Here is a 115,343-nt window from a genome sequence, read left to right on the forward strand (position 1 = left end):
TTATCTGCAGTTTCTCCTCTTAACGCTGCTAAATCAGGATATTGCTTAGGCGTAACATGATATTTTTCATAAACAGCATTCTTATCCATTTCTTTTAAGTCTTTAAAATGCTGTCCTGGATATAAAACAGTAATATTGTCATCTATCAGTTGGAATGCATCACGATCGCCAGAAAGTACTAAAGTTCTATAACCGGCATTCGAACCCATTACTGCAAGAGTGCCAATAACATCATCACCTTCATAACCGGGTTTCTCAATATAAGTGACACCAAGAGCTTTAAGCATCTGTTGAATGATAGGAAGCTGCGAAAGAAGCTCCTGTGGAGCAGCATCACGAGTACCTTTATATTGAGGCAGCATAGTATTTCTAAAAGTTCCACCTTTAACGTCAAAAGCAATAGCTAAGCGGTCAGGCTTCTCTTTTTTTACAACCTGTGAAAGCATAGTAATAAATCCCCAAATGGAATTTGTTGCTTGCCCAGAGCGAGTAGAAAAATTATCCGCAGATATTGCAAAAAAAGCACGGAACGCAAGAGAATGGCCATCAACAACCAACAACGTTCCTTTCTCATTCTTAAGTTCCGAAGAATGTTCTTCAACGATGTCGGTATTCACTGTTGACTACTCACCCACGTTCCGTAATTACTAATAAATAACTATGCACTTATATAAAAATGAATAAATATAACCCTACTAATTTTCAGATGAAGATTCTACTTTATCATCGCTATACTTTGCAATAATAGCCATTGCAAGACGCTTCTTAGGGATACGCTGATCCATAGAAGTTTTTTGAATCCAGCGGAAAGCACCCTGTTCAGAGAATCCAGCCTTATCCATAAGAAGACCCTTAGCACGATCTACAAGCTTACGTTCTTCTAAAGTATCTTCAGCTTTCTTCAACTTTTCTTCTGTTTTCTTCAACTGATCTTCAGCATCGTGTAACTTGTTTTCTGCACGCTCAACACTATCTAATAAATCGTTGATCTCGCTAAAGCGACCCATAGCAACTTCCAAAGCAGGAAGAAGTTTAGATTCTTCATATGGCTTAGTAACGTACGCCATCGCTCCAGCACCAGTTGCTTGTTTTACTAAATCTGACTGTGAAAAAGCAGTGAGCATTACTACAGGAGCAATATTCTCATCACAGATTGTTGCAGCGGCAGTAATGCCATCCATAACAGGCATCTTAACATCCATACACACAACATCTGGATGATTTTCACGAGTCAACTCAATAGCTTCTTGACCGTTAGCAGCCTGACCTATAACTTGATATCCGTTATCTTCAAGCATTGCAACTAAATCCATGCGATTAACTGATTCATCTTCTGCAACTACTACAGTACGAATATGATTGGCTTTCTTTTCTTTAGCTTCTCGCTGAACAGCTTCATCATCTGCAGCTTTGCGCAGCTCATCATCAGTAAGTACCTCAGGCATTGCCGGCTCTATCCCTTCATTTTCATCCATACCTGGCATATTCAAAACCTCACTTCATTGCCACACATTCACAAGGAAACATCGCCATGCATCTTTAACATGGCGTTCACGCAACGGCACACTCACAAACACTAGCGAAAATTGCGCATCATAACACAATTTGCAAGTCATTAAAATACCGCACGCGCACCATGTTCGTGTCAATTAATAATATCATAAGAATTGCAAGACGCGCGAACAAACACATACAGTTAGCACTATTTTGCTTATTTTATATAATCGCAGATAATAATACAGCCAGCGCACCAAGTATTGCCTGAGCAACGCACATAGGAAAAGCATTCTTATAATCACCTATAAGCACACATTTAGTAAACCTATAGGCTTTAATCACAATGACTAACAATAAAAGCCACTGAAAAGCAGCAAAAAATAAATGCCATGAAGCATTGCATACAATCGCACTAAAACTGAGGAAAACTTCAACACTATAAAATCGCCATATTGACGGCACTGCAGAAGGTAACACAATAATCAAAATAGAATATGCAATCAAAAGAACAGCAGAAAAAATGCTCATAGCAGCACATAAACGCCTACCATTGCGCTCACCAATTCTAACCATAGCAGTTATTTTTCCATGCTCTTTATCGCTTTTAATATCTCGAAGATTGTTTACCATCATTAAGCAAGCCGAATAAGCACCAGGAATGCAAGATATTAGCACACACGCCAAAATCCTTTGCCTGTTATTGATAAATATGCTAGTTTCTGGAATACCAATTCCGTATGTAATTGCGCATAACGAACCAATAAAAGGAACAGGACCGAAAAATACAAACGCACTTACTTCTCCCCAACCTTTATAACCGTAAGGATGTTTACCTCCTGCATAAAACCATGCTGCAGCTAAGCACGCAATTCCAAGTAAAATAAACCAATATATTCCAGTTCGCAAAACAATAATCAAACCAAAAATACAAGAAATAAAAGCAGAAATTATTACGGCTTTAAGCACAGATTTCGCGGAAATTCCAGCATTTGCAAGGCGCCAAGATACATCGCACAAAGGTTTTGAATTATTGCTACTTAAAGCACGCAAACTACGATTCTCATCCAAGCCATTTAATCCATCACAATAATCATTGGCATAATTGACGGCGATTTGTATAAACGCAGCAACCATGCAGCACAAGAAAAATTGTATAAAACATTGCTCTAGATGCATAATTGGTTCTTCAAAATACGAAAATCGTATCATTCTAAATGAAACCGCAAACGCCATAACAACAGGAACTAAGCCTATTGGAAGCGTGTAAATTCTTGCACCCTTAAGCCAAATTTTTACACTTTTCATCAAAAGCCTCATAAATTATTTATGATTTATTTATTTATGATTTACACAAATATTTTATACTAAATTTGGCAAAAAGATTGAAGTGCATATTGGTAAAGCAATAATAAGTGCAGAAATAACTAAAGCCAAGAATCCACGCCATCCGAATGGGTATTTGTAATACGAAGACTTGCGTGTACGCAAATAAAAACCGCGCTCTTCCGCTGCTAGCGCAGAACTATCTGCTTTACGCACTGAAGAAACCAAAAGAGGCACAATAAGAGGCATCATGAGTTTTAATTTTTTAAACGGATTTTTAGTATCATACTCAACACCACGAGCCATTTGAGCTTCTGTGATTTGAGACATTTCGTAAGCAAAAATTGGCACGAAACGCACTGCCGTTGTAATAGTAAAAGCGTAGCAGTACGGCACATGCAAATATTGCACTACAGCATTTGCAAGATCGTTTAATTTAGTTACTGTTAGTACGGTAACAAGAGGAAAAGCAAAGCAGAACAATCTCAAAGCAGCTTTTGCACCAATATCAATGCCGTGCAATGTGAACCACAAGAAAATATAGTTGCCACTTTGAGCAATAACAGTCTGCAGCAAAAACATTACGCAAGAAATTATTAACATAGCTTTAATAAGACCAGATAATGTTTTAACAACACGAGTAAAAGCCATGCCAATAAAAATAATAGCTGCAAGCGCAATAAGCGCGGAATACTGTTTAGCAATAAACACGCTTATTACAACACTCGTAGCAAGAATTAGTTTTGCAATAGGATTAGTGCGATGAAGAAAAGTGTTACCTGGTTGGTAAGTTAATAATCTCGTTTTCATAAATATCAGACGCCTTTACTTCTACTTTTATTTGCTACTTTTATTTGCTATTGCTTCTGTTAATTCTGCTGATTCTGTACAGTCTGTTTTGTGATTTTTTCGCCGCGCAACGCTTCTACTAATTCTTCGCGCACATACAAGCCATTGCACTTATTAAATCCATGCGCAACCAAGCCTTGAGAAACGGAACACAATAATGGTGGATACAATGCTGCAGCAGAGCACACTTCCGGTTTTTCAAACACATCGTACGCTGAACCATCAATAATAAGCTTTCCATCATTAATTGTTATAAGTCGAGTTGCATAATCAAGCACAACTTCCATATCGTGACAAACCATAATCACGCAACAACCGTTTTTTCTTAAACGCTCTACAACTTGCATAATTCTCATGCATTCCTTGTAATCAAGACCGCAAGTTGGCTCGTCAAGAAGAAGAATCTTAGGATTTGTTACAACTGTTGCAGCTAAAGCAACCATTTGACGCTGGCCACGAGAGAGCATAAACGGGCTAGCTTCAGAATCCAGCTCCAACTCATCAATAATTTCCATTGCGTGAGCTTTAGCTTCGTCCTCATTCTGACCAATCAAAATACAGCTTAAAGTAACTTCTTCAAGTACCGTTTCTTTGCATAATTGTCGGTCAGGATTTTGAAATAAGGTAGATACATATTTTGCTATTTGACTAATACGAAGAGACTTAGTGTCAACGCCATCAATTGTTACGTTGCCTTCTGTTGGTTTTAATAAACCATTAATAATTTTGGTAATAGTTGTTTTGCCAGCACCATTTCTACCAACAAGAGTTACGAGCTCTCCAGCGTAAGCTTCAAAAGACACGTTTTTTAGCGCACTAACGCCACTTTGATACAAAAAACTGACGTTTTTAAGCGAAAGACATGGTGAATCGTTTTTCGATTTATTTTGTGCGTAAGATTGTGTAGAGACTTGCGATTCGTGTGAAAAGTCGCAAGCAAGCGCCGATTTATTTGAATCGCATTCACGATTATCAAATTCACTATGTGAATCAACATGTGAAGTCAAAGATTTTTCACTATTAATCGTATTAACAATAGTATTTACTGTATCTTCTACAGACACAGGCAAATCGCTTTTAGAGCAAATATTCTCACGCTGTAAATCATTAACCAAATGCGTAGTACGCGGATAATTTATTCCAATAGAATAAAGCAAATCCATATTTTTCAACGCTTGGCTAACAGGCAAATCAAGCGACAAAATGCCATTAGAAAGCACAACTAAACGCTTGCAATACTCGCTTAAAAGCGCAACTTTTTGCTCAATTACAACAACCGTTATTCCAAAATTCTTATTCAAATCTTTAAGAATCGAAAAAATCATTTTAGAAGAAACAGGATCTAAAGCGCACGTCGGCTCATCTAACACCATAACTTTAGGCTTTAGCGCAAGAATAGCAGCAATTGCAACCTTCTGCTTTTGACCTCCAGACAAAGTGTCTAAATCACGGTTACGCAAATCACTAATGCCAACAATTTGCAAAGCTTCATCTATTCGACTTGGTATTTCGCTATGCGCAACGCCAAAATTTTCTAAGCCAAAAAGAATCTCATCTTCAACATTTGCGGCAACCATTTGCGCATCAATATCTTGAATAACAGATCCAACCAAGCAAGCAATGTTAGTTAAAGCAAGATTGTTAGTGTCTTGACCCGCAATCTTAACGCTTCCTAAAAGTTCGCCAGAATAATGATGCGGAATCGCGCCAGAAAAAAGCGAAGCAAGAGTTGTTTTTCCAGAGCCAGAAGGACCAATAATTCCCACAAATTCGCCAGATTCTACGCTAAGACTTACATCTTTTAGTGCAAAAGTGGAATCTTGTGCCTCTGAAGAGTCTAAAGAATCATCTTTATTCCGATTCACATACTTAAAAGACACATCTTTTAGCTCAAGCAAAGGCACAATAATTCCTAACTCTTAGAAACCTAACAATTACAATTACTAATGATATCTTACGATTATATTTATTCTGCGATTATATTCTTTGATGATTATATGACTTGCTGCATATTATCCAGCACAAACTATTCAACAAAATCATCAAATACATATTATCCAAAATACATATCATCTAAAATAAATCATCCAAAACAAATTCAAACACTTACTTATGCAGAACGAGTCGAATTGGGGTGTAAAGCACTTCAACAACAACAGCATTAAACACAGCAGTTCCAAAAATGATTGGAAGCATAACAAAAATCGTCTTAGGAGAATGAAGAACAAAGAAAGATGCAGTAGAAGCAAATATTAAACCAGAAACAACTGTAGTTATAAAAGTTGCTATAAGTGGGAAAATACTGAACTTTCTAGCAGCATCCTTAGGGAAAACGCGAACATAAGCCATAATCATCAAAGTCATAACAATCGCTGCCGGAATATCGCAAACATAATTAAGACCAGGAATAGATGCGTTAAATTGCATCAAAGTTGCAGCCAAAGCACCAATAATCGCGCCCTGAATAACATTTGGACGAACAAGCAAGATTGCAAGACAGAATGATGCGATTAAAAAGTTTGGTTTAATGTTTCCAATTGAAAGTGCTTTTGCAGCAGTAAAGTCAAGAATACATCCTGCTGCAAAAAGAACTGCAACCAACACTAAAGACGTAATATCTAAAGCATGCTTTTTAATGCTTACAGCATTAATCATGCTATCTGCATGTTCGCTAATTTCCTGATTCATAATCTTCTCCTTCATAATGCGATAATCAAATTTTAATTATCGACTTTTGATATTTATTTATGCTTACTTACATTCATTTATGTTTGTTTATATTTGTTTGCGTTTATTCAAGTTAATTTATTTACTTATTCTTCAATGTTGTTTTACTTGTGCAAAACAAGTCGAATTGGAGCGTAAAGCACTTCAACAACAACTGCATTAAATACTGCAGTTCCCAAAATAATTGGCAACATAACCATTACCATATTTGGAGAGTGAAGAATAAAGAAAGCTGCAATAAGAGCAAAAATGCAACCGGAAATTACTGTAGTAATGAAAGTAGCAATAAATGGGAATACGCTTACTTTACGAGCTGCATCCTTTGGGAACACGCGAATATAACCAATTAATATTGCAGTCATAATGATTGCAGCTGGAATATCACAAGCATACTCAAGGAACGGAATCGAAGTATTAAATTGAATTAACGTTGCAGCCAAAGCACCAATAATAGCACCCTGGTAAATCTTCGGTCTAACAAGCAAAATCGACAAGCAGAATGAAGCAATAACGAACTCAGGCTGAATATTTCCAATAGAAAGAGACTTTGCAACAGTAAAGTCAAGAATGCATCCTGCAGCAAAAAGCACTGCAACTAACACCAGTGAAGTAATATCTAATGCGTGATTCTTAACTTTCACATTTTGCATCATTGCAGCTGCAGCATCTGTAGTTGCGTTTGCACCATTGTTGTAAGCTTCCTTAACGGTTTCGTTAATTTCTTGAGCCATGATTTCTCTCCTTGTTTAAGCTTCATATTATTTGAATACAAAGCTATCGAATATTTTGTTGTTATTTGTGATTTGTGATTTGGTTATTTTTTAAAATTTAAGCTTATATACAAAAAGACCTCCGGGCTTACCCCGGAGGTCTTTTATAAGCTTTTATACGCAGCTTCTAAAACTTCAGAGTAAACTCACACCAAAGAGAAGACTGCCACCACCACATACGAGCAGCGTTAAGAGCATTGTGAGATTCAGCATTCATGTTCATGTTACGCATGATAACTGCCTCCTTAAGCTCATTAGCTGACTGTGGCTCACACACAAACCTCAACCGAAGTATTCGATATTTATTTGTGTTGGAAATGATGCTAACACTGCAAAAGTACAAATGCAAATATTGATTCGTAAAATATAATCATATTTTCAAAAATATAAGCAAAACATTACTTTTTAAAAATCTCCTATAAACCATTCTTACATAAGGAAAACAGCTACTATAATTTTAAAAAACGCCCGAAATTATTCAAAGCAAAAAATTTCTAAAAATAAGCGCAACACGCAAGCAAAAATAAAAAATGAGGGTAATAGCTTAGCAATTGCTACTACCCTCATTTTTTATTAAAACCTCAGTACTTAATCACAAAACACAAAATTATGCGAAAAGCACTTTGGATTTTAATAATTGCAAGACAGATGCTTAGAACGCCTTACTTTAATCAAGAAAGCACCTGCAACAGGCAACAATATTGCAATAATAAATGCGATTTGCGCTACACTACTGCCTGTTGAACTTAACGCATGAACATTCTTCTTAACAGCATTATTTACTACTGTTATTTCAGTCCAAGCAACTTGATTACCTTTTTCGTCAACCAAAACAACCGTATGCTTTCCGGTATATCCAGCTGGGAACTGAGCATCAAATTGAGGCTTGCCATTAACCATGCGAACAGTCACAAACTTTGAACCATCAGCACCCTTAAGCAAGCGTGGAGATGAATAGATATACGCGTAAGCATAAACTACTCCATCACGCTGCAAACGCTCGGTGAACTCTTTGTTTACAACATTAATTCTCACACTGTTAACAACACCTGCAGTTGCAACGTTATTGTTACCAACGCTAAGAGTTCCCTTTAATTCTGGATTAAGCTGCTGAACTGTTTTCGGAGCAACAGGTACAGGAGTAGATTCTGCTGGCTTAGCTGGAGCTGGTTTAGCAGAATCAGCTGGAGCCGGCTTTTCTGTTTTTTCCGACGGAACTGGCTTTTCCGACGGAACAGAAGGCTTAGACGGCTTTGATTGTTCACTGGACTCAGACGGAGTCAGCTTCGGAGCAGGAGCAGGAACTTGCTGATGCTCACCAGGTTTTGGAGCTGGAGCTGGCTTTGTGCCAGGCTGATCAGGTTTTGGCTTCTCAGGCTTCTTACTAGGATCCTCACCAGGCTTTGGCTTTTCACCAGGCTCAGACGGATTCTCAGGCTGTTTGCCAGGCTCATCACCAGGCTTTGCATCCGGAGGAATTGGCTTAGATTCCTTATCTTTACTAAGCAATACTGCTGTAGAAACAGGAGCAATCTTGTATGTGCCATCATCAGCAACAGTTGCATCTTGAGCAGTATCATTCACTTTGCCATTAGCAACAAGTGCAGAATACTTTCCTGCTGGAATCTTTACTTGAGTTTCAGCATTATTAGCATTGAACACTACAACATATTGCTTATCTGCATCGTTAAGTGTGTAAGCAATTACACCATCAGGAGTGCCATCAATCATCTTCATGTTCTTGTTAATTATTGCATAATCAAAATCACGAAGAGATTTAATGCTCTTACGTAGCTTCAACAATCCCTTGAAATAGTTCACGGAATCAGACTTGTCAGCAGCACGATTCCAATCAAGAGCATTGTCTTTATCGCCAGCATTGTAACTATTATCGTTACCATTCTTAGTTCGCAAGAATTCCTGACCAAGCTGAATAAACGGCATGCCGCGAGAAAGCAAAATCATTGAATTTGCAAGCTTTACTCGTCTCAATCGTACGTCTTCAGTGTCGTTAGGAGCAGAGACCTTTAGCTTATCATACAACGACAAGTTATCGTGAGCTTCAACATACTGAACAATTTGACCTGCATCAGCAAAGTGCGTTTCAGCATTACCATTCCAGCACTTAACAGTACTACTCGTGCCAAATTGGCAACCAAGCAAATTATGCTCAAGCAAAGCCTTAACACCTTTATCTGTATTGCCATTGACAAAACCAGTACCCTTAGCAGCAAACACAGAACCTTTTACAGAATCGCGGAATGAATCGTTAAAGAACGCTACTCCTGGAATCTTATAAGCATTTGGTTGAATAGTAGACTCGCTCTTAGGAAGCAGTTCATTCATATCCCAGCCTTCACCAAGCACAATAATTGAAGGATCAATCTTATTAAGCTCAGCACGCACTTCTTGCATAGTCTTCAGGTCAATTAAGCCCATCAAATCAAATCGGAAGCCGTCGAGGTTGTAATGCGTAGCCCAATACTTCACAGAATCCAAAATATACTTGCGCATCATTTGACGTTCAGACGCAGTATCGTTACCGCATCCAGAATTACCATTCAGAGCACCATCCTTATAGCGGAAGTAGTATCCAGGAACTGTCTTGTTAAACGAATGATTTTGTGCGTCGTAAACATGGTTGTAAACAACATCCATAATCACGCGCAAACCAGCCTTATGAAGGCCAGCAATCATTTGCTTAGCTTCCTGAACTCGCGTTGTTGGATTGGCAGGATTTGTAGAGTAAGATCCTTCAGGAACATTGTAGTTTTGCGGATCATAACCCCAGTTTTGAGCGCCTTGCTTTCCATAGCTCAAGTCACCAGTTTCATTCACAGAACCAAAATCATACATTGGCATGATTTGTACGTGAGTGACACCAAGCGACTTCAAATAATCAAAGCCAGAAACATTCTGCTTATCTTTAGTCTTAGTGCCTTCTTCTACTACGCCAAGATACTTGCCACGATGAGCATCGCTAATACCAGAGTTTGGATTGATCGAAAAGTCACGAACATCCATTTCTGCAATTGTTGCGTCACTTGGATTCGTAAACTTTGGCATACGATTTCCAGCACTGCCTGCGTCTTTATCTGCTAATACAACAGAACGCTCACCGTTTACTACTGCAGCTTTCGCATAAGGATCAGCAGAAACATTCACTGTGCCATCAGCAAAATGAACTTCATATGCGTAAGCTGTATTAGCTTTGTCACCTTCAAGCTTTACAGACCATACGCCACGATCTTCTGCTTTCATAGCTGTTTCTTTGTCTTTTTCAGCTTTTTCAGCAGTCGACTTATAAGTAATCAGCTTTACTTCAGTTGCTGTTGGAGCCCAAAGCTTGAAAGTAGTTGAAGAAGCAGAATACACAGCACCTAAATCATCACCATTGTACGCGTATTTCTTATCGAACTCATCGGTACGAATTACGCTAGCACCAGTTTTTGAGGAAGCAGAAAGCTTAATACCTGTAGCTAATCCTTTAATACTCAACTCATACTTATGCTTAATATTAAGGTCATTCTTGGTTTCGATAGTAATCTCTGAACCATTAGCTTTAGCAGAAGCAATTTCAACTTTCTTGCTAGGATTTTCACTAGTATCCAAAAGTGTTACGTCAGAATCTTTTACAGAAGACACGTCACCAGACACTTTTACAACTAACTTCTTTAAGCCAGCAATATCAGCAGACATCACGTGAGCTGTAAGTTGTGGCATAGTAGCGTTTAAGTACACTGTCATGTCATCTTGCATTAACCAGACTTCAGCACTACCCTTGTTTGGATTATTTGCATCTAGCTTAATCGCATTGTTTGGAATACTGCGATTGCTAGGATCTTGTTGATCCCAAGCGTTAATTGGCGTAGATTTTCTAACTTTGAAGCCAACACTGTCAATACCAGCATCATTCTTAGCAGTAAAGGTTGCAACTTTGCCATAATCGTCATGCGAAGTGAAGTAACGAGCAGTACCACCGGTTCCGTCATTCCAAGTCCACATGTTCCAGCCTTCATAATCGCCAGCATTCCTGCGATAATGAACTGTTACCTTTAGCTCTTTTGGCTTCTTCTTAAGGTTGTCTGGAGCAGCAAACTGCGTAGTATCCGATCCGCCTGTTACCCAAGCTTCAGCAAGACCACTTGCGCAGTTTTCAATAGCACGATCGCCACCGTCTTTATTCCAATCTTTTGTAGTAGTAATAAAGGAAAGTGACTTGTTTTCAAAAGAACCATCAACCGTAGTTTCAAAAACTTTTCCGAATTTATCAGTGCCATTAAATTTATGCCAAGCTCCAGGTAAATCTTTACCATCCTTGTCTTTGCCCCACAAATAAACGCCAATATCGCGAGTATCACCAGCTTTTGGCTTGTAGTGGATACGAACAGTAGTCTTTGGATTATATGCTACTGGGCAAGGATTTACTCCAACGCTACCCTTGTGATCTTGAGCTACATACGAATCAGTGTGAGCTGGAATCTTAAAGTTATTATTATCTCCTTCGTGATACCAGTAACCTTTGCCATCGTTAAACACTGCTTCATAAACTTTGCCATTGGTTCTAATTGTCTTCTTATACCAACTATCGCAAGCCTTTTGCATCTCATCGCCAGGAGCTTGAGTCCAGCTTGAGCCTATACCGTAGTGAACATATACTTTTTTACCGTTAAACTTTTCATCTGGCTTAAAGTAAATGGTCGTTGTAGGATCTTCTGGCATACCTGCATCAGGCTTTTCTTCACCATATTGAGGATCAGATGTGTCTGCGGCAGAGCCTGCCGGAGGATTAGCCTTTGTGGCATTAACATGTAAAGCTACTGCTTCGCGAGCGCCAATCTTGGTTCTAACTTCACCTTTTTCAACTTTAACAGTCTTAGAGCAGTCTCCTGCAGCATACACATTGCAGTACTCACCATCAGGCAAATCAGTCTTATAAGAAACTTCTTTTTCGTCAAGAGAATTGTTGATCGCTAAGAAGCCCTTCTTTTCGCGGCTAAAAGCAATGTTGTTATCGCCATCATCCTGCCAATTTGTGACTTTCGCACCTTGAACAGCATTGTAGAATCCAATCATTCCACGAATCGAAGTCCAACGCTGAGTGCACTGCCACTTTGAATTAGCACCACAAGTTACTTCCGGAACAGACGTTTCAGTTGCACCAGGAGCACCATCATCATTCTTATCGAACTTGTATCCGGAATACACGTTTGGAGTGCCGTATGGCCACGCGAGCATGAAAGCGTTTGCTAAAGCGTAACGACGACCGTCCTTATACGTAAGCACGCTGTTACCGCGCTCTGTATCCCAATTCGTAACGAAAATAGCAGCTTTATCGCTCTTAACCATTCCGTCTTGAACTTTGTTCAAAGGCTTACTTGCCTTCATCAGCGAGCCTTTGAAACTTTGCATAAGCTGGTAAGAGTAGCCAAACTCGTTAACTTCGCCTTCATTCAAATGCGCAGCTGGCTGAATTTGTTGAGCTTCTGAAGGATTGCCAATAGTTTCCTGCATCCACCAGATGTCATGAATCTTTTTGCTATCTTCAACACTTTCGTTGTATTGCCTTATAGCAGAAGCTTTAATGCCCCTCATATCTTCTGGCGAAATATGCTTTACAGCATCAACACGGAAACCAGCAACACCAAGCTTCAACAAATCTGCAAAATACTTACCTAAAACTTGCTGAACATGCGGCTTAGAAGTATCCAAATCAAGCAAACCAACAAGTCTGTGAGTCCAAACTTCTTCAGCATTCGTGTAATCTTTAATATTTTCAGTGCTCTTATGGAAATCATCCTTAGTGTATCCAGCGTCTTCAAAAGTCTGCGAAGCAGCATCATACTTACTACCACCAACGCCAACAGTATCCTTATTATCAACGCCAGCCATGTGATTAATTACAGCATCTGCAATAATTCCAACCTTTGCTGCTTTGCAAGTTTTAATCATATCTTTAAACTCAGCTTCAGTGCCAAGTTTAGAATCAAGCTTATAGCTCACAGGCTGGTAAGAAGTCCACCAAGCTTTACCTTTAATATGATCCTGAGAAGGCGAAATTTGCACATACTTCACACCTTCAGGGCCATAAGTTTTAGTGCACTCTTGAGCAATACTCTTCCAATTCTGCTGGAATGCAGTAACAATAACACCTTTACCTTTAAGAGTTACATTCGAAGAAGTTTCTTTGCTATTGCTAGACTCCCCGCTAGTCACAGCGTTTGCGCTAATTGTAACAGCAAAACCAGTTACAAGCATTGCAACAGACGCAACAATAGCAACCATCTTCGATGCAAAGTGTCGACGATGACTCATCAGTATCCTTTCCTCCATTGGTATTAACGCGCTCCTTCCTTGGACGCATTAATAGCTCTAATACACAAGCGATGGCTAGCACAACTATGATGCTAACCATCGCCTAATAATATGTACAATCAGCGGAGAAAATTATACCATCTACATACTGACAATATTGCAATAACTATACAAAAACTGTAATAATATCAATATAAATTTATTTCCAAATCGTCTTTTACTTCACATCCTACTTATTAGAACCTGCCTTATTTTTGCGCAAAATCAAAGCTAGTTCAATCAATAGCACAGCGAAAACAATTACAATCATCGTAACAGTACTAAACGTGGAAGTACTTCCAAAATGCTCTACAGCCTTAACATGCAAAGCAATAGCAGAATAAGCTGGAATAGTTGTCTCTACTTTCCCACCATTTACAGTAACTGTGCTAAAGCATTTACGTGAAGCATATACGTTGCAATACTCACCATCAGGCAAATCAGTTTTATAACTCACATTTTTAGGCTTGTCAGTATTGTTAATCGCCAAGAATCCCTTGTTTTCGCGACTAAAAGCAATGTTATTATCGTTGTCATCTTGCCATTGAGTCACTTTCGTGCCCTTAACAGCATTATAGAATCCAATCATTCCACGAATCGAAGTCCAACGCTGAGCGCATTGCCACTTTGAATTCTTGCCGCACTTTACATCTGGAATGTGCGTATCAGTTGCACCAGGAGCACCATCATCGCGCTGCGTGAACTTATATCCAGAATAAATATTTGGTGTTCCATAAGGATAAGCAAGCATAAAAGCATTAGCTAACTCGTACTTTGCTCCATCCTTATAAGTGAGAACTCGAGTCGAATTGTCACGCTCAGTATCCCAGTTAGTCACAAAAATAGCGGCTTTCTTATTAGGAATAAGCTGATCTGTAATATGAGACAAATTCTCAATTGAACCATAGAAATAATTACGCAAGCGATACGAGTATTCAAACTCATCTACTTCGCCTGTACCAACATATTGATCCGGCTGAATTTTAGGATCTTGTTCAGGGAAACCAATTGTTTCTTGCATCCACCATATGTTTTCAGGCTTCGTTCCAGCAGCTTTAGCAGCAGCTTCTTTTATGCCTTTCACATCCTCAGGACACATATGTTTTGCGGCATCAACTCTAAAGCCTGCAACACCCATTTTTAGCAATTTTGCAAAATAGTTACCAAGAATTTTTTGCACATGCGGCTTAGAAGTATCCAAATCAAGCAAACCAACTAAACGATAATTCCAAACGACTTGCGCATCTTTATATGTGTAAATATCTTTATCTATTTGGTGAAAATCATCTTTTGTGTAACCAGCATCCGGATAGCTTTGATTTGCCGCATCATACTTACTACCGCCAACACCTACAGTATCTTTATTACCATCGCCGGTTGTGTGATTAATTACAGCATCAACAACAATTCCAACACCAGCAGCCTTGCAAGTAGTAATCATATTTTTAAACTCGTCTTCAGTGCCAAGCTTTGAATTTAGATTGTAACTAACTGGCTGGTAAGAAGTCCACCACGCTGTACCTTTAATATGATCCTGCGGCGGCGAAACCTGTACATAACTCACACCCTCAGGACCATAAGTTTGCTTACACTCTTTTGCAATACTTTTCCAATTTTGCTGAAAAGCAGTAACAATCACACCTTTTGGCGGAAGACCGTCTGTTGATTTAGTTGAAGCAAATGCCGAAGAGTTTGGGACAATAGCAAAAATACACATTAATACTGTTGCTACAGCAGCAATTGCAGCAATTGCAGTAAAAGAGCACATTACATTGCGCTTGTAATTATCGATTAATTCGCAAGCATAATTACTTTTTTTACGCTCACTTACTTGCAATTGTGCACTGTGGATCATCGTTGTTCCTTTCACATACGTACAGCACTTTTCATTGTGCGAGAATACTTTTATTATTATACGCTTATTGTTTATGTACGAGACATTAAAATACAAAATAAAAACGTCGCCTAGCAAGCTAAGCGACGTCGTGCACGTGCCCCCGGTGAGACTCGAACTCACACTGCACAGATTTTGAGGCTGTTTCCTCTACCAATTGGGATACAGGGGCATTTTTAATTTTCCGCATTTTTTTGCGACTTGTCGACTATAGCACACTTTAAGCCACATGCAAATAGTTAAAGCATTTTGCGCGTGTCGCAAATCAACAATATTGATCATACATAACATAATGCGCGCAAACTGCAAAACAGCTAGCGCGCATTATGCAAACTATACTACTGCGCAAATGCACTTAAACTAGAAGAACTAGCGTATTAGTACAAGAACGCAGAATCAAATAATTAGTCGCAAGCACCAACGGTGTGAACGTAGATGGAGTCAGTACGACCAGCCTGGCGTTCACCCTGAGCAGTGCTCAAGATAACAATCTGATCACCATCGGAAACCTTACCGGCTTCGCGAAGAACCTTGTCGGTGAAGATCATCAAATCGTGACGATTCATGTCATGGTAATCTTCATCAATCAAGAAGCCTTCAGTGCCCCAGCTCAAAGCCAACCAACGATAAGTGTGCTCATTGTTAGTCAAGCCAAAGATTGGAGCGGTTGGACGTTCACGAGAAATACGATGAACTGTGCGACCAGTCTGAGTGTAAGCAACAATAGCCTTAGCATTAAGCTTATCTGCCAAATCAACAGCTGCAGAAGAAACAGCACCGGTGCTAGACATATCAAGCTCAACAGCAGGAATGCGATCATAGCCGTGCTCAGTTGCGTACTGAGAAATACGGGACATGGTCTTTACGGTAACATCTGGGTACTTACCAACAGCAGTTTCGTTAGAAGTCATTGTTGCGTCAGCACCGTCGAGAACAGCGTTAGCGCAGTCAGAAGCTTCTGCACGAGTTGGAACTGGAGAGTTAACCATTGTGCCAAGAACTTCAGTAGCAACGATAACTGGCTTTGCATAGCGACGAGAAAGCTCGATGCAACGCTTGGTGACCAGTGGAACCTCTTCGAGAGGCATTTCAACAGCCATATCACCACGAGCAACCATAATGCCATCGAAGGTCTTAACAATCTCTTCCAAGTTTTCAACAGCCTGTGGCTTTTCAATCTTGGCGACGATTGGAATACGACGACCTTCTTCGTCCATGATTTCGTGAGCGCGATCAATATCGGTAGCGAAACGCACGAAGGACATAGCAATAATGTCAGCGCCGGTGCGAATAGCCCAACGAAGATCAGCCTCATCCTTTTCAGTCAAAGCTGGAAGAGAAACTGCAACACCTGGGAGGTTAATGCCCTTGTGGCTGGAAACTGGACCAGCAACAATAACCTTAGTGTGAACGTCGTTGCCTTCTACCTTGGTTACCTCAAGACGAACCTTACCGTCATCGATAAGGATTGGGTCGCCTGCGTGGCAATCTCCTGGCAAGCCCTTAAAAGTTGTAGAAGTGCGGTGCTCGTCACCTTCAACATCATCAGTAGTGATGATGAACTCCTGACCTTCTTCCAAATAAACCTTATCTTCGTCTTCAGCGTTCTTCTTGAACCAACCGCAGCGAATCTTTGGACCTTGCAAATCAACAAGAGCAGCAACATTGCGGCCAGTGGACTTGGAAGCTGCACGAACGTTGTTGTAAACGCGCAAATGATCTTCAGGAGTGCCGTGAGAACGGTTCAAACGAGCAACATCCATACCGGCTTCAACAAGCTTGGTAATACCTTCCAAGGATTCGGTAGCTGGACCAATAGTATCAACGATTTTGGCTTTACGCATAATGCCTACCTATTTTCTATTTCTGTTTATTTTTTATGAGCGATTTAATGATAGAAACCATAAAACGCCCAATTCCGCTTTCCAGTGTATCAACGTATTGTGACCGCTTATTGTATTTATTCGGCGTTTTGTGAACGCTCACAGAAAATAACATAAAATCGCAGATAATACTTGAATAACGCTCAGATAATGCTTGAACAATAGTTGAATAATAATTGAGAATAATAGTTATTTTCTAACTTTGAGCATCGCTTATTTGGCGCAACTCTTTCTTTAGATCGCGTATCTCGTCGCGCAAACGCGCTGCAAGCTCGAATTGCAACTGCTCTGCAGCAACATGCATCTGCTCACTCAAATTTTTAATCAGCGACATAATATCGTCTTGCGGAAGCTCAGAAACATTCGCCATACGCTTTTCTTTGCTTTGCTGCCCAAGATTCGGCTCTTTTGGCACGCCATAATGCGAGTTCCCAGCCTTATTAGCATTCCTGTAACCGCCTGCTAGCAAAGTTTGCGTATCAACATCCTCTTTAGCGAGCATATCGTTCACATCGCTAATCTTCTTTCGCAAAGGCTTAGGATCAATTCCATGAGCCTTGTTATACGCGATTTGCTTTTCGCGACGGCGCTCTGTCTCGCTAATCGCCTTGCTCATAGCATCAGTAACAGTATCCGCATACATAAGAACAGTTCCAGAAACGTTACGAGCAGCACGGCCAATCGTTTGAATAAGCGAACGGTAGGATCTTAAGAAACCTTCCTTATCTGCATCCAAAATCGCAACAAGCGAGACTTCCGGCAAATCCAAACCCTCACGAAGCAAATTGATGCCAACAATCACATCAATTTTGCCTTCGCGAAGCTCACGCAAAAGCTCCACTCTGCGCAAAGTATCAACATCTGAATGCAAGTACTCAACTTTAATACCAAGCTCAAGGAAGTAATCAGTTAAGTCTTCCGCCATTTTCTTTGTAAGCGTAGTAACAAGCACGCGCTCATCTTTTGCTACTCGCTCCTTGATTTCCGCAAGCAAATCGTCAACCTGACCTTCTACAGGGCGAACCTCAATCTTAGGGTCAAGCAAGCCGGTAGGGCGAATAATTTGCTCAACTACACCATCTGAAAGCCCAAGCTCGTAATCTCCAGGCGTTGCAGAAAGATACACAGTTTGACCAACGTGCTCCAAAAATTCTTTCCACTTTAACGGTCGATTATCCATTGCCGATGGCAGTCTAAAGCCATGTTCTACAAGCGTTCTTTTGCGCGAAGCATCGCCTTCATACATAGCTCCAATTTGCGGCACTGTTACATGCGACTCGTCTAAAACTAGCAAAAAGTCATCCGGGAAAAAGTCAAGCAGAGTATGCGGAGGCGTGCCTGCATCGCGTCCGTCAAAATGCCTAGAATAATTCTCCACTCCTGGGCATACACCAACTTGGCGAAGCATCTCCAAATCGTACGTAGTTCGCATTTCCAAACGCTGAGCTTCCAGCAATTTGTTCTGCTTTTTAAGCTGAGCTACTCTCTCGTCGCGCTCTTTTTCAATCGCCTCTAACGCGCGCTCCATGCGCTCCGGTCCTGCAATGTAGTGAGATGCTGGGAAAATATGAACGCTACTCTCCTGGCGAATTACTTCTCCTGTAAGAGGATGTAACATAGTAATTCTGTCGATTTCGTCACCGAAGAACTCAATTCGCACAGCTAATTCTTCGTACACTGGAATAATCTCAACCGTGTCACCGCGCACTCTAAAAGTTCCGCGCGTAAACGCAATGTCATTGCGCTTGTATTGCATGCTAACAAATTGACGTAATAAATCGTCTCGCTCAAGCTGCTCCCCAACACTCAGCATAAGCATTCGCTCGGCATACTCCTCTGGGGTACCGAGTCCATAAATGCACGAAACAGTAGCTACAACAACGCAATCCCTGCGCGTAAGCAAATTCGCTGTAGCAGCGTGACGAAGACGCTCAACATCGTCGTTAATATTCGAGTCTTTTTCAATATACGTGTCTGTTTGCGGAATGTACGCTTCTGGCTGATAGTAGTCGTAGTAAGACACAAAATAGCTCACAGCATTATCTGGCATAAGCTCGCGAAACTCCGCGCAAAGCTGAGCTGCCAAAGTTTTATTCGGCTCAATAATAAGTGTAGGCCGCTGCAAACGCTCAATCAGCCAAGCGGTTGTAGCAGTTTTACCGGTGCCAGTTGCGCCCATTAAAACAACGTCGTTTTCGCCGTTTTCAATGCGATTTGCTAACTCTTCGATTGCTTGCGGCTGGTCGCCCGAAGGCTTGTATGGCGCTTTTACTACAAAAGGCTTGTTTGTGCGCTGAATTTTATTCGACATGTATTTACTTCCCCAGTTTTTTACTTCCCCAGTTTCGTCATTTCAGCGCTTTTATTGTTTGCGTCACACAACCATGATTTTAGCGTATTGTCAACACTGTTAAGCATCGATTCCATTGGTTTAGTGGAATCAACTACAAAATCTGCGATATTTTTTCGCATTTTACTAGGAAGCTGACTATTTATGCGCGCCAAAGCCTGATCCTCAGTCATATTTCGCTCGCTTATCATTCGTTTAACGCGAATTTCTTGAGGCGCTTCAACAGTAATAATATGGTCAAAACTAAATGGAATGCTGTCGATTACTTGCGCAAAGAGCGGAATATCGTGCACAATAACTGAATTTATACTGTCCAACACGTTGCGATTTTCCTTAGAAATTTTACTAATATACTCGCTTTCATACTTGCTTTCTAAGAGCTTTGCGCAATCATAAATAGCAGGATGAATAAGCGACTCAAGCTTCTTACGATTTGCACAACTCTCATCGGAGTACCCAAAAACATGCTTTGCAATAAACTCGCGATTTAAAGAGCCATCATTCAAAACGACATTCTCCCCAAAAATGCTTACGATTTGCTGAAATACGTAACCTCCTGGCTTCACAACCTCGCGCGATAAAACATCGTAATCTATAACAAAAGCGCCAAGCGAACGCAAATGGTTTACTACAGTAGATTTTCCAGCTGCAATTCCGCCCGTTACAGCAATCCGCATCATTGTCATATATAAATTATAAATAATGCCCCGGCAAATAATTACCAGGGCATTATACGCTAAATAATAATTGTAAAATTAGTCTTGAAGTTCAGCTCCATCGGCATCCTTATGCCACTTAGAACCAGGCTGAGAGCAAAGAATGCAAATTCCTTCAATAAATGCCCAAATTCCAGAAACAAAAGCCAGCAAGCCGAAAGAAAGAATAGAAATAAGCAGCTGAGCAACAGCCTTGCCTTTAAAACCAAGATAGAAATTGTGCACACCCAAAGCACCCAAAAAAATGGCTAACAGGCCTGCAGCAATCTTGTTACGAGAGCTTCTGTATGTGTTTGATGAATAATTAGACCCATAGTTAGAGTATGAAGATGCTTGATTGTACTGAGGAGTAGACTGAGAGTACTGACCATATTGCGGCTGAGCATTGTATTGCGGCTGAGCATTGTATTGCGGCTGAGCATATGAATTCTGATCATACTGTGGCTGAGCATTGTACTGAGTATGAGCACCATACTGGGATTGGTTGTTATATTGTGGCTGAGCCTGGTTATACTGCTGGGACTGATCATTGTACTGTGGTTGTCCGTACTGAGTCTGTCCGTCAGAGCCGGAGTAATCTCCAGTTTGATTATCTAAATCACTCACAATAATCACACTTTCTCTCGTAAGAAATTTATTTTCTTAAAAACTGTATAATAAAAAATTAATAAATCAAAGCGTTATTACTAAAGATATTAAAAGATGCCCCGATGATTACTCACCGAGGGCATCTTATTTATAAGCTTTTAGTAGAAAAATACTTCTTTTCGCTCAAAAGCTGTTCACACAAAGCTGCGAGCTGATCGGAATCAGCTAAAGCACCTTCGATAGAAGTTTCATTCACGCGCTAAAACATCGTAATCTATAGCAAACGCGCCAAGCGAACGCAAATGATTTACTACTGTAGATTTTCCAGCTGCAATTCCGCCCTTTACCGCAATCCGCATCATTGTCATATATGAATTATAAATAATGCCCCAGCAAATAATTACCAGGGCATTGTTTATTAACAATAATTATAAAACACTAATCCTTTAACTCGGCACCATCAGCATCTTTGTGCCACTTACTTCCAGGCTTTGAGCAAAGAATCAAAATACCCTCAACCAATGCCCATATTCCCGTAATAATCGACAGGAACCCAAAGGAAAGAACAGAAATAAGCAGCTGTGCAATCGCCTTTCCTTTAAAACCAAGGTAAAAATTGTGAATACCCAATGTGCCTAAGAAAATCGCTAGCAAACCTGCAACAATTTTCTTGCGCGAGCTTACTAAAGTTGCTTTAGTGTTCTCCTCACTATTTCCATCGTACGAAGGGAACTGAGCATTTTGCTGGTTGTTTTCCAAAGTGTTCATATTTTAACCATCCTTTTAGTAAATACGATTAGTAAATACGATTGACGTTTTACATCATATAATCACGATTATTAAAAGAAAATTGATTGTACCTATATTTAATTACAAAACTTGAGTTATAAAATACTTGTCAAATATACTCAAGATACTCGTAAAACATTATGAACAACAATACGCAAGATGCCCCCGATGATTAGTCACCGAGGGCATCTTACTGTTTTATTTACAAGCTTCTAGTAGAAAGTAGAAACTACTTCTTTTCGTTCAAAAGCTGTTCACGCAAAGCTGCGAGCTGATCGGAATCAGCTAAAGCACCTTCACTAGTTGCTTCAGAAGAATAGTTGGAAGCAACTTCTTCCTTCTTTTCTTCCTTAGCTGGCTTCTTTTCAGCTTCTTCGCTCTGACCGTCAGCAGCAGCAGATTCAGCTGCAGCCGCAAGTTCCTTAGCAGCGAATGCCTTGTGCTCTTCCCAAAGCTGGTGTGCTGCAGCATACTGAGCTTCCCACTCTTCGCGCTGCTGCTCGTAACCGACCATCCATTCGTTAGTGTTTGGATCGAAGCCTTCTGGGTACTTGTAGTTGCCTTCAGCATCATATTCAGCTGGCATACCGTAGAGAGCTGGATCAAAATCTTCAGAATTTGGATCTACAGCTTCAGTAGCTTGCTTCAAGGAGAGGGAGATGCGACGACGATCGAGATCAACGTCGATAACCTTCACGAATACTTCTTCGCCACCCTTAACAACAGTTTCTGGGTTCTCTACGTGACGGTTTGCAAGCTCAGAAATGTGAACCAAGCCCTCAATGCCATCTTCAACGGAGATGAACACACCGAACTGAACAATCTTTGTGACCTTGCCCTTAACTACCTGTCCAGGAACATGAGTGCGAGCGAAGCGCTGCCATGGATCTTCCTGAGTTGCCTTAAGGGAAAGGGAAATACGTTCGCGATCGAGATCAACGTCGAGAACTTCAACGGTAACCTTATCGCCAACCTTAACAACCTCAGATGGGTGATCGATGTGCTTCCAAGAAAGCTCAGACACGTGAATGAGACCGTCAACTCCGCCGAGATCAACAAACGCACCGAAGTTTACGATAGAAGACACAACGCCTTCGCGAATCTGACCCTTCTTAAGCTGCGAGAGGAAGGTCTCGCGAACTTCGGACTGGGTTTCCTCAAGGAACTGGCGACGAGAAAGCACAACATTGTTGCGGTTCTTATCGAGCTCGAGAATCTTAGCCTTAATCTTCTGGCCAATGTATGGAGAAAGATCGCGCACGCGACGCATCTCAACCAAGGAAGCTGGCAAGAAGCCGCGAAGACCGATATCAACAATCAAGCCGCCCTTAACAGCTTCAATAACGGTACCTTCAACGATGCCGTCTGCATCCTTAATCTTCTCGATGTCACCCCAAGCACGCTCATACTGTGCACGCTTCTTGGAGAGAATAAGACGTCCTTCCTTGTCTTCCTTAGTTACAACAAGGGCTTCAATGGTGTCGCCAACCTCGACAACATCATCTGGATCAACGTCTTTTTTGATGGAAAGTTCACGGGAAGGAATTACACCTTCAGTTTTGTAGCCGATGTCCAGCAATACTTCGTCGTGATCAATCTTTACGACTGTACCTTCAACTAAATCACCATCATCAAAATTCTTGATGGTTGAATCGACTGCCTTGATGAAGTCTTCTTCGGTGCCAATATCATTAATCGCAACCTTGGCGACTTCGTTATTATTCTCTGCCATTAGTTATTAGTGGTTTCTTCTTGGGGTGGATATTACTCGATATTTAATTATGTATTTATGCTACGTGTGCATACTATGCACACGCTTTGTCGATTTTATATACAGGTATAGCCAAAATTTACGTTTTACTTCGGGCGTGTCGCATTTTATTTGCAATTAGCTGCTCGCTCAGCCATATCTACAACATTCGCCAGCAACATAGCTCGAGTCATCGGACCTACCCCACCAGGATTCGGAGAATACGCTCCAGCAACTTCTCGACAAGCTGAATCAACATCACCTTTTACACGATATCTGCCAGCCTCTTCATCAAAAACACGAGATACACCAACATCAACAAGAACAACGCCAGGTTTAATATCTTCAGGCTTAACAAAACCAGCACAACCCATTGCTGCAATTATTACATCAGAACGGCGCATAATCTCCTGAACATTCCGAGTATGAGTATGGCACAACGTAACAGTTGCATCTACTCCCCTGCGTGTTAACAGAAGACCAATAGTACGCCCAACCGTAATGCCACGACCAAGCACACAAACTTCCTTACCAGAAAGTTCAATACCATACTCATCAAGCAAAGCTAAAATTCCACGCGGCGTGCACGGCAAAGGTGTTGTAATATTACCGGAAATATGCGTAACAAGTTCACCCAAATTATATGGATGCATTCCATCACAATCTTTTGCAGGATCGATAGAAGAAATAACTTTTTGAGCATCAATACCTTTTGGCAATGGCAGTTGCACAATAAATCCAGTACAAAGAGGGTCATTATTTAATTTCTGTAAAGCAGCAAGAATCTCATCTTCACTAGCATCTTCTGGCAGATCGCAACGAATAGAATTAATCCCCACTTCTTCGCAATCACGATGCTTACCAGCAACATATTTCAACGAAGCAGGATCACTACCTACAAGCAACGTACCCAAACCTGGATTAATGCCTTTTTTATGTAAAATAGCAACGCGCGCTGCCAAATCTTTTTTAATTTTACTAGCTAAAGCCTTACCATCTAGCACAATAGTCATAAAAAATTCCTCCCAACTCGCACAATTCGTAAGGATAGGCTATCGTGAAGTATAGAAGATATGGGTCGACTAACAATTTTACGTGCGCCGACGCACCATTATCACGGGAGGAGTCACAGTGATGCGTACCGTTCTTTGTGCAGTAAAGAAGTTTGGAAAAACTGCCATAACATGCCTTATTGCTTCTGCAGTAATACTTGGATTTGCAGCTTGTGGAAAAACTGAGGAAAAACCAAAAGAAAAACCAAAAGCTGCAACAAATATTTCTGTTGTATCCACTGTTGACACCTGGGGTAGCTTAGCTCAAGAGATTGGTGGCTCTGACGTCAAAGTTGAATCAGTTATGACTGGTTCAGATACAGACATATCGTCGTTTAAACCTAGCTCAAAAGATTTAAAAAATATGCAGAATGCACAAGTATTAGTTACAAATGGTGCAGGCTACGATGATTGGGCAAACAAAGTACACCCAGCTAAAGCTGAAGTGCTTAGTGCAGCAGGTACTGTAGGAGCACTTAACGGAGACAATCCATATCTTTGGTTTTCTCACGATGCTAGGAATGCTATGGCATCTGCCATGGCTGACACCTTCTCCAAAGTTTTGCCATCAAAAAAGCAAGCTTTTTCTAAGCGACTAGCACAATGGCAGGAAAAGGAAAAGAAATTAACCACCTACTTAAGTGATTTCTCTAAAGAAAATGGTAACGCAAAGTATGCTTCTACATCTCCTATTCTTTTCTGGCTAATGTCTGATACCAATTTGAAAGATAGCTCACCTAAAGAATATGTTGACTCAGTAAATAACAATAATGAACCAGAACATTCAAGCGTTGAGGAGTTTCAGAAGCTTATTGAAGGTCGCAAAATTGATGTGTTGATTAGCGATAGCCAGCAAGGAAACGATGTTCTGAACTTGCTAAGCGGAATCGCAGGACGCAGCTACACGTCTACAGTACGAGTAAGCGAACTTATGCCAAAATACGCAGATCAGCTTGATAAATGGATTATGAAGATTTGTGACGACCTACATAATGCTGTAAAAGCAACAAAGGATATGCGTAAAGACATTGATGATAAAGAGCCTCAAAAAAAGCCAATCACTGAGAAGCCACATGTAGCAAAGAATACTAATCCTAAAAATTCTAACCAAGGTCAGCAAGATCCAGGCAAGTAAATTTAGGTGAATCTATAAACATAAAAATCCTTGTATTTTACAAATGCAAGGATTTTTTATTATCTGTTTTAAGCAAGAACAAAAGCAAAACATACAATAAATACGTAAGCAAATATATAAGCAAAAGCCCTTCTAACTCGCCGATATACCGACATTTAGAAGGGCTTAAATAATATGAACAATTAATATTTATTTATTTTGCATATCGCAAATCATTTTTTCTTAGATTTCTTGCTACGCTCTTCTAACAGCGCTAAAGTTCGCGATGCAGGCTCTTCTGGAGCTACAGTATGGTGATTTTCATCGCCTTCTTGAGGCTCCTTGTATCCAAGATTCACATCTAAAAGTCGCTCCGCCTCAATCTCATCAATCTTTTCAGACAAAGCAATTTCGGAAATTAAAATACTGCGAGCGCGAGCAAGCATTCGCTTTTCTCCTGCAGATAAACCATGTTCATCAACATCTCGCTGAGATAAATCACGAACTACTTCAGCAATATTGTTAACATCGCCAGTAGCAATCTTCTCTACATTAAGCTTGTAGCGTCTAGACCAATTCATCTCTTTTTCAACTATTGGAGTACGCAAAATCTCAAAAACTTTTGCAACTTCTTGCGCTCCAACAATGTCTCGCACGCCAACTTTTTTAACATTATCGACAGGTACGTTAATTTCTAAACCATCAGATGATAACACTACCAATCGTAAATATTGACGAGTTACACCTTTTACGGTGCGCTCACTAATTTCTTCAACACGAGCCGCACCATGACGAGGATAGACGACCATATCGCCGACTTGATATTCCACAGAACCCTCCGTATGCACAGAAAAACTCATAACAGTTTCCCATAAGGTCACGACTTGAAAAAATTTTCATATTTTTTTCACAATAGCGCGAAACACACGCGACTTACAGCAATAAAGCATGTATGATAGTCAACATGAGTACAGTTACTAACATCAATGAAGATGCAGTCGCAGTTCCAGTCCGACAGGACGTATTAGCTGCGGTGAGCAATGCAGAATATTACAATCCACATGAGGTTCTTGGAGGTCACCTTGGAACTGGCAAAGGTGCCGACACTGTAACCGTCCGCGTATTGCGCCCTATGGCAAAGAAAGTTGTTATTCTTACTAAGAACGGTGAATACGAAGCTAAACACGAATATAACGGCATCTTTACAGCTGTTATTCCTGCAGTAAAGCATACAAAAACAAAGTCTTGGTCTGTTCCTAGTTATCGCGTTTACACTGTGGAAATAGACGGTTCTGAGTCCACAGATGATGATCCTTACCGTTATTTGCCTCAAGTTGGCGAACTTGACATGTACTTATTTGGAGAAGGTCGTCATGAGCGTCTTTGGGAAGCATTAGGCGCACACGTCAAAACGATAACAGATTCATGGGGACTTATATCTCCTGAAACTGGAAAGATGGTAAAGAAAGTTACTGGTACTGCTTTCTCAGTGTGGGCACCAAATGCTCGTGCAGTACGCGTAGTTGGTAACTTTAATTACTGGAATGGTCGTCGCCACGCTATGCGTTCACTCGGCTCTTCTGGCATTTGGGAACTTTTTATTCCAGGAGTTACAGCAGGAGAAGTATATAAGTACGAAATTCTTACACAATCTGGCAATTGGATTATGAAAGCCGATCCAATGGAGCGCTCTCATGAAGTTCCACCAAACACAGGATCTGTTGTTGTTGATTCTGAGTTTAAGTGGCACGATACTGATTGGATGGATGAGCGCGCAAAAACAGATGCTCACAATGGTCCAATAAGCATTTACGAAGTACAAGCTAACAGCTGGAATCGCGATTTGGGTAATTATCGCGAACTTGCTGATCATTTAGTTGATTATGTGCAAAGAGAAGGCTTTACTCACGTCGAGTTTATGCCGTTGACACAATATCCATTCTCTGGATCTTGGGGATATCAAGTAACGGGTTATTATGCAGTAGATTCTCGCCTTGGCTCCCCTGATGACTTTAAGTACTTGGTAGATAAACTCCACAAAGCAGGCATTGGCGTCATTATGGATTGGGTTCCAGCTCACTTCCCTAAGGATGACTTTGCACTCGGTCGTTTTGATGGCACAGCATTATATGAGGATCCTGATCCTATGCGAGGTGAGCATCCTGATTGGGGTACTTACATCTTCAACTTTGGTCGTCATGAAGTTCGTAACTTCTTGGTTGCTAATGCTTGCTTCTGGCTTGATGAATACCATGTTGACGCGTTGCGCGTTGATGCAGTATCCTCAATGCTTTACTTGGATTACAGCCGTGAAGCAGGACAGTGGAGACCAAACATCTACGGCGGACGCGAAAATCTTGAAGCAATTGACTTCATTAAAGAAGCAAACGCAACTGCATACAAGAATAATCCTGGCATCATGATGATTGCTGAGGAATCCACTGCTTATCAAGGCGTAACTGCACCAACCGATATGGGCGGCTTAGGATTCGGCTTGAAGTGGAATATGGGCTGGATGCACGACACTTTGCAATATCTTAAAGAGGAACCAATTAATCGTCGTTGGCATCATAACGAAATTACATTCTCAATGGTTTATGCATACTCTGAGCATTATGTGTTGCCATTAAGCCACGATGAAGTTGTGTACGGTAAGGGTTCGTTACTTGGAAAGATGCCAGGAGACGAATGGCAACAGTTCGCAGGATTGCGAGCATTGCTTGCATACCAGTGGTCTCATCCAGGCAAGAACCTTCTGTTCATGGGTGGAGAAATTGGACAGTCCAGCGAATGGAACTTCAATACTTCGCTTAACTGGAATGAGCTGCAATGGCCGTTCCATCAAGGTGTGCAAAAGCTTGTTGCAGATTTGAATACTCTATATAAGAGCTCTCGTGCATTCTGGAGTCAAGACTTTACTCCTGATGGTTTCCAGTGGCTTACAAGCGACGATTCCGATCACAATACTTTAAGCTACATGCGTATTGGCGACGACGGAGAAGAAATCGTTGTAGTAGTAAACTTCTCAGGTCAAGCTTGGCAAGACTATCAGGTTGCGTTACCAAAAGGCGGACAGTGGGAAGAGATACTCACAACTGATGATGCAAAGTATTGCGGATCTAATATTCACAACGGCACATTCACTGCTACTGCTGAAGAGTATCATTCTCGACCATACTCTGCAAGAATCACTGTTCCAGCGTTAGGTGCGGTATTCTTGAAGCCAGTACAACACTGAAAGGTCTTTTTAAAATATGCTAAACGCTCCATCAGCTGGCGTAAATGCTCGTACAATTCTCGTTGTTGAGGATGAGCCAGATCTTGCTACAGCAATTGCACAACGCATTACTGCACAAGGCTGGAGAGCAAGAGTCGCTACAGATGGAGCGTCTGCTGTTAGAGCTGCCGAACAACTAAAACCTGATCTCATAATTATGGATATTATGCTTCCTATTATGGATGGGATTGAAGCAACTCGACGAATTATCTCCAAAATGCCTGTTCCTATCCTCATGTTAACAGCACGCGACGCAGAAGCCGATAAAATTGTTGGCTTAAGCGCAGGCGCAGATGATTACATGACTAAACCATTTTCGCCACGTGAGTTAATTGCTCGTTGCGCAGCATTGCTGAGACGCGTAGAACGCGCATCGCAAATAGCAAAGACAATGGAACATGAACGCACAATTAATTTTGGGTCACTTATTATTAGACCTCGTCAAAGACTTGTAACTTTAAACGACAAAGAGGTACATTTTACACCAACTGAGTTTGACTTGCTCGCTACTCTAGCTCGTCATCCTCATACTGTATTTAAGCGTGAAAAGTTACTTGAAGAGGTGTGGGATTGGCCGGATGCTTCTGGAACTCGCACAGTAGATTCACACATTAAGTCTTTGAGACATAAAATTGGATCGGAATGGATTCGTACTGTACACGGAATAGGATACGCATTCGAGCCACCTATTAGTGATTACGACAAAGTTCTACAATCACAAGTTTCATAAATAATTACTACTTTCATAAATAGTAAATAATTACAACACTTTAGCTTCGGAAAATTCGTAAATGGTATTAGAAAATAAAATAGATAATGCTAATTCTGAGCAATATAAAAATACTAAACAACGTAATTTATTAAATAAAAACTCAAATGCTCAACTTAAAAATAAGTCAAAAATGCGATTTACGAATTCTTCTGTAAAGCATAATTATCCAAATCGACCTGTCGGATTTTTTTCATCTCTAAAAATTGAACTTTCGGCAATTATTGTTTTTGCAACAGCAATTGCTTTCGTAATGGCATGGTTTTTACTTAAAACTGGTCTAAATGGCTGGATTGCAATGCCATTAACACTTATTGTTGCTCTGGGAATTACATACATTTTTTCTAGAGGACTTACAGCACCACTTCGTCAAATGAAAAATGCTGCAGAAGCTATGGCTGACGGCGACTATTCTGTGCGAGTTGCTGTAGAAAATCGTCGTGACGAAGTAGGTAAATTAACTCTTGCATTTAATGAAATGGCAGAAGAACTTGAACATGCAGATCAAATGCGTAGAGAGCTTATAGCAAACGTAAGTCACGAACTGCGCACTCCTGTTTCTGCTTTACAAGCGATGCTTGAAAATCTTGCAGACGGAGTTGTTGATCCTACTCCATCTAATATGGAAGCTATATTAAACCAAACTCATAGACTTGCTGATCTTATTACTTTCCTTCTTGATTTATCTAGAGTTGAAGCAGGCGCGGAAAGCCTTAATATAACTTCATTTAATTTCACAGACTTTATTGACGAAATTATCGAACCACTAGAAATAGCTGATTCAGGTCATAATCATAATATTGAAGTTCAAATTAATGATGAGATTGAATTAACAGGAGATCAAGCTCGCCTTTCGCAACTTTTTACTAATATTATTTCTAACGCTCTAAAACATTCAGATGATGGAACTCGTGTTCTTATAAGTGCTCATATTAATCACAGCCAAAACTCTGTAATATGCAATGTTGTGAATTTTGGAGAACAAATTCCTCAAGAAGATCGCGCCGATATTTTCAGAAGATTTGTTAAAGGAAATCAGCGAATTGGCACAGAATCAGGAGGAACAGGATTAGGATTATCAATTGCTCGTTGGGCTGCACAATTGCACCATGGAACTGTAAAAGTAGTAGACGATAAACGCGGTCCGAACTTTGAAATTGCGCTTCCGCTAAACTATAGCAATACAATAGCAAACTAACATTCGTAATCTGCTGTACGATCATCCTTATTGCATACACATGCTAAAGAAAAGCATGCCAAAACAGTAATTCCACTACTCTGTAAAGTTGAAACGCAGCTATTCATAGTTGAGCCAGTAGTTACAATATCATCCAATACAATAGCTTTGTACTCGCGTTGATTTTCAAACTTTTGCTTTCTCAATTCTTTAAAATCGATGCTAAACGCCTTAGAAATTCTGTTAGACCTTCCGCGAAAACCGGAAGTTTGCACTGATTTCGCAGTAATTTTAGCATCCATACTTACAATATCTAAAACGTATGCTCTAATGCCACTATTACACAATCGTTTAGCAACACAATTTGCAACAGGCAACATATGCTTACGTCCACGATGCCTTGATGAATGCTTAGACGACGGGACTGGTATAACAAATATAGGTTTTTCACTTATATAACAAGAATGCGAGCGCAAAAATTTAGATATAACTTCTACTACTAAATCGCCAATAAGTTCACCAAATATTTTGTCACATGCAATATCGAAATGATCCTTCCACAATAATATTGAGCGGCGAACAACCGTAGAATACGAACCACACGCGTAGCGATATCCACATACTGTTCTGGCAAATGGTGCACGTTTCCAGCATTGCAACGCTTTCTTGCAGTTTTCACACAATATATAATCTGGAGTATTACAGCCTGCACATGCACGAGGCAAAAATAAATTAAATAAAGCAATCGCTACATTCTTCCAACTAGCAAAACGCCAATTTATAAAATCAACATCCTTGTTTTCACATACACCACAAGGTACAGATGCGTGACATGCTAATCCCCCATGAGATGTCACGCTTCTATACTTCTTTTTGTTTTGGTGGTTTATAACCTTGCGTCTCCCAACCATAATGACAGCATATGCGATCGCTTATTAACTATGCAAATAAAAAATGTTATTGTGGATAAAAGGTATTTTAAAATGAAAAATTAATAAAATTCTATATTTCTAAAATATTAAGTACCTTATTACAAAGCTCTAAGGTATCCGAAGGATTACTTACTTTAACAACTAACGCTCCTGTAAAGGCAGTAGGATAATCGTTTCCTCCAGGATACATACGATCGCCAATAAAAGTAATTTTTTCAATATTAAAATCACAATATTGAGATAGCATTCGCAAAGCTTGAGCTTTATCGTCACCGCGCCTGTATATATCGATGCTAGTATCTCCTCCAGCGCGTACAGCAAAATTAGGTAAAGCTTGAGAAATGCTTTGTGCAAGTTGAGCTTTCAAACAACCGCTAGGATCCCAAGTTTTTTTATATTCAATAGGAGCTAGTTGTCCTAGTGCCGAAAAAGTAATTTGACTACCGCGGTTCTCTATCTGTTCTCCCCACAGCATTGGATCGCCGGGTTCTTTCCAAACGCCCATATTTTTTGCACACTTGTGTATTGCATCAATAACGCATTGCGCTTGCTTAAAATCGATACTATGCTCATAAACACATTGCAATGACATGTCATTATTCACACGATAATAACTAGTTCCATTAGTAGGCATTATGTGAATATTTTTAAGATTAGTGCCAGTAGTTAGCATATCTAAAATTTGCTTCTTAACTAACTCTAAGCAGCCACCTGTTATTACAGCAACAGGAATTATATCAATCAGCTTACTTAATGATTCAGCCATCGATTTAAGCATAGGTTTTTTAGAACATGCCAGTGTGTTATCTAAATCAAAAGCAATAAGAGACGATTCAGCAATGCTCAAGTCAAGATTAAACTCATTCCAATCATGCACTATTGGTTTGAGCATTACAAATCCTCCTGACTTTTAAAACCATATATACAGTATTCTATAGTGTGAGCGTATTTCACACACCGCATATTAATTATTTACATATTATTGCCCTAGCCTTCTCGTAAAGTGGAAGCATGACAGGTCTAATTTGGGAAGAACGTCACTATAGAAATAGGCATGGTAGAGGTCTTAGGGCACCAATATTTGGTACTCGCCTGCCACAATATAGAACCGCTAGCGGAATGTTCGATGCTATGGTAGCGGCTCAAATTAGACGTCTTAACAGTGCTTGGAGAGCATTAACTAAAGACGTTCAATTTGCAGTAGAAGATGTGCCACCTTCACAACCACTGTTATGGGAACAAAACCGCAGAATACTTTCACAAGCGTTTCCAGCTAGCCGTGGTATGCAATCTAGAATTGTATTGTATAGGCTTCCGCTATGCACTCATGTAAGCAGCAGAAGTGAACTTCAATATGCTATCAGAGATGAGCTTGTGCAACGCTTAGCAGAACTATACGGTCGCAGACCAGAAGAAATTGATCCAGATTGGGGTCTGTAAACAATTTTTAAATTAATTAAAATTATCAAGTATTTTAATTAATTTATAGTCGCTTATAGCAATATTTTTATTCGTATTATTGCACAATATGATTGTCAGTTTTAACGTATACCTTCATTTCTTGCGGCTCCAAAGATTGCGCAGAAAGCCAAGAAATACCTGCTATACCAGCCTTATCGATTTCATCTTTATGAATACGGGCAGACAAAGAAACTTTGCTATGCGATTTCGCAATAAACATAACTACATCGTGCGAAATGTCTGAAACAGGAATTCTTAAAGATGCATTCGCAGGAATCGTTACGTTTTTTGTAGCAGCTAATACACCATTTAAATCAAATCCTTGCAAACGCACAGAAGTATCTTTATCGCTTGAAGAAGAAAGGTATAGAGCTGTTTCATTAGCAGAAACAGGTGAAACAATTGCGCCACTACCTTGCACGCTAGATGGTGTAATAAAAGCTACATCTGATTGATTATCTTTGCTATCTTTAGTAATAGACATCATTACTTGAGTAGGAACATCTCCACTTACGCTCAAAGCATTAACATGCTCTGGAACTTTTCCAAGATCGACAACTTGCAAATGGTGTGCTTTTAACGTCAAATTCTTTACTTCTTTAGAACCTGTATCATTCATCCATGAAAGTGTTACATTACCATCTTTATTTGGCCATACATATAACTTAGATTGATCGCCTTCACTAATACCTGAAAGAATATTTGTATTAGATTGAGTGCTTAATTCATGAACAATATCTACACCTTTTACAGATAAGCCACTCATATGAACGACTTTTACAAATGATGCTATAGGTGTCTGTTCGCTTTCAACTTGCACGTATAATCCAGAAGTCTTAGGAGAAGCAGCAGCAAGATCAAAATATGCGTGAGAACGAGCAGGAACAGTAAAAGCACTTCCTGTAGAAAGATTTAACTGATTGTTGCCATGTTCTGCAGACCAAGCTTTAACACGAACAACAGTAGATTTTGAAGCAGCATTAAATGCTTCTAAACGAATAGAAATTCCATCAGCAGATTCTGGAACTAGGAATGTCTGTTTCATAGACGGCATGGAACAGGTAGTTGCAGATAAACCTTTTACGTCACCTTTAGTAGCCCATGAAACCATGGAAGCAGATATTCCAGTGCCAGATCCAACTCGTGACAAATGTCCTTCTAGAACTTGAGCGTCATGATTTACATTATTGTTAGCAATAAAAGCTGACGTATCATCATCAGTTGATTTTGAATTCAACGTAATAGATTGATCATTGTTATCTCGTATGTTACGCAAGCTAGAACTATACACATCTCCAAAAGCACCATAACGAGCAGAAGATTGTAAATCGCCTTCTGATTCGTTATATTCGCTATCACCATATTGAGTCAAATCTGGAAGAGACAATCGAATAGGACAAATAGTTTGCAAACGAGTAGAACCAACACTACTTATAACGCCACTAGATGGAGTATTAGGATTATCTACAAAGTGAGGCATTGGTAGGCATAATGCAACAACACATGCAGAAGCAATAAGTATTATTGCACTAAAAATAGCAAGTGAGACAATACTGACTATTTTGTTCTTGCGATTAATATCTACATCTGCATTTACTTCACCATGCTTAGAGCCCTCATGAGGATTTTTATGCCAGTTCATCTAATTCCTCCTCATGCCTGTCATCTGAACGTTCTATCATTGCATGTCTGCCAAATCGAGGCACGGCAACAATACAGTACAGCAGTAATACCATAGAAGAAACAATAATCCAAGGAACTCTCCACGCAAGAGGCCTAGATCGATAATACGGAGATGTAGAAGACAACGACTTAGAATCAGGCACACCATCAAATCTGCAATAAGTTCCTTGCGGTGATGAAACAACCAATTGTGTACCGTCAGAAGCGTTAACGTGTGCAATTAATTGTTCAGTAGCTTCTTTGTTAACATTACTTACAGTTTGCACAGAAGGATGTAACAATTGTTGTATTGACATAGAAGTTTTATGGGAAACCTGCTTATTTTCTGAACTATTAACAATATAAATACCGCCAATTCCAAGTTGCTTTAACGTTGAAATTGCGCCATTATCTGCATGAGATAACAATTGTGCTGAGGCGCGATATATTGCTTTATTACTTGATGAATCACCAAACATTACTTGTCTAACACGAAGTGCTGGAGATTCGTCTATTGCATCTCCCTTAGATGTTCGCATAATAGAGATTGACAAATCATGGCTACTTTGAGCTCTTAAAGCAAGTATTCGCCGAGTATCGTCTTTTCGCAAATAATCAGAAACAACCATAGGGAGCTCATTGTTATTTGCGCAAATAGATGTAGCAGGTCCGCTCAATACAGCAAAAAGACCCAAAAGAACCGCCATAGTCAACATGCTACTTGCAAGAACAGCGCGTGCTATGCGAATTATGCGCTGCAACAATTGTGCCGCAGAACGACGCATTGCAGCACGTCTACTTGCACGAGTTTTATAGTTATCAAAAATTTGAGACTCAGATTCCTTCGAAGTACGCAGTGGCTCAAAGCGTCGAACAGCTTGACCGGCAACCATGCACATACAAGATAAAATGCCGACAGTAGATAATGCGACTCCAGGCAAAACGCTTGCAGCAACAGGTCCTGAAATATCGGATGCAACTACAACACGAGCGGCAATAAGAGATAACAGCATTCCGGAAATAATCACAACCCACATCATTCGAGAAACTCGCAAAGCAAAAGGCAAAGTTAATGACGTAACAGCCATAACAACAGCTAGAATTGCAAAAATTACCATTATTATTGTTCTTAAGCTCATCAATGGCATATTAATTTCAACATTAGGAGAAGCCATATTAAAAGCGTGCAACAAAACATCAGCGTAATCGCTTACGCGTGGAGCACCTTGCACACTTCTCAATGGCAAAGCCATACTAGAGAACAATTGACGCCACATTCCAGATTCGCCATATCTAATAGCACTTCCTATTGTAGGAAGCAAAACAATTATCGATGGTATAGGCATAAGCGCGAACATAATACGATGAGAGCGCACCATAATAAACGACGCAATAAAAATAACAATAAGAGACAAAACAAGCTGCGGTTCTGCAGCTACTGGAACCATAAAGCATAATGCTGCGCATGCTGCACATTGAGTGGATTTAACAGGACGCACAGGATCTTCTGTTACGTACATTCCAACAGCATGGAACGCAAAAGCAAATGCTGCAGGCAAAAATGCCATAGTCATTAACATTGGCAAATCACCGCGTGCAAACAAACCAAAAGCAATAGCAATCATAGTCCAGCAAATACCAGCGCATACACGCACAGTATCCGAGCGCGTAAATACGCCAGCAAGAGCCCAAAAACTTAAACACATAGCTGGAGCAGCTAAGAAGAACATTAATGTGACAGCCAATAACGGGTTAGCACCAACCACAATTGATGCGATTGCCCAAATACTTAGCCATGGTGCTGGAGGAATTGCAGGTCCAAAACCATCATCAGGAACCCATGCACCAATAGCAGAATTCCATAGTTGATTGAAATCTGCACCCGTTGGTAACCATTGCTGTGCATTCCAAGAAGCGCCACTTAAAATTTCACGCCATGGAGAGCCATATAAATTCAATATGACTGCAAAAAGAAGAAGAGATGCAAGAATAACAGCACTCCACCTACGCAACACTCGAATATGCAAATGCCGCTTCGCTAGAGGACTTAACAGCACGAAATGCTGTTGAGCTTGGAAAGCAGAACTACGATCACGCCAACGTGCAACTTGATGACGATCTGCGATAAGAGGAACAAGTCGTTTTAAGGGAACACGAGTATTCCTTGCAACCCTTCTGCGAGCAAAAACTGCTCTAGGTAATTGCATAATAGCAAGCCATGGCAAAAGCAGACGAATCCACGCTATATAAGGATGTTTGGCAAACAGCGAATGCAAAGCGCCAACGAAACAAGCAGGCAAACTAAGAATCCATATAAGAGGCCACAAAAAAATACTAATATCAGTGTATTTGTAACGCTGCTTAGCTACGAGAGAAGCTGCTACACCATACTTAGATCCTGAATTATTATGATTTCTAGCATCACCGTTACGAGTACGGATACCTTCTAACCTTGCACGCCTGTGTGCGATACGAGCTGAAGGAACTACAACAACACGACCTCCAGATAGACATACTCTACGACAAAAATCTCTTGATTCGCCAAAAGTTGTCATCCATGGTTGCGTACCGCGTAAAGTCTGCCATGCAGTTAATGTGACTAAAGCACCTGCTAGCGATACTGCATACACATCTCCACGTCCATCATACTGTTCTTGATCTGGCTCGCCGTCAACAGTAAGAGTATGAACACCGTGACGCCAAGCATACATTCCAACGTTATGCAAGATATTTCCTTGCCAATCAACTTGTTTAGCTCCCAATACTGATGCAGTCGGAGTATTGCGCCAAGTTTCACGCAAATATTCTAAGCAATGGAAGTCTGCAGGACGAGAATCATCATGCAAAAGCCATAATGCAGAAACTCCTGCACAAGGCAAAATCTTGCGCAAAGATTTTTCTATTGCATCTCCAAAAGAATGAGCATAAGAAATAGGAATAATAATTATGTGTACAGATTTATTTTCACTATTGTTTACGCGAGTATTATTTACGCGATTAGTATTTGGTCTATATTTTGAATCGCTATCAATTGCATTATTGGAATCGATATTATTAGCATTCTGCAATAATGATTTCCTAGTATTAATTGCTCCCGCAAGCTTAGATGAATTAATTTTTATTTGTAAATTCGTTTGCATAGTCTGCTTTACTCGACTAGCACAATCGACTATTACTAAAGTTCCAGGAAGAATTGATTGACTTAGTACTGCATGTAACGTATCAGCATAAAAACGAGTATCTCGCTCCACACACATCATTGCCATAATGGACGAATCCACATCATGAGGATGCGCATCTTTCGCAGATGACAGCACCTGTAAAACTTCGTCTTCAAATGTAAGATTATGAGCGGTTATCGAATCCATACTTACCAGTTTACGCAGGGGGTATGTATCCGCCAAAACACAAGTCGTAATTCTAAATAAATTTATACATATTTTATTAATTATTTTTGCTCATATTAACCAGTACGCTTCATATAAATTTAATTAGAATATTTGCGTAAACTTATTAAAATTTTCTTTAAAATATCAAATAATATTCAACACAACCAGATGTCATAAATCTCACTGCAGCATGCTATAATTACACGCTATATGTGTCCATTGAATATTGATTTATTTGATGACAAAAGAAATGATATTGCCACAACCTAAAAGGTTACTCATTATTGAGAAAGAAGGTACGATGACAACTTCACGGTATCCTGAAGGCATGCGGTACCAACCAGGCGAAGATTGGAACTCAACTCCTCATCATAGTCTTGGTTATAGAATGATTAACCGCACGCGCAAGATACTGTGCATGTTTGTTATTTCAGTACTTACATTCTTTTCAACAATCATAGCTGCAGTGTGGTTAGATTTTTCTTCTGCTGTAAGTAACAGAGTCATAAACGTTATATCTAAAGATCCAGAAGCTAATCAAACACTTGATATTAACGCAGGCAAACCAGTAACTTTTCTTGTTTTAGGTCAAGATTCTCGAGATGGGAATAATCAGAGCTTTACACATGACGGCGAAACTGGTGATCATCAGTCAGATACTACTATGGTAGTTCAAATTAGCGCAGATAGATCATACATGAATATCGTTTCTATTCCACGAGATTCTATGGTAAACGCACCAGCATGCGACACTACAAAAGGACATATTCCTGCAAGAAAACATGTGATGTTTAATTCAATTTTCGCCTTAGGATATGCGCAAGGTGGAGATTTAGCTTCAGCAGCATCATGCTCGTTAAAAGCTGTTAATTCACTTACTGGTTTAAATATTCATCATTTTATAGTCGCTGATTTCAGTGGATTAAGCAATATGATTGATGCAGTTGGTGGAGTATCTGTGTGCATCCCAACAGCAACTCGCGATGCCTATACGGGCGTGAATTTCAAACAAGGAATGCAGCATCTTAATGGTCGACTTGCTACTCAATACGCTAGAATGCGTCACGATACAGCAAGCGATGGCTCTGACATAATGCGAACAACAAGACAGCAATACTTGATTAAACAGCTTTTACATCAAGCACTGTCTAAAAACTTATTTACTCAGACAAGTGAGCTTTACCAGCTTGCAAAAGCATCGTTGGGAGCATTGAATATAAGTGAAGGCTTGGCAAATCCTACCACTTTGGTCGGTTTGGCATTAAGCATGCGTAAATTAGATTCTTCACATATTTATGCTCGTACTACTCCTGTTATTCCAGATCCTTATGATCCAAATCGTGTTGTGTGGTCTGATGAAGCAAACAATATTTGGGATTTGATGCGTGAAAATAAACCGCTATCGCTAAATCATAAAACTAACGGCACTAACAAAAAGAATGCAAATAATTCGTCTAAGAATACGAATAATCAAGACAATGAAGATACGGATGACGATAGCAATATAAACGAAAACGACAAGCTTAATAAAACTACAGATCCAAAGAAGATGGGACGTGTTGATCCAAAAACAGGATTAATAAAAAATTCTCAAGGACAACTTATTGATCCAAATACTGGAGGAATTGTAAATCCTGAAAATGGAACTATTCACAATCCACAAACAGGACAATACGTTGGCTTTGCAGACAAGTATGCAAACAATGTACTTTGCGCTGTGCCTAGAAAAAAATAAACACTTAAGCAAGATGTAATCTATGAATATATAATGTACGAACATAAAATTTATATATTATGTATTCATAGTCATTGAAGATACATGCTTATTTTGGAGGATGAATGAATTCGAGATTGTATGAGGACCCTTCTGAAGATAATATAAACCCACCTATCTTCACTCCTTCTCATAATAACGATTCATCTAACTCAAACGTGCCTCCTAGTTTCACTCCAAAACGCGTAAAAAGAGGCAAAATAGAGTCTAATGCGCTTCCATCACAAGCGCCGTCTTTTGCGCCTACAACTCAAAGAACAAGAATCTTAAAAAGTCCAGAACAATGTTCTTCTAGACCTGTTTCTTACACATCGCAATTGCAACCAAGACCAGCACCGCGCACAAGTTCTATTTCACAAATGCGTATTCCAACAACTATAAATAAAGCAGTTGGAAGTACAGCAAAAATACTACCGCACAAACCGCACAGAATTTTACATGCATTTATTGCATTTTTTGTTGTTCTGGCAATAGGTGTAACTGGTTTTGGGGTATATTCATGGAACTGGGTTGACTCAAGAATTAACCGCACTACTTGGCTTACTAGTACTCCTAGCACTCAAGGCAAAGCATGGCTTATTCTTGGTTCTGATCAACGAGAAGGCGAAGAAGCTAAAGAGATAACAGGATTTAGAACAGATACTATTCTTGTATTGACAAAGCCGAGCAATGGTCACAGCTCTCTAATTTCTATTCCTCGAGATTCTCTTGTTTCTTTAAATGGCGAACAAGTAAAAATTAATAGCGTTGCGCAAGCAGCTGGAAATAAAGCATTAACAGCAGCAATAGAAAAAATTACAGGTCATCGCATTGACCATGTTGCAGAAATACGTTTTGGCGGTCTTACTAATGTTGTTAACGCTATAGATGGCATTGATTTATGCTACAACCGTACAGTAAGTGATAAGTTTAGCGGGTTAAATTGGACTTCTGGATGCCATCACGTTGATGGGAATACAGCGTTGGCATTTTCGCGAATGCGATACGCAGATCCAGAATCTGATTTTGGACGAGCTGCACGTCAACGAATGGTTATTGCAGCTATTATGAAAAAAGCATTAGATCACAATACCTTATTGAATTTTGGAAAAGTAAAAAAACTTGCTGAAACGGGACTTGCTTCAGTTATTTTTGACGAGAAAACCAATCCAGGAACATTATGGGAAATGGCTCAAGCATTCAAAGAAGCAACTGGACCGTCAGGCATATCCGGAACAATATATTGGACGAATCCTGATTATCAAGTTCCAGGAGTTGGTTCATCCGTGCTTCTCGATGATGCTAAAAACTTAGATTTATTCAACCAACTTGCATCAGGAACTCATAAACCTGGATCAGTTGGAACTCTTGCAGAGCAACAATAATTTCGAAGTATTGTTGTGTAAACAACACTTCAATTAGATACCACAACTTAGAAAGCACTAAACTCGTATCTTTTAACCACAATCTTGCATAAGTATTGCACAAAAATCAAAAATATTGTCTCATACATTTATGAGTAACAAATCTAATACAGGAATGTCTACAACTAAAGTACTTATGCATGTACAGATGACAGCGAGTATAGTTCCCATATTCGCTCACGTAGCATTGGCTATAATGGCATGGATGCAAGATAATTGGATGATGCTAACCATGATTATTCCAAGCATTATGATGTACATAGCAAGTCTTATTCCACAAATTTTTCAATACATATCTGAGAAAAATTCTGTTCAAAATGTTCAACAAAATCAGCAAATTCAATTATTAAACACTACGCAATCGTCAAATAACGTAACTTATAATCAACAAACTGTAGAAAGTTTGCCAGATACTATTACACCAGTAAGTTTAGAAACATTACTTATGAGAAGAAATGCAATTTCTAATACGCAACATCACTGGAAAGAAGTATTGCAAACATGGCTAAAAAATGCAGGAACATACGACATAAAAAACAAATCCAATAGTATGAAGGAAAATCTAAATACAAATATTTATAACTACTTGCCTAATTCAAAAACTAAACACCTTATAGCTCCACTTGGAATAAGTAATAATGGCTACTGCTATTTAGATTTAATTAACAATGGGCCACATGCTTTAGTTGCTGGAACAACTGGTTCTGGTAAATCAGTACTTCTTACGACTTGGTGTTTAGCTTTGGCTTTTCAATACGGTCCGCAGCAGCTACGGTTTGTTTTTATGGATTTTAAAGGAGGAGCAACTTTTGACATACTATCTAAACTCCCACATACTATGGGAAACGTAGGAGATCTAAATCTTAAACACGCAATACGCGCTCTAAAAGGTCTCGAACTAGAACTAAATAGACGAGAAAGACTAGTAGCTCATCATGGATGTAATAATATTGCACAAGTAACCCCAGCTGAACCTTCATTGCTTATTGTTATTGACGAATTTCATGCTCTAAAAGATCAACTTCCCGACTACATGCCTCGTCTTATACGAATTGCATCAGTAGGCAGATCTTTGGGAATGCATATTATTGCTGGAACTCAAAATCCACTCGCACAAGTAAGCGCAGATATGAAAGCTAATATTTCTATTAATATTTGCTTGAGAGTTAGAGACGGAATGCAATCGCAAGAATTATTAGGAACAGCGCATGCAGCTAGAATAAGCCCAAATACGCCAGGAGCCGCATATTACAATATTGGAGAAGGAGTAGAAGCTTTGCGATGTGCTCAAAGCAGCAATCCTGCACATTTAGTACGAGCAATACAGTTAGCTGGTAGATTCTGCCATCATGATCATTCTCCAGAATTATTTAGCAAACCATTGCCGTCGATTCTTTCAGCAAAACAACTTGCAGAGTATTCAAATAATTACAAATACAAAAATTCGGAGCAAAAAATATCTCAAAGTTTACGTACTCAAGAATTTTATACGAAGCATATTATTATTGGGTTACAAGACGATACCATACACTTATATCCTGCTCTATTACCAATTCACCTTGGGAATATAGCTGTTATTGGTAGTAGGAAACAAGGCAAAACAACAATATTAAAAATAATTTCTAAAACTTTAAACCTGCCAATATATTCAGGAAAATCACTATATGAACAAAACATTAATAACATTTACAACGAAAATACGCCAATCATTATTGACGATGCAGATGAATTGCTTGATCCGCTAAATACGAGACAAACTGCTATTGCTTTTCAAAAAAGATTAAATAGTAAACAATGCCCAGTTATTATGAGCACTAGCACTTCTCGCTACTTACGTTTACCTGAGCAAGCACCAGTGAGGATAATATTTCCAACAGGAGATGTGGGCACAGATACAATGCTTGGAATACCTTCTGCTTTATCTAAAAGTTTTGATATTGAAGACTATCAACTTCCAGGACGATGTGTTTTAATCACTCCAGGATCAGCAAGTTTAACTCAAATAGTGCACCTAGAATAAAATTATCTATAGTGACGCATCTTGATTTTTACGTGCGCGCATTGCTCGACGCTTTAGAGTTCTACGCTCATCCTCGCTTAATCCTCCCCACACACCGTAATCTTGGTTAGTTTCTAATGCGCATTTTAAACACTCTGTTGCAACATCACATGAGCGACATACTGCTTTTGCTTCTTCAAGCTGTTGAACTGCTGTACCAGCACTTCCAAGAGGAAAGAACAGTTCAGGATCTTTGTCACTACATGCTGCTGTTGTGCGCCAATCAAACGAGTTGCTCATGAATTATTATCCTCATTTCTTACCTACAACGGTGAGCTTTAGAAGTTCCCCTGAATGTAAGGAAATCATGAAAAGAAAGTTTTTTCAAGGTATTTTGCATCTTTATTAGCAATTTTAATTGTTCCTGTACTTTTTACACTAAATGTATAACATTTAATGCACGTTGGAAAACAATTTTTACTAAAGCTACTCAATACCAGATACGCGCAATTTAATGTCTAACACTACCCTAGTTCCGCCCTCTCTTCGAGGAGACCAACGAACTGTACCACCAAAATCGTTAGTGACAAATGTGTTTATAATCTGCGTTCCAAGGCCAGAGCCAGATGGTTTAGCCATTCCATGAGAAGACTCACTATCTATACCATCTCCATCATCTTCAACGACAATATTAAGATTGTCTCCGCCCCTACCAACTGCAATACGAATATGACCTTTTTCACGACCTTCAAAACCATGTTCAACTGCATTCGTCACTAGCTCAGTTAAAACAAGAGATAATGGTGTAGCATCCTGAGCTGCTAATCTGCCAAATTTTCCAACAAAATCAATATCAATATTTTGATTCTGAGACGCCAACTCAATTGACATCTTCAACAAACTCGAAATAACTTTGTCAAAATCAACAATTTCGTCAGCAGTTTGACTCAAGCCTTCATGAACTAGTGCTATAGTTTGCACACGACGTTGAGCTTCCTCAAGTTCTTTTCTAACTTCAATAGATTTTGTTTTACGAGCTTGCAAACGCAAAAGAGCAGAAACAGCCTGTAAATTGTTTTTTACGCGATGATGTATTTCAGAAATAGTGGCATTCTTAGTACGCAATTCTTGTTCGCGCCGCAAAACTTCAGTAACATCACGGCATAATACTACAGCTCCAACACGATTATTTGGACCCCACAGAGGCAAGGAGCGCATGGAAACTATAGAATGGTTCGCTTCAAGTTCACAATCTACATCAGCTTTTCCAGTTAATACAAGAGGTAAACTTTCGGGAACATTATCGTTCGTATGCAACAACCTAGTGCCAAATTCGCTTAAATATTCACCTTGCATAGTGTTTAATCCGCCAAGTCTGCGGAAACAACTAATGGCATTAGGGGAAGCATAACGAACTATTCCATCGTCTTCTAGCACAATAAAACCATCGGATACTCGAGCATTATGTCGTTGATTTAATACAGATTCACGATATGGGAATTGTTCACGAGGAATCATGTCAAATAAAGTCTTACCAGCATTAATACTTTCAGTTTCATAACGACCATTAGATTCACGCGTTGCCAAATTAGTTTCGCGCATAACCAATCCGAGAGTTTTACCCCTATGACGAACTGGAGCATAAACGTAGCATACAGTAGCTCTACCAATAGAACGTAAGGTCGAAGAGTGGAAACTTGTCTCAGATTTCATCGCCTCATTAAGCTCAGGTACTAAAGAATCATCTAATTTTTTACCTAACAAATCATCAGTACGCAAAGTAATAGCTGTTGAAGGACGACATTGTTCAGCAACAACATAATCACCGTCACCATTTTGAATAATCAGCAGCAAATCTGCGAAACTCAAATCTGCAATAACCTGCCAATCGACCACCAAATGGTGAAGCCACTCACGATCACTGTCATTAAAATCAGGACGAGTAGCAAGAATGTTAGAAAAATCAGCCATAATGCAATAATATATCGAACTCACAGAAAATTCTGTGAGGTATGTTGTTGTTTTAAATAAGAAAAGCCGCTCCTCCTCAATTAAAAGAAGAAGCGGTTTAATAATTTATAAATTACTCTTTAAAACTAGAAACCAAACTTAGCAGCAGTTTCGCGCAAAGTTTCAGCAGAACGCTTCAAAGCAGCCAACTCACGATCAGAAACTGGAGTGTTTAGACGAGAGTTTACACCATTGCGATTAAGCAATGTTGGCACAGACATGCACACGTCGGAAATGCCGTGGAAGTCATCGAGCAAAGAAGATACTGGCAAAATGCGGTTGGTGTCACGAAGAACAGCCTCAACAATATCTACGCCAGACATTGCAATAGCATAGTTTGTTGCACCCTTACCGTTGATAATCTTGTAAGCGGCGTTAACAACTTCCTGATGGATTTCTTCACGCTTAGCAGCATCAAGTGGCTCATGACCTGGAAGAGCGTTCCAATCGCACATTGGAACACCACCAATGGTTGCAGAAGCCCACAGTGGAACTTCAGAGTCACCGTGTTCGCCAGCAATGTATGCGTGAACGTTCTTAACATTAACGCCAGTGTGCTGAGCAATCAAGAAACGAAGACGAGCGGAATCAAGGTTGGTACCAGAACCAAACATTTGGTTTGCTGGAAGACCAGAAAGCTTCATAGAAACGTGCGTAACAACATCAACAGGATTAGTAATCAACATGTAAATTGCGTTAGGAGCAACCTTCACAACGTTCGGAATGATTGACTTCATGATGTTGATAGTGGCACCTGCAAGCTCCAAACGAGTCTGACCTGGCTTCTGGCGAGCGCCAGCAGTAATCACAACCATGTCAGCATCACGGCAAATTTCTACATCGTCAGAACCGGCAATAGAAACTGCAGGATAGAAGCTAGAACCATGCTGCATATCCAAAACTTCAGCTTCAACACGTTCCTTAGCAATATCTTCAAGCACAATCTCACGCGCAACACCACGCTGAGCAGCAGCGAAAGCGAGAGTAGATCCGACCGCACCGGCACCAATAATTGCAAGCTTAGTTGGCTTAACCTGCGAACTCACCATGAGCAAAAACCTCTTTTCAACAACCTATCACACCCTTATAAGCACACAAAATACCACGATTTATGCATTACTAAGGGCTGCTCTCACATTAAGAGCTTTTGGTATGAACACCTTTACTCTAATCGCACCACCGGAATTTATTATTACAACGCTACTTTCATAAGTTTTGCAGCTAACGATGGTCCAACCCAAGCAATAAGTTCAACTCCAGAATCTACATATTCTGCCTTTTCAACTACACCATTTTCACGAACTTTTGATAATAATCCACCAAACTCGTACGGCAAAGTTACATCTACACGAACACGAGGAGACGGTAACAATTCTTCTAAACGATTGCGCAATATTTGCAAATTTTCGCCACTAAATGCAGAAACAATAACGGCATCAGGATAAAGAGAAGAAAAACGTTCTCTCTCAGCATCACTCATCATGTCTGATTTATTCAATGCCATAATTTGAGGTATATCTTCTACACCAGAAATATTAGCGAGAACTTCGTTTACTGCATTAATTTGCGAAATAGGATCTGGATGCGAACCGTCAACTACATGCAAAATAACATCTGCTTGTCCAACTTCTTCCAAAGTGGATTTAAATGCTTCAACTAGTTGAGTTGGAAGTCTGCGAACAAAACCAACAGTATCTACCAAAGTATAGCTTCTACCATCTTGAGTTTGAGAACGACGTACTGCAGTATCAAGAGTTGCAAACAGTGCATTTTCTACTAATTCTTGTGAACCAGTAAGGCGATTTATAATAGACGACTTGCCAGCATTCGTATATCCAACAACAGCTACAGTTGGAATATCTTGTCGTCTACGAGAACCACGTTTTACATCGCGCGCAGGTGCCATATTCGCAATATCGTGACGAAGTTTAGAAATACGATTGCGAATAGCTCGACGATCCATTTCGATTTTAGTTTCGCCAGGACCTCTAGAACCAATACCAGCATCTCCTGCAGCTCTACCACCAGCCTGCCTAGAAAGAGCAGCACCCCAGCCTCTTAACCTAGGTAGCATATATTGCAATTGAGCAAGCTCAACTTGAGCTTTACCTTCACGGCTTGTAGCGTGCTGAGCAAAAATATCCAAAATAACAGCAGTGCGATCGACAACCTTAACTTTAGTCGCATCTTCTAAAGCTCTACGCTGGCTAGGAGGTAAATCATCGTCAACAATAATCGTATCCGCATCATGCTGAGCAACTACTGCTGCAAGCTCACGCGCTTTACCTGAACCAACATAAGTTGCAGCATCTGGTCTATATCTTTGTTGCAACATGCCATCGCAAACAACAGCACCAGCAGTCTGCGCCAACGCTGCAAGCTCACGCAACGATTCTTCAGCTTGAGCAAGAGTTCCTTTTGCGCTAGACCACACTCCTACCAGCACAACGCGCTCAAGACGAAGCTTTCTATACTCAACTTCGGTAACATCTTGTAATTCGCCAAGACCAGCTACTCGCTTTAAAGCATTACGAGATTCACGCTCCTGCCAAACTTCATCATGCTTTTCACTGTCAGAAGTAGTGTCTAGAAGCACATCCGAATGAGCATAAAGCACTGCATTATTGGTGAGATTATGCTCATTCATATTATTAGAATCATTTTCGAGGGAGGAAAAATCGTTTGAATTAAGCACATCATCTCGCCCGGATGCCACATTACTATCCGCCAACTGTCCCTCCTCTATTTCATTGTAAATAGCGTTTTACAACGTTTGTCTTATTATGGTAACTTGAGACGACAATATATGAACACAACATATATGTATGATATGTAAATAAAGATACAATAGAAAAAGTATATTAATAAATCTAAATTTATAGGCGAAATACGGTATTTTTGAGCGAGATCATGGACAGTCATCAACAATTTAAACAATACGATAAAACCAAATCACCAAAATCAGAAAAAACGCAAAAAATCAGTGGCGAACAATACTTTTCTGCAACACCATCATCTTGCGATGAGCGAAGAACGTTACATGTAACTTTGAGAAATCATGAAACTGTTGTACAAGTCTCAAACGGAGTATTTAGTGCTTCTAAGCTTGATCTAGGCACGTCTGTGCTACTAAAACATGCTCCAAAACCACCAGAAAATGGCAAATTCCTTGATATTGGATGCGGATGGGGTCCTATAAGCATTGCAATGGGCTTAGAATCTCCAGAAGCTGAAATTGTAGCTGTAGATGTAAATGAGCGAGCGCTAGAGCTTACTGAACTAAACGCAAAAAACGCTGGCTTAAAGCATATTCGCACTTCTTTAGTAGATGACGCTTTAAAAGAAAATAATACTTTGGAATTTAATAATTTTGATCTCATATGGTCCAATCCCCCAATTCGCGTTGGAAAAGAAATGTTGCACAACATTTTGATGACTTGGATTCCGCGTTTAAAAATAGGAGGAACAGCTTACTTAGTTGTGCAAAAAAATCTTGGCTCAGACTCACTTATTCCTTGGCTTGCTGAAAATCTTGGCGAAAACTACATAGTTGAAAAATATTCAAGTTCTAAAGGATACCGAATTATAGAAGTAATAAAAACGAAATAATAAAACGTACTAATACTAAAGAAGTACTAAAAAGCAAAAATCTACGAAAAGAAATATACACTATGAAATTCGACTACCCTGCTGAGCTTCCTATTTGCGCAGCACACGACGAAATAATAGAAGCAATTAAGTCTTCACAAGTCGTGATTGTTTCCGGACAGACTGGCTCCGGTAAAACTACGCAAATCCCAAAAATGGTGCTTGAGCTTGGAAGAGGCGGAAGAGGTAAGCAAATCGTGCACACTCAGCCTCGCCGTTTAGCTGCACGCACTGTTGCTGAGCGAATCGCAAGCGAAATGGAAGTAAAACTAGGCGAAGAAATCGGCTATCAAGTGCGATTTACCGACGAAAGTTCACCTAAAACAAAGCTTCGAATTGTTACTGACGGTATTTTACTTGCGCAAATTCAGCGAGATCCTCTTCTTACTAAATACGACACGATTATTATTGACGAAGCTCACGAACGCAGTCTTAACATTGACTTTTTGCTAGGATATTTAACGACTTTACTTCCGCAAAGACGCGATTTGAAGCTGATTATTACTTCAGCAACAATAGATTCTGCAAAATTCCGTGAACATTTTGAGCAAGCTTTACACATAAAAGTTCCTGTTATTGAAGTTTCTGGACGCACTTACCCTGTGCGAGTTCTTTATGAGCCGCTTGGATCCGCGCCTTCACTTATGCAACACGTCCCCGGCTTTGCAGACATAACAATGGATGAGGAAACTGTTGCAGAAAGCCAATCTAACGAAAATAATCGAGACGATATTACAGATGAAGATATGACATCTGCAGTAACTCGCGCATGTGCTCAATTAGTGATTCATTCAAACCACGAGCAAGGCGCGCGCGACATTATGGTTTTCGCTTCTGGCGAGCGCGATATTCGAGAGTTTGAAGCAGGATTACGCTCATATTTTGGCACTCGAGCAAGTGATATGAAGCGAGCTGATGCTATTGAAATAGTGCCGCTTTTTGCGCGTCTTTCTGCAAAAGATCAGCATCGAGTATTTGAACATCACTCTCATCAACGCATTGTTATTGCTACGAATGTTGCTGAAACTTCTCTTACTGTGCCTGGTATTCGATACGTTGTCGATCCTGGTTTTGCGAGAATTAGCAGATATTCTAAGTCTGCAAAAGTGCAAAGGCTTCCTATAGAGCCGATTTCTCAAGCGAGCGCAGATCAACGTTCTGGACGATGTGGACGTATTGCAGATGGTATTGCAATACGCTTGTACTCGCGCGAAGATTACGAAACTCGACCTCGTTTTACCGATCCTGAGATTCTTCGCACTTCGCTTGGAGCAGTAGTATTACACATGCTTTCAGTAGGCGTTGCTAAAACTGGCGAAGATATTACAAATTTCGGTTTTATTGACCCTCCTGATATGAAAGCAGTAAGCGACGGCTTTAATGAGCTTAACGAGCTTGGTGCAATAAGTAGAAAATCAGGTTTCATCACTTTAACTCATATTGGCCGCGAGCTTTCTAAATTGCCGATTGATATTCGACTAGGACGAATGATTGTTGAAGCAGCGCGAAAAACTACTCCAAATACTCTTGCTGCAGTGCTTGTAATTGTTGCATTCTTAAGTTTGCAAGATCCTCGCGAGCGCCCCGAAGAACAGCGTGAAGAAGCGGATAGACTTCATAATCGTTATGCGGATGAAACAAGCGATTTCTTAACTGCTTTAAATATTTGGGATTATATTTTCCAAGCAGACGGAAATATGAGCAATAATGCTCTTCGCAAACTTTGTAAAGCGGAATTCTTCCACTTTTTGCGTTTAAAACAGTGGAAAGATTTAGTTAATCAACTTCAAGACTTGTGTAAAGAGTTGCATTATAAAGTTGGCGAGCCTATTCCATCTAAAAGAGTATCTTTGGAAATTCGTCAGCTTCCTAATAATCAACAGGCTGCTCACAGCTTGTGCTGCTCTTGGGATTCGCAAGGAATACACTCGTCGATGCTTGCAGGATTGCTTTCTATGTTGGGAATGCAAGTAGTGCGTGAACCAAAAGCTTCAGATTTTGCTAATTTGCATGGATCAGCAAAAATTCGAGCTATGAAACGCGCTCAAAAAATGGCTAAAAACGACTATCAAGGCGCACGCGGAGGAAGATTCGCAATATTCCCAGCTTCATCTGTTTCGAAAACAACTCCTTCATGGGTTATGTGTACGCAATTAGTTGAAACATCTAGACTTTGGGCAAGATATTGCGCACAAGTCGATCCTGCTTGGGCCGAGCCTCTTGCTAAAAATCTTACTAGAATCACGTATTCTGACGCTCATTGGAGTGCTTCTAAAGGTGCTGCTGTAGCAAAATCTAAAGTATTACTATACGGATTGCCTATTGTTCAAGATCGCACAGTTCAATGGACTAGAGTTAATCCTTACGAAGCCCGAATGATTATGATTCGTCAAGGCTTAGTTGAAGCAGATGTGCAACAGCGTTTTGCACACGATGAGTTTATTTTAAATAATCACAATGTGCTTGAAGACGCAGATAATCAAGCAAATCGCACTCGTCAAATAAGCGAAACTGTAAACGACGAAGATTTATTTACTTTTTACGACACTCGCATTCCTCAAGAAGCAACTACTATTGCAGCTCTTGCAAAATGGTGGAAAGATAACCGCGAAGAAAATCCACACAAGTTAGACTTTAATCCCGATGAAGTTGAACGTTTACAAACTACGCAAAGTACTGATTTAGCTGACTATCCTGACCATTGGGATACAGTTGGTACAGATGGTCAGATTATAAAGTTGCGTTTAAGTTATGTGTATGATCCGGCTAATCCTTTGGACGGCGTAACTGTGCATGTGCCGCTTTACGTACTTTCGCGCTTAACTCCTGAAGAATTTACTTGGAATGTTCCAGGTTTATTAGATGAGCTTATTATTGGCATGATTAAATCTTTGCCTAAAGCTCTACGAGTACAGTTTGTTCCAGCTCCTGATACTGCTCAAAAAATTCGCTCTTGGATTGACGAACATTACGACGAGCTTCCTGGGACTGGAGAAACAGAAAGCAATATAAAAAGCGAATGGCAAGATTTTAGAGAAGTTTTCACTAAAGCTGCAATTTGTGTAATTGGAGCGCAAATACATCCTGAAGTTTTCGACGACGAGCAAATAAGCAGACTCTCACCATACTTGCGCATGACGTTTAGCGTTGAAGAGAGAAAAGCTAACGAAAGTCGCAATAAACCTGCAGGTCGTAACAAGTACTCTAATCGCGTAAAACCTACAATTCTTGGAACAGATAAGTCATTAATTGCATTGCAAAAACGCTTTGCAAAAGAAGCTCAAGAATCTGCGCGAGCGGTTGTAAATCGTAAAGCAAGTAAAGCAGCTCAAGCTGGAAACGTTGTAGAAAGAGCTGATTTATTGCACAAATCAGGCGCTACAAATCTTTCGCGCGCGCAAATGGTATGGCAGGGTGCGCTAAACATGTTGCATTTAGACAATAAGCGTATTACTTCTCGCTGGCTTGGCGCTGAATCTTTAATGCTCGCATCTGCACCTTATTCAACTTCTAACGCTTTAGCAGAAGACTTGCAAATGGCTGCAGTAAAACGACTAATTGCGAACACAGATAATATTACTGACGACAATTTATTACGCGAAACTGTTGCCAACATTTCCGAAATATACGAGGATACGGTATACGATGTAGCTCACGATGTGATTGCTATATTAAAGCGTGATGCGGAAGTTAGTAAAGCTGTTTCTGGCAAAGCAGATTTGCCTTTGCTTTCAGTGTTGCAATCAATCCGCGAACACACTGCAAGTCTTGTATACGAAGGGTTTATTGCCAAAACTCCATCTGATTCTCTGCCTCGTATTGAACGCTACTTGCATGCAGACGTGATTCGTCTTACTAAAGCTAAGGCAGACAAAAACCGTGACGTACGTTGGGCTTGGCAGGCAGATGAAGCACATAAGCTTGTAGTAAAAGCTCAAGAAGACGCTCAGAAAATCCCATCAGGACCAGCACATGACGAGTCACAAATAATCGCTGAGAAATTACGTTGGATGTGCGAAGAATTCTATGTATCTCTTTGGGCGCAAGAATTGGGAACTGCATATCCGATTAGCATACAACGCATGCGAAAGATGATTGACGGAAGGTGAAAGCTGTTTCGCATATATGCATATATTTTTTCTTAGCGCTTGCAATGTTGTAAACAATATTGCTCATAACGTTGCAAACAAACTTTATTTGCACAGTTGCTAAGCTATTGCCAATTATAATTCTATTGCTTTTGCTTTTACTATTATTTTGGTCTTATTCTTGATCTTCGTTTACTTCAATTGCATTGCTTTCTTTAGTAATAAAGTTTCTGAATGTAAATACGATAATTCCTAATAATGCAACAGCAGCACACATAAGAGATATGTTTGCAAATCCAGACGAAATACCAGAAGCACCCGTTATAGAATTTCCACTCAGCATATTTTTATCTAATATTCCGTCAAAAATTACTACACCAACAGACGCAGAAACACTAATAACTAAATCATTCATTCCGCACCCTCTGCCAGATTCTTCAACTGGAAGAGATGAAAGAATTGTTGAGGCCAGTGGAGAATACACCATTCCACAACCTGCATAATAAATGCATGCACACAAAGCTATAGCCAAGAATCCAGAATTTATTAATACTGCAATACCAATCCATCCGCAAAGTATAAACAATATTGCTAATAATAAACCTGTTTTTCTTCCTATACGACTAATTATTAAGCCTGAGCATGAACCGAATATTGCAGCAACAATAAAAGCCCAAACTAAATAAGAAGCTACTTGTGAAGTAGTCATGTTATACAAAGTTTTTCCAACTCTATTGAACAGTGGGCTTATGCAATAATTTGTGAAGTATATTATGCCCATCAAAATTATGCCAGAAAGCCAACGAATATTTTTAAAGAAAGCTGGTGTAACAAACGGCTCTTTAGCTTTACTAATGTAAATACCAAAAATTATAAACAATATAATTGCTGAAATAAGCATCAACAAGTTTCTGTATGAAATGAACAATGTAAGAGATGCAACAGCAAATCCAAAGACTGTAAAACCAACAACATCAATTTTTTTACCATTGCCGTTTTTTGTTGGTAAATAATGCAATAATGCCGGCAATATTAGAATAGTTAATGCTGGAATTAAGAATAAATATTGCCAAGCAATAGAGCTTAACAATCCCGCTGAAAACACTCCAATACATGCAGAAAGCTGGTACGATGCTGTAAATAATCCGAAGAAGATAACTTTCAAATCATTTCGCAAATATTTTGTTGCAATTACTAAGAATGATGAACCTGCTACTTGTTCACCAGTTGTTTGCATAATACGAGCAGCAATAACTGTCCACAAATTTGGCTCAAAACAAGAATTAGCTACAAATCCAAAAACTGAGCCTATAAACAAAGATGTTAATCCAATAGTTACTAGCTTTTTTAATGACACAAAGTCGCCTAAAGAACCGTAAATAAAGCATACAATTCCTAAAATAATGCCAGGTAAACCAGTTATAAGAGACGCTTGATCAACAGCTTTCACATCTATACCAACTTGTTTATAAACAAGATTGAAACCTTGCAAGCACAAGGTGCTAATAACAAATGTAATAAGCAGTAGTATTAACGCACGAACAGCAACCTTATCGCGCTTTTCTGGGTCATCATAAGGATCCACAGAAGAACAATCAAATCGTTTAGTCCCAATCATCACCGTCTTACTCCCCTACAACAGCCTAATAATTCCAAATATTTATGCAGAAAACTACTGCAAATAAATCAATCTGCTCTAACAATCTAAAGTTAATCGCAACAAATTCTTCGCGCGTAGCTACTCAATCGGATAATTCTACAGTTTGATAGTTACAATCAACAATAAAAGTTAGGAACAATTTTAAAAAATAATCACAATAATAAAATGATTCGCATATCACTTATAATGTAACAAGCTAAGTAGGAGGAAACATGGTGCAGAGAAGAAAGAAACATGATTCTATTCATGTCAACCTAAATAGTGAACATAATAGTGGTGCTCATCACAATAAAAACAACAGTTCATTAAAGCATAAGTTTTACTCCAATAAAATTTTACGAAACATTATTATTGCTGTCATAGGCATTGCTATTATCATTCCTGTTGTTCAGTGGATACGTTGGGAACAGACTGTTTCTAATCTTCGCAACAAACAAGAACAACTTGTGTCACGCTTTGATTTTAATCCAGGCAATATTATTTCTGATTCTCAATTTTTTGACGATAACGCAATGAGTAAAGACGAAGTACGCAATTTTATACGCAAAAAAGGAGCAAAATGCACTGGTAAAAATTGCTTAAAAAATGCGTACTTTAATACTCACACTATTCCTGCCGATTCACTATGCTCAAAGTATCAAAGTGTAAGCAAAGAATCTTCTGCAGACATAATATACAAATCAGCAAAAGCATGTCATATCAGTCAACGAGTATTACTTACCATGCTGCAAAAAGAACAACATCTTGTAACAGACACTAATCCTAGCGATTTCCAATACAAATCAGCTATGGGATTAGATTGTCCAGATGATTCTCATTGCAACCCACGTTTTGCAGGATTCTTTAAACAAGTAATTGGTTCCGCAAGAAGATATAGATATTATCTTCTTCATAACGATCAATATAACTACCACCCTAACACGATTAACACAATTCAATATTCGCCAAATAAATCATGCGGATCTAGCAATGTTTATATCGAAAATAAGGCTACTGCATTGCTTTATATCTATACTCCTTATCAGCCAAATATAGAATCGTTAAAAGCTGGATACGGCGAAGGAAATTCGTGCTCAGCATATGGAAATCGCAACTTTTCATTGATTTACTCTGCTTGGTTCGGAGATCCTCGCAAATAATATTCGTTAGATCGACATAGGAATACAATCTCGGTGTATAAGCGTCGAGGTATACTTGAACGCCTAATTTTGGCACAATTTGTTAAAGATTACAAATTGACTGCTTCTATATTTAACAAAAACAACAAAGACTCACTTACTACAGATTTAATTTTTAATGCGAAAGTTGATGATGATTTTGTTCGAGGCAGAGAATCATGGTGGAAAGACGTACTAAAAAGTGATGTTTTTGGCTATAACGACAATTAATTTAAATAATCATTAGAAATAAGCTTCACCAATACAATATCAAAAGATTAGTATTCAGCGCATGAAAAAACTATGTTAGCGTAAAAACTATGTTAGTTTAAAAATGCGCGGCATAAGACTACAAAAAAGTGGTCACTATCCACGCAGCCAAAGATGACTGCAAGATAGTGACCACTAACATATTGAGTAAATAATAATTACTCTTTAACCATAAGGCTACGAGCAATGTAAACTACTAAGCCAATAAAGGCTACAATAGCGCCCATCATAAGCAAGTTAGAATAACCTGCACCTAAGCCTTGGATTCCAGCAAAAGAGAATCCTTTTAGCAAGTTTCCGCCAAAGAAACCGCTGAAAATGGAAATACCGATTGATGCTGTAACATTCATAACTAAATCGTTCATACCGCATCCACGACCCGATTCTTCAACAGGCAATGCGCTAAGAACCGTTGAAACGATTGGCGAATACATAAGTCCGCAACCAGCGTAGTAGACGCATGCGCACAAAGTTAGAACAAGGAATCCGCAATTGATGAATACAGCAGCTCCAACCCATCCAAGAATCATAAGAACAGCAGCTATAATAATGCCAGCTTTACGTCCAATAAAACCGATAATTGTTCCAGAGCATGTTCCAAACACTGCTGCTACAACGAATGCCCATACAAGGTAGGAAGAAACTGCCTCAGTGCTCATATGATACAAAGCACCGCCAATCACATTGTAAATTGGAGGCATGCAATAGTTAGTAAAGTAGAAGATGAATATTAAGACAATGCCCGAAAGCCAACGCTTATTCTTAAAGAATGCAGGAGTTACAAACGGGTTCTTTGCCTTCATAATATAGCCAGCAAACACAACAAACAGCACGATGGATCCAAGCAACAATCCCCATGCCTTGTACGAGAAGAACAAAGTCAGCAATGCAACAGCAATACCAAACACTGTAAAGCCGAGCTTATCTATCTTCCCACCAATACCATTCTTTGTAGGCAAGCACTTAACAAGAACTGGCAAGAACAGAATAGTAATTGCAGGAATCAAGAACAAATACTGCCAAGCAATAGAGCTAAGAGCACCAGCAGCAAAAACGCCAATAGAAGCAGAAAGCTGATAAGCAGCAGTAAAGAGTCCAAAGAAAATTACCTTAAGATCGTTGCGCAAATACTTAGTTGCAATAACAAGGAAGGAAGAACCTGCTACCTGCTCGCCAGCTGTTTGTAAAATACGCGCAATAATAACAGTCCACAAGTTTGGAGTGAAGAAGAAGTTTGCAATAAAACCAAACAACGATCCAACAAACAGTGTTACAAGTCCGATTGTTATGAGTCTACGAAGCGACACAAAGTCACCCAAAGAACCGTAAATAAAGCACACAATGCCTAAAACAATAATTGGCAAACTCGTAATAAGAGAAGCTTGATCAGGCGCGCCAACAGCTTTACCAATCTGATCGAATACCAGATTAAATCCTTGCAAACACAATGTTCCAAGAATAAAGGTTATAAGAAGTAAAATTAGCGAGTAAATCGCCACTTTGTCGCGGGTTTTTGGATCCTCGTATGGGTCTACCGCGCTAGATTTTGCAATCTCAGTCATAATAATCCAATCAATTAATATTTTTAGTTTTTACATTGGCAAATAAGACACGTCGCATATTGCGGAAAATGTTGCGATTTGCGGCGTGTCGAACAACAAAAAGCGGAGTTAAAACGGAATTAAAAACGCGTAAAATCCACACTCATCCAGCGATTTTTGCCAAGCCAGAAATGCGCGTCATAAACTCGTTCAAGAATCGTGGAACATCAACGCCAACAGCAACTTGCATTGTCTTAACAGGGTCATTCAAGCGCGTAACATCACCAATTGTGCGTCCACGAGTTGGGCCTTCAACATCAACTTGCATATTGATTGGAAGCGTTGTAACAAGCGTTGGGTCAACAGCAACTGCAACAGCCAACGGATCGTGCAAACCGCAGCCACCAAGGTGCGGAGCTGTTGTCTCATATGCCTTAATGTAAAAATCGGTCATATCTGCAAGGAACTTGCCAGCATTTGTGCCAAGGTCACGCCACTGCTTTGTCTCCTTATAAGTAAGCAAAGTCTGTAATGTAACATCCAAGCCAACCATTGTTACTGGAGCGCCAGAGCGGAAGAGTACATCTGCAGCATCTGGATCTTGAGATATATTCGCCTCAGTCCAAGCGTTTACGTTTCCATGAATGGTAAGCGCGCCGCCCATAAGAACAATCTTGCCAATCTCATCTTTGATTTCTGGAGCCTTATGCAATGCAGCAGCAATATTTGTCATAGGACCAGTTGGAACATAAATAAGATCCTTGCCATAAGTCTTAACTGCATCAATTATGAAATCAACAGCTGGCTCAGACTCAGCTTCACGCTTTGAATCTGGAATAACAACATCGCCAATACCATTGTCACCGTGAATGAATGCAGAAATAGGCAGAACTTCAAACGAATCTTTCTTGCTCGCATGCGGCAAACCACGATACACTTTAACTTCTGGATGTCCAAATAAATCTGTTAAAGCAAGAGCATTACGAACGCCCTGTTCCATTAAAACGTTGCCATACGTACCAGTAATACCGATCAGCTCAACCTCAGGGCTACCAAGAGCATAAGAAATTGCTAAGGTATCATCAACACCAGTATCCAAATCAAGAATAAGCTTCTTCATGTGAACTACCTTTCTGATTACAAACTCACTACATCAACAGTGATGCAGTAAGCCATTCTGTTTATTTCTAAGTTGCAACAAACTAGTAGGCGTCAACCTCATCGTTTTATGCTTCACAACTCAAGAATTCTATCTCTCTATAATTCAAAATCAACCCTTATAAACATATGTTTAGATTATATTTTTGCGGCAAAATAAAACGCAATTATTCGCTAAGCTTTTAGCTTGTTTTAATTTAGATTACAACACGAAATAAATCAGTGGTTTATGCCTCGAGATACACTTAAATGCCTAAAAATTGGCTTTGATTTGGCTGCAGATTTTACGAAGAATGGAAGCGTATGTCTACCTATTCCTCACAACTTAGCGAAGAACAACAAGCTGTTGACCGAGCTTATAGCCGTCTAGATGATTTGCGTAATACTATTCGCGCGCGCTTAGACGCTGTGCGCGCGTCAGGTTCGCACGGTTCACCAACACAGCGCACAGAGCGCGACTCATTCGCAACCATGTACGAAGATCGTCTTACACAATTACGAGCTGTTGAAGATCGTCTTGTTTTTGGAAGACTTGATAACACAGAAGGCATTAGGCGATACATTGGTCGCATTGGTTTGCTTAGCGAAAACCATGATCCTATTCTTACAGATTGGCGCGCTGAAGCTGCACGACCTTTTTATGAGGCAACCCCTTCGCATCATGGCGATATTGTTATGCGTCGTCATATTACACTCCGTTTCAGAGACGTTATTGGTGTTGAAGATGAAGTACTTGACATACATTCTGATGAAATAGGAAAAGCTTCACAACAAGGTACTCTTACTGGTGAAGGAGCACTGCTCGCATCTTTAGGTTCTCGCAGAACCGGCAAAATGACTGATATTGTTGCCACTATTCAAGCAGAACAAGATCGAATTATTCGCGCTCCTCTTGATCACACTATTGTTGTACAGGGAGGTCCTGGCACAGGAAAAACAGCTGTTGCTTTGCACAGAGCAGCCTATTTGTTATACACTCACAGGCGCAAACTTGAGCGTTCAGGAGTTCTTATTGTTGGTCCAAGTTCGGCATTCTTGCGTTATATTGATCAAGTACTCCCTTCTCTTGGTGAAACAGGTGTAGTAAGTAGAACTATTTCCGACTTAATTCCTGGAATTTGTGCTACAGATGAAGATTCTCCATACGCAGCAAAATTAAAAGGAATGTATCGTATGCGAACAGTTATTGCGAATGCAATTGCCGCTCGTATTCGCGTTCCTAAAAATCTTCCAACAATTCATGTTGGAGGATTTAGTATTCCTCTTCTAAAAGAAGATATTGAGATAGCTCAATCAGATGCTCAACGGACTCACCAGCCGCATAACCAGGCACGAAATACTTTTATAAAAACCGTGCTCAGCATATTGAAAAATCGTTATTTGGAAAAACTTGATTATGTTCCAGATCAAGCTGAATTAAACGATATAACTTCTCAACTTCGTCTTGACGATAAACTGCGCATTACTTTAAATCTTGCATGGTTACCTATGACTGGAGAATGGCTCATTGACCAACTTTTTGCTAAACCTGACAAATTACGCACATACGCACCTTGGTTGAGCGACGAAGACATTAACTCACTTACTAGACCAAAGGGCAGCCCGCTTACTCGTTCTGATATTCCATTACTTGATGAAGCTATGGAATTGCTCGGTCCTGATCCAAAACTTGACGCTCAAAGATCTGCAGCACAAGCAAAAAAACTTGAAGAACAACAATTTGCAGCTGACACTTTAGCACAAGCTGGTATTGGAAATGGCATAGTAACTGCTGATATGCTTCTTGATAATCTGCAAGGCGACGATGCAGGAATGCTTGCCCGTAAAGCAGCTTCTGACCGCGAGTGGACATATGGTCACGTAGTTGTCGATGAAGCTCAAGAGCTTACAGCAATGGATTGGAGAATGCTTATTCGTCGTTGTCCTTCACGCTCCTTTACTATTGTTGGCGATGTTGCACAAACTTCTGCGCTCGGAGGAACTCACAGATGGCAGAAGAATATGAATTCTCTATTTGGAGAACCAAATTGGGATCTTTACGAGTTAACAATTAATTATCGAAATCCTAGTGAAGTTTCTGAAGCAGCAAGCAAAGTTGCAACAGATTCAGGATTATACATTTCTACTGTTCATGCAGTTCGCTCAGTACCTGATTCACTCGTATCACAAACGGTTGAATCACAAGATGAACTCGATACTGCACTTGCAGAATCTTGTATAAAACTATTCGAAAAATTTGTCTCTGATGATGGTAGTGGTCGTATTGCAATCATTACTCCTAACAGTATAGTTAGCCATGCTAAAAAGGTTGTAAATCAAGCATTAGAACATGCATTACCTGAAAAATTATGGAATCAGTTAAACAAACAAAATGCCGATGATTGCCAATGCAGCGTTTGCACAGCTGAGGAAGTAAAAGGTCTTGAATATGACGCTGTCATAGTGTTGCAACCTTCTCAAATTGAGCAGGAAGCAGCATCTAGACTAACTGCTGCAGCCAATCTATATGTTGCAATGACTAGACCAACTCAAAAATTGCATATAATACGCACTGCAGATGACGCAAATTTTGAGAAATAGAACTCAAAATAATGCAAAAGCGCAGGGAATAGATATTCTGTAACAATAATCGATAAAATTATTATTTTTCTGTTTTACTACGCTTTAAATCTTCAATGGCATGTTCAAAATCTTCAAGACCTGCGAAGTTTTGGTACACACTTGCAAAACGAAGATATGCAACTTCATCTAATTCACGCAATGGCTTAAGAATAGCTTTGCCAACTTCTTCAGATGTAACTTGCGCTAAACCTCGTGCTCGCAAATCAGCTTCTACTCGCATACCAATTGTCTTTAACGCTTCAGCATTAATGGGACGTCCTTGACATGCTTTGCTAACACCGGCAACAACTTTTGCCCGATCAAAAGGTTCAATAGAGCCTGAACGCTTCATTACAAGCAACTGAGTTGTTTCCACCGTAGTAAATCGATTACCACAAACTTGGCATTCACGTCTACGGCGAATAGAGTAACCATCTTCACTGATACGAGTATCTATAACTTTCGTATCAGAATTCTTACAAAAAGGACAATGCATATATTCAGCATACTAAAAAATAGCGAAAAACTACATAATATTATTCACTTTATTCAAATATTTCCGAATATTATACGATTTTATTGTCCATAATCCGAAATACTCCATAAAACACACTGAATATTACATCATCATTTTCAGTAAAACTTAGCTCATCAGTTTCAATCTCAAATATAGTAATATTTTCCCTTCTCATATTTCCCCCATTTTCATACTATTTGTACTCAATCAACTATTGAGCATCATTTAATGGAACATTAATAGACTGTCCGATAACCAAATCTTCAGAAGAAAGATGATTTAAAGCCATTAAACGCTCTACATTATCTGATATATCACCGTTTTTAGGAGTAATAGTAGCAGCATAATTCCATAACGTATCTCCAGGACGAACTGTATATGTAACAACTCTTTCAGGTATTGCAGAAACAGCAGTCTTTGGCATAAACAATGTACAGAATGTTATTGCTGTCATCAAAAGTACAGTTACACGAAAAACTCTAGTTTTGCGCGCATGCTTATTAGAAACGCAGCGTTTACGAATCAAATAAGTATTTTCTTGCATACCTACTCTAACTTCCCTGCCACTTCTAATTAATGACGTACTCATAATTATCCTTTCTCCTTCCTTAATCGACTGAACATTTGTTCTATCGAACAGATGTATTAATAATGACACATTTGTTCGATAGTTGCAACGGCGTGTCGAACAGATGTTTGATTTTTTTAAGAAAGTGCGTTAAAATAGTAAAAGCGAAAGGAGCACCATGAATAACGATGGCACAAATAACGATAACAATGGCATTAATGCTAGTGATATTAGCGCAATGTCACTTACTGACCGCCAACGCAATATTATCAATGCCATCCAAAACAATATAAAAATTCATGGATTCCCTCCTTCTTTCCGCGAAATCGGAGAAGCGGTTGGACTTAGAAGCCCATCTTCTGTGAAACATCAATTGCGAACACTTGAAGATAAAGGGATTTTGCGAATTAATGCAAATAAAGGTCGCGCTATTGAAATTCTTGATAATTCAATTGTTGAAAACAATTCAAATAACAAAATTAATAAAAATTCTTCAAGAGTTGCCAATATTAGCGCATACGAATCTGATTCTGTTATAAATTCTAGAGATGTTCCTCTAGTGGGAAGAATCGCAGCAGGAGCTCCAATAACAGCAGAACAGCATATTGAAGATGTAATGCGATTGCCAGAACGTCTTACAGGTACAGGAAATCTTTTTATGCTTGAAGTACACGGCGATTCGATGATTGACGCCGCTATTTGCGATGGCGATTATGTAGTAGTTAGAGAGCAGCATGAGGCTGTAAATGGAGACATTGTTGCAGCACTGTTAGATAACGAAGCAACTGTTAAAACTTTCAGAAATGACCACGGTCACGTATGGCTTATTCCACATAATCCGGCTTACTCTCCTATTGACGGATCACACGCAACTATTATGGGAAAAGTTGTTACAGTTTTGCGAAAAATATAATAGAACTTACCCACCAACCCCTCAAAAAATATTCTCCCCACTTATTTCAAAATATGGACTAAGTGGGGAGAATAATATTTATAAAATCAACTTATGCAGATTATGAAAATCATGTAACTTACGCAACTTACGCAAGTGGATGCGAATCCTTAATTGTCACTGAAATTTCACGTCCATTTGGAGCTGCATAGCTAACAGTATCACCAGCATGAGCACCCATAATAGCTGCCCCAATTGGAGATTCCGGGCTAATAACGTCATAATCCGTAGCTACAGCAATATCGCGAGAACCAAGAACATAAGTCATTTCTCGACCTGCAAGCTCAAGAGTAACCAAAGAACCATTGCCAACAGTGCCATCCTTCGGAGCTTCAAGAATCTTCGCATTACGAAGCTTTACAATAAGCTCATTAATGCGACCTTCATTCTTTCCTTGCTCTTCACGAGCAGCCTGATAACCACCATTTTCAGACAAATCACCTTCAGCACGAGCTGCAGCAATACGCTCAGTGATTTCTTCTCGATACTCACCTTCACGATGTGCTAACTCTTCTTTTAGTTTGTCATACGCTTCCTGCGTAAGTAAAATAGTTTTTTCTTCAGCCATTGCTACCTCCTTATACAACAATCTCTAAAAATAAAAACTATGCGCGCGTAAATAAAATTCACGCTCTTCTATCAACGAGTTGAAATAATATCAACAACAAATACCAACGTGTCTCCGCCGCCAATACCGGCTTGCGGTATGCCACGAGAGCCATAACCATACTCTGGAGGAATAGAAATCAACAAACGAGATCCAACATTATGACCTGGAACAGTACGATCCCAGCCCTGAATCACTTGACCGACACCAATACCAAAACTAGCTGGAGTATGACGAGCAAAGCTTGAATCAAATGGCTTGTCGCTACCCCAAACCACACCATGATAATTCACAGTTACAGTGTCACCTGCACGAACTACAGGACCATTACCTTCAACCAATTCAACAACTTTAAGACCTGCTGGCGGTTCAGATTCAGGGAACGTCACCGTTGGCGTAGTGCCAAATTCTGCAATCACTTCTGGCATATCTTGTGCCATATTTCCTCCTTTACAAACTCCAAACAGTATAATCTGAACAGTATAACATCTACACAGACAGCTTTTAACCATCCTGCATTACTAAAGCAGCGCATTTTAAATAGTACATTTAAGTAAATGCACATTCAAATAAATGCAGTTTAGACTAACACTTCCTAGATTAACCTGTCCTAGATTAGCACTGAAACGTTACGTATGTACATGAAATATACGCATTGTGTATAACTTAGCAAAAATTAATCTCAAAACATCAACGAATTAATGCAAAAATATTAGCAAATTAGCACTCAACAACGTTTACAGCTAGCCCACCTTTTGAGGTTTCGCGATATTTAGACATCATGTCATGACCAGTTTCTTTCATAGTCTTAATCGCTTTGTCAAGGCTTACCATGTGCGAGCCATCTCCAAGCATTGCCATTCGAACAGCATTAATTGCAGTATTTGCAGCCATAGCATTGCGCTCAATACAAGGAATTTGTACCAAACCGCCTACAGGATCGCAAGTTAATCCCAAATGGTGTTCTATACCGATTTCTGCAGCATTTTCAACCTGTTCCGGGGTCCCTCCCAACACTTCGCACAATCCTGCAGCAGCCATCGAACAAGCAGAACCAACCTCTCCTTGACAACCAACTTCAGCTCCAGAAATTGAAGCATTTCGCTTAAATAAGTAACCAACAGCACCTGCAGCAAGCAAGAATCGCACAACTCCGTCTTCATTAGCAGAATCAACAAATCGCCAATAATACTGCAATACTGCAGGAATAATTCCTGCAGAACCATTCGTTGGAGCAGTAACAATACGCCCACCACCAGCATTCTCTTCACTAACAGCGAGCGCAAAAAGATTAACCCACGCAGAGTCTGAACTTTCTAAAGCAGCATCCGAACGACGACGATTGTTGCGAAGCATGTCTGAATTTGCAGCTAAACGCTCATACATGTGAGGAGCTCTGCGAGGCACATCAAGACCTCCTGGCAAAATCGGTTGCTTTGAGTTGCATCCGTTTTCTACACATTTACTCATAACTTTCCAAACATGCAGCAAATAGTTGCGCACGTAGTCAGCATCACCTTCATGCAATGCAAGCTCGTTTTGCCACACAACATCGCTTATTGACATATGCTTTTCTCGGCAAATATTTATAAGCTCGTCGCATGAAGTAAAAGGATAAGGTACAGTGGAATCTTTTGTTTGATTTGAGGAGCTTGCAGCATTATCACTACTATTTCCGTTATTACTTTCGTTATTATTCTCGCTTACACCATTCTTATTGGCATTATTTTCATCTTGCTCAGTAACACGCTCATGCAAGCCAACCATTGCATCATCTGCACACCCTTGACGAATAAATCCGCCGCCAATTGAATACCAAACTTGCTCATCGATTTTATTTCCGTCAGAATCAGTTGCAACAAAACGCATTCCGTTAGGATGAACAACCATTCGCATCCATTTTTCAAAAATTACGTCCTTGTCGTAATCAAAAGCAATAGTATGCTCCCCTGCAAGCGTTAAAGTTCCAGTTTTTTTGCATTCCTGACGAATAGTAAGCATATGATCAGTGTCTACATTATCTGGAAGATTTCCTTCAAGACCTGCAACGCAAGCGCGATCAGTGCCATGACCAAGACCTGTTAAAGACAGTGATCCGTAAAGAGTCACACTTACGTGCGCAACGTTTGCAAGACTACCACTTTTTTTAAGCGATGAAACAAACGAACACGCAGCTCGCATAGGACCTACTGTATGTGATGAACTAGGACCAACGCCTACTGAAAACATCTCTAAAATACTAAACACGTATCTATTGTAAGCATCATTAAGCTCACGTCGACACACTAATTACATGAGAAATATGTTAGATTGTTCACTTCTTACTTTGTTTAGATAACAAGTTTGCTAAACTCACGCACACAAACCATAAGATTACAGCTAAAACAACAGCTATAAGCATTACAGTAAACGCGCTTCCTGCAGTCGGCACGTGAATTTCGAAGAATTTTGCAGTAAACGGTATAAAAGCTCCAGCAACTCCAGCTGCAGCAAATAGCGCAACCATAATTCCTCTCCACGAGCGCAACGGCTTGGCAACGCTTGCAAGCACGAGTATGCCAAGAACAAATACGATTACGGAACAAATACTGCGAGTAGTTGCCAAAGCTTGCACGTTTGAAACAATAAAACGAGATGCTATCAAATTATTTGCAACAACATCGTCAAGATTTAATCCCAAAACTCGCGGAGCTATAACAGCAGTAGCGAGCACAGAAGCAGCTATAGCAAATCCGCTAGGAACAGCAAAACGAACAACTCGCTTCAAGAAACCTGGAATGTATCTACGAGTATTAGGCGCAAGAGCGAGCAAAAATGCTGGAATACCAATAGTTAAAGAACCAATATAAGTAATGTGACGAGGCAAATACGGGAAGTGCAACGCTAGAAGCACAACTCCTGCAGAAATAAGCGCAGAATAAACAGTTTTTACAAGGAATAAGCCAGCCACACGTTCCATATTTGCCATCACTTGCCTACCGCGAGCCACAACATCAGGCAAATGCGAGAATCGTGAATCAACAAGAACCACTTGAGCTACAGCTTTTGCAGCAGGAGCAGCGTTGCCCATAGCAACGCCCAAATCAGCTTCTTTAAGAGCTAAAGTATCGTTCACGCCGTCACCAGTCATAGCAACCACATGACCTTGAGTGTGAAGCGCCTGAACAATCGCCTTCTTTTGATGAGGAAGCACACGCCCAAGCACATCCACATTTTCAAGCACTTTAGCCAATTCGTTAATATCTTCTGGCAATTTTCTAGCGTCCATTGCAACAGGCTTGCGATCTCCTGTTAAGCCAACTTTTGCAGCAACAGCCGCAACTGTTGTAGGGTTATCTCCCGAAATTACGCGGCAACGCACACCCTGCTCACGGAACCATTTAAGCGTTTTGCGAGCATCGTCACGAATACGCTCAGAGCAGCGAACTAAAGCAATAGGATGAGCATTTACGCAAATAGTTGGAGAATCGCCAAAAGTTTTATCTGTTTCTGTTACGCTACTTACGCTGCTACTATCGCTACTTACTTTTGCAAGCAGCAGCACGCGCTCACCAAGCTCCGCATAAGAATTAACTTTCGCTAAAAGTTCATTAGTATTTGCATAATCAATCGCGCTGAGCAACACTTCCGGAGCACCCATATACCAAGTTGCACGCTCTCCACTGCTTTGTACATATTGCACAGCACTCCACTTTCTAGCAGAAGAGAATGGAAGACGGTTAGATACATGCTGGCTAGCTGCAACTCCTTTAGAGCCAAGCCCTTCCATAATCGCAACACCTGTTGCGTTCGGATTTTCTTCATTTGATAAGTCGAATAAAGCTTGATTGGTTTGCAAGTTGGTCTGCAAAGATATTTCGGCACCACTATTATCTAGATTTTCCACGCCAACGAATGCAATACCACCGTCGGTTATAGTGCCAGTTTTGTCCAGATTCAAGCAGTCTACGCGCGCTAAAGTTTCTACAGATTCCAACTCCTGAACTAACGTTTGCTTACGAGCAAGCCGCATAGCAGCCACCGCAAAATTAAGCGAAGTAAGAAGAACCAATCCTTCTGGAATCATGCCAACAACGCCTGCAACAGCAGAAACAACAGCTCCCCTCCAAGCACCAGTCTGCCAAGCTTCAACAAATCCGCCAACCTTGTGCATTTGCGACCACACAAGCAGCACACACAAAGGCACCACAACCATCGTCATATACTTCAAAATCGTGTTAATTCCACGGCTTAAGTCGGAAATTGTTTTGGTATAAACTTTCGCTTGCGCCGCCAATTTTGCCGCATAACTGTGCTCTCCTACGGCAGTAACACGCGTTAAAGCCATTCCAGAAACTGCAGTAGATCCGGAATAAACGTTATCACCTTTTGCTTTTCGAACTGTAGCAGACTCGCCCGTGAGCATGGACTCATCCATTTCCAAACCCCACGATTCCAACACTTCTACATCCGCTGGAACCTGCTCGCCAGCTCTAAGCCACAAAACATCCCCAAGCACAATATCTTTGTGCGGAATCTCAATATTTTTTCCACCTCTACGCACCATTGCGTAAGACGCCACAAGTATAGAAAGCCTATCCAAAGTGCACTTTGCTTTTAATTCAGTCACAATGCCAATTCCAGTATTTACCAGAATTACCACACCAAAAACAGCATCCTTCCACGAACCAGTGGCAAGCACAACAACCATTGCTGTGAAAATAATCGCGTTAAACAATGTAAACACGTTCGCGCGCACAATATCCATTAAAGAGCGAGAAGTCTGCTTAGAAGTAATATTCACATCTCCGCGAGAGACTGCCTGCGCAACTTCTTCTGTGCTCAAACCAGAAACTTCTACTTTAGGAAGCACCGCAATAGCGTTATTTTTGCTAATTTCTGTAGATGCCATTGCGTTTTGTTCGTTATTTGTCATTTATAATCACTTCCCTACCGTGTGGCGTATTGTCAATTATTGCTCGAACAATGCTTAGCAAAGACGAACGCTCAAATTTTGATTTCTTGCTTTTATTGTTTAAAGATTCGCTATTTTTTGATAAATCAGATTCATGAATATTTTTTCCAATTCCACTTCCATCGCTATCAAAATACAAAGTAGCTGCGTATAAAGTTGCGTCTTTTGGTGCTTTTACAGGATTTATTAACGCAACTGGCACTCCAGCGTAACGCGCGTATTGCAGCGCAGAAATCCATGCTTTGCTTTCGTTTTGTTTATTGCGAGTGCTGTTATTAAGCTTGTTATTCTCTTTTATATTTGATTGATTATTAGCGTTATGCGGATCGTCAACGCCTGTTACGTCGAGCGCGTCTATAAGTATTAATGAAACAGGTTGCTCGCTTGCAGCGCGAATAGCTTGCTGAGCCGCTTCGTTGGGATTAATAACATTTGATAGTGGCACATAAGAAGCACTCAATTTTGACGTTTTACAATGCTTCATAACTTCGTCATCAAGCGCAGCTAATTTTGAACCAATCACAAGAAGATGAATATCATCAATATCCACACCATCGTGGATTATGTCTCCAACGCGACCAGTATTCCCAACAGCTTTACCCTGCGGCTCGCAAGCACCCAACGTGCTCAGTGCTAAAGCAGTTACGACAGCAGTCGCAAAAATAGTAATAGCGCGTTTAGAAAACATAAGACTTTTATACCACACCTTCAACATAAGTGGCTGTTTTGAGTTATTTTATGCAATTTGACAAATTAAAGATTTGCTGGCGATTAATCTGCAATCACTTGCAATCATCCGCAATTACTTGCAGCGCAACTTCAATACCTCGAAGCATATCAACTAAACTCATAGAACTCGTAGTAGGCTTATCAAGAATCTGCTCAGGCAAATATGGAACGTGAATAAAACCACTCTTAATCGGCAATTTTTTAGTCTGGCAATAATGACAAACACTGTAAAGCACGTCATTACACACGTACGCACCAGCAGAAAAAGACACAGACGCCGGCAATTTTGCTTTATTTAAAGCATCAACTATGTTCACAACTGGCAAAGTCGCTTTATAAGCCACATCACCATCCTGCACAACAGGCTCATACCAAGGCTTATACCCACTATTATCCGGTATACGCGCAGCTCTACAGTTAATGCCAACATACTCAACGTTAAAACAAGCAGAACCACCAAATTGCCCTAATGAAAGCACAGCATTAGGGTGAACTTCCTCTATTTTCTCAATAACTTTTTGCGCGTCCTTGCTAAATTCCGTAGGAATCTGCAAACGAACAAGTTCCACACCCTCAGGCGCATGCACTGATTGCGCAATCTCCCACGACGGATTTATAGACTCATTATTAAACGGCGTAAAACCAGTAATCAAAATACGCATCGCAATACCCCCTCATACGAATATCACTTTATTAAAACATTAAAACGCATCACAAAAAACTGTACATATGTGAATGTCACTGTATATAAACTGTATACAAACTTCAGGATTCAACTACGTAATTCATGTTCGCAAAAAGATTAGTGATAGTCAGATTGTGAAATAACCACACAACTCCCTCACAACACGCACAAAATCAAAATTGGTAAGACTCGCATTCGTGTAATAGTATTGTGCATTGGATGTGCATTCGCGCAGTAGTGTGAATTAAACAAAGCAGTTGAAGCACATACAATAATTTCAACAGAATTCAACGACGAAAAGAGATTACCGATGACGAAGATCATTCAGATTGGCGCAAATCATGCCGGCACTGCCTGCGCTAACACAATTTTGAGCTACCCAGGAAACGAGCTTACCATTTACGATCAGAATAGCAATATTTCCTTCCTTGGCTGCGGCATGGCTTTGTGGATTGGCAAGCAAATTCAAAGCAGCGACGGACTGTTCTACCAGAAGCCAGAAGATTTTGTTAAAAAAGGCGCTAAGGTAAATCTTGAAAGTAAAGTTTTAGACATTGATTACGCAAAGAAAGAAGTAACAGTCGAGCTTAAAGACGGCACTGTTATTCACGATTCTTACGACAAGCTGGTTCTTGCTACCGGCAGCCTTCCAAACAAGCCGCGTATTAAAGGCATCGACTTGGAAAACGTGCAAATGGTAAAGCTTTTCCAGAATGCGCAAACTGTTATTGCTAAGCTTCAAGAGCGCGATTTCCATAATGTTGTGGTTCTTGGCGGAGGCTACATTGGCGTCGAACTTGCTGAAGCATTCGAGCGTCTTGGCAAGAACGTAACTCTTATTGACATGGAAGACCATATTCTTAACGGCTACTTTGACCCAGAGTTTTCTAACAATTTGAAGAAAATTATGGAAGATAAGGGCATTAAGTTTGAACTTGGTCAAACTGTTGAAGAAATTGTTGGAGACACTGAAGTCAAGGCTGTTAAAACAAGCAAAGGCACTTACGAAGCCGACATGGTGATTTGCGCTATTGGCTTCCACCCAAACGTTGCGCTCGGCAAAGACCACTTAAAGCAGTATGCTAACGGCGCTTTCCTTGTTGACAAGAAGCAGCAAACTTCCGACCCAGACGTGTACGCAATCGGCGACTGCGCTACAATCTACGACAACGCTCGAGACCGCGTAAACTACATTGCGCTCGCCACTAACGCCGTTCGAAGCGGCTTGATTGCAGGTCACAACGTTTGCGGAACTCCTGTAGAAACCGAGGGCGTGCAAGGCTCTAGCGCAATGATGATTTACGACTACAAGCTTGTTTGCACCGGCTTGAGCTTGACTGCCGCTCAAAAAGAGGGCATGGACGTTGATTACGTTGATTTTGAGGATACTCAAAAGCCTGCGTTTATGGAAGTTGAGAATCCAAAGGTGAAGATTCGCATCGTTTACAAGAAGGATACGAAGGTTATTGTTGGCTGCCAGTTGGCTTCTAACTACGATATGTCTGCCGCAATTCACCTGTTCTCGCTGGCTATTCAAAAGAAAGTCACGATTAAAGAGCTTGCTTTGTGCGACATCTTCTTCATGCCTCACTTCAACCAGCCGTACAACTACATTACGATGGCTGCTTACACGGCTTTGTTGAAGGGATGATTAGACTTTGCTGATTAGTTTAGGCTGAATCACTTTTTCTGATTAGCTTAAATCGCATTTATTAAACCAAGCAATCTGTTCTATAATGGAGCAGTTGCTTGGTTTTTTAATCATCCGCGCACAAAAGAGCGCACAAAACGCGCACTATTAGCATAAGACACGCAGATTAAAACAAAGGAGTCTAGGATGAAGCAGCTTTCTATTAAACCAACTATTCATAAGTTCGAGAACGCACGCGAGTTCGCGCAAGAATTCAAGCTCAGCAAGGGCGATTTGGTTATTACAAACCAGTACATTTGGGAGCCTTATTTTGGCGATTTGAATCTTGATTGCGACGTGATTTTCCAAGAGAAATACGGCAAGGGTGAGCCGAGCGACGCAATGGTTGATGCAATCGTTAGTGACATTCACACAACTCCAAAGCGCGTGATTGGCATTGGCGGCGGCACTGTTTTGGATATTTCGAAGGTTTGTGCGTTGAAGCAAACTAGTCCGCTTGAAGACTTGGTTGACGGCAAGATTCCTGCACAAAAAGGCGCGGATCTTATTCTTGTTCCAACTACTTGCGGCACTGGCTCCGAAGTTACGAACGTTGCGGTGTTCTCGCTTACTAAGCGCAATACCAAGAAGGGTTTGGCGAACGATGCTTGCTATGCTACGGACGCTGTTCTTATTCCAGAATTGTTAAAGAGCCTGCCTGATTACGTTTTTGCAACCAGCTCTATTGACGCTCTTACGCATTCGATTGAGTCCGCACTTTCTCCTATTGCAACCGAGCTTACAAAAATGTTTAGTTACAAGGCTTGCGGGCTTATTTTGCAAAGTTATATGCGAGTTGTTAAAGAAGGCAGCAGCGCAAAAAGCCAAGTTGTAAGCGACTTGGTTTCGGCAAGTCTTTACGCTGGTATTGCGTTTGGTAACGCTGGCTGCGGTTGCGTTCACGCGATGGCTTATCCGCTTGGTGGAACTTTCCACGTGGCTCACGGCGAAACGAATGCAGCTCTTCTTACAAGCGTTTTGCGATACTATGCTAAGCACGATGCTGAAAGCAGCACTAGTGCAGAAAACACTGAACTTTCTAAGCTTTTTGACTTTATGGCAAATATTCTTGAATGCCAAAAAGCAGATGTATTAAATAAGCTTGACGAAGTTCTTAACACGATTCTTCCTAAGCATAAGCTTCACGAGTATGGAATGACCGAGGATATGATTCAAAGCTGGGCTGCAAGCGTTGTTAAAGAGCAGCAGCGACTTTTGAAGAATTCCTACATGCATATGAGCGAAGATGCTATTGCTGAAGTTTACGCATCTACTTTCTAAAAACAGATTTCTAGCAAACTTACTTTCTGGAATTTGTTGACTTTAATTATGTTTTACTAGTTTTTCAGAATAAAACGAAAGCAAAATAACAAAAGACCCCACAAATAAATGTGGGGTCTTTATTTTATTTATTTTATTTATCGCAACTATTTCAACTATTTATAATTGAACAATAACTATTCAATAACTTTAATATTTTGAAAATGAGGCTCACCTAAAGGCAATCCAGCATCCGAAGGGAAGAATCCATCGTCTACCGTAAAACTCACATAAACTTTCTTATTCACATACTTCTCCATAATTTGTTTAGCTTGACTACCATCGTCAAACGCCAACATTCTCGCATCGCTAGGATAAGGTGGCTTGCGCATATCTCCGATTTGACGCAAAGTAACGCTGGTTTTATTATCCAGAATAAGAATCATGAAAGTTTGATTAGGATCTGAATATCCCGGACTAGGATCTGAATATCCCTGACTAGGATCTAGCATATTTTGCAATTCAAGAACCTTGTTGTATGACAAAACCTTCACAGTTCCAGAAACTACCTGCCTTCCGCTTGCTTTTTCAGCTTTAATTTTGCTATCTAAAGATTCACTACTAGCGGATTTCTTAGAATCAGCTTTCTTACTAGCCTTCTTGTCAGACTTCTTATTAGACTTCTTTTCGGCCTTCTTAGAATCCTTATCCTCTGAATTAGAGTCACTGCCTTTATTACTTACGGTTTTCTCATAAATATTATCTTCAGTTTTTGCCAAATTGTCGAGAAGTGTAGTGTCATCTGTACTGACAAAATTAATATCTTTTATATTCTGTTTAGGAAGATCAGTGATTATTCCAGACCAGTATTTTTCTTCTTTAATAGGATTGCTGTCAGCAATATTCATAGTCACCTTATAAGCCTCAGTATCCCCTGTTCCAGAAGACCACTCAACATATCTTAATGAATTGCTGTCTGCGTATTGCGATACTACAGCTCTAAAACCGCCAATGTCTCTAGCGCCATCGCAAATTAAATCATTTGAAGAAACAACGTCACTGTAATCTTTATTTGCAGCAAAAAACTTCAGCAGTGACAGACCTTCCAAATTTTTCCGCAAAACAAGCTCCGGAATATCCCTATCGCTCATATTTACTAACGCGTAAGAATACTTACTTTGGCTAGCATCAATTTCTGAATCAGCTTCATTAAAGTTATATTTATCAGCGTTTGCTAAAACTTTTTTATATAAAGCTGCTACTTTTGCATTAATAATGTTAACTTTTTTTGCATTATCAGCAGCTTTTGTATTCGCGCCCTTTTGGTTCGAGCATCCAGCACATAATGGTACGAAAAGAAATAGCGAGAGTACTAACGCAATAAATTTTTTTAGCTTCAACATAATTTCATTAGGCATAACCACCCCTTCTCAAGCTTTAACTAATTATTAGCAAGTAAGTTAAATATTCTAATACTAAATTGTAATATTTAAAAACTGCGTAAATTTAGGTTAATTAAATATAAAAAGCCTGCGCAAAAGCTATTCACTCTTACGCAGGCTAGTATTAGATAAGCAACGCTTATGCATCAAGCGTTATTACAGGATGCAAATCAAACATTTTTACAGTACGCTTCATGCGGAAGGCAATACTTGTTATAGCAATCGCAATAACGCCGAAAAGCACAAGCATTCCAATGCCTGAAACTATTTCACCACTGTTCTTTCCAGACATTGCTTGACGCAACCCCATAATTGAGTACGTCATTGGCAAATATGGGTGAACAGCTCTAAAGAATGCCGGCGTCATTTGTACTGGGAACGTTCCTGCAGAGCTTGTGATTTGCAACATAAGTAGCACAATCGCAACTATTCGCCCTGGCATGCGGAACACCACCATAATCATTTGCATTATAGCCATAAAGACTATTGACGCTATAATCCCCAGCGCGTAGAATGCAACAACATTATCGATTTGGAACTTCAACGCTCCTTGAACAACGCCCATAAGAATAATCGCTTGCGCAACGCCCATAATCACAAACGGCGTCAAGCTAATAAGCGCGCTTTTAAGCGGATTCATGCCGTTTAGTATCGCTCGCCTATCCATAACTCTCAAAACGAATGTTGTCATAAGAGCACCAACCCAAAGGGCGATAGAAATAAAGTAAGGAGCAAAACCAGTTCCATAGTTTTCAACGTGCGAATACTCGTGCTCCTCCAAGGAAACTGGTGCGCTCATCATCTTACTTTTTTGAACAATACCGTTTACTTTTCCAGACTTTTGAGCATCTTTAAGCCCGTCATGCAATTTCTTAGCACCATCAACAAGCTTTGGAGTGTTATCAGATAGCTTCTTAGCGCCGGAATTAAGCTGATCAGAACCATTCACTATTTTCGCAGAACCTTGAGCTGCTGCATTCACGCCATTATTCAGTTTCTCGCTACCGTTACTTACTTGAGCCAAACCGTCAGCAAGATTATTCGCTCCAGCAGCAAGCTTATTTGAGCCAGTATTAACAGCTTCAATACCTTGAGATATTGCGTCAGCACCGCCCTTTATTTGCAAGCTTCCTGCAGAAAGCTTGTCTGCTCCAGCGCTTAAAGCAGAAAGATTTGTTTCTAGAAGATTAGAATTTTCACCTAATCCTTCTGCCAAACTTTGCAAATTAGCAAGCACTTCTTCCTTTGTTACTGCTGGGTTTTTCGCTTGCATAAGAAGACCAGTAATTTGTGCTTTTGTTTCAGCGTTTCCAGCTTTAACATGTTCTTCTAATTCGTTGCTTGAAGCTGCAAGCTTTTGAGCTCCTTCATAGAATTCGCTTGTCGCTGCCGATAGCCTTTGCGTTCCTTCGCTTAACTGTTGGGCTCCGTTTGCTAAATCTTGCGTTTTTTGTGCAAGATATTGAGCTCCTTCTTTGCTGCGAGCATTGGCTTCAGTTAGCGTATTCGCGCCTTTTTGAAGCTCCCCTAATCCGCCTTGAAGTTTTTGCAAAGATTGCGAAAGTTTATTCGACCCATCTGCAAGCTTATTTATTCCGCCTTGCAAAGACTTTGAACCTTCATGCAATGCTCCAGCACCGTTTGCAGCAGCACCAAGAGAATCGGAAGCTGAATTAACTTTCGCAAACATGTGCTCCCAATACTCTTGAGCAATCGCCTCGCTGATTTCGCTACGCATAGTATGGAAAGCAGTTTTACCAATTTGCGAAGCCAGCATATTACTTGCCTGATCGTACTTTACGTGAAGTTTTGCTTTAGTAGGAGTTTCATATTGCGCAGAAGCAATGCACTTACTGAAGGAAGCTGGAATGGTTGCTACCATAAAATAGTTGCCATTTTTAAGCCCCTTATTCGCTTCAGCACTATTTACAAAATTCCATTGGAATCCCTCACTACCATCTTTTTGATTCTTTAAGCGAGTTTTGATTTCGTTTCCAATGTTACGCATTTTGCCGTTAATCACAGCACCATTGTCTTCAACAACAACAGCTACAGGAACAGTATTCAAAGTCTTATAAGGATTAGTAAATGCCCACAAATAAAGCGATCCGTATAAAAGTGGAATCAAAGCTACGGTTCCAATAACAAGCTTTCGAGCTTTTCCTTTCAACGTATTGTTAAGCTCTCGAAATGCAAGAGCAAGAGTATTAACGCGCATTGTTTTCACCACCATTTGCTTCACTTATACCAAGCTGTGAATCAATATGAGAATTTTCTGATTCCCCATGATTTGGGCTTAGTCTTAAGACTTGATCAGCTTGCTTTTCTAACTCACTTTGCAAAACTCCAACAAGGCAAGAGCAGTAATTTTTACTAACATACGCGCGAATATCGGAAAATAGGCATTCGCTTTGCTCGCTAGTAAGCTCCGTTTCAATTCCATCAACAAATAGCAGCCACGGCTTTTTTAACAAAGCAAGCGCAATTGCCAAACGCATGCGCTCGCACGGAGTCAACTCTCCTATTGCTGTTTTACGAGGAGACAATACTTTCCACTGAGCTAGCACGTTGTAAGCGTACTGCTGTAAAGCTTCGCGATTTTTTACATCATTTTTGTATTGCTTTAAGAATAGAGGCGAGCGCGCTGCGAGTTTCAGCTCGCTCATAAGAACTTCTTCTATTGTTTGCATTTTGTAAAATTCGTTAATTCCGTTGAATAATCCCAATCCCACGTATTGCCGAGATTCGTGGAAATCGCTAGGAAGAGTTGCGTCCGCAATAGTAAGAGTTCCGTTCGTAAATTTCATATAACCAGACAGTGCAAGTAGCAAAGCTGATTTTCCAGAGCCGTGTTCGCCTGAAATTGCAACGATTTGATGAGCTTCTACTTTTAATGACACATCCCAAAATGGTGTTCTTCTAAATCTTTTTAACCCTAATTCTTTAGCTTCTAAAAGCGTTTTACTATCTTTCATAATTTGTATGTTTGACGTTTGCAATTAAGATACGGCGTAGTATCTTTTTTGCTTAGAGCGCCAGATTCCTCCTTACTGTAAATACTCTAAATAACTATTTTCAATTTTTAGTTTTTCAGCTTTTCAGTTTTTCAGTTTATTGTTTATTTTTGGATTTTCGCAATTAGCAAAACAATTTTTAATTTTCACGTTGCTTTATCGCTATTTTTCAGCGGTAAACTCACGTTGCAATGTTGCAATAAAACGGTGTAAAACCGAGCATTTGGTGATTTATCAACTCTTCACCACTAATCACTTAGAATACTCTTTTGTGCAAACAATTGTTGAGTTACACTAATTTTTTTATTTAATTGTTTATATTTTATATTCACTTAAGAAACAAGTTGTAAACACTTCCATGCTATATTGTCTTTAATTACTAATTGTAAGAAATACATATGTAAGAATACGTATGCAAAAAATACAGACGTAAGCAATACGAAATAAAATGTGTTGCTTCAAACAATATATTAAATTCAAGCATTTAAAGGGGTGAACGGCATGCTAAGTTTGCAAATTTTAAATATTATATTTAATCCGGTTATTGTGTCGGTTGTAGTGCTATGCGCACTTAGTCTTGCAAAACTTAATGTTTTGCTATCAATGATAGTAGCTTGCGTTGCAGGTGGCATTGCCGGTCATCTTCCGCTTTTTGGAGATGGAAATCACACGATTATGGCGTTGCTTTGCGATGGTTTCTCTACCAATGCGCAAACTGCGCTCGCCTACATTTTGCTTGGTACTTTTGCGGAAGCAATTACAGCAACCGGTTTGGCTCAAATTATTTCTAAAAAAATTAGCAAAATTATTGGCATGAAAAAGTACGCTCTACTTGCAGTACTAACTCTAATTGCGTGCATATCTCAAAATATTGTGCCAGTTCACATTGCTTACATTCCTATTCTTATTCCGCCGATTTTACGAATCATGAACGAACTTAAGATTGACCGACGAGCAGCTGCATGCTGTACTGCTTTTGGTCTTGAAGTTCCATACATTGCAATTCCGTTTGGATTCGGCTTAATTTTCCAAACTGTTATTGCTACGAATCTTTCTAAAAACGGCATGAAGGTTAGCGTTGCAGACGTTAGCGCTGTGAACTGGTATTTAGGTCTTGCAATGTTTGCATCACTACTTTTTGCTGTATTTGTGCTTTACAGAAAACCTCGCGAATACAAAACTACAGAAACTGACACTCGCGCAGCCGACGCCGTTGTCGGACCTCTTAATAAACGCCACTACGTAACCATTCTCGCAATTATTGTTGTTGTAGTAGTGCAAGTTATCAGTAAAGATCTTTCGCTTTCGTCTATTGCAGGTCTTGCAACCATGATTATTTTTGGAGCAATAAAGTGGAATGACATTGACAATCAGCTTACTGGCGGCGTAAAACTCATGGGTCTTATTGCATTTGTGATGCTCATTGCGGGCGGATATGCTAACGTGATCCAAGCGACAGGAGGAGTTGAGGAGCTTGTAAACTTTGGCGTAGCTTCTATGGGACAGAACAAACTTGTTGCCGCATTTGTTATTACACTTATTGGTTTGCTTGTGACTATGGGCATTGGCACTTCGTTTGGCACGGTTCCTATTCTTGCTGTTTTGTTCGTGCCACTGTGTCAGAGCATTGGTTTCAGCACTCCCGCAACGATTCTTCTTATGTCTTCCGCTGCAGCTCTCGGAGACGCAGGCTCCCCTGCTTCCGATACTACACTTGGACCTACTTCCGGCTTAAACGCGGACGGTCAGCATAGTCATATTTGGGATACTTGCGTTCCAACGTTCCTTATTTTCAATATTCCGCTTATGGCTGCCGGCATTGTAATATCGCAGTTTATTTAGCAGATTATTTCCGAAAACACGGCAAGTAAAAAACGCAACTAGCGAATAACGCAAGTAACCAATAAACGCCAGTAGAGTTGAAATAAACTCCCTGGCGTTTATATTTAAATACCAATCAACCAATCACAAATCAGTCAATCCCAAAGTGGCCAATCACTGCAAATTCGCGGGCGATTGGCTATATTAGATATACCGTCTAGCTAAACATTTTCACTAGCTCAGTATGCTGTCAATATTCTTCTTATTGCTTAGATTATCTTCGTCAAGAAAAGCCATCTGCTTTATTCCGCTTAAGCTTGCAATAAGCGACACTGGGAAGGTAACAATATTTTGATTAAGAGTGCTTATATTACTATTAACAATTCTTTTTGCTGCCGCAAGCTGCTCATTTTCGTCGTTTATTTCTTCCTGCAAGTTCAAAAATTGTTCAGAAGACTTTAATTCCGGATAAGCTTCCGCCAAAGCAAAAATCTTCCCTATTGCATGATTCTGATTTTTGATTACCGAACTAGAATCCGCTGAGCCCAATCCCTCTCTTAAACTTACTAAATCCACTAATGTTGTTTTTTCATACTTTGCAAACGACTGCGCAACTTTAAGCATTTGGCAAATCGTATCGTATCTTTTAGCGAGCGCAATATCAACGTTTTTCCGCGACTCTTCTATAATCACCCTATATTTTCTTAGCCTATTTAACATGCCAATAAACCAGACAATAAGCACTACAAGCACTATTGCAACACAAATTAGCACAGTGTTCTTATCCATAACGTCACCCATAATGTCTCCCATAACATCTCCTTTAGTTCTAGTATTTTCTAATTTTTTAGTTCGCTAGTATTGCAATTTACTAGTTTCTACTTTTGTAATTTTTACTTTTGTAATTTCTCTCTAATTACGTTAATTATTTCGTAATACTCAGCCAAAATATCTCTAAATTTTGCATATTCTCTTGTTAAAGATAGGTTTTCTATTCCAGATTTTCCTGGAGCGCCGAATAAATACCGACCAGAATCAAAGGCTGCAACAATACGCTCACTATCTAGGTATAAGCAAACTCGCATTCTTTTTTGCAAATTATTCATTAGTTCTATAAAACTTGGATCTAATACCAGTTTTGTATAAAAATCGTCTGTAGAGAAGACTGAATACGAGTCGTTAAATTCAATGGATTCTGTCTGAACTTCGCTCTCCTCTTTTGTTTTTTTACCATAGTATCCATTTAGTTTTTGTCCCATAAAGTTCTTTCCAGTAACAGGGACGATTCTAATGTGGCCATTTATGTTGGTTTTTGAGTTTATTAATAAGACTTGCCCAATAAAATCCGTTTTTTTAACACTTTTTCCACTTTCACTTCTAGAAAAGTGGATTGCTTGCATATTTGAAAATTCAGTTTTAAATTCATCGCCAAAAATTATGTGTTTACTTGAATAATACCTACTAGATATTGGCAGAAGATTATCAAAAATGCTGCTGTCAATTCCTTCGGAATTGTTTAATACTGTTCCAGGCAGAATCACATTTAAAATCGGCGTTAAAACATTATCCGCATATAGCGCGTCTACATCAACCTTATTATTTACAAAAAACTTACCTGCAAAGCAAACAACAAAAACACCTACTATTAGTAAATAATATTTGTAACGAGAGTAATCAATATTTGGAAAATAGTTATACAAAGTGCCTAAAACCATTACTACCGGTATTATTGGAATTAAACGAATTGGATCAAAAGAGTTATTTTTTACGCCTTCTTTTAAAGCACTTAATTTTCCTTGTATTTGGGGAGATTGTTCTATTTGTGCGAGTCTGTTTAAAACTTCTGGATTTGTAAATACGCTACCATATTTTACATTCATGTCATCTCCCTTTTATAAAACCGCAGCAATCAATTTCTGAAAACTCAATAAAACCAGCTGACTTATAAAAAGCAATAGTTTTTTCAGTGCAATCCGTAGTCAACTGAATTTGACGAACATTAGGATAACAATCCACAATCGCCTTTAACAAAGCAGACCCTATCCCCTGCCTTTGATACTCCGGCAGAACAAGAATATCCTGAATAAAAACAACCGTATATCCGTCACCAACAGCCCTAATAATGCCAACTAGCTCATCATTTTTATAAGCAGCTAAAACCTTGAGCGAATTATTAAAACCATTTTCCAAAGCAACTAAATCATCTGTGTACGCAGACCAACCAACGGAATCATACAGCTTTGGAATATCTTTGCTATCATACTTTTTGCACTCTTTTATTTGCACGTCTGTTAAATTCATTTACAACAACGCCTCCAAACACTGTGAAATCAACGTTGAAACCCTAAATTTTCTAGCGTAATAACTCAGTATATCAAGTTTCTGGAATACGCGCCTGTTGCTTGGGAATATACCTACTATTGAGATATGCGTTTAATAAACACCAGTGAAGATTTTTGCCATTTACGGCAATTTTCTCCACCGACACAACCCAGAACGTAGACAAACTCAACAGGCAGACAATTCTAAAGTAGCCAAACCAAGATTAGCCAAACCACAAAGTAGCCAGTCGTTGCAAATTTGCACTTAATTGCCGCTTGCGCCAAACAGAGACACTCACGCAGCGCGACGACCTGCCTGAGCGCAGATCCTCACGGCATAGCCGTTCGGCTGATTTGGCATGTGAAGCACACCGTGCTTCACATGCCAAATCACGCTTTGAAGGAGCCTGAAATTCCAATAATTTCAGACTCAGTCAAAGCGCGCACGAAGGCAACTCGGAACGGAAACTCGCTTAAGTTGGAAGTCCAGTGGACTTCCAACGCGAGTTTCGCGCGCGAGCGTAATCAGCGCGAGCACCAACTGCACCAGTGTCCAAAAACCACCAAACAGAGACCATAACGCAGAAACCAAACTGCACCAGTGTCTCTGCTGAGCTTAAAATTGCTCAGCGCAAACCAAGCGAAAGCCAAGCCCAAACAAGCACCACAGCCTCACATAGACACAGTGTAAAGCGAGTAGAAGTAAGCCTTTTGATTCATAAGCTCCTCAAAGCTTCCGCGCTCAATAAGCTCGCCGCTTTTCATCACAAGAATCTCATCATATTGCTTAAGCGAATTAGCATCCAAGCGGTGAGTTACAACAAGTCGAAGAATCCTTTGCAAATCCAAAATAGACTGCGTTACGTTCGCGCTCGTCTCGTTATCTAACGCGCTCGTTGCCTCATCAACCAGCAGAATCTCGGACTTTTTAAGCAAGCTTCGCGCAATAGCAATACGCTGCTTTTCACCGCCAGAAAGATGACTACCATTCTCGCCACACTGATAATCCTTGCCTTTAGCAGCAATCAAATCATCCAAACCAGCCAAGTGAATCACGCGATTCACCTCCGCATTCGGGAACGGCTTAAAAAGCGTAATATTATCTAAAATCGAAGCATCAAACATAAACACAGACTGCTGCATAAGAGTAGTCTTATCGTAAAGCGAACTCTTGCTCACATTGCTAAGCTCGTGATTATTCAGCTTCACACTACCTTCATAATCCTTGTAGTATCCCATAAGCAGATTGATTAAACTACTCTTACCAGCTCCAGAAGGTCCTACTATTGCATAAGATTTTCCAGCTTGCAAAGTTAGATTTACATTTTTCAAGACTTTATGATCCGCGTCATAAGCGTACGAAACATCACTCAAAACAACGCTTTTAATAGAATCGTCAATAATCTCGCCAGAATCTTCCTTAGCATTACTCATATAATCAGCCATCTTGCTAATAAGCTTCTTAGCACCCTTCATCTCGCCAAGCATTTGCGGAAGAGTTGCAATAGGCTGAAGCACGCCATTCATCAAATTAGTGAAAGCTAACACCATTCCAGCAGTAATAACACCAATATGAGCGTTAACCATCCAAGCACCAATAAGCATCACGCCAAGCTGAGTCCCAAGACTTGAAATCGTACCAAGAGCAGAAACAGTAGTCATCGTTTTTTCGCGAAGATTCTTCGTATGCTCAAGCTCCATCGACTGATTCTGATAACGGTTAATAACCTCTTGCTCCGCCTTAAAACTCTTAATAACCGAAACGCCGTTCAAAACATCCTTCGTTAAGGCTGTATAAGACTCGTTCGACTTGGAAACCTGCTCCTCGCGAGTGGCAATTCCGTTAGCTGTAAGAATCGAGCACGCCATTGGAAGCACAGAAATAATAAGAGCAATAACAGTGAGCAATGGACTATAGTAAATCATAAGAGCCAGAGAGCTTACAAGCATAAGAACGTCTTGAACAAAATCAAAAATCTTCTTCAAATACTTTTCTTGAATACGCTCACAATCATTAGTAAGTACAGAAAGATACGTGCCGGAATTCGCGAGCGAAAAATCACTATAACTCTTCTGTAAAAGCTTCTTGATAACAGACTCTTTATACTGATTCATTGCTTTTTCAAGAAAGCGAGGGTACGAGCTGCGCTTCAACGCGAAAATCAGGGAGATTGCCAGCATAAAGGAAACAACAAGCAGCAAAATAGTAGTTAAAGAGAAAGCTCCTTTACCTGCCATATAGTCGAAAATAATTTGCAAAATCCAAGAAATAGCAGTGTAAATCATAGACAAGGAAATAAAAACTATCATCGAAAGAAAAGCTACAAGCTTGTTTTCCTTGAAAAATAGTTTTACGTAATTTTTTACGTCGGGATGTAGTTTGGATGATTGCTGATTTGCCGCAGTATTTTGATTTGCGGATGGATTCTGATTTGTCGATGATTGCTGATTTGCCGCATTGTCAGTTTTGCTCATTCTCGCTACCTCTCACTTCCTTTATATCTATTTGCTATTTTTGCTATTTTTCGCTAATAGCATTTTCGTAGCTAGCATTTTCGTTTCCATTTTGCCGATTCGCTCGCTACAAAGCATTGAAAGCTACACTATCATACTTATCCTGATTGGTCATGCTTATCTACTTGACAACACATATAAATGCTTAAACACACTTATACGTAATGCTTGCTAGAAATAATAAGCATAGAGTTAAAAAAAAAAATCAAATTAGAACGATGGTTTCATACGTAATATCAGCATAAACGTGTCAAATACGCAACACTGCTTCAATACAAAGCTCAAGAGCATACGCTTTAGAGTCTCCGCCCCAATTACGCTCATCATAATTTTCAACATCATGCAAAGTATCTGCAGTATAAAGAATCTCACCCCAAACAATATCGCGCATTTGCGCACAAGCTGCTAAAGCAGAACACTCCATTTCAACAACCGCGCATCCCTCCTGCTTACGACTGGAAACTTTCCCCTTAGTTTCACGGAAAAACCCATCCGTAGTCCACGTCTTAACTTCATGATAAGGCAAATTATGCGCCTGCAAAGTTTGTAAAATAGCATGCCTCGAATGCTCTGAAACATCAACATAACGACTTGGAGGCAAATAATGATAAGAAGTTCCCTCATCTCTTAAGGCTTTATACGGAACCAGAAAAACATTTTCTGCATAATCAACTAGCGATCCACAAGAACCAGCACTAACAACTTCCCTAACGCCGTAAGAAATCAGCCAGTCTAAGATCTGAACAGCAGCAGGAGCGCCAACTGGAGCCTGCACTAAACAGATTTTTTGCGTTTCTTCTTCTACTTCACTGTTTGTATTTTCTCTTACTACATCTCCTACTTTTTCTTCCAAAACATATATTGGATATTTTTTAGTTGCAGATTCAAAATTTGCTACAATCGTAGCTTTCCTACTTAAAGCATACTGATCAATTTCATCGCCTAAGAAAGCAAAAACCGCTTTAGATGGAAGCTGAACAGAAATATTATCGTGTGTTGGCATTAATACTGCACTTTTATCGGAATCATACTCTAAAATCGGCAAATCATATTCTGTCATACAATCAGCTCCGTCATACAAGCCATTCAATCCTATATACAAATACACACATTAATACGCAAAGATCACAAAATAGTCAATTGCTGCAAATTCGCACTTAATGGCTACTAGAGAATCATATTTTCTGCATCATGTCCTGTCTTTTATAAAACCGCAGCAATCGATTTCTGCTAACTCAATAAAACCAGCTGACTTATAAAAAGCAATAGTTTTTTCAGTACAATCCGTAGTCAATTGAATTTGACGAACATTAGGATAGCAATCCACAATCGCCTTTAACAAAGCAGACCCTATCCCCTGCCTTTGATACTCAGGCAAAACAAGAATATCCTGAATAAGAACAACCGTATATCCGTCGCCAACAGCTCTAGAAATGCCAATTAGCTCATCATTTTTATATGCAGCTAAAACCTTGAGTGAATTGTTAAAACCATTTTCCAAAGCAACTAAATCATCTGTGTACGCAGACCAACCAACGGAATCATACAACCTTAAAATATCTTTGCTATTATACTTTTCATACTCTTTTATTTGAACATCCGCTAAATTCATTGACAATAACACCTCCAAATATTGTGCAATCAACGTTGAAACCCTAAATTTTCTAGCGTAATCGCTCAGTATATCAAGTCGCCTATCTCTTCTTTTAACATAGGCCTTTAATGCGCTAAAGACAACCTGTGCATTTGTGTACCACTATAGCGCTTTGACCGAGATTGAAACCATTGGAATTTCAATTTCCTTCGATGCAAAAACTCACTTGGATTGGAAGTACTGTGAACTTCCAACGTGAGTTTCGTAAGAGATTTAACTAGCGAGATTCTCACCGAATTTGTTTACTTAGAGGGTACACAAGTAAACAAAAACAAGAGCACTTCCCCGAATTTGTTTACTTATCAGCCATATAAGTAAACAAAAACAAGCGTCAGTAAACAAAACGGCCTTAACTATCAACTAGTCAAGGCCGCCTCATTTACTTTATAAGACTTTACGAAGCCTTATAAAAGCGCGTAAAACTTCAACTTACGCAAGTAAACACTAGTTATCTTACGGATTTTGCTTCAAACACTCTCCTCAATCGCACAACAGCGAAACCAGCAATAGCAAAACCTAAAGCAGAAATCAACGCAACAACTGAAGCTGACTCACCAGTCTTAGGCATATCTGGAACATGCTTTTCAGTCTTATGCTCAACAATAGGAGATTTCACATATTCATGCGCTGTATTATGTTCATGCTCCGACTTAGGTGCATGAGATAGCTCTTGTTTAGTCTCCGGAGTTTGAGATTCAGGAACTGACAATGGATTCTCCATCCCTGATTCAGGCTCAAAAGGTGCAGGCAAAATTGGATCTGGAGTAGGTGCTGGTTTCAGATTCTTCGTAAAAATGGCATACACAGTCAAATCACTATTTACAAGCGTTGTTCCAGTAAATGCTTTACCTTTACCATCCGCCTTAGTATTCCACTCTTTAAACGTGTAGCCATCTTTAGTTGGATTCTTAGGCATTGACTGATCTTTTAACGCATCCGTATCAATAGCCTTACCAGTTTCCACCTTTACCGTTTGAGTCTTATCGCCGTTCTTGAAAGTAACCGTGCTTCGAATCTGCTTCCACTTGGCAGTAAACACAGTATTAGCATTCAAAGTATATTCTTCACCAGGCTTGTAAGTTTTACCAGCAGCATCTACCCAGTTTAAGAACTGATAATCTTCGCGCGTAGGAGCAGCTAACATTTTAATACTCTTACCTTGTCGTATTGCACCACTTTTCTCAGCTTTACCGTCAATAAAAGTGCCACCATTAGCATTAAACGAAACTTTCGCATTCCACTGTGCGCGAAGTAAAAATTGATAGTCGCCCCGAGGATCTAATTTCTCATCATTCCACTGCGGCACGTCACAACTGGTATCCGAAAATAGTGACTTCTTATTCCAGTAGTAGCGTTTGCCTGCCATGTTATGATTCTGATAATATTCAATATCAGGAAGCTCGGTATACCATCCGCCAAACACCAAATTCTTTTTTGCAGGGTCAGCTGGGAAATCAACCGTATTATCCGTTTTTACAGTATTGACGATTGGATCCGTCTTACCTTCAATATTTCCGCCCTTAAGATCGAATTTCACGTTCAATTTTCCAAACGAAATTCGCAGAGGTATGGGCTTACCATCGTCGAGTTTATACGTAACGGTGAATTTAGAGTAGCCCTTTGCTGGAATATATGTGCGATCCGTATCATGAGAAAGATGATAACCCACGGGAATTTTATCAGTATCAATCGTTATTGTTAATTTTTCTCCTATCGCAAAATCGCCAACAAACCGCTGAAAGTTAGATTGCAGATTCTTCTTAACATCAATTTTCTTTCCGTTTTCATCCTCAACGGTTATTGGAAGATTTTCCCACATGCTTTCAATGTTTTTGTCAATCTGTCCTTTACCACCTGGATGCGTGTGGCCATACCCAGGGTCCAAAGCGATATCCATATCGAGTGAAAGCGGATATTTCTTGACTTCTGCAGTTCCCTTATCAGCAGCCTGTGCAGTCACTGTTCCAGCAAAAAGTCCAATCGTAGCTACAAAAGCAACTGCTAGACTAATAACTTTTTTTATTATTTTATTATTCATTTTTTATTTCCAGCCAAACTAACTATTATCGTAACAATAATTTTTATTAAATTTCGAAAATTTATATAGTGCAAACGCAAAACCAAAAATGCGTGTAAATATGCAGAACCACTAACCTATTTCAATACAAAATAAACAATGTATAGAGTGGTGAGACGATAAAAATTATGTTACGAAAAAGACAGCATCACGCTGTCTGTCTGTCTGTCTGTCTGTCTGTCTGTCTGTCTGTCTGTCTGTCTGTCTGTCTGTCTGTCTGTCTGTCTGTCTGTCTGTCTGTCTGTCGAGGATTATATTTTTCATGATCTCAGTTTGTCAACTTCCGTACCGAATTAACATGCCAATTATAACAAACAAACTTAGCAAATTCCAGTATAAGATAACTCACAAATAAACTATCAAATCTGCTAAACAACCAACTCTCAAAAGCAACAATAACGAAGATACATGAAAGTAACATATAATTTCTTAAAATTAAGTTTGGCAAACATAAAATAGGATCATAAAGCACAAATTAAGATTAGCGAACTTAAATTAAGTTTGACAAACACAAATCCATTCGCTATAGTCTTCACCTATCACCATTTCGACTAGTAAAGGAGTGCACATGTATCATACAAATATGATGACAAATTGTTGTTGTAACGTATGCTGTTGCGCATTTCTTAATCGAAATGATGTTTGCAAGCACTAAGTATGCATAACATCTAGCCTGTGTTAAAAGCATCTACGTTAAAACACAGCGAATTATGATTCAAGAAACAGCGCGCTGTTTCTTTTTTTTATGCCAAAAATCGAATATAACGTTAAAAAATAACAATTTAATACGTGTTAATGTTAAAACGAATAAATATTAAACGAATAATGGCATCTTTAGAAACAAATAATAAAACAGTAGTCGCTTTATTAATAAAAATTATTTTTAAAAATTAAAAACAAATTAAACAAAACAAAAACAAACAAGTAAAACAAACAAGTAAAACAAACAAGTAAAACAAACAAGTAAGGGGAAATATTATGTCTAATATCTACAAGTCCGTGCAAGAACTCGTAGGCCACACTCCACTTATGGAGCTTACGCACATTGAAAAAGAGTACAATCTAGCAGCAAAAATCCTCGTAAAACTCGAATACTTTAACCCAGCAGGCTCTGTAAAAGACCGCATTGCAAAGCAGATGATTGAAGAAGCAGAAGCCGCAGGCACGATTAAACCAGGCTCAGTAATTGTTGAGCCAACTTCTGGAAATACTGGCATTGGTCTTTCAATGATTGCGCGAACAAAAGGATACAAAAGCATTATTGTTATGCCAGAAAGCATGTCTATTGAACGCCGAAAACTCATGAAAGCATACGGCGCCGAACTCGTGCTCACACCTGCTAAAGATGGAATGAAAGGCGCAATCGCCAAAGCGAAGGAAATCGTTGAAAATACGCCAAACGCGTGGACTCCTGGGCAATTTACCAATCAAGCAAATGTGCACGCACACTACAACACAACAGGTCCAGAAATTTGGCAAGACACTGACGGAAACGTGGATATTCTTATTGCAGGCGTTGGAACAGGCGGCACAATCACTGGTACTGGCACATACTTAAAAGAGAAAAATCCACATCTTGAAGTAATCGCAGTAGAACCAGCCGATTCCCCTGTGCTTGCAGGCGGCAAGCCAGGAGCGCACAAGATTCAAGGAATCGGCGCAGGATTCGTGCCAGATGTGCTCAACAAAAACATTTATAATCGCATTGTTCACGTAACAAATGAAGACGCAATCGAAAATGGCAGGCTTATAAGCAAAAAAGAAGGCGTCCTCGTTGGTATTTCTTCCGGAGCTGCAATTTGGACAGCAATCCAAGAAGCAAAAAGAGAAGAAAACAGGGGCAAAACCATCGTTGCAATACTGCCAGATTCAGGAGATCGATACTTGTCTACCGCATTATTTGAAGACTAACTACATTTAGGAGTACTACTTTAAATACGCAAGTTTTGATTAAATAATAAAAGAATAATAAATAACATTATTAGATAATGATCAAAACTATAGAATAAAGAAAATAGCAAAATAACGGGAGAAATATATGAATGATCGCCTTGATCTTATAAATCAACTGAACTCAATTCACGATTCAGACATAAGGCAAGCTACATTCATACCTAATTACCGCAATATTATTGCACTCATACATGCGACTCAGGTGTTACTTTTGCCTGAGTTGCATGTGCGCAATGAAAGCAACAAGACTACGCAACTCAACGCTAGTTTGAATAATAACGCTAGTTTGAATAATAACGCTAGTTTGAATAATAACGCTAGTTTGAATAATAACGCTAGTTTGAATACCGTTACTTCAAACGCATTAGACACTATAGAACGCATTATATTTCACGAACTTCAATGCTACACAAGCAACACAATTAAAATTCGAGAAACTTGCAATCAATTTATAAATACTCTTCCTGCAATTAAAAAGTTACTTTTAACAGATATTCAAGCCATGTATGAAGGCGATCCTGCTTGCACAAGCAAAGTAGAAGTCACGCTCGCATACCCTGGTTTTTATGCAATGCTTATTCACCGCACAGCTCACGCACTCTACGAACTTAACGTACCGCTAATTCCTAGACTTATGAGCGAATACGCGCACAGAAAAACTGGAATTGACATTCATCCAGGAGCAAAAATTGGCGCATATTTTTGCATTGATCACGGAACTGGCATTGTAATCGGCGAAACAACTGTGATCGGCGAGCATGTTAAGCTTTACCAAGGAGTAACGCTGGGTGCAAAAAGTTTTGCGCTAGACGAGAATGGAAATCCTGTAAAAAGCGGAAAGCGGCATCCAAATATTGGAGATAATGTTGTAATCTACGCAAACGCAACAATCTTAGGCGGAGAAACCACAATTGGCAGCGGAAGTATAATCGCAGCAAACGCGTGGATAAACCGCAGTATTCCTGCAAACACAACCTACCACTTCCCTAAAGCCTAATGCGCGCTAAAAATACCGATTCCACTTCTACTATTTTATTTGAACATCTGCTAGATTCATTTACAATAAACATCCAAATATAATAAAAGTGCGCGATCTAAAACGTAAAAACGGAAGAACGCGCACTAGCAAGAATACTTAGCAAAAACTAGCAACAGCAGAACATCTACTTTTTAAGTTGCACAGTCTCGTGATCCTTGCCCATTTTGAATTCAATACCTGCACGCTGCCACATGCGATATTCGCCAACCGCAGTAAAGAGAACATCCGTGGAAGAGTTAAGTGCGGTTTCGCAAGAATCCTGAATAACACCAATAATAAGACCAATAGCAACTACTTGCATAGCGATATCGTTTGAAATACCAAACGACGAGCATGCAAGAGGTATAAGCAAAAGCGAACCACCAGCTACACCAGATGCTCCTGCAGCAGAAACTGCAGAAAGCACAGAAAGAATCACAGCCGTTGGAATATCAACGCGAATACCAAGCGTGTGAGCAGCGCACAAAGACATGATAGAAATAGTTATAGCAGCTCCGCTCATATTAATAGTTGAGCCAAGCGGTATTGAAACAGAGTAATTATCTTTGTTAAAGCCAAGTTTTTCACACAAATTCATATTCACAGGAATATTTGCAGCAGAAGAACGCATGAAGAACGCTGTAACACCCGAATCGCGCAAAGTTCTAAAAACAAGAGGATACGGATTCTTACGCGTAAGCACGAAAACCAAAATAGGATTAAGAATCAAAGCAACAACAGTCATTGTGCCTACTAACAAAGCAATAACGAAACCATACTCACTAAAAATACGAAGACCGTTACTTGCAACTGTTGTATAAACAAGACCCATAATGCCAAAAGGTGCTGCGTTAATAATCCAGTGGACAATTTTTCCAATAGCAGACGAAACGTTATCGAAAAATGCTTTTGTAGAAGGCTCGGCTAATCGCAGAGCAACACCGAAAGCAATCGCCCAGAAGAGGATGCCAATAAAGTTACCTTTAACGAGAGCATCTACAGGATTAACAACAATATTTAGCACAAGTGAATTAAGCACCTCACCAATTCCTTGAGGAGACGGCGAAGACGCTGCTGCAACATGAGCAAAAGTAAAATCAACAGGGAAAATCATAGCCGCACATACAGCTACAAGGCTTGCAGTAAACGTAGATAGCGCGTACAGCCCTATTACCACTTTCATGTTGCCAACACTTTTTGCTTGCGCAAGCGCACCAATAACTAGGCAAAATACTAAAATTGGCGCAACAGATTTAAGCGCACTGACGAAAAGTTTTCCCATAAGATCGAGCACATAGACGTGAGCTGGCACAAAAATACCAAGTGCAGCACCGAGAAAAAGACCAATTACAATGCGTAAAATAAGGTCAATGTTATTCCATTTTTGAACAATCTTGTGCATGAGAGTCTCCTGTATAGTAATTTGTGCAGAATGTTTTATACTCTTTTACGTGTATTAGCACTTGCAAGATTTTATTTTTTAAAGATTATACATAAGGATGCATATATATGCAAATCGTTAAGGTTTAATGTTTCGCTGTTTCAATAACTTAGCAACTCAGTGACTAAACGCTTCAATAAGTGCTTTGTAAGCAAGATAACTCTTAAAATATAGTAAGCAACAATAACTTCCAGTGTAATCGCAAATTAAAATAGCAAAATGCCTCACTTTGCGTAGTAAAGAAAGACGCAAAGTGAGGCACTTTTACATTAACTTCATTATGCTGATTAACTCAATACTCAGCAAACTTACTGAATACAATTAAGCAAACATTAAGCAGTTCTAAAACTAGCTGATCTGCAATAACCAGACCAGCTAGCAAATATTTTACTTACTACTGTGACGAGAAGTACCACGACGCTTAGTTGAGAAAAGCGCAGCACCAGCAGCACTAAGAGTTGCAGCAAACAAGCCAAACACAGACACGTCACTACCAGTCTTACTAAGCTGAGCAACACTACCACTCTTCAACACCTGAGCGCGCACAGAAGCATGAACATCAGCCGCATGAGCCTTAGCAGCAGCCAAAGCCTTACGAGCAGCAGAAAGATTCTTAACCGCAGCATCAACCTGAGCCTGGGTAGCATTCGGATCAGCAAGCACACGTTTAGCTTCAGCCAATGCCTTCTTATACACATCCAAATCAGGAGTTTCACCAAGCAAGTAGGCAAACGACTTGCTAAAGTGAGAATCATCATCAACTTCAGCTTGCAATACCGTCTTATTAACACCATTCAAAGCATCTTTAGCATTCTTAAGACTCTTTAACGCAGTATTAACAAGAGCTTGACGATCTGCTTGAGACTTAGTAGCAACTTCCACACCCTGACCAGCAGGATCAGCTAGCTTAGATATAAGCTCCTTCGCATCTTGCAAAGCCTTATTATATGCTTGCTGCTTTTCAGCAGTATCATACACGTACTTTACAGATTCTTTCACACTATTCTCAAGAGCAATCTCAGCTTGCAAATCAGCAATATCAACACCATTTAGTGCAGCAGCTGCGGTTTGAAGTTGAAGCAGCGCACCATTGACAGCAATCTGCTTCTGCTCAGGAGTATTCGCTGATTGAGCATTCTTCGCATCAGCAAGAGCAGACTCAGCAGCCGTAAGAGCAGTATCATACGCAGATTTCTTATCCTGAACAGCATTCGTATACTGTACGGACTTCTTCAAAGAATCAGCTTTGTTAACTTCAACCTGCAACTTAGACGTATCTACAGTTCCATCAAGAGCGTTAGAAGCAGTTTCAAGCTGAGTCTTAGCATCGCTGATTTCTTGCTCAGTCTTGCCCTTAGGCGAATCAAGAATAGCTTGAGCAGCAGCCACAGCATTATCAAACGCAGTCTTCTTAGTATCAGAAGCATTCATGTAAGCAACAGTCTTCTTCTTCGACTCAGCAGCAGTCACAGCCGCCTGCAAAGCAGAGGTATCGTGACCATCCAAACCAGTAACAGCATTATTAAGCGCAGAAGTAGCATCAGAAATTTCTTTCTCTGTTGCACCAGCTTTCTTTACAATGCTTTCTGCAGAGGTTATAGCATTGTCAAGAGCAGCTTGCTTAGCAGCAGAAGCATTCTTATAAGAAGCATCATTCTTCTTACCTTTTGCTTCTGCGAGCTTTGCTACCAATTGAGACTTGTCGTTACCGTCAAGTTCATTAACAGCCTTAGTAAGCGCAGTCAACGCAGTATTAACAGCTTGCTGCTTCTGCTCAGGAGTCTTAGTAGACTTAGCATTCTTAGCTTCAGTAATAGCAGACTCAGCCTGTTGCAAAGCCTTATCAAACGCAGACTTCTTTGCTTCAGAAGCATTCTCATACTTATATGCGTCCTGAGACTTAGGAGTAGTAACACCGGTCAACTTCTTAGCATTATCAACCGCTGTCTGAAGCTCATCAGTCTTAACTTTGCCATCAAGACCATTAATCGCATTATCCAACTCGTCTTTTGCATTACTGATCTCAGTATCTAATGCGCCAGCCTTCTTTTCAATTGACTCGGCATTGCTTAAGGCTTTATCAAAATCATTCTTCTTTTCTGTAGAAGCATTCTTGTAAGCAATTTCAGATTTCTTTGACTTTGCTTTCTTTATGGCATCATTCAAATCAGATTTATTATGACCATCAAGAGCATCAATCGCTTTGCTTAACTTAGATTCAGCATCATTAATAGACTGCTGTGAAGCATCTTTTTGGTCATAAACTTTCTTTGCCTCAGACAGAGCAGTATCAAAATCATTCTTCTTTTCTGTAGAAGCATTCTCATACTTTGGATTCTTCTTCTTAGAAGAATCATCCTGACCCTGCTTATTCTTGCCTTGCAATTCATAAGCTGTCTCAATTTCAGTCTGAAGCTTTGACTTGTCAATAGTATTGCCACCGAGATCCTTAACAGCTTTCTCAAGAGTTTTACTAATCTCGTCAACTTCATCAGCAGTTTTGTTCTCAGCAGAATCAGTCTTAACAAGATCTTCCGCAGCCTTTAACGCACTATCAAAAGCAGTCTTCTTATTATCCTTATAATCAGACTTTGCTGTAAGAGTAGACTTCTGACCATTAACAAGAGTTACAAGATCCTTGAGTGACTTCATTTTGCCGTCAAGATCTTTAGCCTTAGTAACAACATTATTGATAGCAGTTTTCACCTTATCAACAGTATCTAAATCACTCTTAGGGTCAGTTTCAGGATTTGCAACTTCTTCCTTAAGAGCCTTCTTCTGTGCATTATTAAGATTCTGAAGATTATCTATTGCAGTATTCGCATCTTTTCTAGTCTTTGCAAGCTCAGCTTCCTGAAGAATAGAATCAATGTCTTGTATAGAATCGGTATTTTTATCATCCAACTTTGCATTGAAGTTCGTAGCTTCTTGATCAGTAAGATCACCATGCTTCTTCAGATCAGCAATCTTCTTCTTAGCTGCAGCTTTAGCATCCTCAAACTCAGCATTGTTGAGAATCTCTGCAACTTTATCAAGACTATCGGTCTTACCTACCTCGTCTTGATACTTCTGCTTATCTTGTTCGTTGAGATTAGTCAACTCACCAATCTTCTTCTTAGCATCAGCCTTAGCCTTATCAAGACCTTCTTTATTACTGTTATCAGCAGCAGTCTGATTCTTATTAGCCTTTTCTTTAGCCTCTTGCTTTATATCATTTATAGCATTTGCATCAGTTGCCTTCTGAATCTTCTCAATAAACTGCTGCTTATCTTCAGGCGTAAGATTTTTATAATCTTCACCATTGCTAATTTCATCAATAGCAGCCTGCTTTTGCTTCTCAAGCTCAGCTTTCTTCTTAGCTTCTTCAGCTTGCTGATTAGAAGTATTCTCCTCCTGAATAGCTTGCTGCTGCTTTTGGTCGACAGCAGTATTATCAGCATTCTGCTGAGTTTGAACAGCCTGCTTTTGCTTTTGGTCAACCTCTTCCTGCTTGTCATCAGACTCAGTCTGCTTCTGCTGATCCTGCTTCTTCTGGAATTCGTTTATCTTCTCACGAATCTTTTCAGGATCAGTTACACCTTTCAGCTGTTCATCAAGCTCTTTTTTCTGCTTATCATCAAGACCAAGATCCTTCTTAGCCTTATCAATCTGCTTTTTATTATCAGATTCTTCTTTCTTCTTATCAACAAGCTCGTCTATTTTCTTCAGAAGCTTATCAACGTCATCTTGTTTTTTAATACCGTTTTTATCCGATAAAACATCTTTATCTTTAGATATTTCATTCTTAAGTTTATTAAGCTCATCTCCAGAGAATCCCTTATCTTTCAAAGCTTTCTCTATTGCATCATCAATCTTTTTCTTTTCGTCTTCTGGATTAAACGCTGGTCCATCGGCATAGAAAAGATCATCTTTGGATAATGTGAAGTACAAATCATCATTATTCCAAGTACTACTAGCACCTCTAATCTCAATACCACTACTTCCATGCACAATGTTAGTTATACCAGGTTTACCCCAAACATTAATTTCTAATCCGCTAGTGTCACTCTTTGGAGTGAATATACTTGCCTGTTTTTCCAAATCCCATTTATTATTGCTAGCTATATTGCTACCACCAGTTGCAAGCGGTTCAGTATGATTAATTTTATTAAATTCTGTTCCTTTATTTTTCCAATTATAATTATCAAACATGAAACGCCGAGCTGCATCAGCCCAATTATTTCCATCGATATTATTAATATTGGTCACCTTAATAGGAGTTATATTGTACGTATACTTTCCAGTAGTAACTTTATGAGTTCCTTGCGCAGTGCTTTTACCTTGCGTATAAACTAGACGCTCGCCGCGAATTTTTACAGTACTATCATCGCTGAACGTTATTGTTGTAGTACCATCTTTTCCTACATTAATAGCATTAGCGTCTTTCTTAAGATTTTGATTGAGATCTTTATTAGCTTTTTTGATATTATCTTTAATTGCATTTTGTTCTTGAGAAGATAAATCTTCAGCATTCTTTACACCAAGTCTGCTTGGCATAGCAATTTTCACTCGCTCAGATAAAGATGGTATCTTATAAACTAATAACGTGTGAGAAATAGTATCTTTTGAGGGGAAGCTATTTTCGTTATCCTTGTAAGTAATTGTTGCATCACCATTAGCTGCAATCGAAATGTTATTTTTATTATTATTTATAGCATCAAGGAATCCATTTACATTTTTATTAGCATCGTATATAGAATCCTGAACTTTTTTGATGTCATCAGGCGAAAGGCTACTTGTATTCTTCACACCAATAGGTAACCCGTATAACGGCGTAAACTTATCCGCAAGTAAGCGCTGCTTCTTTACAAGATACTTGCCTTCAAGCTTTTTAGTTGAATGAGTACCAGTTGCATCCTTGAATGTGATTGTTGCATCACCATTAGCAGCAACATCAACCTTTTCTATAAGATCCTTAATCTTACTATTAGCATTCTTAATAGCATTTTCAACTTGTTTCTTCTCTGTTAAATCAAGAAAAGACGGATTCTTCACAGGAGTCAAATCCGGATACGTAATTTTTGTGCGCTCTGACAATGGCACGTAGCGTTTAGTCAGATTCTCCTTAGAAATAGTATCCGTAGAGTTATCTTTGTACGTTACCGTTGCGCTACCATCAGCATTAACAGTTACAGCCTTTTTGAAAGCCGCTTCAGTAGGAGTCTCTGGCATACCGTTAAGCTTTTTCAGCACATTGGTATTACTCTTATTAGCTTCCCACAGCTTTGTAAGAACAGCCTTTTTCTCATCTTCTGAAAGATTATTTCCATATGTCGAAGAATCAACTTCTACTTTATCTGTAGGATAAGTAAGTTCCAATTCTTGTGAGTATTTTGGCAACGTCGGCGCAAGCGCAACCTTACCAGCAGTGTAATGCCAGTTGCCCATCACCTGGTACACACCTGCAGCAAATTTCAAAGGCTTCGTTTTATCATTCAGTTTAATAACGAAGCTAATCTTAGACTTTCTATTGCCTCTACTCTCCCAGTTAATAATCAAGGCACTAGTAGCGTCCTTATATTCCCTAGAAGTACCGAGAGTATTACCAGATTCGTCATAACCACCGGCTTCACCGGTCATTCTTTCCCAGTTATTCTTAAATTCAGTGCCTTGCTCTTTATTATTATCAAACCAGAAACGGCTGGCAGACTGATTCCAAGACTCCTTTGTATATGTTGCACCTGTTTGTTGAGAAGACGAATCACCAGTCAACTGTTCATCTTTGTACAAAGTAATTTTATTATCTACAATGTCAACACCCTTAGGCACACTCGCCCACCAGAATGGTCGACCACCCCACCATTCACCCTGAGAATTAAACTGGTACTCAACCTTATAATATTGTCCGTAAGTTTTTCTGTCTGCTGTTTCCTTATTATCGTTTTGTTTTTCATCGCATGGCACTAGTTTAATATCCACATACCTCTGCGCCTTTGTAGAAGAATCGCGATTCGCATACCTATAGCTACCATCAGGAAGATTAAAACCATTAGCCCAAGCTTGATGAGTTGGCAAACCAGCACCACAAGCAAGCAAGCTTGCCAATGTTGCAGTCACAGCAATTTTCGGTAAACGTGAAACCGCATACGACTTACATGCTTCTAAACGAGTTCCACTTATCTCTTTCGCCATTGAACGAAGTGTACTCGGCTTCAAATACGCGTAATTCTTAGACACATGTAAAGCATTTTTAGCAGCTTGTGTTTTCTTAACCATTAACAGTCCTCACTTATATATTTTCTCTTCAACTCGCTCTGCAGACGTAAACTCACATCTTGTAAAAGAGCTTGTTAATAGAGCAAAGGATACCCCCCCCCCGCGTAATAATTCAAGTAATATAGGCAAAAACTACCATGCGATTAAGGTAACAACTATATTCAATATTAAATATTACAAATAATCATGCGAGCGCCGCATAGCTAGTGTTTGGCAACTGCGGCAAAACAACAATCAAACCGGCAGTAAAAATCAGCGCGAGTATAGGCAAAAGCTGCCATTGGCACGTAGATGAGAATGCAAATCCAATCCAAGAACCAGTAGTAGCACCAATCGCAAACGCAAGGCGCGCCCAACCAGAAAACTTAGCGAGCGCACTTCCTTTAAACAGAATCTGACGCGCAACAATAATCGGCTCTACTAGTAACATTCCACCAATCGCTTGAAGGAAGAATGCGAAGCACATCATTGGCAAAAGATTAATAAACATAAGGCAATAAGCGAGCAAGCTCACAGCAATACCTAAAATCGCTACTTTTCTTAAACCGAGTTTTTGAGAAGAGTGCGCATATAAAACGGACGCGAGCACGCTTCCTACACCAGTGAAAATATACAGTATTGTTAAAGATTGAGAGCTATATTGTTTACCGATACCGAGAAGAATATAGGAAACAGAGCATGCAGGAATAAAAGCAACCAAAAGAGATCCGGCAAGAAGCATGATTTTACTCTTGAGTGATGGATTCGTAGATTGCTTATCTGTAGATTTGGAATCTATGCTATTTACTTGAGTTGCTTGCGATTCTTGCGATACTTCCTCTGCGTCTTGCGGCACTTCCTCTTCTACGCAAGACGCTTGCGCAATGTCTTGTTTCATAATAAATCGCGTAGCACAAGCCGCAAAAGAAGTCACGGACGAGAAAATCAAAACCGCAGGAATCGACCAGCTCGCAATCCACGATCCTAATGGAGAGCCAAGTAATGTTCCTGTAATACTTGCCAAAATGCTCACAATGCCGCTGTAGTTTACAATCATGCTGTCGTCGCCGCCTGCAGCATCAACCTCGAAAACTTCGCTAGCAATATCAATCACTTGACCTGTAATCAACAATGCACAAGAAAGAGCTACAAGCGACCACTTCCACGCAGGAGAGCCAAACATAAGAAGCGGCAGCAAACCGAGCACGCCTTCTACGCCCTCAGTCATAGCAAGAGCGCGAAAACCGCCAAGCTTATCAACAATCCAACCAGAGCATGGCGAAAGAAAATCGGCAACCGTCATAAAAGTCTTACGAAAACCAATCACCCAAGCCGGCAAACCCACAATAATAATAGAAGGCAAAACCGATCCTTCATACGCTTGATTACCAAGCATAGAAAAACAGAAGCCAACCAAAGCCCATCGCAATGCTGGACTAATAGATCTCATACGAATAAAAATATTATTCCGCTTACCAATAGCCTTCATAATAAGCCCCTTATAAATTACATTAATTGTGTTGACGAATCGACATTATTGATTTACGTTTTCTTAGACGACCTATAAGTTCAGCAGGAAAACCATGACGAATAACATGAAAACGTTCCAATCCTGGTGCGACAATTTGCACAACACTAGGATTGCATTTCATCGATTTACGCTCATAGTGGAATGCGTCACGTTTCCATATATCTATTCCGTACTTATGAAGATCATTTACTATATTATTTATCTGAATTTCTATGTTAGGAATAGATAAAGTGTCACGTATATCATATGACACTAATTTTTGTGAAAATTTCCCACTATCCTGTCTAATTTTTTCTAAGAATAAAGCTTTCTTAATATTTGGATATGAATGTACAAGATGTTTTAGTCTTTTGGATCTATCACGTTCTTCAGGATTAGAATAATCTTTATCTGCACATAACTCTTGCCATAACTCAAGAAGCGAACGATATGTTGCGTATCCTAAAAATTGCGATGCGCCGCATCCAAAAGTAGGAATTTCTTCTCTATCTGTCTTATAACATATAGATAGCACCACTGAGCCAGACAAAGCTGGAATCGATACAATATACACCTTGTTACCAGTTGCGCTCTCAATAGCCTGTTTTATTTCTTTCAATAATTCACAATTAGGAATTAAAAACTCTACGCATACATCATCAAATATATTAGAAAGAAGAATATTAGATGTTGCATCTCGTTCAATAAGTTCATTAAGCGCATGCAAAGTCGCTTCTTGGATAGAAGCACCTGCGGCCCATCCATTATTTGTATAGTAGCAACGAATTAAATTTTCATCAATAGAAGAAAACTCACCAGTAGACTTTCCACCGCAGTATTCTGGTGGTAACGAAGCAATAGCATTATCACTCATACTATAAAAAGTATAATCAGTATTTTTGCTTGCTGAATTAGAAAGATTAAGAATCGCATCTCCTTTTATTCGAAGAGATGATGAACAAGAATACAAAACAGACTGATTCGAATATACTATATGTTCCAATAATTCATATAAACCGCTAGTTAGAGATTCAAGCCCAAGACCTTTACCTCTAGCGGATTCTAAAACAATATCTGCACAATCAGCCTCATCTAAATAAACACACGAATCCAAAATACAAGTAGTGTCTAATGCTGATACTTCAACACTCCATTGCGATACTTCAACACTCCATTGCCACTTCTTTAAGGCAAATACCTCAATAATTGATGACAAAGAATCCATCAATGTAAATTCTCGTTCAGGTGAAACAAAATTAACCATAACATATCTTTTCACAAAATAATGCTGGCAATTGTATTACAAAATAACAAAACCGCCAGCATATTTATTTCAATTTTCATCATCGTCTGGTATTTCACCAACAAAGAAATCACTCATACTAGTAAGATGTGGAGTGCTGTGTTCAGTTCCAGTACGTCCCATAATATTCACCTTTCAATAAAAAATAATAACTCATTTAATTTCCTTTTAAGTTCATTTAAGAACTCATTTAAGAACTTTGGTAAAAGATACTATTACTTCTTACAAAAAAATACAATACAGTTATAAGTCATGAATACAAAACAGTAACAAATAATAAATTTTATTAATTATTTTAAGAAAGACTTATAGTAAATTATTGTATACTATTCTTGTAATACTGTATATCTTGCCTAATCGTTTCTAGCGAACTTTGTGTGCCCACATGTCTTGCGTAGGTTTTAAGTAGTCTTTTTTGCATGTTTTGACCGCTTAATTATGAATGGTTTTACCTAAGATCGTAAGGAGATAGTAGCCATATGTGTCTAATTTGCACTTTATTAGCTATGCTTGGAGTCCTGGAACACAGATTAATACCGTCGCTACAATTTTGGCCGGTGCTGTGGTGACGCTTCTAGTGTTCTGGAAACAACACAAGACAAGGTAGCAGTAAAACTATACTTTTCATACACAGAAGTAGCAGCGGCAACAACCGCAAAAGCAGACAACACCATCATGCGCATTTAATGTCGCCAACAATATTCCCTCATAAACGAAGCAATTACCTGCAAATCTTTGCCTTCATAATATTCAACAAGCAACTTTTACTACGCACTCATAAATGCCACGAATCAACTGCCCACACTCAGTTTTTAAGGACACGAAAGACGCGAGAGCAAAAACCGTTTTTGCAAGACATCTCATTCAATCATTTTTACCGGGAGAAACAAGTCCTGAAATGGCTCACCAGATTGGTATAAAGCTGTATAAGAATATACTTAAAGACAAGTACGAATTTGTCTTATCTACTTACGTAGATAAGGGCATATCCACAATCACATCATCTTCAACAATGTAAATATGATAACGGGTAGATGCCACCAGTCTAATAAGAAAAGCTGTCATCAAATCAGGTATCAAAGCGACAAGTTATGCAAAGAAAACAACCTACCTGTCATTGATGAGTTTTACGAAAGTTACAAGAAGAAATATAAGACTAACGGTAAATCTTGGTATGAGAATAAACAGACAAAGCGTGGTACTTCTTGGAAAAGCAGGCTGCAATTTGATATTGACAGAATGGTAAAACAGTTTAAGGATTGGGATGATTTTTTAAAGAAAATGGCTAATCTTGGCTATGAAATTAAGTATAGCAAACACATTGCTTTTAAACCGAAAGATAAGCCGAGATTTACAAGATCTAAAACAATCGGAGAAGATTATACTGAAGAAAAGTGAAAGGAAGCAAAGACTATGAATATTGGGCAACCAAATATAACCTTAATATAATGGCTGAGTCTGTTATCTTTCTCAGAGAACAAGGTATTAAATCCGTTAAGCAACTTGATGAATACATAAAGAAAAGTGCTGAAGAAAGACAGAACTTATAAGATAAAATCAAAGAAATTGATAAGGATATGCAGCTGCTTTCTGATACGATGGAACAAGTTCATACTGTTAAAAAGTATCGAGCCTACTACAAAGAATATAAAGCAAGTCCTTCTAATAAGGCATTTTTCGAGGAGTATAAGGCTGAAATCACACGCTACGAAAAAGCTCTTACAAAACTTAAAAAAAGTCCTATTCAAAGTCACCTAATTCAAAGGATATTTTAGATAAACTTGATAAATTGCAAGGAAAAAGAATACCATTATGCAAGAGCATTCTTCTGCAAAATCTACAATGGACGAGCTTTATCAAATACGAAAGAACTATGGAATTTATATGGGTAAGGAGATGGAGAGATAGCGTCTCTCCATCTCTATTAACTATTTTATTTTTTTAAATGATATATATCTTCAATATAATTTCCTGGAAAATTCTCAATATTTAATTTGTACATATTTAAATACCCTTGGATTTTTTCATCAGATAATGAATCTAATTCGTATTTTTCGATTTCTTTTACAAACTTTTTTAGATTATCTTTTAGCTTTTTTAAACCATTCCTTCTCATCACGAAAACTTTCTCATTAAAATCCGCATCATGTGCTAACTGCTTAGTAGGAATTATCATTATGCGCAAAACATCTACAAGTTCCCCATACTCTTCCTTAAACCATCCACAATGGTTATTAAATTGACCTGCTTCTGATTTTTTTATAGCATTTCTATTTTCGTCCACTTCATCTTTACACTCAAAAAATACATATTTTTTATTTGAAACACACCACAAATTATCTGGACCCTTTCTAATTTCTTTATCTGGTCGTTGACTAACATAACCTAGAATTTCACCTAAATTTTTTAATGCAGATTCAAATTTTTCAGCCGCAATGCCAAAAGAAAGATTTTCTATCAGTTCATTTATATAAAGATTAAATTCATTAAAACTGTCATATTTGCCAATATTTCTTTTGAATCTATTTATTCTATTTTCATTCAGGAAAGAGATTTTTGAATATGCAATTCCCTCTTTAGGCTTTAATAATTGAGGATTCTTTTTAAATGCGGACTTTTGAAGTTCTTCTGATTTTTCCTCTGAATACATATAGGCATATCTTGCCATCTGCTCTAAATACCAGCCTTTTTCTAAATCATCCTTGATAAACTTATCAATGAATTTTTGTGTCCTTTCTACAGCAAGTTCATATTCTCCCTGTGAAAATAATTTTTCTAATTCATTTTCTTCTGCGTATCTGTCATAAATTTTATTTTCTACGTTATCTTGAACAATTGCATTCATTTCACCAGTGTAATACTCTTTCCACCCTTCATCCCTTTTGAGAATTTGATTTATTAGTGAAATAATCTGCTTCATAGGCTGATCTTCTTCACTAATTTCTTCTTTTGCCATTTTTGCGACTTCAAACCCAATCTCTATTTGTTTCTGTGTCTGGGCAGAAAAATATTTTCTTGTTAACACGCCTCTCATAAATTTTTCTATATCAGATCCTATTACAAGAATAGCGCAATAATCTTTTTCTCCACGAACAGCCCTTCCTAATCCTTGTTCAATCTTTTGTGCTATTTTTTTATTTATAATTTCACTATTAGGGCAACACTTTTCTTCATATCTATCAGAGAAGTTGTTTAGAAATGGCATTGAATCCATTATCAAAACTCTGCAGCTTTCATCTGGCAAATCAATCCCATCATATCTATTATTTATCACAACGGTTTTTCCAAAATTACTTTTTCTTAGATCATCTATCACAGAAAATAATTCTTGATTATTTTGTGGAAGTTTTGAACCTAATTTACTGTAATAGATAGCTCTTTTTGTATTTGGAACAATAGCAACAATTCCAAATTTCTTAGTATTCACCGATGCAAATTTAGTTGCAACTAAGTCTCTATCACAGGTCTCACATATTAGTGATGGCATCAATATCATCTTTTCACCAGACCATCTTAATTGTGGATACACAATTGGATTAGCTACTGCATCACTTGAAAAATTTAATCCTTTGACAAAGAAAATATCTTCTTGAGTTGTTGCAGACATTAAAATTCTTCTCTTAGCTTTTGAGAATGTCCCAAATTGTTCTACGTTAATGTTATATGGAGCAATCTCAATCTTACTTCCTGAAATAAAACAAGAATATTCTATTATTTTATCCTTCATCAATGGCCACACAAACTTAATTTCATCCATATTGGTAAAATCAGATAGAATAGATAAAAGTTCAGCCTTTTTACTATTCCATGCCCAGTATGGAACCATCATGAAAGTTTCGTATTCTCCAGATTTAATATCTAAATAGCTCCCCTCACCTTGCTCTATTAAATCATCTGAGAATAACGTTAGTATCTTATTATAAATGGTTTCATTGTTTTCCCTGCTTATAGTTACAGTAAACGAATTCTTTAATACATCTATACAAGCATGAGAATCGTCCAAAACAATTGTTCCTGCTTTTGTACAATTATTACCTATTCCAAAAATTGATTTCCCATTAAATATTTTATGTGCATGAGTTATTAGTATTTTTTCACCTGATAAAAACTCATTAGGAATTTCATTATTATTATCAATTGCACAAAATGGAATACCAAATTTTTCAGCTTCCCAACAAACCTGTTTGACTAAATAAATATTAGGACAAACATATATGCATGGACCCTCTCCTAAATTAAGTACTGATTGTAGCATTAGTAAACCAATTAAAGTTTTCCCTTCTCCAGTATGAAGCTTTACAATGAGATCTCTTTCATCTTTTCTATTGTTATACCACTCTTCCAAAGCATATTTTTGAACAGGTCTTAAAGGACCTGCGATACTCTTTCTATCAAGCGTTTTATATAAATCAATAGGATTGGTAATTTTCGATTTACTTTTTAAAGCAATTCTTTTCTTAAAATCTACCATTTTTAGTATCTCCATTTAATTTTATCATTCTCATTTATTTGCATTTATTAATAAAAATATATCCCACAAATAGCAGACAAGAGTTATACCTGCCCCAACAGATAATTCTGCATGTCGTTTTGTTAATCCATTAATTTTGCAGAACGACCATGCCCACTTCCATAATGATTTCTTAATTCAATTATTCCACTACTTAAACCATTAAGACTCCCTGTAATTTGTTTCACAATTTCTTCTTCTAAATCCATTGCCACGCCTTTATTGGGAATATTCAATGAACTTAGAGTTTGTTTTACAAGTTGTCCCATATTTATTGAATCTTTTATAATTTCACCGTTGCTTTCAATGATTGTTTTACAACAACTTTCTAGTAATTCTTTTGACTTTCCTATTGCTTCTGTCGGATTTTCATTACACATTGCTACCATCAAATCTATTTGCTGATTCATATATTTACTAGAAATTTTTTCTTTAACTCTTCTGATACTGTAGAAAATTTCTTAGAATATTGCTTTTCTCTTTCAATAATTTCCTTACACTTATTAATTATAAAGAGATTTGTATGTGCTTCCGTTATAAGCTTTATCATCTGATTCTATTTCTAAGGAATATTGCACTTCATAATATTCCAGTAAATCATGATTCTTCAGCAATCGTACCGTTAAGAAACAGTGTCCTCTCCAATATTTCATTTGACTCCTGATTTTCCTTTTGGTTTTTCCACTGCCAAAACTTCCTCATTACCTTTTTCCTCCTCTCTTATATAAAGAAGCGACCAAGATTTTCTTGGTCGCTTCATGTTCGTATAACACTCATATAATACCTAAAGAACTAGCTTTACAGTTAGATAATCCACCTTACTTGTATGCTCTTCCATTTAAGGAAACTAGAGAATCAAATAATTGTGTTTCATCTAGAATACTCTCAGTTGGAGTTCTTTCCGTTATTGCAAGTTCTTTATACTTACTAGTAATTCCCTTAACAGCTTCTAATATCGATGGTTTAGAAACTTTGGAATCACTTTTCCTATACTCTTTAATTAAATCAGAAACTGCAAAAATCCCTAATTCCTTAAATTTCTGAGTTCGGTCATGATCATTCAAAGTTTCATTATTACTGATTCTTTCAACATTAAACCTTGTATTGTTTACTTTTTCGTCATAAGCCATCCTAAACTCTAACGAATTTTTCCAACCATAGTCAGAATTGTAAACAAACTTTTCACCAGTTATGTCTTCAATAGCCATAGCTAGAATATATTCATAGCATCCAGCATCTCTACTATCATAAATAGCATCGTAAAGAGGTTTAATTGCCTTCAGTCCCAGTTTCAATATTCTTTGATAGTTTTTAGAATTCCTAATAAACTTTCCTGGATGTGCCTGCATAGCCACTTGTGGATTAGTCTTCGTCTCAGTTTCTAATTCCACCATCAACTTATTCATGGATCCCTTTATATCATCTAACGTTTCAGCATAAGCTACGTTTACTGGCATCAATTTATGAGCTATATTTCCACTATTCTTTGATGCTGGATTATTTCCAATAATAAAAATTCCAGTAAATACAAATAGAACCAATAAAAGTAAAGTTCCTAGCGAAATATACATTTTTTTCTTAGACATAGTATTACACCTCCTAGAATTCTATATTCTTAATTTGTTGTATACTCTCATAGTGTAGGATATTATCTTAGTTAAGTATCCATAGAGATTAAATTCTATTTTTCGCTTAACGTTAAGATAATTCGTTATGTCTTCGTTGCCTAAATGATTCATCCACTGTCTAAACAGTTATACTACAACAATATTAATTTAACATGTTATATTAATATTATCAAGACACAAATTCATCTTAATCACCTAACTTATTTCTGCCAATTACAGTGAACGCTCCCGCACGGTTAAGTGGGAGCATGTTACCGTTAATCAAATACAAGTCACCACCCTCACAGGCGGGAATCTTATCCAGGTTTTCTAACTGTCTAATATCGTTTGCGCTCATCCAACCGTTTTGACGAGCGGTAGCATAACCATTCATACGACTCTGATAGTCTCCTCGAAGAAGACCATCCACGTTAAACTTCACATAATAGGTTTCTTTCTCCTTATCAGTAAAAAGCCGCCTCGTAATAGACTGTTCAAAACGCGCCACCCAAGGATCAAGCGTGTATTTCACAAACTCCAGCGACTGCTGCTCAATATTAGAAAAACTCGATTTTTCCAAATCACCAACCATGTGTGGTGGGACTCTAAAAATACGAGCGATCTCGTTAATCTGAAACTTACGAGTTTCAAGAAACTGTGCTTCGTTAGGCGAAATAGAAATAGGCGTATACTTCATGCCTTCCTCTAAAATCGCTATCTTATGCGAGTTAGAACCCGAGAACCCCTTATTCCAACTATCCCTCATACCAGACGGATCTTTCACTGTTCCAGGGTATTCCAAGATGCCGCTTGGTGTAGCACCGTTAGCGAAAAACGATGCACCATACTCTTCCGTAGCTATCGCCATACCGATAGCGTTTTTTGCCATCGCAATAGGCGAATAGCCAACAAGACCGTCAAAACCAAGACCGGGAATATGAAGCACGTCAAAGGGTTTAAGTTTCACACTCGTTTCTTTACCCGCTAAAACATCACTATCACTTAACGTATACTCGTAAAAAATTTGACCACTCTCATCCCGGTCAACTCTCATACGATCAGGCATTAAAGGGTATAAGCCTAAAACCTCGCGTCCTGGAATGCTTTTCTAAAATTCAAACCCTCCGTGTCAGCATGAAACACGTAGATAGACGCATCATCCGCCATCGCCTGCTCCATGTTCACGAACGAGTTGAAAAGAAACTGGTAAAACTTATCATTCTCCATATTATCGTTTTTAATTTTCCCAGCAGCACCCTCATAGTTCACGTTATAAGGCGGATCAGTAACCACCAGATTCACTTTAGTATCCTCAAGAAGCGTCTTATATGTTTCTAACTTAGTAGCATCACCGCAAATAATACGATGCTTACCAAGCATCCACATGTCACCTGTTTTAGAAAAACACGGTTCTTCCAATTCTTTTTCAACATCAAAATCATCTTCGTTTACGTCTTTATCAGCATCAAAAATACTGGAAAGCTCCGCCTCGTCAAATCCGAGAAGATCAAGGTTAAAATCAGCTCCTTCAAGCTCCGACAATTCAACAGCTAAAAGCTCATCATCCCAGCCTGCGTTAAGTGAAAGCTTATTATCCGCAATAATATAAGCACGCTTTTGTGTTTCAGTTAAATGATTTTCTTTAACGCACGGAACTTTTTTAAGCCCCAGTTTTAAAGCCGCGGCAAGCCTGCCATGCCCTGCGAGAATCGTATTATCTTCCGCTACTAGAATTGGGGATAGAAAACCAAACTCGCGAATACTTGCCGCTATCTGAGCCACTTGCGTCTCCGAGTGCGTGCGAGCGTTTCTCACATACGGGATAAGCTCACTTACGTCAGCCAAATAATACTGCATTTCTTTTTCCATAAGCTTTCCTCCCGTTAGAAAAGACCCCAGCAAGCCAGCTTTTCAAAACCACCCACCGAGTCAATATAATCTTTCGCAATTTTCACAATCTGCGCATACGGTTTACCATCAACCATTTCATCCCCGATAGCACAAGAAAACTCAACCACCCGGCCGGTTTCCTGCGCTTTCAAAAACGCGTAAATATTAACCGACACGTCAGCTTTCGTAAGATCTTTACCATGCAAGCCGCCGCCCGTGACAGCATCAGCCATGTCTGACCCGAGTTTTCGGTTAACCGCTCCCGTATCCACGCTGATACCACCTGTCCAGTCACCTAAAGGATTAACAAACGCTGTCGGATAGTCTTTCAATAAGTCTTCTCGTTTAGCGTGAGACTGGCAGATGATAAGCTTTTCACCATCAAGAACATACTTGCCGTCAGACGGATACTTTTCATAAACCTTTCGAGCAATAGCCGAGAGTTTCTTCTGCTCGCCTGTTAGTGGTACGCCTTTAAAAATCCCGTTATCACCACAGCGAACCATGCCGTTTTGGTTTTGGCTTAAATGCTTATCCTGTGGCACAACCGTAATATCAATCTTTACTTTCCCAGGGCTTAAACGGTGGATAATATTTTTAATATCCTTAAACTTAAACATCACCGTGCTTTCAATAAACACGGCACACTTACCATGCCCGAGCATCACTTCAACAGCAATCTTTGGATTCTCATCCAGCTTGTAAGCCAGATCAACAATTGCTCCAGCAATACGATCCGCAATCTTGTCGACATGTGACGGGTTTACTTTTTCTATCATAATTTTTCTCCTTATATGTTTTTACGTGTAATAAGCAGGCGTTCTGTAGCGGTCGGAGCGATGGAGAGAACATACAAAAAGAGCCGGTACTCTAGGTGAAGTACCGGCTTTCTTAACTGAAAATAACCATAGGAAAATAGAGGTACTTCACATAGCACCCCACGGAATAAACCCGTAGAGACTCTACGATGTATCTCATCGCCCTATAGCTAATCAGGCTTTGTGATTTAAATTTGATGTTCTCAACCTATGCAACGATATTCATTTCATTAGTTGAAATCACATCAGAGTTATTGATTAACTCTGAATTAAATATAATCAAGTAAAGAAAGTAATAGAAGATAGTAAAAAATAGCATAACTTTAATGGAAAAGTAATGCTAAATTATTTACATTACTCGTCATTAAAGTATATAAGCGATATATTCCAAATAAATTGACATTACTTTTTGCAACCAAAAAATAAAGCCATGCTATAATCCATGACTTTATTACAATAGAAAGGATTCAAAATGCCCTTGATCAAAGAAAAAATTCCGTAAATAATTTTGAAAATTTTTTATTTATGTTTGAAAGCTGTAGTTGTGACTGCGTTGAAGATATAGAACACACATCTCCAGGGAAAGAGCCTACAATCAGATTAAAATTACAAGCAATACCTGAAATTTGGTTACACTGCCAAAGGTGGTTTATTTCGGATTGCATCTAATGTAAGCACAGAGGATCGAAATATACTTGGTAAATTAATTTCATTATCTAACAAACTAACTAAAGAACTTTTTTCTTTCTTTAAAAGCAATGGTTTCTTATTTCCTGTATCAGAAACTTCCTATACTGGATTCGATGAAAAAATTTTGTATGAAATAATCAACCGATTGAAAGCGACAGTTGAGTTAATGACTGCTGTAGTGAAATTAGAAAGAATTATAAAAAGATTTGCGAATTGGTTATCTCTTTACTCCTCCGTAAGGATATTTCTATAAATACAGATTTTATGAATAAACCTTATTCAAGCTGCCACAATTCTTATCTTGAAACGATTAACAACTCTCCATCTGAATTATCTCCTAAAAGAAAATAGGAAAAATTTGATGGAGATACCTACACTATTGCAGACTCTTTATATGGCACATATAATCTGAGCATCAATGATTATAACGATAGTATTGGAGGTTATAAATCTGTTCAAGGATTTCAAAACGAGCTATATATTAAAGTAACTTTGATGTTTGTTAATTATGAGAAACAAGATACAGCTAAGAAAATTTCCGATTTCCTATTTCACTTCTTTTATGACATGAATGGAGATAGCTCCAATAATTTCTCTGAAATAATGAAAGTAGCAGTAATTGAAATCGCTAAGTTTCTAATTAAGGAAGAAATTAATTACAATATTAAAGATATACATCCTGTTTATGATCCAGAAACCATGACTCCTTCCTGGAAAGTAGATTCACTTCTTAGTGCTGTATATTTCTCCATATTTTACTTGAAACCAGATCTTGAGTTATATCGCCCCTGTGATAATCCTAGATGTGGTCGGTATTTCCTTGTAAATACCACATCAACAAGGAAACGTTTCTGTAGCAAAGAATGCTGCAACAGAGTTACACAAGACCGATATAGGAAAAGAAAAGGAAAAAGAAGAACTATAAAATAAAGTCTCTGTCTGTAGTACTACAAACAGAGATTCTGCAATAGTATTTTTTATATTTAATCTATATCGTACGTGCCACGGTCTTCGGCAACCATAGAATCAGTAGGCTTACGCGCATAAGATACTATTTTAGAAAGAGATGATTCCTTTGTAAATTTTATTTCCTTCCTGCTCAGAACAGACTCTATAGATTCTGCAAGTGCAGCCTTTTCCTTTATCGGCTTACCTGAATAATGGTACATTAGGTACCTTGTATCAATCACAATTCCTTGGATTCGTTCATAGTATTTTTTGTTGCGTCTCCAGTCGCCAATTGCCTCACCAATGTTTCCAACAAAAGACGTCAGACTAAAATAGTTCTTTGCCATATTGTACGGCATGATGAAAGCATTAAATAGAGATTTCGCATCTACATTCTTATTCTTTTCCAAATATTCGCCATATGTAATTTGCTTATTGATTGACGAACCGTTAGGCAGATGGTCAGGAATCCCAGTCAAACCGTATTTATAGTACTTAGCGTCAAGAACGTAATATTTATCGTTATATATCATGATTGTATCCGGTATCAAAGGTTTCTTTTCTTTGTATTTGCCGCAATCAAGCAACCATCTTGAACGAGGAAAATATTTATTTTTGTCCTTCTCTCCAAATGCTCGATCAATTAATTTTTCCCACACATGATCAAAGTCATCTGTACCAAAGTAGAATTGCTTATCTGAAGTCTTCTCATACATATACTCAAGCATGTCATTCATGCTACGAAATAAGGATTTCTTCCTATCGTCATTTGTAGTAGCAAGCTTGTTTTGGACAATTCTTATTGACGTCTTAATATCCGGATGTGACCCTGATTCCTCTGGCATATAGGGAACATACAGCCATCCAAGTCTCTTAAACGCTTCATACACACAGAATCTATTGATCTGCGTTATTTCTTTCGTGTCATTTGGAGTTGAAGATCGAACTTCAAACTGTGTAAACACAAAAGAACTCACACCATTTCTGCTTTGAACAAGAGGCATTTGCTTTCGTGCAGTTCTTGCCCAATCCTGCTTACCAGTTGAAGCAGTAGTATATACTTGCTCTTTCTCAACATAATAGGCGCCACCAATTGAAAAATAATATTCTATAACATTTTTATACGCATTGATAGGGAAGCCTACTAATTGTGGTGCTGTAAACTTATTAATTGCCAATAATCTGTCATCTTTTGTTGTAAATTCAGATAACACTTGTATTAAATGCTTTATGTCTGTTCTAATTTCAGCATCGGTTTTTGGCAACTCATATCCGATTGGAAAATAGACCATAGCATTATCAGAATCAGCTTTGATACCAACAAAACGATCACCATCTTCATTTGTGTTAACATGGCAGTGTTTTTTAATATCAAATTCCTTGATTGACTTTGATGCTGAGTCTAAATCCATATAAATCACCGACTTAATCTTCTTCTACATTAGCAAATGCATCCCTGACATTATCTTTAAACACCTTAAAGCGCTCAGTACCACTGGCATACATAAAAGCATGTATTACTTGTTCAAGACTTTGATATTCATTAACCTCAAAAATAATTTCACGGTTGAATTTAAATGCATCATCCCAAAGATACTTTATTACCTTTTCAGGGAACTTCCTATTTTGTCGCATTGCATCACGAATCACTGCAATTCTGGACTTCTCATCATCGGTAAGAGAGCCACTGGTTTCTTTAACACGAAGAGTGTCATATTCTTTCAGATCTCCCATAGTATCATCGTATTTAAGATCATAAACATGAACAAAGTATGCTCCAAGTCTCTTATCCTCCGCAGAAGTCATCCTTGTACTATTCCCAACAACAATCTTATTGATTTCAACGCAGAAATTTTTCCATGTTATTCCAGTGTCAAGGATTTCTGCATCAGCAAGCGAACTGTCGACACTGGCAAAATTGTTCTCGATAAGACGCATATCCCATCTGCGCTGAAAAGCTGTATCTAACGTGAAAACATTTTGATCTGATGTGTTCATCGTACCTACGATGGAAAGGTTTGAAGGAATACGAACCTTTTCTGTTTTTCTATCCTTGCCGTACATCTCCTCAGCAATATTCATATTTGTAATACCGTACTCACTTGTACCGATGGGATATCCGTTGTCATCAATATCACGAATTTCTACTTTACGGTCAAGCAACTGGAACACTTCTCCGAAGATAGCAGGAGCGTTACCACGATTAATCTCTTCAATAATAAGGATGTACTCCTTGCTCGGATTGTTATATGATTCACGAAGGATATTCGTAAAAGGTCCAGGAGTAAACTTATAACTTACTTGTCCATCATCTGAAACTGCTGGAAGAATCTGTCCAATGAAATCTGAATAAGTGTAGTCAGGATGAAATACAAGTCTTTCTACAACACTTCCAGGTTTGCAATATTCATGCTCAATAGTCCAACTCTTACCAGAACCCGGAACACCATATAGAAGAATATTACGCCCACTTGCAACGCGATTATTTTCAAGCGAATCTTGTCTATCGGTCTCTTTATCTATATTTGCATCCTCGAAGCCTATTATTTTTGTGGCTGATAGCTGCAGAAAGGTTTCTACCCTTTTTTGATATTCCTCTAGATTATTAAACTGACCTTTTAATATCTGAACATCTCCATTATGGCCCTCAAGGTATGGGTTTAGTCCATCCGAAAGCAGAGATTTAAGTATTCTTAAAGAACCTTTAGCTTCTTCATCTCCATTTAAGTCTACATTATTTTTAGTTTGCATTAGTTTCTTATACACGTCGTTTTGATTAAAAATAACATCATTAGTACCATCAACTAATTTAAAGATTGCGCCTTCAGATATTGCAGTTAACAAGCGACTCAATCGAGTCTCTATCTGCTTATCATAATTAATATCAACACCAATCCACAAAATCAAAATACGTACATAAGCATCCCAATCATTGTCAATTAGAGTATCGATAATGTCAGCATTGACCGTATAGATTAATTTTT

76 protein-coding genes, 1 tRNA gene and 4 pseudogenes (2 of these 81 only partly in view) are annotated in these 115,343 nt (G+C 39.1%); 21 read left to right on the plus strand and 60 right to left on the minus strand.

Going from position 1 to position 115,343, the window contains the following annotated elements:
- From polA to HXT40_RS04105, 18 genes and pseudogenes are all read right to left on the minus strand, one after another.
- Window positions 1-617, minus strand: partial view of a DNA polymerase I gene (gene polA / locus HXT40_RS04020; protein ID WP_103013978.1) — the 5' portion only. 2,461 nt of this gene lie to the left of the window's left edge; 617 of the gene's 3,078 nt are visible here — the first part of the coding sequence; it begins with the start codon at window positions 615-617; its stop codon lies beyond the left edge, outside the window.
- Between the two features lie 78 nt (window positions 618-695).
- On the minus strand, window positions 696-1,484 hold the full coding sequence (locus tag HXT40_RS04025) for an ANTAR domain-containing response regulator (RefSeq protein ID WP_049762317.1): 789 nt from the start codon (window positions 1,482-1,484) through the stop codon (window positions 696-698).
- Window positions 1,485-1,716: 232 nt separating this feature from the next.
- Window positions 1,717-2,802 (minus strand): 1,4-dihydroxy-2-naphthoate octaprenyltransferase, encoded by a 1,086-nt coding sequence (gene menA, locus HXT40_RS04030; RefSeq protein WP_410310463.1) that lies wholly within the window; start codon window positions 2,800-2,802, stop codon window positions 1,717-1,719.
- A gap of 54 nt (window positions 2,803-2,856) precedes the next feature.
- On the minus strand, window positions 2,857-3,630 hold the full coding sequence (locus HXT40_RS04035; protein WP_116431772.1) for an energy-coupling factor transporter transmembrane component T family protein: 774 nt from the start codon (window positions 3,628-3,630) through the stop codon (window positions 2,857-2,859).
- A 59-nt stretch (window positions 3,631-3,689) separates the two neighbouring features.
- On the minus strand, window positions 3,690-5,573 hold the full coding sequence (locus HXT40_RS04040) for an ABC transporter ATP-binding protein (protein WP_103013977.1): 1,884 nt from the start codon (window positions 5,571-5,573) through the stop codon (window positions 3,690-3,692).
- A 202-nt stretch (window positions 5,574-5,775) separates the two neighbouring features.
- Window positions 5,776-6,357, minus strand: coding sequence for a tryptophan transporter (locus tag HXT40_RS04045; RefSeq protein ID WP_012914058.1), 582 nt, complete (start codon window positions 6,355-6,357; stop codon window positions 5,776-5,778).
- Window positions 6,358-6,500: 143 nt separating this feature from the next.
- Complete coding sequence (locus tag HXT40_RS04050; protein WP_004111317.1) at window positions 6,501-7,127, minus strand: hypothetical protein; 627 nt, start codon at window positions 7,125-7,127, stop codon at window positions 6,501-6,503.
- Between the two features lie 669 nt (window positions 7,128-7,796).
- Entirely contained in the window at window positions 7,797-13,451 is a 5,655-nt protein-coding gene (gene pulA, locus HXT40_RS04055; RefSeq protein ID WP_421777336.1) for a type I pullulanase, read from the minus strand.
- A 259-nt stretch (window positions 13,452-13,710) separates the two neighbouring features.
- A complete protein-coding gene (locus HXT40_RS04060; protein ID WP_415691623.1) occupies window positions 13,711-15,288 on the minus strand; it encodes an alpha-amylase in 1,578 nt (525 codons plus the stop codon).
- Window positions 15,289-15,512: 224 nt separating this feature from the next.
- Window positions 15,513-15,586, minus strand: a tRNA-Leu gene (locus HXT40_RS04065).
- Between the two features lie 232 nt (window positions 15,587-15,818).
- Window positions 15,819-17,258 (minus strand): pyruvate kinase, encoded by a 1,440-nt coding sequence (gene pyk / locus HXT40_RS04070; protein WP_116431777.1) that lies wholly within the window; start codon window positions 17,256-17,258, stop codon window positions 15,819-15,821.
- A gap of 235 nt (window positions 17,259-17,493) precedes the next feature.
- Window positions 17,494-19,608: an excinuclease ABC subunit UvrB gene (gene uvrB / locus HXT40_RS04075; protein ID WP_116431778.1), complete on the minus strand. Its 2,115-nt coding sequence runs from the start codon at window positions 19,606-19,608 to the stop codon at window positions 17,494-17,496.
- Between the two features lie 20 nt (window positions 19,609-19,628).
- Entirely contained in the window at window positions 19,629-20,333 is a 705-nt protein-coding gene (coaE, locus tag HXT40_RS04080) for a dephospho-CoA kinase (RefSeq protein WP_116431779.1), read from the minus strand.
- A gap of 69 nt (window positions 20,334-20,402) precedes the next feature.
- Window positions 20,403-20,978, minus strand: a complete 576-nt coding sequence (locus HXT40_RS04085; protein WP_162863124.1) for a TM2 domain-containing protein — start codon at window positions 20,976-20,978, stop codon at window positions 20,403-20,405.
- Between the two features lie 224 nt (window positions 20,979-21,202).
- Window positions 21,203-21,319, minus strand: a pseudogene (locus tag HXT40_RS04090) (dephospho-CoA kinase); the annotation flags it as partial.
- A gap of 70 nt (window positions 21,320-21,389) precedes the next feature.
- Window positions 21,390-21,719: a TM2 domain-containing protein gene (locus HXT40_RS04095; RefSeq protein WP_004111099.1), complete on the minus strand. Its 330-nt coding sequence runs from the start codon at window positions 21,717-21,719 to the stop codon at window positions 21,390-21,392.
- A gap of 250 nt (window positions 21,720-21,969) precedes the next feature.
- Window positions 21,970-23,472, minus strand: a complete 1,503-nt coding sequence (gene rpsA, locus HXT40_RS04100) for a 30S ribosomal protein S1 (protein WP_012914051.1) — start codon at window positions 23,470-23,472, stop codon at window positions 21,970-21,972.
- Window positions 23,473-23,618: 146 nt separating this feature from the next.
- Complete coding sequence (locus HXT40_RS04105; protein ID WP_004110747.1) at window positions 23,619-24,503, minus strand: bifunctional methylenetetrahydrofolate dehydrogenase/methenyltetrahydrofolate cyclohydrolase; 885 nt, start codon at window positions 24,501-24,503, stop codon at window positions 23,619-23,621.
- Window positions 24,504-24,624: 121 nt separating this feature from the next.
- Between HXT40_RS04105 and HXT40_RS04110 the strand changes: the two genes are divergently transcribed.
- Window positions 24,625-25,677, plus strand: coding sequence for a metal ABC transporter solute-binding protein, Zn/Mn family (locus HXT40_RS04110; RefSeq protein ID WP_421777337.1), 1,053 nt, complete (start codon window positions 24,625-24,627; stop codon window positions 25,675-25,677).
- Between the two features lie 212 nt (window positions 25,678-25,889).
- Here HXT40_RS04110 and HXT40_RS04115 read toward each other — a convergent pair whose 3' ends face one another.
- Complete coding sequence (locus HXT40_RS04115) at window positions 25,890-26,486, minus strand: CarD family transcriptional regulator (RefSeq protein ID WP_012914048.1); 597 nt, start codon at window positions 26,484-26,486, stop codon at window positions 25,890-25,892.
- Between the two features lie 134 nt (window positions 26,487-26,620).
- Here HXT40_RS04115 and glgB point away from each other — a divergent pair, with 134 nt between their 5' ends.
- From glgB to HXT40_RS04130, 3 genes are all read left to right on the plus strand, one after another.
- The gene (gene glgB, locus HXT40_RS04120) at window positions 26,621-28,894 is read left to right on the plus strand and encodes a 1,4-alpha-glucan branching protein GlgB (protein WP_033888684.1); all 2,274 of its coding nucleotides are present in this window, start codon (window positions 26,621-26,623) and stop codon (window positions 28,892-28,894) included.
- Window positions 28,895-28,910: 16 nt separating this feature from the next.
- The gene (locus tag HXT40_RS04125) at window positions 28,911-29,663 is read left to right on the plus strand and encodes a response regulator transcription factor (protein WP_102155265.1); all 753 of its coding nucleotides are present in this window, start codon (window positions 28,911-28,913) and stop codon (window positions 29,661-29,663) included.
- 61 nt (window positions 29,664-29,724) lie between these two features.
- On the plus strand, window positions 29,725-30,900 hold the full coding sequence (locus HXT40_RS04130; RefSeq protein WP_004110763.1) for a sensor histidine kinase: 1,176 nt from the start codon (window positions 29,725-29,727) through the stop codon (window positions 30,898-30,900).
- On the opposite strand, the gene HXT40_RS04135 is transcribed toward HXT40_RS04130, so the two are convergent.
- Together HXT40_RS04135 and HXT40_RS04140 are read right to left on the minus strand one after the other, a co-directional pair.
- On the minus strand, window positions 30,897-31,790 hold the full coding sequence (locus tag HXT40_RS04135; RefSeq protein ID WP_174182743.1) for a ComF family protein: 894 nt from the start codon (window positions 31,788-31,790) through the stop codon (window positions 30,897-30,899). The two genes, HXT40_RS04130 and HXT40_RS04135, sit on opposite strands and share 4 nt — an antisense overlap.
- A 91-nt stretch (window positions 31,791-31,881) precedes the next feature.
- Window positions 31,882-32,703 carry an HAD-IIB family hydrolase gene (locus HXT40_RS04140; protein ID WP_004119866.1) on the minus strand — a complete coding sequence of 274 codons (822 nt, stop codon included), beginning with the start codon at window positions 32,701-32,703 and terminating at the stop codon, window positions 31,882-31,884.
- 119 nt (window positions 32,704-32,822) lie between these two features.
- On the opposite strand from HXT40_RS04140, the gene HXT40_RS04145 reads away from it, so the two are divergent.
- Window positions 32,823-33,251 carry a metallopeptidase family protein gene (locus tag HXT40_RS04145; RefSeq protein ID WP_004119868.1) on the plus strand — a complete coding sequence of 143 codons (429 nt, stop codon included), beginning with the start codon at window positions 32,823-32,825 and terminating at the stop codon, window positions 33,249-33,251.
- A gap of 76 nt (window positions 33,252-33,327) precedes the next feature.
- On the opposite strand, the gene HXT40_RS04150 is transcribed toward HXT40_RS04145, so the two are convergent.
- Both HXT40_RS04150 and HXT40_RS04155 read right to left on the minus strand, forming a co-directional pair.
- A complete protein-coding gene (locus HXT40_RS04150; protein WP_116442669.1) occupies window positions 33,328-34,914 on the minus strand; it encodes a DUF5719 family protein in 1,587 nt (528 codons plus the stop codon).
- Window positions 34,901-38,302 (minus strand): glycosyltransferase family 2 protein, encoded by a 3,402-nt coding sequence (locus tag HXT40_RS04155; RefSeq protein ID WP_285089388.1) that lies wholly within the window; start codon window positions 38,300-38,302, stop codon window positions 34,901-34,903. Before HXT40_RS04155 ends, HXT40_RS04150 begins: the two co-directional genes overlap by 14 nt.
- Window positions 38,303-38,624: 322 nt before the next feature.
- Between HXT40_RS04155 and HXT40_RS04160 the strand changes: the two genes are divergently transcribed.
- From HXT40_RS04160 to HXT40_RS04170, 3 genes are all read left to right on the plus strand, one after another.
- Window positions 38,625-40,058 carry an LCP family protein gene (locus tag HXT40_RS04160; RefSeq protein ID WP_033888681.1) on the plus strand — a complete coding sequence of 478 codons (1,434 nt, stop codon included), beginning with the start codon at window positions 38,625-38,627 and terminating at the stop codon, window positions 40,056-40,058.
- Window positions 40,059-40,162: 104 nt separating this feature from the next.
- The gene (locus HXT40_RS04165) at window positions 40,163-41,461 is read left to right on the plus strand and encodes an LCP family protein (protein WP_064621658.1); all 1,299 of its coding nucleotides are present in this window, start codon (window positions 40,163-40,165) and stop codon (window positions 41,459-41,461) included.
- 235 nt (window positions 41,462-41,696) lie between these two features.
- Complete coding sequence (locus tag HXT40_RS04170; RefSeq protein WP_103013970.1) at window positions 41,697-43,520, plus strand: FtsK/SpoIIIE domain-containing protein; 1,824 nt, start codon at window positions 41,697-41,699, stop codon at window positions 43,518-43,520.
- A gap of 6 nt (window positions 43,521-43,526) precedes the next feature.
- On the opposite strand, the gene HXT40_RS04175 is transcribed toward HXT40_RS04170, so the two are convergent.
- From HXT40_RS04175 to hflX, 4 genes are all read right to left on the minus strand, one after another.
- The gene (locus tag HXT40_RS04175; RefSeq protein WP_004110789.1) at window positions 43,527-43,799 is read right to left on the minus strand and encodes a WhiB family transcriptional regulator; all 273 of its coding nucleotides are present in this window, start codon (window positions 43,797-43,799) and stop codon (window positions 43,527-43,529) included.
- A gap of 186 nt (window positions 43,800-43,985) precedes the next feature.
- The gene (locus tag HXT40_RS04180) at window positions 43,986-45,470 is read right to left on the minus strand and encodes a sensor histidine kinase (RefSeq protein ID WP_004110792.1); all 1,485 of its coding nucleotides are present in this window, start codon (window positions 45,468-45,470) and stop codon (window positions 43,986-43,988) included.
- Between the two features lie 125 nt (window positions 45,471-45,595).
- Window positions 45,596-46,558 carry an L-lactate dehydrogenase gene (locus HXT40_RS04185; protein WP_004107125.1) on the minus strand — a complete coding sequence of 321 codons (963 nt, stop codon included), beginning with the start codon at window positions 46,556-46,558 and terminating at the stop codon, window positions 45,596-45,598.
- A gap of 143 nt (window positions 46,559-46,701) precedes the next feature.
- A complete protein-coding gene (gene hflX, locus HXT40_RS04190; RefSeq protein WP_410310501.1) occupies window positions 46,702-48,156 on the minus strand; it encodes a GTPase HflX in 1,455 nt (484 codons plus the stop codon).
- Between the two features lie 263 nt (window positions 48,157-48,419).
- Here hflX and HXT40_RS04195 point away from each other — a divergent pair, with 263 nt between their 5' ends.
- Both HXT40_RS04195 and hrpA read left to right on the plus strand, forming a co-directional pair.
- Window positions 48,420-49,118 carry a class I SAM-dependent methyltransferase gene (locus HXT40_RS04195; protein ID WP_410310474.1) on the plus strand — a complete coding sequence of 233 codons (699 nt, stop codon included), beginning with the start codon at window positions 48,420-48,422 and terminating at the stop codon, window positions 49,116-49,118.
- Between the two features lie 62 nt (window positions 49,119-49,180).
- Entirely contained in the window at window positions 49,181-53,266 is a 4,086-nt protein-coding gene (hrpA, locus tag HXT40_RS04200) for an ATP-dependent RNA helicase HrpA (RefSeq protein ID WP_421777169.1), read from the plus strand.
- Between the two features lie 154 nt (window positions 53,267-53,420).
- On the opposite strand, the gene HXT40_RS04205 is transcribed toward hrpA, so the two are convergent.
- A complete protein-coding gene (locus HXT40_RS04205; RefSeq protein WP_421777170.1) occupies window positions 53,421-54,863 on the minus strand; it encodes an MFS transporter in 1,443 nt (480 codons plus the stop codon).
- 254 nt (window positions 54,864-55,117) lie between these two features.
- On the opposite strand from HXT40_RS04205, the gene HXT40_RS04210 reads away from it, so the two are divergent.
- Window positions 55,118-56,044, plus strand: a complete 927-nt coding sequence (locus HXT40_RS04210) for a hemagglutinin (protein WP_410310476.1) — start codon at window positions 55,118-55,120, stop codon at window positions 56,042-56,044.
- 69 nt (window positions 56,045-56,113) lie between these two features.
- On the plus strand, window positions 56,114-56,293 hold the full coding sequence (locus HXT40_RS04215; protein WP_116773866.1) for a hypothetical protein: 180 nt from the start codon (window positions 56,114-56,116) through the stop codon (window positions 56,291-56,293).
- Between the two features lie 197 nt (window positions 56,294-56,490).
- On the opposite strand, the gene HXT40_RS04220 is transcribed toward HXT40_RS04215, so the two are convergent.
- Both HXT40_RS04220 and HXT40_RS04225 read right to left on the minus strand, forming a co-directional pair.
- Window positions 56,491-57,894 carry an MFS transporter gene (locus HXT40_RS04220; RefSeq protein ID WP_102704975.1) on the minus strand — a complete coding sequence of 468 codons (1,404 nt, stop codon included), beginning with the start codon at window positions 57,892-57,894 and terminating at the stop codon, window positions 56,491-56,493.
- Window positions 57,895-58,036: 142 nt separating this feature from the next.
- Window positions 58,037-58,993, minus strand: coding sequence for a nucleoside hydrolase (locus HXT40_RS04225; protein WP_410310477.1), 957 nt, complete (start codon window positions 58,991-58,993; stop codon window positions 58,037-58,039).
- A gap of 341 nt (window positions 58,994-59,334) precedes the next feature.
- Between HXT40_RS04225 and HXT40_RS04230 the strand changes: the two genes are divergently transcribed.
- Complete coding sequence (locus HXT40_RS04230; RefSeq protein ID WP_410310478.1) at window positions 59,335-61,611, plus strand: HelD family protein; 2,277 nt, start codon at window positions 59,335-59,337, stop codon at window positions 61,609-61,611.
- Between the two features lie 61 nt (window positions 61,612-61,672).
- Here the strand turns inward: HXT40_RS04230 and nrdR are convergent, their stop codons facing one another.
- Together nrdR and HXT40_RS04240 are read right to left on the minus strand one after the other, a co-directional pair.
- A complete protein-coding gene (gene nrdR, locus HXT40_RS04235; protein ID WP_012914031.1) occupies window positions 61,673-62,128 on the minus strand; it encodes a transcriptional regulator NrdR in 456 nt (151 codons plus the stop codon).
- A 232-nt stretch (window positions 62,129-62,360) separates the two neighbouring features.
- Entirely contained in the window at window positions 62,361-62,738 is a 378-nt protein-coding gene (locus HXT40_RS04240) for a LysM peptidoglycan-binding domain-containing protein (RefSeq protein WP_012914030.1), read from the minus strand.
- A 217-nt stretch (window positions 62,739-62,955) separates the two neighbouring features.
- On the opposite strand from HXT40_RS04240, the gene lexA reads away from it, so the two are divergent.
- The gene (gene lexA, locus HXT40_RS04245; RefSeq protein WP_100066613.1) at window positions 62,956-63,630 is read left to right on the plus strand and encodes a transcriptional repressor LexA; all 675 of its coding nucleotides are present in this window, start codon (window positions 62,956-62,958) and stop codon (window positions 63,628-63,630) included.
- 127 nt (window positions 63,631-63,757) lie between these two features.
- On the opposite strand, the gene HXT40_RS04250 is transcribed toward lexA, so the two are convergent.
- From HXT40_RS04250 to HXT40_RS04275, 6 genes are all read right to left on the minus strand, one after another.
- Entirely contained in the window at window positions 63,758-64,237 is a 480-nt protein-coding gene (locus HXT40_RS04250) for a GreA/GreB family elongation factor (protein ID WP_004110818.1), read from the minus strand.
- 71 nt (window positions 64,238-64,308) lie between these two features.
- Window positions 64,309-64,716, minus strand: coding sequence for an FKBP-type peptidyl-prolyl cis-trans isomerase (locus tag HXT40_RS04255; protein ID WP_004107148.1), 408 nt, complete (start codon window positions 64,714-64,716; stop codon window positions 64,309-64,311).
- A 280-nt stretch (window positions 64,717-64,996) separates the two neighbouring features.
- Window positions 64,997-66,505 carry an L-serine ammonia-lyase gene (locus tag HXT40_RS04260; RefSeq protein WP_116432035.1) on the minus strand — a complete coding sequence of 503 codons (1,509 nt, stop codon included), beginning with the start codon at window positions 66,503-66,505 and terminating at the stop codon, window positions 64,997-64,999.
- 85 nt (window positions 66,506-66,590) lie between these two features.
- A complete protein-coding gene (locus HXT40_RS04265) occupies window positions 66,591-69,191 on the minus strand; it encodes an HAD-IC family P-type ATPase (protein WP_410310480.1) in 2,601 nt (866 codons plus the stop codon).
- Window positions 69,181-69,918 carry a hypothetical protein gene (locus tag HXT40_RS04270; protein WP_338085953.1) on the minus strand — a complete coding sequence of 246 codons (738 nt, stop codon included), beginning with the start codon at window positions 69,916-69,918 and terminating at the stop codon, window positions 69,181-69,183. The genes HXT40_RS04265 and HXT40_RS04270 overlap by 11 nt, the downstream gene beginning before the upstream one ends.
- Window positions 69,919-70,012: 94 nt before the next feature.
- Window positions 70,013-70,621, minus strand: coding sequence for a pyroglutamyl-peptidase I (locus HXT40_RS04275; protein WP_410310481.1), 609 nt, complete (start codon window positions 70,619-70,621; stop codon window positions 70,013-70,015).
- A 333-nt stretch (window positions 70,622-70,954) separates the two neighbouring features.
- On the opposite strand from HXT40_RS04275, the gene nox reads away from it, so the two are divergent.
- Window positions 70,955-72,295, plus strand: a complete 1,341-nt coding sequence (gene nox / locus HXT40_RS04280; protein WP_076002766.1) for a H2O-forming NADH oxidase — start codon at window positions 70,955-70,957, stop codon at window positions 72,293-72,295.
- 186 nt (window positions 72,296-72,481) lie between these two features.
- Window positions 72,482-73,615 (plus strand): 4-hydroxybutyrate dehydrogenase, encoded by a 1,134-nt coding sequence (locus HXT40_RS04285; RefSeq protein WP_076002765.1) that lies wholly within the window; start codon window positions 72,482-72,484, stop codon window positions 73,613-73,615.
- Window positions 73,616-73,791: 176 nt separating this feature from the next.
- Here the strand turns inward: HXT40_RS04285 and HXT40_RS04290 are convergent, their stop codons facing one another.
- The 3 genes from HXT40_RS04290 to HXT40_RS04300 form a co-directional block, all read right to left on the minus strand.
- The gene (locus HXT40_RS04290) at window positions 73,792-75,012 is read right to left on the minus strand and encodes a hypothetical protein (RefSeq protein ID WP_421777171.1); all 1,221 of its coding nucleotides are present in this window, start codon (window positions 75,010-75,012) and stop codon (window positions 73,792-73,794) included.
- Window positions 75,013-75,175: 163 nt separating this feature from the next.
- Entirely contained in the window at window positions 75,176-77,254 is a 2,079-nt protein-coding gene (locus HXT40_RS04295) for a YhgE/Pip family protein (protein ID WP_421777172.1), read from the minus strand.
- A complete protein-coding gene (locus HXT40_RS04300; protein ID WP_421777173.1) occupies window positions 77,244-78,011 on the minus strand; it encodes an ATP-binding cassette domain-containing protein in 768 nt (255 codons plus the stop codon). The genes HXT40_RS04295 and HXT40_RS04300 overlap by 11 nt, the downstream gene beginning before the upstream one ends.
- Before the next feature lie 540 nt (window positions 78,012-78,551).
- On the opposite strand from HXT40_RS04300, the gene HXT40_RS04305 reads away from it, so the two are divergent.
- Window positions 78,552-79,892, plus strand: coding sequence for a Na+/H+ antiporter family protein (locus tag HXT40_RS04305; protein ID WP_199172889.1), 1,341 nt, complete (start codon window positions 78,552-78,554; stop codon window positions 79,890-79,892).
- A 213-nt stretch (window positions 79,893-80,105) separates the two neighbouring features.
- Here the strand turns inward: HXT40_RS04305 and HXT40_RS04310 are convergent, their stop codons facing one another.
- From HXT40_RS04310 to HXT40_RS04340, 7 genes are all read right to left on the minus strand, one after another.
- Entirely contained in the window at window positions 80,106-80,684 is a 579-nt protein-coding gene (locus HXT40_RS04310) for a LemA family protein (protein ID WP_103013960.1), read from the minus strand.
- Between the two features lie 80 nt (window positions 80,685-80,764).
- Window positions 80,765-81,751, minus strand: coding sequence for a DUF3137 domain-containing protein (locus tag HXT40_RS04315; RefSeq protein ID WP_116431794.1), 987 nt, complete (start codon window positions 81,749-81,751; stop codon window positions 80,765-80,767).
- Window position 81,752: 1 nt separating this feature from the next.
- Window positions 81,753-82,172 (minus strand): GNAT family N-acetyltransferase, encoded by a 420-nt coding sequence (locus tag HXT40_RS04320; protein WP_415693414.1) that lies wholly within the window; start codon window positions 82,170-82,172, stop codon window positions 81,753-81,755.
- Between the two features lie 692 nt (window positions 82,173-82,864).
- Window positions 82,865-84,667: an ABC transporter ATP-binding protein gene (locus tag HXT40_RS04325; RefSeq protein WP_103013958.1), complete on the minus strand. Its 1,803-nt coding sequence runs from the start codon at window positions 84,665-84,667 to the stop codon at window positions 82,865-82,867.
- A 289-nt stretch (window positions 84,668-84,956) separates the two neighbouring features.
- The gene (locus HXT40_RS04330) at window positions 84,957-85,766 is read right to left on the minus strand and encodes a nucleoside phosphorylase (RefSeq protein WP_199172888.1); all 810 of its coding nucleotides are present in this window, start codon (window positions 85,764-85,766) and stop codon (window positions 84,957-84,959) included.
- Between the two features lie 129 nt (window positions 85,767-85,895).
- Window positions 85,896-86,318 (minus strand): GNAT family N-acetyltransferase, encoded by a 423-nt coding sequence (locus tag HXT40_RS04335; RefSeq protein ID WP_103013957.1) that lies wholly within the window; start codon window positions 86,316-86,318, stop codon window positions 85,896-85,898.
- A 490-nt stretch (window positions 86,319-86,808) separates the two neighbouring features.
- The gene (locus HXT40_RS04340; RefSeq protein WP_102155291.1) at window positions 86,809-88,398 is read right to left on the minus strand and encodes an InlB B-repeat-containing protein; all 1,590 of its coding nucleotides are present in this window, start codon (window positions 88,396-88,398) and stop codon (window positions 86,809-86,811) included.
- A gap of 1,017 nt (window positions 88,399-89,415) precedes the next feature.
- Here HXT40_RS04340 and cysK point away from each other — a divergent pair.
- Both cysK and epsC read left to right on the plus strand, forming a co-directional pair.
- Window positions 89,416-90,348: a cysteine synthase A gene (gene cysK, locus HXT40_RS04345; RefSeq protein ID WP_421777174.1), complete on the plus strand. Its 933-nt coding sequence runs from the start codon at window positions 89,416-89,418 to the stop codon at window positions 90,346-90,348.
- Between the two features lie 127 nt (window positions 90,349-90,475).
- Complete coding sequence (gene epsC / locus HXT40_RS04350) at window positions 90,476-91,387, plus strand: serine O-acetyltransferase EpsC (RefSeq protein WP_421777175.1); 912 nt, start codon at window positions 90,476-90,478, stop codon at window positions 91,385-91,387.
- A gap of 166 nt (window positions 91,388-91,553) precedes the next feature.
- On the opposite strand, the gene sstT is transcribed toward epsC, so the two are convergent.
- From sstT to HXT40_RS04370, 4 genes are all read right to left on the minus strand, one after another.
- Complete coding sequence (gene sstT / locus HXT40_RS04355; RefSeq protein WP_116431799.1) at window positions 91,554-92,810, minus strand: serine/threonine transporter SstT; 1,257 nt, start codon at window positions 92,808-92,810, stop codon at window positions 91,554-91,556.
- 426 nt (window positions 92,811-93,236) lie between these two features.
- Window positions 93,237-99,104 carry a sugar-binding protein gene (locus tag HXT40_RS04360; protein WP_421777176.1) on the minus strand — a complete coding sequence of 1,956 codons (5,868 nt, stop codon included), beginning with the start codon at window positions 99,102-99,104 and terminating at the stop codon, window positions 93,237-93,239.
- Between the two features lie 184 nt (window positions 99,105-99,288).
- Entirely contained in the window at window positions 99,289-100,572 is a 1,284-nt protein-coding gene (locus HXT40_RS04365) for an MFS transporter (RefSeq protein ID WP_415697764.1), read from the minus strand.
- 22 nt (window positions 100,573-100,594) lie between these two features.
- A complete protein-coding gene (locus HXT40_RS04370; protein ID WP_102702995.1) occupies window positions 100,595-101,857 on the minus strand; it encodes a YcaO-like family protein in 1,263 nt (420 codons plus the stop codon).
- 791 nt (window positions 101,858-102,648) lie between these two features.
- Between HXT40_RS04370 and HXT40_RS04375 the strand changes: the two are divergent.
- Window positions 102,649-103,804 (plus strand): annotated as a pseudogene (locus HXT40_RS04375) (relaxase/mobilization nuclease domain-containing protein); the annotation flags it as partial.
- A gap of 25 nt (window positions 103,805-103,829) precedes the next feature.
- Here the strand turns inward: HXT40_RS04375 and HXT40_RS04380 are convergent.
- The 6 genes and pseudogenes from HXT40_RS04380 to HXT40_RS04405 all read right to left on the minus strand — a co-directional run bounded on the left by HXT40_RS04380 (window position 103,830) and on the right by HXT40_RS04405 (window position 110,682).
- Window positions 103,830-106,367: a DEAD/DEAH box helicase gene (locus HXT40_RS04380; RefSeq protein ID WP_410310494.1), complete on the minus strand. Its 2,538-nt coding sequence runs from the start codon at window positions 106,365-106,367 to the stop codon at window positions 103,830-103,832.
- 122 nt (window positions 106,368-106,489) lie between these two features.
- Entirely contained in the window at window positions 106,490-106,816 is a 327-nt protein-coding gene (locus HXT40_RS04385) for an abortive infection family protein (protein WP_004110896.1), read from the minus strand.
- A 408-nt stretch (window positions 106,817-107,224) separates the two neighbouring features.
- Entirely contained in the window at window positions 107,225-107,992 is a 768-nt protein-coding gene (locus HXT40_RS04390) for a hypothetical protein (protein WP_004104990.1), read from the minus strand.
- A 229-nt stretch (window positions 107,993-108,221) separates the two neighbouring features.
- Window positions 108,222-109,103: pseudogene (locus tag HXT40_RS04395) on the minus strand (phage portal protein); the annotation flags it as partial.
- Window positions 109,097-109,882, minus strand: a pseudogene (locus HXT40_RS04400) (ParB N-terminal domain-containing protein); the annotation flags it as partial. The pseudogenes HXT40_RS04400 and HXT40_RS04395, both read right to left, overlap by 7 nt.
- A gap of 14 nt (window positions 109,883-109,896) precedes the next feature.
- Entirely contained in the window at window positions 109,897-110,682 is a 786-nt protein-coding gene (locus HXT40_RS04405) for an S-adenosylmethionine synthetase N-terminal domain-containing protein (protein ID WP_421777177.1), read from the minus strand.
- A gap of 1,224 nt (window positions 110,683-111,906) precedes the next feature.
- Between HXT40_RS04405 and HXT40_RS04410 the strand changes: the two genes are divergently transcribed.
- Window positions 111,907-112,341, plus strand: coding sequence for a CGNR zinc finger domain-containing protein (locus HXT40_RS04410; RefSeq protein ID WP_033888673.1), 435 nt, complete (start codon window positions 111,907-111,909; stop codon window positions 112,339-112,341).
- Window positions 112,342-112,394: 53 nt separating this feature from the next.
- On the opposite strand, the gene HXT40_RS04415 is transcribed toward HXT40_RS04410, so the two are convergent.
- Both HXT40_RS04415 and HXT40_RS04420 read right to left on the minus strand, forming a co-directional pair.
- Window positions 112,395-113,771 carry an LlaJI family restriction endonuclease gene (locus HXT40_RS04415; RefSeq protein ID WP_421777338.1) on the minus strand — a complete coding sequence of 459 codons (1,377 nt, stop codon included), beginning with the start codon at window positions 113,769-113,771 and terminating at the stop codon, window positions 112,395-112,397.
- Between the two features lie 13 nt (window positions 113,772-113,784).
- Window positions 113,785-115,343, minus strand: the 3' portion of a protein-coding gene (locus HXT40_RS04420) for an AAA family ATPase (protein WP_421777178.1). The gene runs 403 nt beyond the window's last position; 1,559 of the gene's 1,962 nt are visible here — the last part of the coding sequence; its start codon lies beyond the right edge, outside the window; the stop codon is at window positions 113,785-113,787.

Source organism: Gardnerella sp. DNF01180P, assembly GCF_049244205.1.
Lineage (GTDB): Bacteria > Actinomycetota > Actinomycetes > Actinomycetales > Bifidobacteriaceae > Bifidobacterium > Bifidobacterium swidsinskii.

What these genes read in the sequence shown, in the direction of transcription:
- HXT40_RS04025 (WP_049762317.1), bottom strand. Translation starts at nt 1,484, where the DNA reads ATGCCAGGTATGGATGAAAATGAAGGGATAGAGCCGGCAATGCCTGAG.
- menA (WP_410310463.1), bottom strand. Translation starts at nt 2,802, where the DNA reads ATGAAAAGTGTAAAAATTTGGCTTAAGGGTGCAAGAATTTACACGCTT.
- HXT40_RS04035 (WP_116431772.1), bottom strand. Translation starts at nt 3,630, where the DNA reads ATGAAAACGAGATTATTAACTTACCAACCAGGTAACACTTTTCTTCAT.
- HXT40_RS04045 (WP_012914058.1), bottom strand. Translation starts at nt 6,357, where the DNA reads ATGAATCAGGAAATTAGCGAACATGCAGATAGCATGATTAATGCTGTA.
- HXT40_RS04050 (WP_004111317.1), bottom strand. Translation starts at nt 7,127, where the DNA reads ATGGCTCAAGAAATTAACGAAACCGTTAAGGAAGCTTACAACAATGGT.
- pulA (WP_421777336.1), bottom strand. Translation starts at nt 13,451, where the DNA reads ATGGTTGCTATTGTTGCGTCTGTTGCAATGCTTGTAACTGGTTTTGCT.
- HXT40_RS04060 (WP_415691623.1), bottom strand. Translation starts at nt 15,288, where the DNA reads ATGTGCTCTTTTACTGCAATTGCTGCAATTGCTGCTGTAGCAACAGTA.
- pyk (WP_116431777.1), bottom strand. Translation starts at nt 17,258, where the DNA reads ATGCGTAAAGCCAAAATCGTTGATACTATTGGTCCAGCTACCGAATCC.
- uvrB (WP_116431778.1), bottom strand. Translation starts at nt 19,608, where the DNA reads ATGTCGAATAAAATTCAGCGCACAAACAAGCCTTTTGTAGTAAAAGCG.
- coaE (WP_116431779.1), bottom strand. Translation starts at nt 20,333, where the DNA reads ATGACAATGATGCGGATTGCTGTAACGGGCGGAATTGCAGCTGGAAAA.
- HXT40_RS04095 (WP_004111099.1), bottom strand. Translation starts at nt 21,719, where the DNA reads ATGAACACTTTGGAAAACAACCAGCAAAATGCTCAGTTCCCTTCGTAC.
- rpsA (WP_012914051.1), bottom strand. Translation starts at nt 23,472, where the DNA reads ATGGCAGAGAATAATAACGAAGTCGCCAAGGTTGCGATTAATGATATT.
- HXT40_RS04105 (WP_004110747.1), bottom strand. Translation starts at nt 24,503, where the DNA reads ATGACTATTGTGCTAGATGGTAAGGCTTTAGCTAGTAAAATTAAAAAA.
- HXT40_RS04110 (WP_421777337.1), top strand. Translation starts at nt 24,625, where the DNA reads ATGCGTACCGTTCTTTGTGCAGTAAAGAAGTTTGGAAAAACTGCCATA.
- glgB (WP_033888684.1), top strand. Translation starts at nt 26,621, where the DNA reads ATGAGTACAGTTACTAACATCAATGAAGATGCAGTCGCAGTTCCAGTC.
- HXT40_RS04125 (WP_102155265.1), top strand. Translation starts at nt 28,911, where the DNA reads ATGCTAAACGCTCCATCAGCTGGCGTAAATGCTCGTACAATTCTCGTT.
- HXT40_RS04130 (WP_004110763.1), top strand. Translation starts at nt 29,725, where the DNA reads ATGGTATTAGAAAATAAAATAGATAATGCTAATTCTGAGCAATATAAA.
- HXT40_RS04135 (WP_174182743.1), bottom strand. Translation starts at nt 31,790, where the DNA reads ATGGTTGGGAGACGCAAGGTTATAAACCACCAAAACAAAAAGAAGTAT.
- HXT40_RS04140 (WP_004119866.1), bottom strand. Translation starts at nt 32,703, where the DNA reads ATGCTCAAACCAATAGTGCATGATTGGAATGAGTTTAATCTTGACTTG.
- HXT40_RS04145 (WP_004119868.1), top strand. Translation starts at nt 32,823, where the DNA reads ATGACAGGTCTAATTTGGGAAGAACGTCACTATAGAAATAGGCATGGT.
- HXT40_RS04150 (WP_116442669.1), bottom strand. Translation starts at nt 34,914, where the DNA reads ATGAACTGGCATAAAAATCCTCATGAGGGCTCTAAGCATGGTGAAGTA.
- HXT40_RS04155 (WP_285089388.1), bottom strand. Translation starts at nt 38,302, where the DNA reads ATGGATTCGATAACCGCTCATAATCTTACATTTGAAGACGAAGTTTTA.
- HXT40_RS04160 (WP_033888681.1), top strand. Translation starts at nt 38,625, where the DNA reads ATGACAACTTCACGGTATCCTGAAGGCATGCGGTACCAACCAGGCGAA.
- HXT40_RS04165 (WP_064621658.1), top strand. Translation starts at nt 40,163, where the DNA reads ATGAATTCGAGATTGTATGAGGACCCTTCTGAAGATAATATAAACCCA.
- HXT40_RS04170 (WP_103013970.1), top strand. Translation starts at nt 41,697, where the DNA reads ATGGCATGGATGCAAGATAATTGGATGATGCTAACCATGATTATTCCA.
- HXT40_RS04175 (WP_004110789.1), bottom strand. Translation starts at nt 43,799, where the DNA reads ATGAGCAACTCGTTTGATTGGCGCACAACAGCAGCATGTAGTGACAAA.
- HXT40_RS04180 (WP_004110792.1), bottom strand. Translation starts at nt 45,470, where the DNA reads ATGGCTGATTTTTCTAACATTCTTGCTACTCGTCCTGATTTTAATGAC.
- HXT40_RS04185 (WP_004107125.1), bottom strand. Translation starts at nt 46,558, where the DNA reads ATGGTGAGTTCGCAGGTTAAGCCAACTAAGCTTGCAATTATTGGTGCC.
- hflX (WP_410310501.1), bottom strand. Translation starts at nt 48,156, where the DNA reads ATGAATGAGCATAATCTCACCAATAATGCAGTGCTTTATGCTCATTCG.
- HXT40_RS04195 (WP_410310474.1), top strand. Translation starts at nt 48,420, where the DNA reads ATGGACAGTCATCAACAATTTAAACAATACGATAAAACCAAATCACCA.
- hrpA (WP_421777169.1), top strand. Translation starts at nt 49,181, where the DNA reads ATGAAATTCGACTACCCTGCTGAGCTTCCTATTTGCGCAGCACACGAC.
- HXT40_RS04205 (WP_421777170.1), bottom strand. Translation starts at nt 54,863, where the DNA reads ATGATTGGGACTAAACGATTTGATTGTTCTTCTGTGGATCCTTATGAT.
- HXT40_RS04210 (WP_410310476.1), top strand. Translation starts at nt 55,118, where the DNA reads ATGGTGCAGAGAAGAAAGAAACATGATTCTATTCATGTCAACCTAAAT.
- HXT40_RS04220 (WP_102704975.1), bottom strand. Translation starts at nt 57,894, where the DNA reads ATGACTGAGATTGCAAAATCTAGCGCGGTAGACCCATACGAGGATCCA.
- HXT40_RS04225 (WP_410310477.1), bottom strand. Translation starts at nt 58,993, where the DNA reads ATGAAGAAGCTTATTCTTGATTTGGATACTGGTGTTGATGATACCTTA.
- HXT40_RS04230 (WP_410310478.1), top strand. Translation starts at nt 59,335, where the DNA reads ATGTCTACCTATTCCTCACAACTTAGCGAAGAACAACAAGCTGTTGAC.
- nrdR (WP_012914031.1), bottom strand. Translation starts at nt 62,128, where the DNA reads ATGCATTGTCCTTTTTGTAAGAATTCTGATACGAAAGTTATAGATACT.
- HXT40_RS04240 (WP_012914030.1), bottom strand. Translation starts at nt 62,738, where the DNA reads ATGAGTACGTCATTAATTAGAAGTGGCAGGGAAGTTAGAGTAGGTATG.
- lexA (WP_100066613.1), top strand. Translation starts at nt 62,956, where the DNA reads ATGTCACTTACTGACCGCCAACGCAATATTATCAATGCCATCCAAAAC.
- HXT40_RS04250 (WP_004110818.1), bottom strand. Translation starts at nt 64,237, where the DNA reads ATGGCTGAAGAAAAAACTATTTTACTTACGCAGGAAGCGTATGACAAA.
- HXT40_RS04255 (WP_004107148.1), bottom strand. Translation starts at nt 64,716, where the DNA reads ATGGCACAAGATATGCCAGAAGTGATTGCAGAATTTGGCACTACGCCA.
- HXT40_RS04260 (WP_116432035.1), bottom strand. Translation starts at nt 66,505, where the DNA reads ATGTTTTCAGTAGGCGTTGGTCCTAGTTCATCACATACAGTAGGTCCT.
- HXT40_RS04265 (WP_410310480.1), bottom strand. Translation starts at nt 69,191, where the DNA reads ATGACAAATAACGAACAAAACGCAATGGCATCTACAGAAATTAGCAAA.
- HXT40_RS04270 (WP_338085953.1), bottom strand. Translation starts at nt 69,918, where the DNA reads ATGTTTTCTAAACGCGCTATTACTATTTTTGCGACTGCTGTCGTAACT.
- HXT40_RS04275 (WP_410310481.1), bottom strand. Translation starts at nt 70,621, where the DNA reads ATGCGTATTTTGATTACTGGTTTTACGCCGTTTAATAATGAGTCTATA.
- nox (WP_076002766.1), top strand. Translation starts at nt 70,955, where the DNA reads ATGACGAAGATCATTCAGATTGGCGCAAATCATGCCGGCACTGCCTGC.
- HXT40_RS04285 (WP_076002765.1), top strand. Translation starts at nt 72,482, where the DNA reads ATGAAGCAGCTTTCTATTAAACCAACTATTCATAAGTTCGAGAACGCA.
- HXT40_RS04290 (WP_421777171.1), bottom strand. Translation starts at nt 75,012, where the DNA reads ATGCCTAATGAAATTATGTTGAAGCTAAAAAAATTTATTGCGTTAGTA.
- HXT40_RS04295 (WP_421777172.1), bottom strand. Translation starts at nt 77,254, where the DNA reads ATGCGCGTTAATACTCTTGCTCTTGCATTTCGAGAGCTTAACAATACG.
- HXT40_RS04300 (WP_421777173.1), bottom strand. Translation starts at nt 78,011, where the DNA reads ATGAAAGATAGTAAAACGCTTTTAGAAGCTAAAGAATTAGGGTTAAAA.
- HXT40_RS04305 (WP_199172889.1), top strand. Translation starts at nt 78,552, where the DNA reads ATGCTAAGTTTGCAAATTTTAAATATTATATTTAATCCGGTTATTGTG.
- HXT40_RS04310 (WP_103013960.1), bottom strand. Translation starts at nt 80,684, where the DNA reads ATGGGAGACATTATGGGTGACGTTATGGATAAGAACACTGTGCTAATT.
- HXT40_RS04315 (WP_116431794.1), bottom strand. Translation starts at nt 81,751, where the DNA reads ATGAATGTAAAATATGGTAGCGTATTTACAAATCCAGAAGTTTTAAAC.
- HXT40_RS04320 (WP_415693414.1), bottom strand. Translation starts at nt 82,172, where the DNA reads ATGAATTTAACAGACGTGCAAATAAAAGAGTGCAAAAAGTATGATAGC.
- HXT40_RS04325 (WP_103013958.1), bottom strand. Translation starts at nt 84,667, where the DNA reads ATGAGCAAAACTGACAATGCGGCAAATCAGCAATCATCGACAAATCAG.
- HXT40_RS04330 (WP_199172888.1), bottom strand. Translation starts at nt 85,766, where the DNA reads ATGACAGAATATGATTTGCCGATTTTAGAGTATGATTCCGATAAAAGT.
- HXT40_RS04335 (WP_103013957.1), bottom strand. Translation starts at nt 86,318, where the DNA reads ATGAATTTAGCGGATGTTCAAATAAAAGAGTATGAAAAGTATAATAGC.
- HXT40_RS04340 (WP_102155291.1), bottom strand. Translation starts at nt 88,398, where the DNA reads ATGAATAATAAAATAATAAAAAAAGTTATTAGTCTAGCAGTTGCTTTT.
- cysK (WP_421777174.1), top strand. Translation starts at nt 89,416, where the DNA reads ATGTCTAATATCTACAAGTCCGTGCAAGAACTCGTAGGCCACACTCCA.
- epsC (WP_421777175.1), top strand. Translation starts at nt 90,476, where the DNA reads ATGAATGATCGCCTTGATCTTATAAATCAACTGAACTCAATTCACGAT.
- sstT (WP_116431799.1), bottom strand. Translation starts at nt 92,810, where the DNA reads ATGCACAAGATTGTTCAAAAATGGAATAACATTGACCTTATTTTACGC.
- HXT40_RS04360 (WP_421777176.1), bottom strand. Translation starts at nt 99,104, where the DNA reads ATGGTTAAGAAAACACAAGCTGCTAAAAATGCTTTACATGTGTCTAAG.
- HXT40_RS04365 (WP_415697764.1), bottom strand. Translation starts at nt 100,572, where the DNA reads ATGAAGGCTATTGGTAAGCGGAATAATATTTTTATTCGTATGAGATCT.
- HXT40_RS04370 (WP_102702995.1), bottom strand. Translation starts at nt 101,857, where the DNA reads ATGGTTAATTTTGTTTCACCTGAACGAGAATTTACATTGATGGATTCT.
- HXT40_RS04380 (WP_410310494.1), bottom strand. Translation starts at nt 106,367, where the DNA reads ATGGTAGATTTTAAGAAAAGAATTGCTTTAAAAAGTAAATCGAAAATT.
- HXT40_RS04385 (WP_004110896.1), bottom strand. Translation starts at nt 106,816, where the DNA reads ATGAATCAGCAAATAGATTTGATGGTAGCAATGTGTAATGAAAATCCG.
- HXT40_RS04390 (WP_004104990.1), bottom strand. Translation starts at nt 107,992, where the DNA reads ATGTCTAAGAAAAAAATGTATATTTCGCTAGGAACTTTACTTTTATTG.
- HXT40_RS04405 (WP_421777177.1), bottom strand. Translation starts at nt 110,682, where the DNA reads ATGATAGAAAAAGTAAACCCGTCACATGTCGACAAGATTGCGGATCGT.
- HXT40_RS04410 (WP_033888673.1), top strand. Translation starts at nt 111,907, where the DNA reads ATGTTTGTTAATTATGAGAAACAAGATACAGCTAAGAAAATTTCCGAT.
- HXT40_RS04415 (WP_421777338.1), bottom strand. Translation starts at nt 113,771, where the DNA reads ATGGATTTAGACTCAGCATCAAAGTCAATCAAGGAATTTGATATTAAA.